A 110342-nucleotide genomic window follows, 5' to 3' on the forward strand; every position below is an offset into this window, starting at 1 on the left:
CGGCCGATGAACGCCCCCCAAAAACTCCTGATCTTCGCCGGCAGCACCCGCCGGAATTCCTACAACCGCAAGCTGGCCCATGTCGCGGCCGCCCTGGCGCGCGCCAGCGGCGCCGAAGTCACCCATATCGAACTGGCGGATTTCGACATCCCCATGTACAACGCCGACCTGGAGGCCCAGGCCACGCCGCCAGACGTCATGAAACTCAAGCAGATCATGTACGAGCACCCGGCCTGGATCATCTGCTCGCCCGAATACAACGGCAGCTACACCGCGCTGCTGAAAAACACCGTCGACTGGGTGTCCAGCCCCGTCAAGGGCGACCCGGCCTGGCACGAGGGTTTCAAGTCCTTTGCCGGCAAGGTGGTGGGCGTGCTCAGCGCCTCGCCCGGCGCACTGGGCGGCCTGCGTTCGCAAAGCCACCTGGTGCCGCTGCTGCTCAACGCGCAGTGCTGGGTCGCACCCAAGGCCTTTGCCCTGGGCCGCGCTGGCGACGCCTTTGATGCCGAGGGCCAACTGGTCAACGAAGCCAGCCTGCAGAACGTGCAGGCCGTGATCGACCAGGTGCTGTTCGCCTCGCAACGCCTCGCAGCATGATCACGCGCCCGGGCCGCTGGTTGTGCAGTCTGGCGGCCTGTTGCCTCGCCTCATGCACTTATGCCATGGAGGTGGAGATCAGGGAGCCTTTTATCTTTCTGTCGGGCAAGGTGACCGGCAATGAGCAACGGATCTTGGCTGCCGCAGTAGAGGAGCACCCCGGTATCACGACGGTGGTGCTCAAAAACTCTTCCGGCGGGGATGCCCGGGCCGGGTATGCCACCGGCGAATACATCCGCGAAAAAGGCCTGGCGACTTTGTTATCGGGCTATTGCCGTTCTTCCTGTTCACGCATGTTTCTTGGCGGCAAAATACGCGCCTACTCCGACGACCAGCCCCTCGAAAGAACCGCCGTGGCCTTCCATGGCAACTACGCGCAGGACGGCAGCTTGCAGCAGGCGCGCATGCCGGCGTTGAAAGCCTGGATCATCAAATACAGCGACGGCAAAGCCAACCCGGAGCTGGTTGAGCAGTGGGTCAGCCTGCCCAACCGGAACGGCTTTGCGTATTTCTATCACCCGCAGGTGCCGGGCATAGGCCCCGAGGGTGTGATGCTGTGCCAGGGAAGCGAAGACGCGAAACTGCGCAAGGAACTGTGCGCAAAACCGCAACAGGGTGATGCGCTGGCCAACGGGATCGTGACCACGCTGGAAATCGCAAAAATACCCCGGTGACCGTCGCATTAATTTGTAGCCAGCATCCGTGCCCGCTCCATCGCCGCGGCCTTCGTCACCGCCAGGTCATCGGGCGGCACCAGCGTCGGCGCGGCGCTGATTTCCGCCTCGACCGCAATATCCAGAAAACGCAGCCAGCGCCGCATATACGGCTTCTGGAAATCCGAATCGTCCTCCTCGGGCCGCAGCGGATAGGCGCCGGCGCTTGAATACACCAGCGTTGCCCTCTTGCCGGAAAGCAGGGCCTGGTAACCGGCCTGCCGCGACCAGGACCAGTTCTGTCCCGGCAAGGTCACCACATCGATGAAATGCTTGAGCCGGTAGGGGATGCCGAAATTCCACATCGGCAGGCTGAAGAGGTAATGGTCGGCCGCGTTGAAGCGCCGTGACAGCGCCACCGCACGCGCCCACAGCGCCTGCTGCGGCGCCGTCGCGTTCTGCGCGCGCAGCACGGCGAACTTGGCGGCGATCATCTCGGCGTCAAAGGGCGGCAGGTCGATGTCCCAGACATTGACGGCGTCCACCGTGTCCCCGGGATGCGCCTCGCGCCAGGCATCCAGCCAGGCAGCGGCGACGGCACTCGATGTTGATGCGGCCTGCATGGGCGACGCTTCTATATAGAGCAGATGGGTCATAGGGCTTCTCCTTGCAGGGGGCCCCTCACGCCGCGCCGTCCAGCAGGCGCAAGCCCACCATGCCGGCCACGACAAACGCCACGCACAGCAAGCGCAGCGGCGTGGCGCTTTCGCCCATCCAGAGGATGCCGATCACGGTCACGCCGACCGAGCCTATGCCGGTCCAGATCGCGTAAGCCGTGCCCACCGGCAAGGTCTTGACGGCATGCGTCAAAAAGAAAATGCTGGCGCCGGCCGCGGCCACGCCCAGTACGCTGGGCAAGAGCCGGGTCCAGCCCTGGGAGGATTTGAGGAGCAAAGCCATCGCGATTTCGACAATGCTTGCGGCGAACAGGTAGAACCAGGCCATGGGGAGTCTTTCTTTTAAAGAACAGGGTTAAAGATTGAAGAGCCGCCAGCTTAGGGTTACGATTACCCATAGGCAAGTACGCACCTTTTGGTAACCATGACAATTCCCGACGCGCCCGACACCGATTCCTCCACTGTGTTTAGCCAGGCCTGCCCCTCGCGCCAGGCGCTGGAGCTGGTCGCCAGCAAATGGGCGCTGCTGGTGATCCCGGCGCTGGCCGGCGGGCCGGTGCGCAACAACGAACTGATGCGCAAGATAGAAGGCATCTCGCAAAAAATGCTGACGCAGACCCTCAAGGAGCTGGTGCGCAACGGCCTAGTGCTGCGCTTTGACCGCCAGAGCGTGCCGCCCCATGTGGAATACCAGCTCAGCACGCTGGGCCAGTCGCTCAGCGAAACCCTGATCCCGCTGGACAACTGGGCCGAGCGCAACCACCAGAACCTCAAGGCCGCGCGCGAACGTTTCGACGCATCCTTCAACTAGCCACGCGAGCAAGCAGGGTTAGCCTCATTAGCGGAATCACGTAGCGGCCCGCCGCAAGTACGGTCCTATATTGGGCCAACGACAACGATACGGAGACATTCATGAAACTCACCAACACACGCCGCGGCGCATTGCAGTTCGGCCTCAAGGCCGGCGGCGCACTCGCCGCCGTCTCGGCCTTTCCGGGGCTGCTCCATGCGCAAGCCGGCTGGCCGAGCAAACCGATACGCCTGCTCGTGCCCTTCGCACCCGGCGGCAGCTCTGAAATCGTCGCTCGCTCGGCCGCCAACGAACTCAGCAAAAGCCTGGGCCAGAACGTCTTCGTCGAGAACAAGCCCGGCGCCAGCGGCAACATCGCGATGCAGGAATGCGCGGCCTCCACCGACGGCCACACCATCATCCTGGGCCACATCGGCACCATGGCGGTCAATCCCTTTATCTTCGACAAGCTGCCCTTCGACACCAACAAGGACTTCAAGCCCATCTCGCTGCTGGCCAAGGTGCCCAGCCTGTACGTGATCAATTCCAGCGTGCCCGCCAACAACCTCAAGGAATTCATCGCGCTGGCCAAGTCCAAGCCCGGCCAGCTCAATTACGGCTCGGCCGGCAACGGCAGCGCCGGCCACCTGGCCTTTGAATACCTGAAGATGGCCACCGGCATCTTCGTGCTGCACGTGCCCTACCGCGGCACCGGCCCGCAGCTCACCGATTTGCTGGCCGGCCGGCTCGAAGCCGCCAGCGTGGGCGCGCCCGCCATCCTGGCCCACATCAAGTCCGGCAAGCTGCGCTGCATCGCCACCGGCACCAAGGAGCGCCTGCCCCAGCTGCCCGACGTGCCCACGGTCGCCGAAAGCGGCTACCCGGGCTTTGAGATGACGCAGTGGTACGGCCTCAACGCGCCGTCCAACATGCCGCAGGCCAACATAGACCGCATCGCCGAAGCCTGCAACAAGGCCATGCGCAACCCGCAGGCCACCGAACGCCTGCGCGGCGACACAGCCCAGCCCGTGGGCGACACGCCGGCGCAGTACGGCGCCTTTATCAAGACCGAGCAGGCGCGCTGGAAACTGGTCGCCGACCGGGCGAAAATCAAGCCCGATTAAGCGGCCCGCCGCATTCCCATTCTTCCCAACCGCGAGCCATCCCCATGAACTGCCGCCCCGGCTGCGGCGCCTGCTGCATCGCGCCCTCCATCAGCTCCGCCATCCCCGGCATGCCGCAGGGCAAACCGGCCGGCGTGCGCTGCGTGCAGCTTGATGACAGCAATGCCTGCCGCATTTTTGGCCAGCCCGAGCGGCCGGCCGTGTGCGGGCAGCTGATGCCTTCGGCCGAGATGTGCGGCGCCAGCGCCGCGGCGGCGCTGGCCTGGCTGACGCGGCTGGAGCGGGCTACCGCGCCGCCCACCATCCGTTGAAGAGCGGGCCAATCAAAGTGTGCTGTTGTGGTGGGCGACCGTAAAACATCGCAAAGATGTGGCCTGCTAAACGCCCCACCATAAAATCCATTCACTCCGCCGACACCATGGTCAAAGCTCTGTTCACAAAAACCATTTTCTGTTTAGCAATCGTTGGCTTGGTGACTCTAGCCAGCTGCAACGAACCAGCAGAAATCCCGCATGCAACAACATTGGATCGGACAGCGCTCATGGCGATCGTATTTCCGAACTGGCAGGAATCCGACGGTCAAGCTGTTCAGCCGATTGAACTGCCCATGAACGGCGGCAGCAAAGAGGCCCCCGCCGAGACCAAAACCAATTCGGAAATTCTTCCGCTCTACGTGGTGAAATTGAGTGAGTCTCATGCTGTGATGCTCACACAAGCACTCCCGGTTGACAGCAGCGGAGAGGCGCTTGCCTGTCACGCGTGTCCGGGATATGTCGGCGCCTACTCCTTCACCCGTGACCCCAGCGGCTGGCGGCTCACCGCGCGGCAGGACGCCGTTGCGGAAATCGGGGTCAACGGCAGCTTGGGTAAAACCCAAATCGTTCGCGTTGGGGAAAACGGATTCTTGTTCACGGCAGACTGGGGCAGTTGCTGGCAGGGATACTGTGGTCACTGGTTAGCGCTAATGGGTTTGCAGCCTGATCGGGCGATACCGTATGCCCCTCACTTAATACTGTCAGCGGAGAATACGGGTGCTCATGAAGAGTGCGGGTCCAGCCCAGCTCCTGCCGTTACCAGCGACCCTGCCCACCAGTGTTTCGACGTAAAGGGCATTTGGAAAATCCAGGGCGACCGGCTTGTCGCGAACTTTCTGGGGCACCGCACTGACTTGGACTCTGAGGGTAAGCGCCTTCCAAAAAAGACCGTCAAACAGCAAGCGGTTTACCGCATTGAAAAAGAAAGACTTGTTCTTGAGAGCGGTGAAAACCCCGTACCCAGCGATTGGTAGCAGGGCTTGAATATTTGGAGAAAACCGCGCGGTTTTTGAACACGAACGCACTTCAGCCCGGCGCATCGCTGATCGACTTCAAGCGCGCTGCCGAGTTGATCTCGATGCGCCGGTAACGCAGATCCACCGCGCCCAGCGCCACCAGGGCCTTGAGCTCTTTGGACAAGGTCTGGCGCGAGATGCCCAGCATCATGGCCAGCGCCTCCTGCGACACCGGCACCACCGGCCGCGCCTTGGGCGCCAGGGTGGCATCACCGCGCGACAGCAGAAGCAGGCGGCGCGCCACGCGGGCGCGGGTTGAGCGCAGCGCCGCGTCTTCCACCATGCCGTAAAGCGAGCGCACGCGCGCAGCCAGCAGCGCCGCAATCGCCCGGGCAAACGGCGCGCCCTCCATCAGCGCGGCAAAAGCCGGCTGCGGCACCACCAGCACCTCCACCGCCGACTGCGCCGTGGCGTCATGTGTGCGCGGCTCGCCGTCCATCAGTGAAATTTCGCCTATCCAGTTGCCCGCCTCCAGCACCACCAGGATGGCCTCACGCCCGTCTTCGCGCAGCGAGGAAATTTTCAGCAGCCCGCCGAGCAGCCCATAAAAACCGCCCGGCGCATCGCCCTGGCGAAACAGCATTTCGCCAGGCCGCAGGCGCAACACCTCGCTGGAGACCAGCAGCGCCTGCCGGTCCGCCAGCGGTAGCGCGCCAAACCACGGGTTGGTCGACATGCGAGCCATCATGGAAGGCAGCGAAAGTGTCGCGGAAACGATAGGCATGTGACCAATTGTCAAATTTTTGACAGTTCCCCGTCAAGCACCCACGTATCGTGGGCGTATCGGGCCCCCGAGCCCGCCCTTTTCGTCAAACACCACGGAGACAAACCCCATGCATATCCCCTCCCTCAAGGAAGTCGTCAGCGCCGAAGAATGGCAATTACGCTGCGACCTCGCCGCCTGCTACCGCCTGGTCGCGCTCTACGGCTGGAGCGACCTGGTCTTCACCCACATCAGCGCCAAGCTGCCCGAGTCGGTCTCCGGCGCCGGCAACCATCACTTCCTGATCAACCCCTACGGCCTGATGTTCGACGAGATCACGGCCTCCAGCCTGGTCAAGGTCGACGGCCAGTGCAACAAGGTGATTGACTCGCCCTTTCCGGTGAACCCCGCCGGTTTTGTGATCCACAGCGCGGTGCATGAGGCGCGCGCCGATGCCGGCTGCGTGCTGCACACCCACACGCGCGCCGGCGTGGCCGTGAGCGCCCAGCAGTGCGGCGTGCTGCCCATCAGCCAGCAATCGACCTTTGTGCTGGCGTCGCTGGCCTATCACGAGTACGAAGGCGTGGCCTTTCGCGACGAAGAGAAGCCGCGCCTGCAGGTCGACCTGGGCAAGGCCAATTTCCTGATGCTGCGCAACCACGGCCTGCTGGTCGTGGGCAAGACGATTGCCGACGCCTTCCTCAGCATGTACACCTTTGAGAACACCTGCCGCATCCAGCTGGACGCCCAGGCCGGCGGCCCGCTGACCGAGGTCAACCCGCTGATCGTCAAGGGCGTGGCCGAAGCCATGCGCGTGCAGACCGGCGGCATGGGCGGGGCGTTTGTCTGGCCCTCGCTGATCCGCAAGCTCGACAAACTCGATGAAAGCTACAAGTCATGAGCGGCTCCCCCATCGTCGCGCAGCTGCTGGTGGCGGCCCTGGCCCTGGTCATGCTGGGCCTGGGCCTGACGCTCAAGGTCGAGGACTTCACCCGCCTGCTCAAATACCCCAAGGCCGTGCTGGTGGCGCTGGTGCTGCAGGTCATCGTGCTGCCCATCGCCTGCTACGCCATCATCGTGCTGCTCAATGTGCCGCCGCTGTTCGCCGTGGGCCTGATGCTGCTGGCGGCCTCGCCCGGCGGGATCTCGGCCAACCTGTTCAGCCACCTGTTCGGCGGCAACGTCGCGATGAACATCTCGCTGACCGCCATCAACACCCTGCTGTCCATCGTCACCATGCCGCTGATCGCGAACTGGGCCATCAACACCTTCGCCAAAACCGGCCAGGTCGTGCCGCTGCAGTTCGGCAAGGTGGTGGAGGTCATCCTCATCGTGCTGGTGCCGGTGGCCATTGGCATGTGGCTGCGCACCGTCAGGCCCGGCTGGGCCGCGCGCAGCGAGAACCCGACCAAGGTCTTCAGCATCATCGTGCTGGTCGTGGTGGCCGTGGGCGCGGTCGTCAAGGAATGGCAGGCGCTCAGCGGCGGCTTCGCGGCCATAGGCCCGGCCGTGCTGGCCTTCAACCTCGTGAGCCTGCTGGCGGGTTATTACGTGTCGCGGGCGACCGGCCTGGACAAGCCCATTTCCACCGCCATCAGCTACGAGATCGGCATCCACAACGCGACGCTGGCCATCTTCATCGCGCTGGCCGTGCTGAACAACTTCCAGCTGGCCCTGCCGGCGGCCATCTATTCCTTCAGCATGTACCTCACGGCCACGCTGTTCGGGCTGCTGGTGCTCAGGCGAAAGCGCGAGCCGGTGCCCGTGAAGGCGCCGGCCTAGGCGCTCACCACGGTCAGCTGGGGCGGCGCCTGCGAGGCGCCGGGCGGGCGCGGCGGCATGTCGCCCTCCTCCACCGTCAGCTCCTTGCGCGTCATGCGCACGTCGCCGAAGATGGTGGCGAAGGCCACGTCCTTGGCGTCGCGCCCCGTCCCCACGCGCACCAGCCGGTCTATGGGCGCCATGCGCGTCGGGTCGAAAATCACCCAGCGGCCCTCCAGCCAGGCTTCGAACACCGCGTGGAAATCCTCCGGCGGCTCTTCGAAGTGCACATAACCCACGACCAGCCGCGCCGGGATGTTGAGGGCGCGGCACATGGTGATGCCCAGGTGGGCGAAATCGCGGCACACGCCCGCGCGCTGCACAAACACCTCCTGCGCAGAGGTCGTGGAGTCGCTGAAGCCGGGCAGGTAGTTGATCGATTCGTGGATCCAGCTTTCGATGGCACGCACCCGGCCTATGCCGGGCGGCAGCTGGCCGAACAGCTGCTGCGCCGCGCGGCTCATCACGTCGGATTCGCAATAGCGGCTGGGCATCAGGTAGCGCAGCACATCGTCGGGCACGCCGGTCACCGGCGTTTCCTCCAGGTGCAGCGGGACGGGCGCGGGATGCAGTTCCACGCGTGTGCGGTAGTTGACCGAGAGCAGCCCCTTGGGCGCATCCAGGCGTATGAAACGGTTGCCGCTGCGCTCGTCGCAGAAGTTGCGTACCTTCATGCTGGGCGTGATGGTCAGGCGCTCCTCCACCACATGGTGGCCTTCATGGAAAGCCGTCTCGATATTGAACAGGAAGTGCGCGGGGCTGCCGACTTCGTATTCCAGCAGGGATTCGATCAGGGCGGTGTGCATGGCTCAGGCGCGGGCCGTCACAGGCGGGTCCGATGGTCCGGACTGCCGCGGCGCGGCTGGGCAAACCAGTTCTGGCAGGTCACAAACACAATGCGCGCGGCGCGCTCCAGCACGTCGGCCGAAGGCTGGGCGCGCCGGCGTGCACGCAGGCGATTGATCAGCAGGAACTCGGCAATGCTGGCCTGGAAAGTGATCTTGCGTTTTGCGACAGCCGGGGGCGCGCTCGCCGGCGCAAGCGGCCCAGACCAGGGATGGAACAGCCGCTGCCGAAAGCGCGACGCCAGCGATGCCGGCGGCGCGGCGGCGCTATCCATTTTTTGTGGCGCCATCTACTTGAGCACCTTGTTCACCGCGCCCACGCCCAGGGCGGCCAGCAGCAGGAAGATGACCGCCAGGATCAGGAACAGCCCGAACAGGATCTTGGCGATGCCGGCGGCGCCCGCCGCCACGCCGCCGAAGCCGAGGGCGCCGGCAATCAGTGAAATCAGCGCAAAAATAATCGCGTACTTGAGCATCTTGGCCTCCTGTGCAAGGTAGGTCGGCCCGGTTTATGCGCGAATCGGCATGCCAGCCGGGGCCGGGACGGCCGCGACAAGGTGCCGCAGCGAATCTTCATGCTAAAAGTGCGCCGGCCCCTGCCCCATCAGCAGCACCCGCCAGGCGCTGTAGGACAAGGGCGCGGCGGCGCCGGCTTGCTATGTTTTTAGCAGCGCAACAGCCCCAAGGCATCGGGGCTGCTGGGCTTACTTGCCAAACAGGCTGCGAAAGCCCTCACCCACGCGATCGCCCAGGTTGGCGCCCGCGCCGGTGCCCACGCCGGGCAGCAGCGCCGTGCCTATGGCCGCACCCAGCAGGGCCGAGCGCGACAACGTGACCTCGGGGTTGTCCAGGGTGCCGCCCACCGTCAAGGGCACACCCACCGCGCCGCCTATGGCGCTGCCCAGCTTGCTGTCGCCGGCCACGTTCACGCTCACGCGCCCGCTCAGTACCTTGGCCGGCGAGATGGCGACATTGCCGGTCGCGCTCAGCGCGCCCGAACTCGCCACCAGGTTGGTCAGCTGCGCCGACTTGCCCTGGGTGTTGACCTGCCCAGCCAAGGTGTCCAGCGGGGTCTGGCCGCCGCGGCTCAGGCCTATGGTCTTCACCGCCTTGGCCAGGTCCAGCCCGTTGAGCACCGCATTGCGCACGGTGAAAGTGGTCTGGGTCTGCAGCGCCTCCACCAGCGCGCCCGTGGTCGCGGCCCGCGCATGCAGCGTGGTCGAAGCCTCCAGCCGGCCCGTCAGCGATTTGCTGGGCGCGGTCAGTGCCGACACTTCCACATCCCTGGTCTGCAGCTTGCCCTGCAGCGCCAGCTCTTCCCGCGCGGCCGCCGTCGGCACTTTCTTCAGGCCCAGCTTGCCTTCGACCTTGCCGCCGCCCACGTCCACGCGCAAGGCCCATTCGTCGCCTGCGTCGCCGGCCTTGGGCTCCTCGCGCTTCAGGTGGGCTTCCAGGCCCTGCAGGTTGCCCTTGATGAGCTTGAGCGAGACCTTGTCGGGCAGGCCGTCGTCGCCCAGCGCGGCTTCGGCATTCACCGTGGTGCGCGCGCCCGCGGCGCTGATCCAGGTCACCTCGTCCAGCACGGTGCGGCGCGGCAGCCAGTCCATGGAGGCCTGCCCTGGCGGCGCGGAAGGCTCGGCGGCCGCCGCCTGCGCAGGGGTTTTCTTCTTTTGCAGCAGGAGCAGCACCGCGTCTATGCCCTGCTGCGGCAGCACCGCCTTGCGCACCAGCAGGGTCGCCACCGCCAGCTTTCCCGTCAGCAGCGGCTGCCAGCGCGGCCGCACTTCCAGGCGCTCCAGCGTGAGGGGCGGCTTGCTTTTGATGGAAATGCCGCTCAAGGCCACCGCCGGCAGCGGCCAGACGTCCACGGCGACCCGGTCCAGCGCCACCGGCACGCCCAGCGCGGCCGAGGCCTCGCGCTCCACGCGCTGGCGGAAATCATCCGTGCTGACCCAGCGGTGCAGCGTGAAAGCCACCACCGCCAGCAACACCATCAAACCCAAGGCCAGGAACACCAGCCATTTGAAAACTTTTGCCATGCGGCTATTGTGGCGCGCCCATGGCCCGCTCCCGCAGCAAAAATCCGCCGATGCGGCTAGCATCAGGGGCTCTGCAACATTCCCGCCACACCCCAAAGGACGAGACACCATGAAGCTTTATTACTCCCCCGGCGCCTGCTCCCTCTCCCCGCACATCACGCTGCATGAGTCCGGCCTGAAGTTCGAGCACGTGGCGGCGCCCACCAAGACCCACCAGCTCGAAGACGGCACCGACTACTACACCATCAATCCGCTGGGCTATGTACCCCTGCTCGAGCTCGACGACGGCACGCGCATCGCCGAAGGCCCGGCCATCGTGCAGTACATCGCCGACCAGGTGCCCGAGAAAAAACTCGCGCCGGCCAACGGCACGCTGGATCGCTACAAGATGCAGTCCTGGCTGACCTTCATCGGCACCGAACTGCACAAGGGCTTCAGCCCGCTGTTCAACGCCGCCACGCCGGCCGAGTACAAAACCATCGTCATCGACAAGCTGCTGTCGCGCCTGAAGTGGGTCGACGGCCAGCTCGCCGGCAAGCAGTACCTGATGGGCGACAGCTTCAGCGTGGCCGACCCCTATCTTTTCACCGTCACCAACTGGGCGCCGCGCGTGGGCGTGGACATCTCGGGTTTCGCCAACCTGGCGGCCTTCCGTGAGCGCATGGCGGCCCGGCCTGCGGTTCAAGCAGCCATGAAGCACGAAGGCTTGACCAAGTAACACCCCCGTCCAGGCTCACTTCGTGTAGCTTGTTCCCCCCTCAAGGGGGCGGCGCCTGCGGCCCGGCAAAGCCGGTTCCGCGGCCCCTGCTGGTTCTATAGGCGGGGCTCCAAATACCACGGATTTAGCAACCCGTGTTGGGCAAGCCAATCGAAACAGGGCCAAACTGGCCCTGTTTTTATTCAGCCCTTCAGGACCCAAGCCATGCCCACCTTATTCGACTCCAACAAAGCCGGTGACCTCGTCCTTGCCAACCGCATCGTCATGGCGCCGCTCACGCGCAACCGCTCACCCAATGCCGTGCCGCCGGCCATCGCCCGGACCTATTACGCCCAGCGCGCCAGCGCCGGCCTGCTGATCACCGAGGCCACGGCCATCAGCCACCAGGGCCAGGGCTATGCCGACGTGCCGGGCCTCTACGGCAGCGAGCAGCTCGACAGCTGGAAAAAAGTCACCCACGCGGTGCATGAAAAAGGTGGCAAGATCGTCGTGCAGCTGTGGCATGTGGGCCGCGTCTCACACAACAAGCTGCAACCCAATGGCGGCAAGCCGGTCGCGCCCTCGGCCATCACCGCCAAGACCAAGACCGTGCTGATCGAGGACGGCGTGCCGACTTTTGTCGAAACCTCGGAGCCGCGCGCGCTCGACCTCGGCGAAATCCCCGGCATCGTGCACACCTTCGCGGCGGCGGCGCGCAACGCGGTCGAGACCGCCGGTTTTGACGGCGTGGAAATCCACGGCGCCAACGGCTACCTGCTGGACCAGTTCCTCAAAGACGGCAGCAACCACCGCCGCGACGACTACGGCGGCAGCATCGAAAACCGCGCCCGCCTGCTGCTGGAAGTCACGCGCGCCGTGACCGACGCCGTCGGCGGTGGCCGCACCGGCATACGCCTGTCGCCCGTCACCCCCGCCAACGACGTGCACGACAGCAAGCCCCAGGCCTTGTTTGAATACGTGGTCAAGCAGCTCGCCAGCCTGAACCTGGCCTATGTCCACGTCATCGAAGGCGCCACCGGCGGGCCGCGTGAAATCGACGACCGGCCCTTTGACTACCCGGCGCTCAAGGCTGCCTACCGCAAGGCCGGCGGCAAGGGCGCCTGGATGGTCAACAACGGCTACGACCAGGACCTGGCTGAAAAAGCCGTGGCCGACGGCGCCGACCTCGTGGCTTTCGGCAAGCCCTATATCGCCAACCCCGACCTGGTGGAGCGCCTGCGCGCCAGGGCGCCGCTCAACACGCCCGACAAAAACACCTTTTACGGCGGCGGCGAAAAAGGCTACACCGACTACCCGGCGCTGTCGGCTTAAGTGCCGCGGGCCTGCGCCGCCAGGGCCAGGCCCTGGCGCGCGGCCTCCTGCGGGTCGGCCGCCAGCGTCACCGCGCTGACCACCGCCACGCCATCCACGCCGCAGGCCAGCACGCCCGGCATCAGCGCCAGCGAAATGCCGCCTATGGCCACCACCGGATAGGGCGCGGCATCCTGCGCCCATGACTTCAGGCGCTCCAGGCCCACAGGCTCATAAGGCATGACTTTGAGCGTGGTCGGGTAAATCGGACCTATCGCGAGGTAGGAAGGCTGCACCGCCTTGGCCCGTGCCAGTTCGGCCGGCGTGTGCGTGCTCAGGCCCAGGCGCAGGCCGGCCTTGCGCAGGGCCGCGATGTCGGCCGTGTCCAGGTCTTCCTGGCCCAGGTGCACGCCGTAAGCGCCGGCCTCCAGCGCCAGCGCCCAGTGGTCGTTGATAAAGACCTGTGCGCCCGGCACTTCGCGCCCGGCCGCCACCGCGGTACGCACCTCCCAGGCGATCTCGTCAACATCGTGGTCCGCCGCCTTGATGCGCAGCTGGATCGTGCGCACACCCCAGCCCAGCAGGCGCCGCACCCAGGCGGCGTCGGGAACGACGGGGTAAAAACCGATGGGGCCGGTGAGGGGCTTAAAGGAATTCATGAGGGCCTCAAGGGGAATGCCAGAAGGGAACACCGACCGTGGGCGTCGAAGCCTGCGCCGCCGCGCGTTCGGGCATGGGTGTGGATTCATATGCGGCGCGGCCTGCCGCCACACCATCGGCAAAAGCGCGCGCCATGCGCACCGGGTCGCCCGCCTGCGCCACCGCGGTGTTCAGCAGCACGGCGTCAAAGCCCAGCTCCATCACCTGCGCGGCATGCGAGGGCCGGCCCAGGCCGGCATCGACCACCAGCACCGCATCGGGCAAACGCCGGCGCATGGTCTCCAGCGCATACGGGTTGAGCGGCCCGCGGCCCGTGCCAATCGGCGCGGCCCAGGGCATCACCGCCGCGCAGCCGGCCGCATGCAGGCGCTGCGCCATCACCAGGTCGTCGGTGGTGTAGGCGAACACCGCAAAGCCTTCTTTCACCAGCGTGGTCGCGGCTTCGAGTGTGGCCACCGTGTCGGGCTGCAGTGTGTAGTCGTCGCCTATGACCTCCAGCTTGATCCAGGGCGTGCCGAAAATCTCGCGCGCCATCTGCGCCAGCGTGACGGCCTCCTCGGCGCTGTGGCAGCCCGCCGTGTTGGGCAGGATGCGGCAACCCATGGCCTGCACACGCTGCCAGAAACTGTTGCCGCCGCCACTCTCGGGCTGCAGCCGGCGCAGGCCCACCGTCAGCACCTCGGTGCCGCTGGCGCGCACCGCGTCGGCCAGCACCTGTGGCGAAGGGTAATGCGAAGTGCCCAGGAAAAAGCGGCTGGACAGCGTGATACCAGCCACGGTCCAGGAGCTGCCGTGGGCGATAGGGGATGACGTGATGGACGTGTCCATTTAACCTCCTGTGATGGGGGTGACGATGTCTATGCGGTCGCCGTTATTCAGGACGCGCTCCGGCCACTGGGGGCGCGGCACAAAACTGTTGTTGATCGCGCAGGCAAACGCGCCTTGCAGCTGGTAGCCACGCGCCAGCAGCAAAGCCTGCAAGGTGGCTGCGTCGGTTTGAATGGTTTCGCCGTTCAGCGAAATGTTCAGTCTTGTCATGCCATCCATTTTCACTGCCCCAACAGTTGATGAACCAGGTCCTCGACCAGCGCCGGCGCGCACAGGTAGCCGTGGCGATACAGGCCGTTGATGTGCCACACGCCATGCCGCTGCGCAATCGTTGGGCGGTGATCATCGAGCGCCGGGCGCAAAGCCGCTGCCAGGCGCAGCACCCGCGCCTCGCCAAAAGCCGGGTGCAGGCTGTGCAGTGCACTGCCCAGCTCCAGCGTGGAGCGCAAGGTCACCGGCCCGGTGTCTTCCGACTCCAGCTCGGTCGCGCCGACCACAAACTGGTGGTTGGGGCGCGGCGCCACATACAGCTGGTAGCGCGGGTGCATCAGGCGCACCGGGCGCTGCAGGCTCACACCATCACATTCGACGGTCAGCACTTCGCCGCGCACACCGCGCAGCTGCGGCCAGCTGCCCTTCGCGCCCACGCCGCGCGCATCGACCGCCACATCCACATCGTAGGTTTGCCCGCCGCATTCAATATGGCCGTCTTTGACCGCATCGACCGCCCGGCCTTCAAGCCAGCTGCCGCCCAGCCGGTCTATCTCGGTCGCCAATGCGGCCATCCACTGGTCGTTGGCCAGCTGGCCCTCGCCGTCCAGCATCAAGCCATGGCCGAAGCGCCCGGCCAGCGCCGGCTCGGCCTGGGCCAGTGCGGCCGCGTCCAGCGTATGCACCTGGGCGCGCGCGGCTTCGGGCAGCTTGTGCAGCAGCAGGCCGGTGAAATGCGCCAGCGAACTCTGGTCGGGCGCATGCGCGACGACCAGCGTGCCCTCGCGCCGGAAATACACCGGCAGGCCCCGATCGGCCAGCTCGCTGATCCACTGCGGCCACAGCTGCATGGAGCGCTGGCCCAGCGCAAACACGGCCTCATCGGACACCGCAAGCTCGGCCAGCGGCGAGAGCATGGCCGCCGCCGTCATGGACGCCGTGGCCAGGTCGCCGCGCGCCCGCGCATCGAACAGGCTCACGCGGCAGCCGGCGCGCAGCAGGCGCCAGGCCAGCGTGCGGCCCGCCAGGCCCGCGCCTGCAATGCCGATGTGCAAACTATTCATTTCAAGAATAAATCTCGCTGCCGCCTTCGCGGAACTCCTTGGCCTTTTCCTCAAAGCCCGTCGCGATCTGCTTGATGGGAATGGTACCGGCGGCTGGCGCCAGCGTCGTCGTGGCCGGATTCAGCCGCGCGAATTCACGCACTTCCTGCGAAATCTTCATCGAGCAGAACTTCGGCCCGCACATGGAGCAGAAATGCGCGACCTTGGCGTTCTCCTTGGGCAGGGTTTCGTCGTGGTAGGCCATGGCCGTGTCAGGGTCGATTGCCAGGCGGAACTGGTCTTCCCAGCGGAACTCGAAACGCGCCTTGGACACCGCGTTGTCCCACATCTGCGCGCCCGGGTAGCCCTTGGCCAGGTCGCCCGCATGCGCGGCGATCTTGTAGGCGATCAGGCCCTGCTTCACGTCGTCGCGGTTCGGCAGGCCCAGGTGCTCCTTGGGCGTCACGTAGCACAGCATGGCCGTGCCGTACCAGCCGATGTTGGCCGCGCCCATGGCCGAAGAGATATGGTCGTAACCGGGCGAGATGTCGGTGATCAGCGGGCCCAGCGTGTAGAACGGCGCCTCGAAGCAGGCTTCGAGCTGCTTGTCGACGTTTTCCTTCACCAGCTGCAGCGGCACATGGCCGGGGCCTTCGATCATCACCTGCACGTCGTGCTTCCAGGCCATCTGCGTGAGCTCGCCCAGGGTGTGCAGCTCGGCAAACTGCGCTTCGTCGTTGGCGTCGGCAATCGAGCCGGGCCGCAGGCCATCGCCCAGCGAGAAGCACACGTCGTAGGCCTTCATGATCTCGCAGATCTCGTCAAAGCGCTCGTACAAAAAGCTTTCCTTGTGGTGCGACAGGCACCACTTGGCCATGATGGAGCCGCCGCGCGAGACGATGCCCGTCAGGCGGTTGGCCGTGAGCGGCACATAGGCCAGGCGCACGCCGGCATGGATGGTGAAGTAGTCCACGCCCTGCTCGGCCTGCTCGATCAGCGTGTCGCGGAAGATTTCCCAGGTCAGGTCCTCGGCCTTGCCGTTGACTTTTTCGAGCGCCTGGTAAATCGGCACCGTGCCGATCGGCACCGGCGAGTTGCGCAAAATCCATTCCCGGGTTTCATGGATGTTCTCGCCGGTCGAGAGGTCCATCACCGTGTCGGCGCCCCAGCGAATCGACCAGACCAGCTTGTCGACTTCTTCCTCGATGCTCGAGGTGACCGCCGAGTTGCCGATGTTGGCGTTGACCTTGATCAGGAAGTTGCGGCCGATGATCATCGGCTCGCTCTCGGGGTGGTTGATGTTGTTGGGGATGACGGCGCGGCCGCGCGCCACTTCGTCACGCACAAATTCGGCGGTGATTTCTTTGGGTATCGAGGCGTTGAAGGAGTGGCCGGCCTTGGGCATGCGCTCGGTCTTCAGGCGCTCGGCCAGCTGCGCGCGCACCAGGTTTTCGCGCACCGCGATGTATTCCATCTCGGGGGTGATGATGCCTTTGCGGGCGTAATGCATTTGCGACACGTTGGCGCCCGCCTTGGCGCGGCGCGGCACGGGCGCATGCGCCATGCGCAGCGCGGCCAGGGCCGGGTCGTTCAGGCGCTGGCGGCCGTAGGCGCTGCTGATGCCGGCCAGGGCCTCGGTGTCTTGGCGCTCGTTGATCCAGGCGCCGCGCAGCGGCGGCAGGCCGCGCGTGATGTCTATGGGCGCAGCCGGGTCGGTGTAAATGCCCGAGGCGTCGTACAGGCGCAGCGGCGGGTTGGCTTCACGGCGCGGCTCGCCGGCGCCCTCGTGCACCAGGGTGTCGGTCAGCGTGACCTCGCGAAACGGCACGCGGATGTCGGGGCGCGAGCCCTCAAGGTAAATCTTCGCCGAGCCGGGAAAGGGCGCGCGCGTAATGCGCCCCGTGAGGTCTTGGGTGTCAACGGTGAGTCGGGTTTTGGCCATGTGGTTCTCCAGGAGGTGGGGTGCCTGCTGGGGAGCCGGAGGGTCCTTGCGCGGCCTCTGGGGGTGCCGCTACGGAATACCGGAGCCAATTGCGTTGTTCCCTACGCGGGGATGACCCCGATCAGGTTCAGCGGGTCTCGCATACTGCGATCTCAGCCTCGACATTCTTTTCAGAAAATCTTGGCACCCCGACAAGCTGTGGCCATTGTAGGCACCCCCAGGCCGCATGGCAAATAAACAAGGTCACAAGTCGTCCAAGCCCGTGGGGGCCGCGGAACTGGCTTTGCCAGGCCGCAGGCGCCGTCCCCTGCAAGGGGAAAAGGCATTACACGAAGTGAATGCCGATAGGGGTGTGCCAATCCACCAGTGGGGGCCGCGGTCCGGCTCCGCCGGCCGCAAGGCGCCCGTCCCCTGCAAGGGGAAAGGGCACTACACGAAGTGAGTGCCGATAGGGGTGTGCATTACGGGAGGTTTTCCCTGAATATCACCTGGCTACGCACCGCGTCTACCCCGCTCATCACATCCCGCCCATCGCGCAAATTGGTGAACATGCGCACGCAGCTCATCATGGCCGACTGCGGGCTTTGGGTGATCACCGCGTCCATGCTGCCATCTATCAGCATCGCGCGCGTGTCCGGCGTGAGGCCGTGGCCTATAAAAACCACCTTGTGCTCGCGGCCCGTTTCCTTGAGCGCGCGCGCCACGCCGTCGGACGCGCCGCCTATGTTGTAGATGCCGGCCAGGTCCGGGTATTGCTCCAGCAGCGTGCGCGTCTGTTCGTAATTTTTCTGCGCATCGTCGTGCCCCTCGCGCAGGCCCACCACCTGCAGTGTCGGAAACATCTCCTCGATCACATGCAGGAAGCCGGCCTCGCGCTCCTCATGCGCGCGGTAGCTCAGCGAACCGGCGATCAGCGCCACCTTGCCGCCGCGCGCGCCGGGCGCGATGAAGCGGCCCAGCAGGTAGCCCGCGGTGCGCCCGGCCGCCCGGTTGTCCAGGCCCACATAACCGGCGCGCTGCGAGCTCGAGAGGTCCGAGATCAGCGTGATGGTGGGCACGCCTTTTTCGGCCAGTTCACTGACGGCCTCGCGCACCGCCGGATGCTCCAGCGCCATGAAGGCAATGCCCTCGCTGCGCTTGCCCTGCTGCAAGAGGCTGGCGGCCAGCTGCTGCGGGTTAAAGCTTTCAAACAGCTCGGTGCGGCACTTCACGTTAAAGGGCGTCAGGTGCTCCTGCGAATAACCCACCGTGTCGCCCAGCATGCGGATAAAGCGGTTGCTGCCGTCGGGCAGCAAAAAGGTCAGGCGCATGGGCGGCGCCGCCAGCGCGGCATACAGCCCCGTCTCCGGCAGGTAGTCCATCTCGGCCGCGGCCTTGAGCACTTTTTGCGCGGTGGCCCCGCGCACGCCGGGGCGCTGGTTCAACACCCGGTCTACAGTGGCGGTGGAAACGCCGGCGGCCCGCGCAATGTCCACCACGCGTGCCCGCTGCTGCGGTACCTGCAACCCATCAGGGATAACCCTCATACATCAAATTCCATCATTTTTCTCGTTTGACGCTTCAACACCATGAACCTATCGTTGCGCTGCTTTCGCCCGATGATGCATCAAAACGCATCAAAACAAAACTGGAGACAAACCATGACCGAAGTCACCCGCCGCAGCGTGCTGCGTACCCTGTCCGCCGTTCCCGCCGCCGGCATCGCCGCCGCCCTGCCCTCCATGGCACGCGCCGCCGAGTTCTCCTACAAGTACGGCAACAACCTGCCCGTCACCCACCCGCTCAACATACGCGCCCAGCAGGCCGCCGACCGCATCCTCAAGGAAACCAACGGCCGCGTCGAGATCAAGATCTTCCCGAACAACCAGCTGGGCGGCGACACCGACATGCTGGCCCAGGTGCGCTCGGGCGGCATCGAGTTCTTCACGCCCTCGGCGCTGGTCATCGCCACGCTGGTCCCGGTGGCCGCCATCAATGCCGTGGGTTTTGCCTTCAGCGACTACAACCAGGTCTGGGGCGCCATGGATGGCAAGCTGGGCGCCCACGTGCGCGAAGCCATCAGCAAATCGCGCCTCTATGCCTTTGAAAAGATGTGGGACAACGGTTTCCGCCAGACCACCAGCAGCAAGGCGCCGGTCAACACGGCCAAAGACATGGACGGCCTGAAGATACGCGTGCCGGTCAGCCCGCTGTCCATCTCCATGTTCAAGGGCCTGGGCGCCGCGCCCGCCAGCCTGCAGTTCAGCGAGGTCTACTCTTCGCTGCAAACCAAGATCGTCGACGCGCAGGAAAACCCGCTGCCCATCATCCAGGTCGCCAAGCTGTACGAAGTGCAGAAGTTCTGCTCGCTGACCAACCACATCTGGGACGGCTACTGGTTCATCGCCAACGGCCGCGCCTGGGAGAAATTGCCCGCAGACCTCAAGACCATCGTGGCGCGCGCCATCAACGAGGCCGGCCTGCAGCAGCGCGAGGACATCAAAAAGCTCAACGAAACCGTGGTGGCCGATTTGCAATCGAAGGGCCTCACGATCAACCGCCCGCAAGCGGATACCTTCCGCGCCAAGCTGCGTGAAGCCGGTTTCTATGGCGAGTGGAAAGAGCGTTTTGGTGCCGAGGCCTGGGGCTTGCTGGAGCAGTCGGTAGGCAAGCTGGCTTAAGAATCTCTCCCCCTCTCTTACTCCCTCCCCCGCTGGGGGAGGGCAGGGGTGGGGGCCAGCGGCGCTGGAGCAAGCGCATTTGCCGAGGCCGCCGGCCCCCATCCCAACCTTCCCCCAGCGGGGGAAGGAGCTAGACCAGTAGCGTCCGTTCTCTCGCCTTCTTTCCGGAGATTCACCCCATGTCCCACGGCTCCCCACAACCCACTGCCGACGCCCCTCCCGCCAACGCGCTGAGCGGCCTCGCGCACAAGGCCGACCGCGGCCTGGGCTCTGTGGTGGAGTCCATCGCCGCCGCGCTGGTGCTGGCCGAAATCTTCGTGCTGTTTGCCGGTGTGGTCTCGCGCTACGTCTTCCATGCGCCGCTGGTCTGGTCGGACGAGCTCGCCTCCATCATGTTCCTTTGGCTGTCCATGCTGGGCGCAGTCGTCGCGCTGCGCCGCGGCGAGCACATGCGCATGACGGCACTCGTCAACAACGTCAGCCCGCACACCCGCGCGCTGCTCGACACGATTGCCATCACCGCCTCCATCGCCTTCCTGGTGCTGGTGATCTACCCGGCCGGTGAATACGCCTATGAAGAAAGCTTCATCGTCACCGCGGCGATGGAAGTCAACAACGCCTGGCGCGCCTCGGCCATTCCCGTGGGCATGGGGCTGATGGTCATCGTCGCCGTGCTGCGGCTGCTGCGCATCAGCACCTTCAAACAAACCGGCATCGCGCTGGCCGGCACGGCTGCCGTTGTTTTGCTCTTCTGGTTCGCGCAACCGCTGCTGCAGCCGCTGGGCAAGCTCAACCTGATCATCTTTTTTGTCGTCATCGTCGCCAGCACCGTGCTGTCGGGTGTGCCCATCGCGTTCTCGTTTGCGCTCGCTACCTTCGGCTACCTGGCACTCACCACGTCAACGCCGCTGCTCGTTATGGTCGGCCGCATGGACGAAGGCATGTCACACATGATTTTGCTGGCGGTGCCGCTCTTCATCTTCCTGGGCGCGCTGATCGAGATGACCGGCATGGCCAAGGCCATGATCCAGTTCCTGGCCAGCCTGCTGGGCCACGTGCGCGGCGGCCTCAGTTATGTGCTGATAGGCGCGATGTACCTGGTCTCGGGCATATCGGGCTCCAAGATCGCCGACATGGCGGCGATTGCGCCCGTGCTGTTTCCCGAAATGAAAAAGCGCGGCGCCAAGCCCGGCGACCTGGTGGCCCTGCTGTCGGCCACCGGCGCGCAGACCGAAACCATTCCGCCCTCCATCGTGCTCATCACCATAGGCTCGGTCACCGGTGTATCGATTGCCGCGCTGTTCACCGGCGGCCTGCTGCCGGCCGTGGTGCTGGGCGCGGCCCTGTGCGCCGTCGTGTGGTGGCGCTACCGCCATGAAGACCTGAGCGGCGTCGCGCGCCACAGCAAGCGTGAAATCGGCAAGCTGCTGCTGGTCGCCCTGCCCGCCATCATCCTGCCCTTTGTGATTCGCGCCGCGGTGGTCGAGGGCGTGGCCACGGCCACCGAAGTGTCGACCATAGGCATCGTCTACTCGGTGCTGGCCGGGCTCTTCCTGTACCGCCAGTTCCCGTGGCGGCGCCTCATGCCCATGCTGATCGAGACCGCCTCGCTGACCGGCGCCATCATGTTCATCATCGGCTGCGCCACCGCCATGGCCTGGGGCCTCACGCAGTCGGGCTTCTCGCAGGACCTGGCGCGCGTCATGGGCAGCCTGCCCGGCGGCGCCTACGGTTTCCTCGCGGTGTCCATCGTCGCCTTCGTCGTCCTGGGCAGCGTGCTCGAGGGCATTCCCGCCATCGTGCTGTTCGGCCCCCTGCTGTTTCCCATCGCCCGCATGGTCGGCGTGCACGACGTGCACTACGCCATGGTCGTGATCTTCGCCATGGGCATAGGCCTGTTCGCGCCGCCCTTCGGCGTCGGCTACTACGGTGCCTGCGCGGTCAGCAAAGTCGACCCCGACGAAGGCATTCCCTACATCTGGGCTTACATGGGCGCGCTGCTCATAGGCCTGGCCCTGGTGGCGGCCGTGCCCTGGTTCTCCACCGGTTTCCTCAAAACCTGAACCCCACTTCCTCCCCTTTCACTGGAGCAAAACAACATGAGCAAATTTTTTGGCGAGATCCGCCAGCTGGGCTACGTCGTGCCCGACATCGAGGCCGCGATGGACTACTGGAGCAAAACCCTGGGCGTGGGCCCCTGGTTTTACAACCCCAAGGTGCCCATCAAAAACTACCGCTACAACGGTGAATCGCACGAACCGCACAACTCGGTTGCGCTGGCCAACTCGGGCTTTGTGCAGGTCGAGCTGATCCAGACGCGCAACGACGTGCCTTCCATGTACCGCGACTTCCTGCGCGCCGGCCGCACCGGCCTGCAGCACGTCGCCTACTGGACCAGCGACTACGACGCCGACCTGGCGCGCCTGCTCAGGCAAGGCTTCAAACCCGTCATGAGCGGCGAGGTCGGCGAAAAGGGCCGCTTCATCTACTTCGACACCGAATACCACCCCGGCACCGTGATCGAGCTGTCCGAAGTCGCCGGCCCCAAGGGCAAGATGTTCGACCTGATACGCGCCTCGAGCGAAGGCTGGGACGGCAGCGAGCCGGTGCGGCCCTTTCCTGACCTGAGCAAACTCTGAGCCCCGCGATGCAAGCCGACCGCTTTGAGGCCACCTACCTGATCGAAACCCCGTTGGCGCCCGCGCAGGTCGCCGAAGTCATGGCGGGCGAACAGTCCTGCGGCACCTTCACGCGCGTCGAAGGCGAAACCGACGAGCTGCGCCGGCGCGCGCGCGCCACCGTCGAGCAGATCGATGAACTCGAGGCGGTCAACGCGCCCAGCCTGCCCAATGCCTTGCTGGAACGCAAGGGCCACACGGGCCCCTGGCGCCGCGCACGTGTGCGCATCTCCTTTCCGGTCGCCAATGTGGGCGCCAACCTGCCGACCCTGGCCGCCACCGTGTCGGGCAATCTCTACGACCTCGGCGAGGCCAGCGGCCTGCGCCTGGAAAGCCTCAAGCTGCCCGCCGGCTACCGCGCCTTCTTCGACATGCCGCGTGTCGGCATCGACGGCACGCGCAAGGCCACGGGCGTGGCCACGGGCGCGCTGGTCGGCACCATCATCAAGCCCAATGTCGGCTTCAGCGCGGCGCAGACCGCCGAGCTCGTGGCGCGCCTGTGCGCCGCCGGTGTGGACTTCATCAAGGACGACGAGGTCTGCGCCAACCCCACTCATGCGCCGCTGGGCGAACGCGTGCCGGCCGTGATGGCCGTGGTGCGCGAACACCAGCAGCGCACCGGCAAACACGTCATGGTGGCCTTCAACATCACCGACGAAACCGACGCGATGAAGCGCCACGCCGACCTGGTCGAGCGCGAAGGCGGCAGCTGCGTCATGGCCAGCCTCAACTGGTGCGGCCATTCGGGCATGCAGACCTTGCGCCGCCACACTGGCCTGGCCATCCACGGCCACCGCAACGGCTACGGCGCGCTGTCGCGGCACCCGCTGCTGGGCATGTCCTTCCAGGCCTACCAGACGCTGTGGCGCCTGGCCGGCGTCGACCACATGCATGTGCACGGCCTGCAAGGCAAGTTCTCGCAGGCCGATGAGGAAGTGATCGAGTCCGCGCAGGACTGCTACACGCCGCTGACCGAAGCCTTCGACGACCGCGTCATGCCGGCCTTCTCGTCGGGCCAATGGGCCGGCACCGTGCCCGCCACCTGGGCCGCCGTCAAAAGCGACGACCTGCTGTTCATGTCCGGCGGCGGCATACTCGCGCACCCGGGCGGCCCCGCGGCCGGCGTGGCCAGCATTCGCCAGGCCTGGGAAGCCGCGCGCGCCGGCGTGGCGCTGGCCGACCACGCGCGCGGCGCGCCGGAACTCGCGGCGGCGCTGGCTTTCTTCGGCAAATAAACGATGGCCGCTGACGAGGGCTCATTGAAGATCGCCTACTACGGCGACGACTTTACGGGCGCCACCGACACCCTGGCCACGGCCGCGCGCGCCGGCCTGCGCAGCCTGCTGTTCCTGGGCCTGCCCACGGACGCGCAACTCGAACGCGCCGGCCCGCTGGACTGCCTGGGCATTGCTGGCGCCGCACGCGCCATGAGCCCCGATGAAATGCGCACCGAGCTCGAACCCGTGGGCCGCCTGTTCGCGCGCCTGGGCGCGCCCGTCATGCACTACAAGACCTGCTCGACCTTTGACAGCGCCCCCGAAGTCGGCAGCATAGGCGCGGCCATCCGCATACTGCGGCCGCACGCCGGCAATCCCTTTGTGCCCATCGTCGGCGGCCAGCCCAACCTCAGGCGCTACTGCGTGTTCGGCAACCTGTTCGCCGGCGCCGGCGCGTCCATGCACCGGCTCGACCGCCACCCGACCATGAGCCGGCACCCCATCACACCCATGCACGAGGCCGACCTGCGGCGCCACCTGGCCGCGCAGGGCCTGGCGCAGGTCGCCGGCATGGACTATCCCGACTACGCGCAGGACGCCCAGGCGCTGGACCGCCAGCTGGCCGGCTTGCTGGCCCGCGAGCCCGACGCGGTGCTGCTGGACGTCGCCCATGAAGGCCACCTGGCCAGCGTGGGCCGGCTGATCTGGCAACGGGCGCAACAGCAGCGCCTGCTCGCCGCGGGGCCCAGCAGCGTGGTGCAGGCCCTGGCCGCGCACTGGCGGCAGGCAGGCACCGAAGCGGCGCCGCCCCGCATCGCCGCGGCGACAGGCCCGGTGCTGGTGCTGGCCGGGAGCCTGTCGCCCGTGACGGCGCGCCAGGTCCAGGGCGCAAGCTCCTACCGGCAGGTCGCGCTCGACGCCGCCCGCCTCGGCAGCGACACGGCCTACGCACAGCAGATGTCCGGGCAGGTCACGGCGCTGCTGGCCCAGGGCCGCCATGTGCTGGCCTGCACCTCGGCGCCGGGGCTTGCGCCCGTCGGCACCGTGGACGGCCGCGCGCTGGCCCAGGCCAGCGGCGCCCTGCTCGCGCGCGTGCTGCAGTCCGTGCCCCTGCGCCGCCTGGGCATTGCCGGCGGCGACACCTCCAGCCTGGCGGTGCAGGCGCTCAAGGCCTGGGGCCTGTCCTATGCCGCCCAGCTCGCGCCCGGCGTGGCCCTGTGCCGCCTGCACAGCGACGAGACCGCGCTTGACGGCCTGGAGATCATGCTCAAAGGCGGGCAAATGGGCGGCGACGATCTGTTTGAAACCCTGCTGCACGGCACGACCTGACGCCAGCAGGGAGGCGCAGCCCGGCTTGACCAAGCAGGGGCCGCGGAACTGGCTTTGCCAGGCCGCAGGCGCCGTCCCCCGCAAGGGGAAAAGGCATTACACGAAGTGAATGCCGATAGGGGTGTGCCAATCCACCAGCGGGGGCCGCGGTCCGGCTTTGCCGGCCGCAAGGCGCCGTCCCCTGCAAGGGGAAAAGGCACTACACAAAGTGAGTGCCGATAGGGGTGAGCTTTTTCCCAAAACTTTACAAACCCTCATCGCTCGGGCAACGGCGGGGATACAGACGGGCGCCACACTTGCCTTCAACCTGAAGCCGAGCCGCATGTCGCGGCCGCGGATTTCAGGCACCTTCTCTTCGAAAGGAAGTCCCCATGAAATTCGCATTCAAGCCCTCCGCTTCCCTCAACAGCCTCGTCCTGGCCGGCTTGCTGGCAACAGCGGGCGCCGGCGCCATGGCACAAACACCTCCCGCGCCGCCGGCCGGATCGCCGCCTCCCGCTGGCGCGCACGGCGAACGCATGGGCCGCCATGACCCCGCCAAGATGCAGGCCATGATCGCCAAGCACCAGGCCGAACTCAAGGCCAAGCTCAAGCTCACGCCGGCCCAGGAAGGCGCATGGACCAGCTACACGGCCGCCATGCAGCCGCCCGCACGCGGCCCCCGCCCCACGGCCGAGCAGCGCGCCGAGTTCGACAAGCTGACCACGCCCCAGCGTATCGACAAGATGAAAGAAATGCGCACCCAGCACATGGCCGAGATGAACGCCGCCATGGACAAGCGCGGCGAAGCCACCAAAGCCTTTTACGCCGTGCTGAGCCCCGAGCAGCAAAAAACCTTTGATGCCGAGCACAAAAAACACGGCCCGCGCGGCGGCCACCGCGAGCACGGCGGCCCCGCCCCGCAAAAAGGCTAAGCCAGCGCCTTCGCCAAGCCCGCACGGCAAACCGGTGCGGGCTTTTTTGTGCGCCTGGTCATGAACAGGCAGCAAAAAGCCGGGCCGCGGGACATGCCCGCGCCCGGCCTTGCAAGGTCAATGGCGCCGGCCGCGAACGGCCGGCCCAGGCTTCTGCTTTTAGTGGGCGCCGCCGCTGACGGCCGCGCCACCCTGGACACTGCCCTGCACGCCGCCCTGGAGGCTGCCCACGCCGCTGCTCACGCCGTTGTAGGTGCGCTTGGCGCCGCTCTTCACGGCGCTGCCCGTGCGGGCCACGGCCCGGCCGGTGGCGCGTGCGCTGTCGTCCACAGCGCCCGTGGCCCGGCTGCTCAGGTCGCCGGCACCCTGGGCGGCACCTGAAACATTGGCACCCAGCCCTGCGCCCACACGGCCGGCAGTTGCGCCGGAGCCGCTGTCGCCACCGCCGCCCGCATTCGCGCGGGTGGAAGCATCAATATTGGCGTTCTGGCCGGCATTGACACCCAGGTTCACGCCCAGGCCGGCATCGCCGCTGGTCCGGTTGCCACTCAGGCCCGCGCCAGCGCCCACACCCACGCCGACACCCAGGCTTTGCGCAAAAGCGCCGGGTGCGGCCAGCGCGGCCGCCAGGGTCAGCGCCACGGCGCCGGGAATCGAACGAATCAAGAACTTGGACATTTTTATCTCCTTCAAAAACGATGGGCTTGCTCAACATGGCAACCCACCCGGCAGGGCCGCCCGGGGCCGTGGATCAGCACGCCGCCCCGAAGCGGATCGGCGGTCTTAATGGTTGTCGCCCTTCGCAGGGCCTTGCGCGCCGCCGGTCGAGGTCGCGGCGGCATCACGCGCGGCGGAGTTCCGGGCACGTTTGGCCGCGCGTTTCTCGCGCTTTTCGGCCCTGGCGACCGCGCGGTCGGCCTTGGCGGCCGTGCGTGCTTCAGGCGTCGTGGCCGGACCGCCCGCAGGCGCCGCCGCAACCTGGTCCTGTACCTTGGTGCTTCCGGGCGGCGTCGTGGTGTCCGTCTGCGCATGGACTTGCGCGCCCAGCAACAAGGCGGAAACAATCGCGGCCGCTGCGGGAATGGACTTCATTGAAATTTTCGTCATGGTGATTTCCTCTTCGGTTGGCCCCATTGGATAAGGCGTGTTGGATAAACAGGCCCTGAAGTGATGGCGGGGCTGGTTTCAATTTAGGGGCCGGGCCGCGGCGGACTTGCCGGAGAGGCCCGCCGCGCCATGTAGGACACTGCGCCCGCGGCGTGTGGTTGCGCCCATTTCCGTGAAACTGTTCACACGAAAGGGTCAGCCAGGCTCGTGTACAAATAAGTTTCTGTCCTACACCTGGGAAAAGACGCGCGGGGCCACAATGGCTGTCCGGGTGACCGCCCTCCTGCCTGCCGCACTCCTGCGCGTTTCCCCGACTGCCTTATGCAAAATCTTCCGTCCGACTCATCCCGCCGCCGCGCGCCCGACGCGCTGTCCGTCGCCGTGCCCACCCGGCCGCCCAAAGCCGGCACACGCGTCGACATGGCCGCCGTCGAGGCCGACACCCAGACCGCGCTGGCGGCCGTGAGCCCCGAGTCCTCGTTTTCCTTCAAGGTGCTCACGGTCAACATCCACAAGGGCTTTACCTTCTTCAACCGCAAGTTCATCCTGCCCGAGCTGCGCGAGGCGGTGCGCAGCGTGGGCGCGGACGTGGTGTTCCTGCAGGAAGTGACGGGCAACCACGTCAAGCACGCCGACAAGTTCGACAACTACCCCGACACGCCGCACTACGAATTCCTGGCCGACACCATCTGGCCGCAGTTCGCCTACGGCCGCAACGCCGTCTACACCAACGGCCACCACGGCAACGCGGTGCTGTCGAAATTTCCCATCGTGCGTTTTGAAAACCGCGACGTCTCCATCAGCGGCCCCGAGCGCCGCGGCCTGCTGCATTGCGAGCTGCAGATCCCCGGCCGCAGCGTCAACGTGCACGCCATCTGCGTGCACCTGGGCCTCATGGAAACGCACCGCGAGCAGCAGATGGACATGCTGTGCGAGCTGGTGCGCAAGGACATCCCGCCGCACGCCCCCGTGGTGGTGGCCGGCGACTTCAACGACTGGCGCCACCGCGCCCATGCGCGGCTTGAAAAAGGCGCCGAGCTGCACGAGGTTTTTGTGCAGGCCAACGGCCACGCGGCGCGCACCTTCCCCGCGCGCCTGCCCCTGCTGCGCCTGGACCGCATCTATGTGCGCAACGCCATAGGCCATGCGCCCGTCGTGCTGCCGCTGCGGCCCTGGTCGCACCTCTCAGACCACGCGCCCTTGGCGGCAGAAATAGAGCTCTGAGCATGACCAGGTGGGTCAGCGGCAACCAGTTCCACCTGCTCGAGAACGGCGAGGAGTTTTTCCCGCGCGTGTTTGAGTGCATCGCCGCCGCCAAACGCGAAGTCGTGCTGGAAACCTTCATCCTGTTTGAAGACAAGGTCGGCGAAGAGCTGCACGCGGCCCTGCACCAGGCCGCGCGGCGCGGCGTGCAGGTCGACGTGACCATAGACGGCTACGGCTCCCCCGACCTGTCGCCCGAATTCATTTCCACCCTCACGCGCGCCGGCGTGCGCGTGCATGTGTTCGACCCGGGCCCCAGGCTCTGGGGCTGGCGCACCAACCTGTTTCGCCGCATGCACCGCAAGATCGTGGTGGTCGACGGCGAGCGCGCCTTCGTGGGCGGCATCAACTACTCGGCCGACCATCTGGCCGACTTCGGGCCCCAGGCCAAGCAGGACTACGCCGTTGAGATCGAAGGCCCGCTGGTGGCCGACATCCACGGCTTTGTGCTTCGCGCCCTGGCCGCCGGCCAGCGCAATGCCGGCGCCGAGCCGCTGCACGGCCTGCGCGAGCGCTTTTCCGACCGCGCGCGTTCGCTGGCCGGCGCCTGGCGCGGCGACAGCATTCCCGCGCCGGTGGGCGAGGCCTCCGCGCTTTTTGTCACGCGCGACAACCGCAAGCACACCAACGACATCGAGCGCCACTACCGCGCGGCCCTGCGCACGGCGCGCAAGCGCGTGGTCATCGCCAACGCCTACTTCTTCCCCGGCTACCGGCTGCTCAGGGAAATGCGCCACGCCGCGCGGCGCGGCGTGGACGTGCGCCTGATCCTGCAGGGCGAGCCCGACATGGCCATCGTCAAGACCGCCGCCAGCATGCTTTACCACCACCTGCTGGACGCCGGCGTGCGCATCTACGAATACTGCGAGCGGCCGCTGCACGGCAAGGTGGCCGTCATCGATGACGACTGGGCCACCGTGGGCTCCAGCAACCTGGACCCGCTCAGCCTCTCGCTGAACCTGGAGGCCAACGTCGTCATACGCGACCCGGGCTTCAACAGCGAGCTGGGCGCGCGGCTGGAGGCCCTGATCCGGCACAGCTGCAAACAGGTGACCCATGAAAGCCTGGTGGAACCCAGCTGGTGGCGCACCGTGCGCAGCTACTTTGTGTTCCACCTGCTGCGCCGCTACCCGGCCTGGGCCGGCTGGCTGCCCGCGCACACGCCGCGCATCACGCCCGCCGGCCAGGAGCTTCCCGCCAAGGCCGGCACCACCGGCCGCGACCCCAAGCCGGTGGGCCAGGCCAAACCCGTGTGAGCGCCTGATGGCTTCAAGCCGCAGCCCCCTGCGCGGCCGCCCCTGGTGGCCCTGGCTCAGGCGCGGCGCCACCGCCGTGTTTTTTGCGCTGGTGGCCGCCTTGCTGGCGTCGCAGGTGCGCAGCATTGAATGGGGCGAGGTGCTCAGCTCACTGGCGGACTACCCCCTCAGCGCCGCCTGGGGCGCCGTGGCCCTGGCCGCGGCCAGCTTCACGCTGTACAGCTGCTTTGACTTGCTGGGCCGGCACTACACGCACCACAAGCTCAGGGCCTCCACCGTGATGCTGGTGACCTTCACCAGCTACGCCTTCAACCTCAACCTCGGCTCGCTGGTGGGCGGCGTGGCCTTTCGCTTTCGCCTGTACTCGCGCCTGGGCCTCAAGCCCGGCGCCATCACCCGCGTCATGTCCATCAGCATGCTGGCCAACTGGATGGGTTATGTGCTGCTGGCCGGCCTGGTGTTCAGCCTGCACCCGCCCACCTTGCCGGCGGACTGGCCCGTCACCGCCAGCTACCTGCGCCTGGCCGGCCTGGCGCTGCTGGCGGCGGCCGCCGGCTACCTGGGCATTTGCGCCTTCACGCGCCGGCGCCACTACATAGTGCGCGGCCACACCCTGGAGCTGCCCTCGCCGCGGCTGGCCATCCTTCAGTTGCTGATGGGCGCCGGCAACTGGCTCATCATGTCGGGCATCCTGTACATCCTGCTGCAGCACCGCATCGAGTTCTCCGCCGTCGCCAGCGTGCTGCTGCTGGCGGCGGTGGCCGGCGTCATCACCCACATCCCCGCCGGCCTGGGCGTGCTGGAGGCGGTGTTTGTCGCCCTGCTCTCGCACCTGATGCCGCAGGCCGAGCTACTCGCCGCCCTGGTGGCCTACCGCCTCATCTATTACCTGGCGCCGCTGGGCATTGCCACGGCGGTCTATGCGGTGATGGAAGCCCATGCCAGAAAACTGGCCCGCGCGGCCAGGGCGGCCCAGCCCCCGCGAAACGCCCACCCCGCCACGCGCTGAGCCGCGCGGGCCCGCAGCCAGGCGGTTTCAAGCTGGTTTAGGCGCCAAAGCGACATGCCACCAGGGTTTTGGGCCCAGGCTCTGTGCTCATGAACCCAAACTACTGTATATTAATACAGTGCTTTTGGTTTTCTCTTTCCCGGCGATGCGCCGCCCGCACCCGGGAAGTCGGCTTCTTTGCCTACAGCCGCGCCTGAACCCGCGGCGGCACCATGAAGTCAGACCGTGAAGAAGAAAGGATGTATCGCATGGGCGTGATGAATGACCTGCTGACGACCGACCTCTTTCCCCAGGCCGCGCTGCCCGTCGCGTTGCGCGGCCAGACGGACTTCGAAGGTTTTCGCCGTGCCGCGCGCGGCCTGCTGGCGCAGAACATCCTGCCCGCGCAGGTCAGCTGGCAATGCGGCGATGCGCCAACACCCCAAGCCCCGCAGGCCGCCGGCAGCGCACACAGCCCGGCCTTCAGCGACGCGCCCGCCGTCAGCGTGCCGCCCGAATTCCTCGCGCTGTGCCAGGCCGCCGTGCTGCACCGCAACCCGCAGCGCTTTCAGCTGCTCTACCGCCTGCTGTGGCGCCTGGTGCATGAACCCGAACTGCGCCACACACCACAGGACGCCGACATGGACCAGGCCCGCCAGATGGCCGACGAGGTGCGCGAGGACATCCGCAAGATGAAAGCCCAGCTGCGCTTTCGCTCGGTGCAGGACGACAGCTTCAGGGCTCGCCCCCTTGCCGGGCCGCTGCACGTCGCCTGGTACGAGCCTGAACACCACATTGTCGAAGCCGTGGCGCCCACTTTCGCCAAGCGCTTTTCCCTGATGCGCTGGGCCATCCTCACCCCCGGGGGCAGCGTCGAGTCCGACTACCTGGGCCCGCAGGACTTTGCGGCGGACGCAAAACCACCCGGCGAGGGCCTGGCCGCACTGCGCTTCGGCCCGGCCGCCGACCCGCAGGATGCACCGGCCCTGGATGCCGGCGAACAGCAGTGGCTGGCGTACTACGAACAGGTCTTCCACCCCGCGCGCCTCGCACGGCGCCGCCTGCTGCAAAAACAGGCAGCGCCGCAGCGCTACCGCAAGGGCCGCAGCCTCATAGGCCACAAAGCCCATGCGCCCCGGGCACCAGGCCCCGGTCGCGCCGGCAGCCCATCGCTTTCGCTCTAAGCAGCAACCAAGAAACGCTAAGGCCTGCGCGCGTCCGATGCCGGCGCCTCGGGCGGCACCACCGTGTCACGCCCATCGCGGCTGACAGGCGGCAGTGTGGGCCGTGATGTCGAATCGCGCGGGTCCGGCGGTGGAATGGAGTTGTCCGGCGGCAGCGCGCGGCGCGCCGGGTTGCGGTTCAGCGGGTTCTTCAAAGGCACGGCGGGCTGTTGCACGGCGCCCGGCTCCGCCGCAGGTGTTGGCGCTGTGGTTTGCGCCTGCGCCATGGGCCCGGCCAGCAAGGCCAGCGCCGTGCCAAGCGCCAGGGGGATGGGGTGGATTTTTCGCATGGCCATGAATGACTCCTTCATCAAGCCGCATGGATGCCCTTGCAAGGCTTGTTGCCTTTCACTGTACGCCGATCAAAGCCCAAAACCATGGCCGGAACGCCGGCCGCGCCGTCAGGCCCGGCCTACAGGCTTTGCCACCAGCTCCTTGAAACCGGTTTGTGCATCACGCTCACGCGTGAACACCCAGCCCGGCAAAGGCGCCAGCACGATTTCCGCCGTGGTCCGCACCACACAGCCCGGCATCACATGGCCGCCGCGCATCTCGCCACGCGCCGTCGCCACGCTGGCATGCAGATGCACGCCGTCGGCGCTCAGCGTGCCTGACAAGGTGATCAGTTCCAGCGGCTCCACCAGCACCGTGCCCTCAGGTTCGGCTGCATAGCGCAAGACGGCTTGGGACAGGCTGCCCACGGCCGAGATGATGCAGGCCGCGGTGGTGTTCTGTTCCGCCTGCAGTTCGGCGAAGGTGGTGCTCAAGGCGGCACGGAGGTCCTGGCCCGGGCTCAGGCGGAGAACATAAGTTTGGAGCATGGCGGTGAGGGTAACGGGGTGGCTGGTGGAGTTCAAGAGGGGTGCTCTTCCGGGAAAGCGCGCGCGCCGGAGCAAGACCCGGTCAAGCCAGGCTACCCCGCCACCAGCCTCAAAGCCGTAATCTCGGACGGCGCCCCAAACCGTTTGGGCGGCCCCCAATATCCCGTCCCGCGACTCGTATAAACCCATAGGTTCTGCAGCTTGTGCAAACCCGCCGTGAACGGCTGCTGAAACCGCACAAACAGGTTCCACGGATAGAACTGCCCGCCATGCGTGTGGCCCGACAGCTGTAAATCAAAACCCGCTTTGGCGGCCGCAGCCGCGCTGCGCGGCTGGTGGGCCAGCAGCACGCGCACGGCGTCCAGCGGCGCGCCTGACAAGGCCGCTTCGGGGTCGCTGCGGTGGGCCGGGTCGAAGTGGCCGGCGCTGTAGTCCGTCACACCGGCCAGCACCAGCGGCTTGCCGTTCTGGCCCGGCCGGCGGATCACGACATGTTCGTTCATCAGCACCGTCAGGCCCAGGCGGCGCAGCTCGTCCACCCAGGCGTGGGCGCCCGAGTAGTACTCGTGGTTGCCGGTCACAAAAAAGGTGCCGTGGCGCGACTTCAAGTCCGCCAGCGGCGCGGTGTGGGCCGCGAGCTCGCCGACCTTGCCGTCCACCAGGTCGCCGGTGATGGCCACCACGTCGGCGTCCAGCGCGTTGACCTTGTCGACAATGCGGCGCAGGTATTGCTGCTTGATGGTCGGCCCCACATGGATGTCGCTGAGCTGCGCCAGGGTAAATCCCTGCAGCGCGGGCGGCAGGCCCTTGATGGGCACGTCGACTCTGACCACGGCCGCGGTGCGCCGCGCATTCAAAAAACCCAGCAGGGTGACCAGCAGGCCCAGCAGCGGCACGGCTTCGGCCGAGGCGATGCGCAGCCAGGCCAGTGGCAACTGGCCTGGCACCAGCAGGTCGGCCAACCACAGCAGCAGCAAGCCGGCGTCGCGCGCCAGCGTCAGCACAAACAGGGACGAGAACAGGCCCATGAACAGCAACCCCACCCAGGTCAGCACATCGGCAAGCGGCTGTTTGGCCACACGCCCGGCCATCAGGCCCAGCGGCATCAGCAGCGCCGACAGCGCCAGGCCGATGATGAGCAGCCACTGGACAAGGGGAAGGGCCTGGAGCCCGGGAACAAGGCGTGCGCCAATGTAAACATGGAGCAGCGCGGTTACAAGCGCCAGCGGCAGGAAGTTCATGAACAGGGTTCCGGTAATGAGCACTGCATATGGGTGCGGGCCGCATGCATTCAATGCCAAAACGCTTTCCGGTGATGGACGGCGATGGACGGCGCCAGCGCACCAAGGCCGTGCACGCGGCTTTTACGCGTTTCACCCGCTCACAACTGCGACAAAGCGTGCGGCTCAATCCCGCACTTCACGGGCTACCCTCGGCCATCTTTTCATTTGCCGCACACGCCGGCCTCTTCCGCCCATGCGCCTATGACCGTCGCCCTCCAGGCCACCACTCCCGCCACCTTTGAAATCAAAAGCGCCAACCTGCCCCTGGTGGCCTTGCTGCTCAAGTCCACCGACCTCGTCGCGCTGGCACGCGAACTGGAAGCGCGCTTTGGCGACATCCCCGACTTCTTCGACCAGGACGCGCTGATGGTCGACCTCTCGCCCTTGCCGCCGGCGGCCGGTGACATCGACTTTCCGGCCCTGATCAGCCTGCTGGGCAGCTACCAGCTGGTGCCCCTCACGGCCAAGGGCGGCAGCCCCGCGCAAATGGCGGCGGCCCTGCAGGCCGGCCTGCTGCCCGTGCCCGATGCGCACCTGGTGCCGCCGCGGCCCGCAGTGGCCGCGCCGGCGCCTGTTGTAACTGTTGCTCCTATCCCGGCCGCACCGCTGGGTGCCCTGGTCGTCGACAAGCCCTTGCGCTCCGGCCAGCAGGTTTATGCGCGCGGCCGCGACCTGGTGGTGCTGGCCATGGTCAATGCCGGCGCCGAAGTGATTGCCGACGGCCACATCCATGTCTATGCGCCACTGCGCGGCAAGGCCATGGCCGGCGCGCGCGGCAACACCGAGGCGCGCATCTTCTCGCTGGCGCTGGAGGCCGAGCTGCTGTCGATCGCCGGCGTCTACCGCACCAGCGAACACCCCCTGCCGCCCGGCATGGCCGGCAAGCCCACACAGGTGCGGCTCGTCCCGGGCGACGAGGGCGACAAACTCGTGATGAATGTGATGTCAGCATGAACACAGCCACTTTGCTTCCCCCTGCTCCCGCTGCACCCCCTGCCTCCACCCAAAACACCTCTCCCGTTCTCCAAGGAAATTCAAGCATGGCAAAAATCATTGTGGTCACCTCCGGCAAGGGCGGCGTGGGCAAAACCACCACCAGCGCCAGCTTTGCCACCGGCCTGGCGCTGCGCGGCCATAAAACCGCGGTCATCGACTTCGACGTGGGCCTGCGCAACCTGGACCTCATCATGGGCTGCGAACGCCGCGTGGTCTATGACCTTATCAACGTCATCCAGGGCGAGGCCACGCTGAACCAGGCCCTGATCAAAGACAAGCAGTGTCACAACCTGTTTGTGCTGGCCGCCTCGCAAACCCGCGACAAGGACGCGCTGACCAAAAGCGGCGTCGAGAAGGTGCTCAAGGATCTGGGCGAGATGGACTTTGAATACATCGTCTGCGACTCCCCCGCCGGCATAGAGACCGGCGCGCTGATGGCCATGCATTTTGCCGACGAGGCCCTGGTGGTGACGAATCCTGAGGTCTCATCGGTGCGCGACTCCGACCGCATTTTGGGCATGCTCTCCAGCAAGACCCAGCGCGCGATTGCCGGCGGCGACCCCATCAAGGAACACCTGCTGATCACCCGTTACAACCCCGGCCGCGTCGACCAGGGGCAGATGCTTTCACTCGAAGACATCCAGGATATTTTGCGTATCAAGCTCATAGGCGTGATCCCCGAATCCGAGTCCGTGCTGCAGGCCTCCAACCAGGGCGTGCCGGCGGTGCACATGAACGGCAGCGACGTCTCCGAAGCCTACAAGGACGTGGTCGACCGCTTCCTGGGCGACAAGGACAAGCCGATGCGGTTTATCGATGCGCAAAAGCCGGGGATCTTCAAGCGCTGGTTCGGAGGCAAATAAAGCATGGCGTCTTTTTTGTCCTTCCTGCTTGGCGAGAAGAAGAAAACCGCCAACGTCGCGAAAGAGCGGTTGCAGATCATCCTGGCGCACGAGCGCACCGACCGCAGCCCCAAGCCAGACTACCTGCCCGCGCTGCAACGCGACCTGATCGCGGTGATTGCCAAATACATTCCCATCAACCCTGAGCACATCAAGCTGCACCTGGAGCGGCAGGACAACCTCGATGTGCTGGAAGTGAAGATCGAGCTGCCCGACAAGAAGTAGCCGGCAGCCCTCTCCTGTGGGCATCCCGCTGGCGCCGTCAATGGCGCCACGGCCTCGCCAAAAAAAACGCCTGGACCGATTCGTTTGGCCCTTACCCAACGTCTATACAGGTACGAGCCCTCCTGTACGGGTTCGCGGAGCCTGTTCATGTCGATACCACACCCCCCCGGCCGGCCTGGCCGGCGCAAGCTGCTTGCCGGCGCGCTGGTGCTCGCGGCGAGCGCGCCCTTTGCCTCACCCTCCCAACCGAAACCCCACACCATGACACTCAACATCAACCTCGATGCCAAACTCACCACGCTGATCAACGTCTTCAGCGTCTCCCCTGAAAACCTCGACCGGCTTGTGGCGCTGCTCAAGGAAGGAACCGACGCCTGGATTTCCAAGGTCCCCGGCTTCGTCTCGTCCTCTTTGCATGTCTCGCGCGACGGCAAGCGCGTGATAATCTACGGCCAATGGCGCAGCGCCGACGCGATCGCGACGATGCGGCAGCGCCCCGAAATGCCGGAATACTTTGAACGCATCAAGGCGATCGCGCAGATGGAAGCGACGATTTGTGATGTCATCTCCACCATTGCCGCCTGATTCGCATCCCCTGTCGTCGGTGGACCTCGAGCGGCTGCGGCCCACCTTGCACCGCTACTGCGCCAGGATGGTGGGCTCAGCCCTCGACGGCGAGGACATTGTCCAGGACGCCCTGGTGCGCGCGCTGGAGTCGGCCCCGCCAGACCACCCGATAGCGAACCCCGAAGGCTGGCTGTTCCGCATCGCCCACAACCTGGCGCTCGACTTGCTGCGCCGCAGGGCGCGCGCGAACGGCACGCAGGAAGAAGACGACATGGACCTGATCGTCCATCCCGTCGACGAACTGGCGCGGCGCGAGGCCGCCGCAGCGGCTTTGCCGACCTTTATGCACATGCCCGCGTCGCAGCGCAGCGTGGTCATCCTGTTCGATGTGCTGGACTATTCCGCCGAAGAGGTCGGCGAGATCCTCGGCACCACGGTGCCCGCGGTCAAGTCCCTGCTGCAGCGCGGGCGCGGCCGCCTGCGCGAGCTGGTGGGGCAAACGGCGGCGGCGGGCAAGCGCGCAGCCTTGTCCGCCGCTGAAGAAGGGCTGCTGCGAAGGTATGTAGAGCTGTTCAATGCCCACGACTTCGACACGCTTCGCACCATGCTGGCCGCCGACGTGCAGCTCGACCTGGTGAACCGGGTGCGCCTGCAGGGGCCTGCCGTCGGCGAGTACTTCACGCGCTACAAACAGGCGCCGGGCTGGAGAGCCTGGCCGGGCCTGGTCGAAGGCCGGCCGGCCGTGCTGATTCAGCAACAAGCGCTTGCCGAGCCGCGGCGGCCGGACTACTTTGTCGTGCTGGATTGGTCCGGCGAACGCGTCTCGGCGATTCGCGATTTTCTTTTTGCCCGCTATGTGATGGCGGACGTTGAACACGCGTCGCTGTAGCCGTGCCGCCCTCGGCGATCGCTACAGCTTGAGGCTGGCCGGCAAATACTTGGCCATCAGCTCGTCGTAATAAGGCTTGAGTTCAGCCAGCACCGGCGGCTTGTCATTCTTGGAATAGAGGTCGTAGGGGTTAAACCTCTGCACCCATGAGAGGTGCGCCTTATCCTGGGCATCGGTCAAATGCCCATACTCCCCTTCCCGGTGCCAGGCATAAAACGAGTGGTAGCGGATCATGTACAGCGCCGGCAGCGGCAGGTAGGGCCTCATGAGCTGGTACAAATATTCGTCGTGACCCCATGACATGTGCACCGCATCCAGCCCGCAGCCGGGCGTGTAGATGCCGTTCTCGCTGTTGTAGCGGGCATCGCTGCTGTCAGGGTTCAGCGCGAAGTACTCGGGGTACACAATGCGCTCCGAGAAACGGCAACCCACCGGAAAGGTGTCGCCCACCACCGCCCATTGCGGCTCGCCGAACAGGCACAGCACCTTGCCCAGGTCGTGGATAAAACCCGTGAGCACAAACCAGTCGGGGTGGCCGTCGGCGCGAATCGCTTCGGCGGTCTGCAGCAGGTGGCTGATCTGCGGCAGCTCGATGTCGGGGTCGGACTCATCGACCAGGGTGTTCAGGAACTCCAGCGCCGCCCAGGGCGTCATCTCGCGCTGCCCAAAACCCAGCCACTGGGCCTTCTTGGCCCGCACAAAGTCCAGCGTCTGGTGCTGGTGGTTGTTGCGGTAAAAGTTGCGCACCCTGTCTATGCCGGGCTGGTCGTAATCGCGGTAGGCGGCGCGCTCGGGCTCGCTGGCCAGCAAGGCGGTGGTTTGTAAAGCGGGGCTGGCGGCGTGGGGCGTGGCGGCGTTCATCATCAGCCGATTGTAGAAAGCGCCGCCACTGCGTGCAAACCCGCTGGCGCGCCGGGCCGCAGCGGCTATATTGGGCCGCACCCCGTGCACCGAAAGCGCTTATGCCACGCACAACCCCCTTACGTGCCCTCTTCTGCACCCTCGCTGCCGGCCTGTTGCTGGGCCTGTGTACCCTCCTGGTCGGCCGCCCGGCTTTTGCGCAAAGCACTGCGCCGCGTGTGATCGACATCCCCACCCGCCCCGGCGTCACCCAGCGCTTTGTCTACATCGCCCCTTCGGGCGCGCCCAAGGCCTCGGTCATCCTGCTGGCTGGCGGCCATGGCGGCTTGCAGATCAACGAGGCCGGCAACTTTGGCTGGGGCGGCGGCAACTTCCTGGTGCGCACGCGCCAGCTGTTCGCCGACGCCGGCCTGGCCGTCGCCGTCATCGACGCGCCTTCCGACAAACAGTCGCCGCCCTACCTCTCAGGCAACCGGCAAAGGCCTGAGCACAGCGCCGATGTACTGGCCGCCATTGCCTGGCTCAAACAGCAATCACCGGCCCCCGTGTGGCTGGTCGGCACCAGCCGCGGCACCCAATCGGCCGCCTACATCGCCACCGAGGCCTCGCCGGCCCAGGGCGGCCCCGACGGCCTGGTGCTGACATCCAGCATCCTGCTGGACCCCAACGGCCGCGCCGTGCCCCGAATGCCGCTGGAAAAACTCGCCATCCCCGTGCTCGTGGTCCACCACGAAAGCGACGGCTGCAAGGTCTGCCCCTTCAGCGAGATACCGGCCATGATGGACAAGCTCAGCAAAACACCCAAAGCCGAACTCATCAGCATCAGCGGCGGCCAAAGCCGCGGCGACCCCTGCGAGGCCATGGCCTACCACGGCTTTAACGGGCTGGAGGCCGACGTCGTCGGCAAGATCAGCCGCTGGGTGATTGCGGCCAAGCCTTAAGAGAGAGAAGGCAGGCCGCTCAAGCCTGCTCAGGCTTGTCCTGCGGCAGGTCGCTGGGGCTGCTGCCCACGGCCGCATGGTTGAGCGCCAGGCTCACACCCGCGCGCTTTTCCGCCTTCTGCATGGTGTCCATCACATCCGGGTCCGGCGCCACACCCCAGGCCATGGCGGTGGTCAGCACCACCAGCGAGGGAATCGCGCGCAAATAACGCGGGCGGAACAAAAAGTCGGCAAGCTTCTTCATGGCAGGCACTCCGGTCACAACATCAGAAAAACAACAAGCCTCGATGCTGCGCCGCCCGGCTTAGGGCCGTGCGTCTGCCATGTTGCGCTATGTATCAATTTGCGCCAAGGCCCAGCCGGCGCGGCCCAGCGGCCGGCAGCTTTACGTAAATGCCTGCCCGGCAGGGCCGGCTAGGCCCTGCCGCGGCGCGACTGCAGCTGGTTGCTGCCGCCCACATGCGACTCGCGGTCGCTGCGGCTGTTGGCCGTGCGCTGGCCCTCGTTGCGCTGGGTGGGCTTTTGCTCGCCCACCTGGTTGAAGTCGTTCTCCACCTTGCCGCCATGGCCCGAGGCTTTGGGTGCGGTGCTGTTGTCGTCCTGCACGCTGGGGTCATTCGCCGCGGCAGGCTGCTTGCCCGTTCGTTTGTTGCCGTTGGATTTGTTGGGCATGGGTGTCTCCTGGTGAGGGGGTTGAACATGGGTGAAGGCCTTGGCAGGCCGGCCGCTTGCGCAAACCATCCAGCCGCATCACCCGCGTATTCACCATTCTGGAAACCCCAAAACACCACCCGTGTCAGACAGCGCCCTGTACCCCCGCACGACAAGGCGAACTCGGGTCAGCTCCCATCGCTTGTTCCTTGTTGATCGAGAAGGAAAAAGCTTAACTCCGCGACAAGGGCATGGCAGTCCACAAGCCTCAAAGCTCGCGGGATATCGATCCACGGACGCCTTCCTCACACGCCAGCGTATCTCGACATCAGCGCCGGCACAGCCGGCCTCGCACAACGCTGCAACGCAAGCAGCAAACCATGGTCAGGCCGCGCCACCCGGTGCCGGCTGCGCAAATCATCCTGGATCTGCCCCAACAAGGAGGCCGCCATCTCGGCATCGGCCATGGCCCTGTGGGCGCGGCCGGCTTTGGGCAGGTGGTGGTAGTCGATCAGCACGCCTAACTTGTGGCTGGGCGCCTGCTGGTACAGCCTTCTGGCGACCAGCATGGTGCAGGCAAAGGGCTGGCTTGTCGCTGTTGTGTTCTCCCCTGCCAGGCTGAGTTCGGCTTCCCAGAAGCGGCGGTCAAAGGAGGCGTTGTGGGCCACCATGGGGGCGCTGCCGACAAAGCGGCTGGCTTCCCTCATCACGGTATCGGCCGCGGGTGCGGCGGCGACCATGGCGTTGCTGATGCCTGTCAGGCTTTCGATAAAGGACGGGATATAGCGCCCCGCGTTCATCAGGCTCTGGAAACGGTCCACCACTTTGCCGCTGGCTTCTTCGACGAGCACGATGGCGATTTCGGTGGCGCGATCGCCCATGGCCGGTGACAGGCCTGTGGTCTCGAAGTCGATGACGGCGATGCAGCTCATGGCTTTTTGCTGTTGTTGTTCACGCAAAGAAAAACACCATGAAGATCACCTGCGGGAGGTAAACACTTCATGGTGTTGATCGTGGCCGGGTTTGTCATGCTTGCACCGGCCCGGGCCAAGCAGTGGCTTATTTGTAAAACGACTCAACCTTGCCCTTGAGTTTGATCATCAACGGGTTGCCCTTGCGGTCCACCTTGTTGCCGACGGGGACCTTGATCCAGCCTTCGCTGATGCAGTATTCGGCAACGTCAAAACGTTCCTTGTCGTTAAAGCGTATGCCTACGTCATGCTCAAAGATGGCCCTGACGAAATGCGGGCTGCGCTCGTCGGTGGAGAGGTGGTCGGGCAGCGCCGGGCGTTCAGTTGTCGCCGCTGCTGCTGCCGTGGTGGTTGTCGTGGTTTCTTCGGTCATGGAATCAGAAAAAGCTGGTTGGTCGTGTATCAAACGTCGATATTGGCGGCACGCAAGGCGTTCTGCTCAATAAACTCGCGGCGCGGCTCGACCTCGTCGCCCATCAGCATGGTGAAGACGCGGTCGGCCTCGATGGCGTCGTCGATCTGCACGCGCAGCAGGCGGCGCACGGTGGGGTCCATGGTGGTTTCCCACAGCTGGGCGGGGTTCATCTCGCCCAGGCCTTTGTAGCGCTGGCGGGCGGTGGCATTCTCGGCCTGGCCGATCAACCAGGCCATGGCCTGGCGGAAGTCGCTGATTTTTTCTTCTTTCTGGCGCTCGCCTTCGCCGCGCATGACTTTGGCGCCTTCGCTGCTGATCAGGCCCCGGAAGGTGGCGGCCGCTTCGGCCAGGGTGGCGTAGTCGGCGCCGTGCACAAAGTCCTGGGTCAGCACGCTGCTCTTGACATTGCCGTGGTGGCGGCGGCTGATGCGCAGAATCGGTTTGTCGTTGCGGGTGTCGAATTCGCCGGCCACTTCGGCGGGGGTGCCGGTGGTGTTGAGTTCACGCAGCTTGGCCTGCAGGGCCACGGCTGAGACTTCCGCATCGGCCACGGTGTCGAGGTTCAGGCTCACGCCGTCGGCAATCGCGCGCAGGGCCTCGGCATCCATAAAGCCGCGCAGGCGGGCAATGACGGACTCGGCCAGCTGGTGCTTGCGGGCGAGCTCGGCCAGGGTGTCGCCGGTGAGGACGGATTTTTCGTCGGGACCGACCTGCACGCTGGCATCCTTGAGCGCAATGCGCAGCAAAAAGCCGTCCAGGGCCGCGGTGTCCTTGAGGTATTGCTCTTCCTTGCCGGCCTTGACTTTGTAGAGCGGCGGCTGGGCGATGTAGATGTGGCCGCGCTCGACGAGCTCGGGCATCTGGCGGTAGAAGAAGGTCAGCAGCAGGGTGCGGATGTGGGCGCCGTCAACGTCGGCGTCGGTCATGATGATGATGCGGTGGTAACGCAGCTTGGCGACGTTGAAGTCGTCGGTACCGGCCGTGCCGCCCACGCCGCCGGCCTTGCCTATGCCGGTGCCCAGGGCGGTGATCAGCGTCAGGATTTCATTGCTGGTCAGCAGCTTTTCGTAGCGGGCTTTTTCGACGTTGAGGATCTTGCCGCGCAGCGGCAGGATGGCCTGGAATTTACGGTCGCGGCCTTGCTTGGCGGAGCCGCCGGCGGAGTCACCCTCGACCAGGTAGATCTCGCACATGGCGGGGTCTTTTTCCTGGCAGTCGGCCAGCTTGCCGGGCAGGCCCATGCCGTCGAGCACACCTTTGCGGCGCGTCATGTCGCGGGCCTTGCGCGCGGCTTCACGGGCGCGGGCGGCTTCGATGATCTTGCCGACGATGATCTTCGCGTCGTTGGGGCGTTCCTGCAGGTAGTCGTGCAGCAAACGGCTCACGATGTCTTCGACCGGGCCGCGCACTTCGCTGGAAACCAGCTTGTCCTTGGTCTGGCTGCTGAACTTGGGCTCGGGCACCTTGACGCTGAGCACGCAGCACAGGCCTTCGCGCATGTCGTCGCCGGTGACTTCGACCTTGGCTTTTTTGGCCAGCTCGCTGTCGTCGATGTATTTGTTGATGACGCGGGTCATGGCGGCGCGCAGGCCTGTCAGGTGGGTGCCGCCGTCACGCTGGGGAATGTTGTTGGTGAAACAGAGGACCTGTTCGCTGTAACCGCTGTTCCACTGCATGGCGACTTCGACGCCGATGTTGGTGCCCTGGTCGCTCTGGCGGTCGCCCATGGCGGCAAACACATTGGGGTGCAGGACGGTCTTGCCCTTGTTGATGAACTCGACAAAACCCTTGACGCCGCCGGCGCCGGCGAAGTCGTCTTCCTTGCCGGTGCGCTCGTCTTTCAGGCGAATGCGCACGCCGTTGTTGAGGAAGCTCAGTTCGCGCAGGCGCTTGCTGAGGATCTCGTAGTGGAAATCGTTGTTCTCTTTGAAGATCTCGGTGTCGGGCAGGAAGTGGACTTCGGTGCCGCGCTTGTCGGTATCGTCCATCACCTTCATGGGCGAGACTTCGACGCCGTCGACGGTCTCGACAATGCGGTTCTGCACAAAGCCGCGCGAGAACTCCATGACGTGGACCTTGCCGTCGCGGCGGATGGTCAGGCGCAACATCTTGCTGAGCGCGTTGACGCAGCTCACGCCCACACCGTGCAGGCCGCCTGAGACCTTGTAGCTGTTCTGGTTGAACTTGCCGCCGGCGTGCAGCTCGGTCAGGGCGATTTCGGCGGCCGAGCGTTTGGGCTCGTGCTTGTCGTCCATCTTGATGCCGGTGGGGATGCCGCGGCCGTTGTCGGTGACGCTGACGGAGTTGTCGGTGTGGATGGTGACGACGATGTCGTCACAGTGGCCGGCCAGGGCTTCGTCGATGGAGTTGTCGACCACCTCGAAGACCAGGTGGTGCAGGCCCGTGCCGTCGGAGGTATCGCCGATGTACATGCCGGGGCGCTTGCGCACGGCTTCCAGGCCTTCCAGGATCTGGATGGAGCCTTCACCATAGGCTTCGGACGCGCCGGCCTGGTTGGTGTCTATCTTGGGCTGGAAATTGGAGCTTTCCTCGGTGGCCGCGCCTTCGGACACATGCACCTGTTCGGCTTCGTTCACTTTGTTTTCTTCAGTCATATCCGGCTTCTTTTCCGATCTTTTCACGAGCTATTTCGTGAGCTGTTTCGCGATCTCTTTTCGAATTGCTTCGATTTCTTCAATCTCTTGAATGACCAAACCCGCGTAGGGTCGCGGGTCTGATGGTTGTTGGCGTGTGTTCAGCGCGCTAGATGCGCATGGGCATCACCACGTATTTGAAGGCCGAATCGTCGGGGATGGTCAGCAGCGCGGAGCTGTTGGAATCGGCCAGTTCGATCTTGACCATGTCCTGGTCCATATTGGCCAGCGCGTCTATCAGGTAGGTCACGTTGAAGCCGATTTCGATGGCGTCGCCGCCGTAGTCGATGTCGAGCTCGTCGACGGCTTCTTCCTGCTCGGCATTGTTGGAGGCCACGCGCAGGGTGCCGGGCTCGATGTTCAGGCGCACGCCCTTGAACTTCTCGCTGGTCAGGATGGCGGTGCGCTGCAGGCTGGCCAGCAGGGGCACGCGGCCCAGGGTGATGATGTTTTTGTGGTTCTTGGGGATCACGCGGTTGTAGTCGGGGAACTTGCCTTCGACCAGCTTGGTGACGAATTCCATGCCTTCAAAGCTGAATTTGGCCTGGTTGCCGGCGAACTGCATCTCGATGGCGCCTTCCTTGTCGCTGAGCAGGCGCTGCATTTCGAGCACGGTCTTGCGCGGCAGGATCACTTCCTGCTTGGGCACTTCGACGTCCAGCATGGCCGAGGAAAACGCCAGGCGGTGGCCGTCGGTGGCGACCAGGCTCAGCTGCTTGCCTTCGGCGACAAACAGGATGCCGTTGAGGTAGTAGCGGATGTCGTGCACGGCCATGGCGAAGGAGACCTGGTTGAGCAGCTCCTTGAGGACTTTTTGCGGCACCGAGAAGCCGGGGCCGAAGTTGGCGGCTTCCTGGACCAGGGGGAAGTCTTCGGCGGGCAGGGTTTGCAGCGTGAAGCGGCTTTTGCCGCCCTTGAGGATCAATTTGTTCTGCGAGGACTCGAGCGAGACGGTCTGGTCGCTGGGCATGGAACGCAGGATGTCGATGAGCTTGCGGGCACCCACGGTGGTGGTGAAGTTGCCGCTGTCGCCGTCGAGCTCGGCGGTGGTGCGGATCTGGATTTCAAGATCGCTGGTGGTCAGCTGCACCTGTGCGCCGGTTTTGCGGATCAGCACGTTGGCCAGAATCGGCAAGGTGTGCCTGCGCTCCACGATGCCGGCGACCGATTGCAGTACCGACAAAACTTTATCCTGGGTTGCTTTCAGAACGATCATGACTTCCTCTGTATATATCTTTAATTCTTTAATTCAAATTAGTAGTAGTAGATAAGGGGGGAGCCCATCTGTGGATAGTGCCATTTTCCCCTTTTTGATCAACCACTTGGCGTTTGTTTAACCATGTGCCCAGATGCCTTGGAAGTTCACTGCCGGATATGAACAACTTTCGATTGTCATCTGCTTCTGTGGATAAACCATGGGTTGTTCAAAAGTTGTCCCCAAACTTGTTGTGAAGGCCTTTGAGCCCGGGATTGGGGCCTGAAAACTGAGCGCTAAAGGATTCATTTGCCATATATGAAGTGCTTTCAGCCTTTCAGGGTCTGTTCCAGCACATGCAACTGCTGGTTGAGCTCGGTCATCTGCTGGCGCTCCGCAGACATCTTGCGCACGGCGTGCAGCACCGTAGTGTGGTCGCGCCCGCCGAAGAGCTCGCCGATCTCGGGCAGGCTCTTCTGGGTCAGTTCCTTGGCCAGGTACATGGCGATCTGGCGCGGCCGGGCGATGCTGGCGGGCCGTTTCTTGGAATACATGTCGGCGACCTTGATCTTGTAATAGTCGGCGACGGTCTTCTGGATGTTCTCCACGCTGATCTGCCGGTTCTGGATGGACAGCAGGTCGCGCAATGCCTCCCGGGCCAGCTGGATGGAGATTTCCTTCAGGTTGAAGCGCGAATAGGCCAGGATCTTGCGCAGCGCGCCTTCGAGCTCGCGCACATTGGAGCGCACGTTCTTGGCAACGAAGAAGGCGACTTCCTCGGGCATGGAGGCGCCTTCGGCCTCGGCCTTGCGGATCAGGATGGCCACGCGCATTTCGAGCTCGGGCGGCTCGATGGCGACCGTCAGGCCGGAATCAAAGCGCGAGACCAAGCGTTCGTGGATGTCCGTCAAACCCTTGGGGTAAGTGTCGCTGGTCATCACGATGTGCGACTTTTTGGTCAGCAAGGCCTCAAAAGCGTTGAAAAACTCTTCCTGGGTGCGGTCCTTGTTGGCGAAGAACTGGACGTCGTCGATCAGCAGCAAATCCAGGGAGTGGTAACGCTCCTTGAATTCATCAAAAGTCTTGCGCTGGTAAGCTTTAACCACATCTGAAACAAATTGTTCAGCATGGATGTAGAGAACTTTGGCCGCGGGGTTGTCCACCAGCAGTTTGTTGCCGATGGCGTGCATCAAATGGGTCTTGCCCAGACCGACGCCGCCGTAGATAAAAAGCGGGTTGTAAAGCTGGCCCAGGCTGCTGGACACATGCAGGGCGGCGGCCCGGCCCATGCGGTTGGCCGTGCCTTCAATCAGGGTGTCGAAGGTCAGCGCGCTGTTGAGCCGGTTTTTGAAAGGCGCGCCGGCGGCTTCTTCGGGAACGCCCAGGCCGGCGGGCTCGGGGATATTCGAGCCTTCAAAGCTGCGGATCAGGGAATTCGATTTGACGGGCGCTTCGCGAGGAGCAAGCGCTAACTCAAGGGCGATGGCCTGGCCGGAAATTTTCTCGAGCAGGGCCGAAATACGGCCGGCATACTGGGCGCGCACCCAGTCCAGTTTGAAGCGGTTGCCCACCAGAACCGTGACTTTGGAGAGGTCGGCCGCGACGTCAACCACCAGCGGACGGATCCAGGTGTTGAACTGCTGCTCGGGCAATTCCTGCGCCAAATGGTCGACGCAGCTTTGCCACAAGCCCTGGCTCAGGTTTTGGACGGATGCCTCACTCATGCTGGTTTTTGCCGGGTTGCCGGCCTGGCAGAAGGGGCCGGGCGGCGTGTCGCTGCTTGTGGATATTGTTAATTTTGAGCACCGGCAATTGTAGTCCGGGCGGGGAGTTATCCACAAAATAAATGCTCAGTGTTTCAACCTATTTTCGGGCTGTCCAGATCGGTTCTGGCGGCCCTGCGGCGGCCCCTGGGAAGCGGCTGAGTAAGTGGCCGGGCGCTTCTCAGCCTTTACCCCCAATGAGCGGGCTAACTTGTTGCCAGCGTTGGGAAATCTGCGATAATCATGGGTTTCCCTGATTCGCAGCGGGTTTTCGCCTGTTTGCAGACTTGCAGAGTTGGTTGTGTTGTACGGCCACCAAGATCATTCGAATCGCCCAGGGGAAGCTTTGTAGCTGACCGGCTAACAGGACTCATCATGAAACGCACATACCAACCTTCCAAAGTCAAACGCGCCCGCACGCACGGCTTTCTGACGCGCATGAAAACGCGCGGCGGCCGCGCAGTGATCGCCGCGCGCCGCGCCAAGGGCCGCAAACGCCTGGCTGTCTAAGCCTGTCGTTTTTGCTGGCCATCCGCAGTTTTCCGAACTGAGGCCTGGCGCTCGTGCAGCGGCTTCAAACCCGTTCCCAGTTCCAGGCAGTCCTTGCCGGCGCCATCGTTGCAAAAACAACGCACTTCGCATTGCACCGCAATGCGCTGGACGCCAGGCCGGTGCAAACCGAGTCCGGCGGCCCTGTTGATGCCCTTGCGGCGAGGTCGCTGTTTCCCGTCCAGGACACCTGGCTCGGGGCCATGGTTCCCAAACGCTGGGCCAAACGGGCTGTCACGCGCAACGCCATCAAACGCCAGATTTACACCGTGAGCGCTGATTTTTCGCATCAGTACCCCGAGGCCGCTTATGTGGTCCGCTTGCGGCGTGATTTTTCGCGCACCGAATTCGTCAGCGCGAGCTCCGAGCCGCTGAAGCAGGCCGTGCGCGCCGAAGTCCAGGCCCTGATGCAGGCCGGAGCCAAAGCGCCATGAGCCTGCCGGCCGCCATCGTCCGCTTGCCGCAAACGCTGTTGATAGGCCTGGTCAAAGGCTATCGCCTGCTGCTCAGCCCCTGGCTGGGCTCGGCCTGCCGCTTTGAGCCGACCTGTTCCGCATATTCTTTAGAGGCGCTGCAGCAGCACGGCGCCGCCGTGGGCAGCTATCTCACGCTGCGCCGCCTGGCCCGCTGCCACCCCTGGTGCGAAGGCGGGCACGATCCCGTACCGCCGGCCACCGCGGCGCGCCCCTTCTCTCTCTTTTCCCGCCTGGCCACGCCCGTGGCCCCTACCCCTTCTAAAAAGACGCCGTCATGAACGACATCCGCCGCACCATCTTGTGGGTGATATTTGGTTTCTCCATGGTCCTCCTATGGGACCAGTGGCAGGTTTTTAACGGCCACAAGGCGACCTTCTTCCCCTCCAGCACGCAATCCGCCAAGGCGCCCGCCGCTGGCGCGGCCGCTTCCGCGCCGGCTGCCGGTGCCGCGGCCTCCTCGGTGCCCGCGCCCCAGGCCGCCAATGCGGCGCCCGCCGCGCCGGGCAGCGTGCCCACAGGCGCACCCAGCCTCACGCCCGCGGCCGCCAAGGAGCGTGTGGTGGTGAACACCGACGTGCTCACGCTGACCTTTGACAGCGAGGGCGGCACCCTGGTGCATTCGGCCTTTGCCAAATACAAGGACCAGACGCACAAGGACCAGGGTTTTGTGCTGCTCGATGAAAGCGCCAACCGCGTTTATGTGGCGCAGACCGGCCTGATCGGCGGCAGCGCTCCCGACAGCTTCCCCACGCACAAGACCCTGATGAAGCTTGTCCCCGGCGAGCGTTCGCTCAAAGACGGCCTCAACGAGCTTGAAGTCAAGTTCGAGTCGGCCGACGTCGGCGGCCTCAAGGTGGTCAAGACCTATACGCTCAAGCGCGGCGCCTATGACATCGCGGTGCGCCACGACGTCGTCAATACCGGCACGGCCGCGGTTTCGCCGCAGCTCTACCTGCAGCTGGTGCGCGACGGCAACAAGCCGCCCGGAGAGTCGTCCTTCTATTCCACCTTCACCGGCCCGGCGATTTACACCGAAGCCAAGAAGTACCAGAAGGTCGAGTTCAAGGACATCGAGAACAACAAGGTAGACGTTGAGAAACAGGCCAGCAACGGTTATGCCGCCATGGTGCAGCACTACTTCGCTTCGGCCTGGATATTGGGCGACGGCATCAAGCGTGACCTGTTCTTCAAGAAGGTCAGCACCAACCTCTACTCTGTCGGCATGATCACCTCGCTGGACACGATCGCGCCAGGCGCGAGCAAATCCATCGACTCGAAATTTTTTGTCGGCCCGCAGGAAGAAAAAACCCTGGAAGCCATTGCCCCCGGCCTGGAGCTGGTGAAGGACTACGGCTGGCTCACCATCCTGGCCAAGCCGCTGTACTGGCTGCTCGACAAGCTGCACGGCTTCATCCACAACTGGGGCTGGTCCATCGTGGCGCTGGTGCTGCTGCTCAAGGTGGCTTTTTACTGGCTCAACGCCAAGGCTTACGCCAGCATGGCCAAGATGAAGGCCATCAACCCCAAGATCATGGAGATGCGCGAGCGCCTGAAGGACAAGCCGCAGGAAATGCAGCAAGCCATGATGAAGATCTACCGCGAGGAAAAGGTCAACCCGATGGGCGGCTGTTTCCCCATCATGATCCAGATCCCGGTGTTCATCGCGCTGTACTGGGTGCTGCTGTCCAGCGTCGAAATGCGCAATGCGCCCTGGATAGGCTGGATCCACGACCTCTCGGCGCCGGACCCGTTCTTCATCCTGCCCATCGTGATGACGCTGACGACCATGCTGCAGACGGCGCTCAACCCCGCGCCGCCGGACCCCATGCAGGCCAAGCTGATGTGGTTCATGCCGCTGATCTTCAGCGTGATGTTCTTCTTCTTCCCGGCGGGCCTGGTGTTGTACTGGATCACCAACAACATCCTGTCCATCGCCCAGCAGTGGGTGATCAACACCCGCATGGGCGTGCCGCCGCAGTTCAACCTGCCCAAATTCAACTAAGGCGGGGCAGAAAATAAAAATTGGGCCGCTTCGCGGCCCTTTTTTCTTTGGAAGCTGATGGGGGCCTGGCCGCCGCGCCCGGCCGGCCCCACCAACCGATTGCCGCTTAATATCTAGCACCATGCTGGCCCGACACCACGACCCCATCGTTGCCATCGCCACCGCGCCCGGCCGCGGTGCCGTGGGCATTGTGCGCGTCTCCGGCAAACACATAGGGCCCGTGATCGAAGCGCTGTGCGGCCGCGCGCTGCTGCCGCGCCAGGCGACCTACCTGCCCTTTCGTGACGCGCAGGGCGCGGCCATAGACCAGGGGCTGGCCCTGCATTTCCCCGCGCCCCATTCCTATACCGGCGAAGACGTGCTGGAGCTGCAGGCCCATGGCGGGCCCGTGGTGCTGCAGCTGTTGCTGGCGCGCTGCCTGGAGGCCGGTGCCGCGCTCAATCCCATTACCGGCCAGGCCGCCGTACCACGGCTGCGTGTGGCGCAGCCCGGCGAATTCACCGAGCGTGCCTTCCTCAACGACAAGATAGACCTGACGCAGGCCGAGGCCATCGCCGACCTGATTGACGCCAGCACCGAAACCGCAGCGCGCTCGGCCGCGCGTTCGATGTCCGGTGAGTTCTCGCTGGCGGTCAACACGCTGCTCGAGCAGCTGATCCACCTGCGCATGCTGGTCGAAGCCACGCTGGACTTCCCGGAAGAGGACATCGACTTCTTGCAAAAAGCCGATGCGCAAGGCCAGCTTACGCGGCTGCAAACGACGCTGGCCGCCGTGATGCAGCGCGCCGTGCAGGGTGCGCTGCTGCGCGAAGGCATCAAGGTGGTGATCGCGGGCCAGCCCAATGCCGGCAAGAGTTCATTGCTCAATGCGCTGGCCGGCGCCGAACTCGCCATCGTCACGCCGATTGCCGGCACCACGCGCGACAAGGTGTCGCAGCTGATCCAGATCGAGGGTGTGCCCCTGCATGTGGTGGACACCGCCGGCCTGCGCGATGCGCTCGATGAAGTCGAAAAAATCGGCGTGGAACGCGCCTGGGCCGAAATCGCCAGCGCCGACGCCGTGCTCTTCCTGCACGACCTGACCCGCCACACTGCCGACTATCTGGCCGCCGACGCGCACATCGCGCAGGTGCTGGCTCGCGAGCTGCCGCGCAACACGCCCGTCATCGATGTCTGGAACAAGTGCGATGCGGCCGACGCACAGGTGTTGGGCGCCATCAAGGGCGGCGTACTGATCTCCGCCAAAACCGGCACCGGTTTGCAGGACTTGCGCAACCGGTTGCTGGACGTCGCGGGCTGGCAGGCTGTGCCTGAAGGCGTGTTCATGGCCCGCGAGCGCCATGTGCGCGCGCTGCGCCAGGTTGAAGAGCAGCTTGTGAAGGCTGGCATGCAGCTTCAAGCGGCGCAGCCGGCGCTGGACCTGCTGGCGGAGGACTTGCGGCAAGCCCAGCTGCACCTGGGCGAGATCACCGGCCAGTTCACGCCGGACGACCTGCTGGGTGAAATTTTCTCGAGATTCTGTATTGGAAAGTAGTAAGCGGGCGGCCAGCGAACGATAGGCGGGCGCTGCGCACGGACCAGCGGTCGCAAACCCCCGGAAAGGGTTAAAAATGGCCTGTTCTCGAGGGGAAATTACAAATCGGACCACCCCTGTATCAGGTGTAAGTGGGCGTTAAGAGCCCTTGCTGCTGTTGTAGTGCGAAGGTATCTTCCGTTGCACTATGAACGCTCCACTCCCCGCCGCCATCCGTTTTGACATCCAGGGCCTGGCCCAGGCCATCCTGCATTGCCACGCCAGCGATGCCTTGCGTTGTCAATTCAACCAGCCGCATTGGGACATCCTGGCCAGCTACCTGCAGCCGTTTGCCCTGAACAGCGGCCAGGTGCTGATGGAGCAAGGCGCGCTGGACCGTACGCTGTACTTTGTGGAAAGCGGCACGCTCAGCGTCCATTACGAAGATGAAAAAGCGCGCGTGCGCATGGCCCTGGTCGGTGCCGGCACCGTGCTCGGCGAAGGCGCATTCTTCTCGCACATGCCGCGCAGCGCCACGGTGCATGCCTCGACTCCTTGCAAGCTCTGGTGCCTCACGCCCATGCGCTTCCTTGAACTGGCCAATCGCCACAGCCCCATCGCACTGGAGCTGACCATGGCCATGGGTTCGGTGATGGCCAAGCGCCTGTACAACCGGCCCAAGCGCGTTGCGGTGACCTGAGGCGGCGGGTCGGCGAATTCAAAGCATATACAGCAGTCATCAGACAACGGTTTCCCGGTAAAGCGGGGTTTGCGCGGCTGGCGCAAACCGCCGTTGGCCGTGATTTTTTACCGTGCGATGCTGCGGGCAATTCGATAAAGTGACCGTTAAAGCAGCCGCCAAACAACAGCGGTCGTGGTTTGTGGGGATTGCTTACAGACTTCACACACTGCATTGACGGAAAATTGCCCTATCCATTACAAGAACGCCGAATATGTCTTTTCTAAACTGGTTTTCCAGCAAGCCAAGTCCGCTCAAACCCTCTCCCGCCGAGGAGCAGAAGCGCGCTTCCGCCGGGCGTGACAAATCACCCCTTTCCGTCCCGGGCCGGCTGCCTGTTGAAGCCGCAGCGCCCGGTGACGGCGCCAAGCTCAAGCGCCACGCCCGCCGCGAGCAGCTGTATGTCGCGATCCGCGAGTCCATGACACGCTCCGGTGTGCTGTCCGCCAGCTATAAATTCAAGGTGCTTTCGCTGGACCAGCGCGGCAATGAGTTCCTCGTCATGATGGACCTGGCCAAAGCCTTCGGCCGTCCTTCGGAGCAGCTCGGCGAAATCGAGACGCTGATCATCCAGAATGCCAAGGCACGCTTCGAAATCACGGTGCCCGCGGTGTACTGGCGCATCGACGAAACGGCCGTGGTGGTCAAGCCCAAACCCAGCACCCAGGACGCGCCACAAAGCGTGGCCGCCCCCGCTGCTGCTGCCGTTGTCCCCGCTGCTCCCGACGCGGCGGCCAAGCCTGCCAAGCCACCGACTCCCCGCTACGAACCGATACAGGCCGACGAAGTGGCCGCGTTCAAGCAGGCCTTGCTGGCCGCCTCCGCCCAGGGGCCGGCCACCGGACCCGAGAAAGGCGTCAAGGAGGTCAAGGAAGCCAAGGAAGCCAAAGAGGCCAGGGACGCCGCCAGGAGCAAAAGCGGCCCGCGCTCCTACGCATTGCTGACCGGCTTTGAAGACACGGAGATGCCGGATTCGCCGTCCTCGCCGGCGCTCAGCAGCACCCAGTACGGCGACCTGGTCTAGGCGCGTGACTGCGCCGGGTGGCGCTCAGTGCCCGGCAAAATCAATCAGCGTGAACAAAGGCAGGCCCGCGGCCTGCAGCTTCACCGACCCGCCGAGTTCGGGCAAATCCACAATCGCCGCGCCCTCGGTCACGCTGGCGCCCAGCTTCTCCAGCAGCTTCTTGCCGGCCATCATGGTGCCGCCGGTGGCGATCAGGTCGTCGATCAGCAGGACCTTGTCGCCGCGCTTGACGGCGTCGGTGTGCAGCTCCACCGTGGCGCTGCCGTATTCGAGCTCATAAGTCTCCTGCACTGTGGAGAAAGGCAGCTTGCCCTTTTTGCGGATAGGCACAAAGCCGACATTGAGCTCATAGGCCACCACCGCGCCCAGAATGAAGCCGCGCGCGTCCAGGCCGGCCACCACGTCGGGGCGCAAGGCCGGGTCCATATAGCGGTGCACAAACGCATCAATCAGGACGCGAAAAACCTTGGGGTTTTGCAGCAGCGGCGTGATGTCGCGAAACTGCACGCCCGGTGCGGGCCAGTCCGGCACGGTGCGGATGTGGTTGCGCAAATACTGGCTGATGGACTGGTGTTGAAGGCTGTGGAGGTCTGGCATGGTGCGTCGTGCAGATGGGGTGCGCGGGTGGGGTGCGCGTATTGTGCGCCCGGCGGGCGAAAAACGCGTCAGCCCGGCGCGCCGGCGGGGCTGGTGGGATTGGCCTTGGCCGGCCGGCCGCGCAGCAGTTTTTCTTCGGCCATGGCCAGCGCCTCGGGCTTGCCGGAGAGCACCAGCGTGTCGCCGCCTTCCAGCAAGGTTTCCGCCTGCGCGGCCACGGCCTTGCCGTTGCCGCGGCGCAGGCTCACGACGCGCACGCCGCCGGCTTCCAGGGCCATGGCGCCCAGGGGCTTGCCCAGGGACTTGATGCCCAGCGGCAGCGTGACGTTGGACAGCCGTTCCTGCTCCAGCTCGTTGACCGTGTCGTCGTCGGCGCCGCGAAAGTAACCGCGCAGCAGGTTGTAGCGCGCATCGCGCTGGTCCTGCACCACGCGGATCACGCGGCGCATGGGCACGCCCACCAGCGCGAGCGCGTGGCTGGCGAGCATCAGGCTGCCTTCTATGGCCTCAGGCACGACCTCGGTGGCGCCGGCCGTCTGCAGTTTCTCCAGGTCGTGGTCGTCCACGGTGCGTACGATGACCGGCACGGTGGGCGCATGGGCGCGCGTGTTGGCCAGCACCTTGAGGGCACTGGCCGTGTCCAGGTAGGTGATGACGACCGCGCTGGCGCGCGCCAGGCCCGCGGCCATCAGGGCCTGCAGGCGCACCGCGTCGCCGAACACCACGGAGTCGCCCGCGGCGGCGGCTTGCCGCACGCGGTCGGGGTCCAGGTCCAGCGCCATGTACTGGATGCCTTCGCGCTCCAGCATGTGGCCCAGGTTCTGGCCGCAGCGGCCGTAGCCGCAGATGATCACGTGTTTGTTGGCGTTGATGGACTTGCGCGCGATGGTGGTCATCTGCAGCGACTGCTGCAGCCATTCGCTGGAGACGAGTTTCATCACGATGCGGTTGCTGTACATGATGATGAAGGGCGTGGCGAGCATGGACAGCACCATGCTGGCCAGGATGGGGTTGAGCAGGGCCGGCGGCACCAGGCGGTTCTGCTGGGCCAGCGTGAGCAGCACAAAACCGAATTCACCGGCCTGCGCCAGGTACAGGCCCGTGCGCAGCGACACGCCGGCGGTCGCGCCCAGCGAACGGGCCAGCGCCGTGACCAGCACCAGCTTGAAAATGACGGGCAGGGTCATCAGCAGCAGCACCAGCGGCCAACGCTCCAGCACCAGGCGCCAATCCAGCAGCATGCCTATGCTGATGAAGAACAGGCCCAGCAGCACGTCGTGGAAAGGCCGGATGTCGGTCTCGACCTGGTGTTTGTATTCAGTTTCCGAGATCAGCATGCCGGCGATGAAGGCCCCCAGTGCCAGGCTCAGTCCGGCGCGCTCGGTCAGCCAGGCCAGCGCCAGCGTGACCAGCAGCAGGTTCAGCACGAACAGCTCTTCGCTCTTGCGCCGGGCCACGATGGTGAGCCACCAGCGCATGACGCGTTGCCCGCCGGTCAGCAGCAGGCCCACCAGGACGGTGGCCTTCACGCCGGCGACGGCCAGCGCCATGAGCAGCGCGTCGGCGGGTGCGCCCAGCGCCGGAATCAGCACCAGCAGCGGCACCACGGCCAGATCCTGGAACAGCAGCACGCCCATGATGCGCTTGCCGTGCTCGGACTCCAGCTCGAGCCGCTCCGACAGCAGCTTGACGACGATGGCGGTGCTGCTCATGGCAATCGCGCCGGACAGCGCCAGCGCGGTCTGCCAGCCCATGGTCCACAGGCTGGGCGCCATGCTGGCGAGGAACAGCGAGCCCACGGTGGCCAGCACGATGGTGAGCGCCACCTGCAGCAGCCCCAGGCCGAACACGTGGCGCCGCATGGAGCGCAGCTTGGGAAGGTTGAATTCGAGCCCGATCACGAACATCAGGAAGACCACGCCGAACTCGCCCAGGTGGCGGATGCCGTCGGAGTTCTGGGCCAGCGCCAGCGCGTTGGGGCCTATGATCACGCCCACCGCCAGGTAGCCCAGCATGGGCGGCAGCTTGAGCGAGCGGCACGCGACCACGCCCAGCACTGCGGCCAGCAGGTACAGCAGGGTCAGTTCAAGCGCGCTCATGCGCCGATGGTAGCCGAGGAAACCGCGCCGGCATGGGCCTTTGTACGCCTCTATAGAATGCAGCCATGAGCCAAGACCCCGTGAAACTGGATGTCGAGCAGGTGCTGAACCTGGCCCGCAAGACCTTCGAGATAGAAGCCGCCGCCGTGCTGGGACTGGCGCAGCGCCTGGGCGGCGAGTTTGTCCAGGCGGTGGAGCTGATACTGGCCTGCCGGGGCCGCGTGGTGGTCATGGGCATGGGCAAAAGCGGCCACATAGGCCGCAAGATCGCGGCCACACTGGCCTCCACCGGCACCCCCGCCATGTTTGTGCACCCGGCCGAAGCCAGCCATGGCGACCTGGGCATGATCACCGGCCAGGACGTGGTGCTGGCGATTTCCAACAGCGGCGAAAGCGAGGAACTCACGGTGATCCTGCCGGTGCTGAGCCGCCAGGGCGTGCCCATGATCGCCATCACCGGTGGCGCCCAGTCCGCGCTGGCGCGCCATGCGCGCGTCACGCTCGACAGCAGTGTCGCGCTGGAGGCCTGCCCGCTCAACCTGGCGCCGACCGCCAGCACCACCGCGCAGCTCGCCATGGGGGACGCGCTGGCCGTCGCGCTGCTCGACGTGCGCGGCTTCAGGGAAGAAGACTTTGCCCGCTCGCACCCCGGCGGCGCGCTGGGCCGCAAGCTGCTCACGCATGTCAGCGACGTGATGCGCAGCGGCGACGCCGTGCCGCAGGTGCGGGCCGACACCGGTTTTAGCGACCTGATGCGTGAGATGAGCGCCAAGGGCTTGGGCGCCTCCGCGGTGGTCGACGGCACGCGGCGCGTGATCGGGATTTTTACCGACGGCGACTTGCGCCGCCTGGTCGAAAAAGGCGTGGACCTGCGCAGCAGCAAGGCCGGCGATGTGATGCACGCCAACCCGCGCACCGTGCGGGCGGATTCGCTGGCCGTGGAGGCGGCCGCGTTGATGGAGCAATACCGCATCACCAGCGTGCTGGTGGTCGACGAGGCCGGTGTACTGTGCGGCGCGCTCAATTCCAACGACCTGATGCGCGCGAAAGTCATCTGATGGTGTTGTCATGCCCTCTTTGACGCCACCCATGCCGCAGCCCGTCCCCGCCCTGAACTTTGCTCCCGAGCTGTTGCTGCGGGCCCAGGGTGTCAAGGTGGCGTTTTTCGACGTGGACGGCGTGCTCACCGACGGCGGCCTGTATTTCTCCGAATATCCCGACGGCCATGCCCTGGCCCAGGCCAGCGGCGGTTACCGCGCCTCCGGCGAAATCATCAAGCGTTTCAACACCCTGGACGGCCACGGCCTGAAGCTGCTGCAGCGCGCCGGCATCACCCCTGTGGTGATCACCGGGCGGGACAGCGATGTGCTGCGCGCGCGCCTGCGGGCGCTGGGCGTCACACATGCGCATTTCGGCACCGAAGACAAGCGCCCCGCGGCCGAGACCACCCTGCAGGCGCTGGGCCTGGACTGGTCCGCGGCTGCCGCCATGGGCGACGACTGGCCGGACCTGCCGGTGATGTCCCGGGCGGCGCTCAGCTGCGCGCCGTCCAATGCGCATGTGGAAGTCCGGGCGCAGGCCCACCATGTCACGCAGGCGCTGGGCGGCCACGGCGCGGCGCGCGAGTTCTGCGACCTGCTGCTCGTCGCCGGCGGGCGCTATGCGGAATTGCTGCGGGAATACCGCCAATGACGACCGCGACACAGGGCCAGGACGCCGGTCGCGCCGGCGCGTTCTCCCCGCTCAAGAGGGCGTGGCGCGGCTTTTTGCGGGTGTGGGACAGCATGTCCATCTACATGCCCTTGCTGATGATGGGTGCGCTCGCGCTGGGCACCTACTGGCTGGTGCGCAATACGCCCATCTTCAGCACACCCGAAGCGCCCCGGGAAGCAAGCCACGACATCGACTATTTCATGCGCAAGTTCACCGTCAAGACCTTTGACGAAAAGGGGCAGCTCAAGAGCGAAATCTACGGCATTGAGGCCCGGCATTTCCCCGACACCGACATTCTCGAGATCGACCAGGCGCGGATTCGCAGCATCCGCCCCGACGGCCGTGTGACCACCGCGACGGCGAATCGCGCCTATTCCAACGGCGACGGCTCGGAAGTGCAGCTGACTGGCAACGCGCGGGTGATCAGGGATGCCGGCAAGGACGCCAGCGGCAAGGAAACACCCCGCATGGAGTTTCGCGGTGAGTTCCTGCATGCCTTCCTGAACGACGAGCGCGTGAAATCCCACAAGCCCGTACTGCTGATTCGCGGTACCGACCAGTTTGTCGGCGATACCTTCGCTTATGACAACCTGGACCAGGTGGCGAACCTCAACGGTCGCGTCCACGGTATTCTGGTGCCCCGCTCCGCCGCCAGCGCCCCCGGTCTTCCCGCATTGACCTTACCGGCGGCGCCGGCAGGCCCCGCCAAACCGGTTGCGCCTTAGCGGCCGACTTTTTCAACGGCCATCCATGTCCAGACTCGTATTCATCACCGGCGCGTCCAGCGGCATAGGCCAGGCGCTGGCCATGCGCTTTTATGCGGCGGGCTACCGGCTGGCGCTGGCCGCGCGCCGCACGGCCGAGGTCCAGGCCTGGGCCGAGGCCAACGGCCTCAGCGCGGGGCGCTACCAGGTCTACAGTGCCGATGTGGCCGATACCGGCAGCATCGTCGCGGCCGGCCAGGCCTGCGTCGCGGCGCAGGGCGTGCCTGACGTGGTGATCGCCAACGCCGGGATCAGCATAGGCATGGACACCGCGGTGCGGTCGGACCTGGACGTGATGGCACAGACCTTTGCGACCAACAACACCGGCGTGGCCGCCACTTTTCACCCCTTCATCGCCGGCATGGTGACGCGCGGCACCGGTACCCTGGTGGGCATAGGCAGCGTGGCCGGTATACGCGGCCTGCCCGGGCACGGCGCTTACTGCGCCAGCAAGGCGGCGGTCATCGCGTATTGCGAAAGCCTGCGCGGCGAGCTGCGTCCCAGCGGTGTGAAAGTCGTGACCATCTGCCCCGGCTATATCGATACGCCGCTGACCCGTGAAAACCGCTACCCCATGCCTTTTTTGATGAAGGTGGAGGCGTTTGCCGACAAGGCGTTCGGGGCCATTCATGCCGGGCACAGCTATCGGGTGATTCCCTGGCAGATGGGCGTGGTGGCCAAGCTGCTGCGCCTGTTGCCCAATGCGCTGTTTGACAAGGCCTTGTCCGGGCGCGCGCGCAAGCATCGCCAGGGTGAGCGCTGACACTTCGCTTTTTGGCTTTTTATGTGTGGGCCGAAAAGCAAAAAAAGGCTTCAAAACCGAAGTCTTGAAACCTTTTTAGCGCTCTTCAGCCGGGGCTGAAGAAAGAGGGGGTTGGCAGGGCTTAGTAGCCGCCGCGTCCGCCACCACCGCCGCCGCCGGAACGGCCACCGCCGCTACCGCCGCCGCCGTATGGGCTACGGAAACCGCCGTCGCTGCCGCCGCCACCGGAACGGCCACCGCCGCCGTAACCGCCGCCGCCGCCACCACCACCGTAGCCGCCACCACCACCGCCGCCGAAGCCGCCGCTACGTGGAGGACGTGCCTCCATCGGACGTGCTTCGTTCACGACGACGCTGCGGCCGCCCAGAGGCTGGCCGTTCATGCCGTTGATGGCTGCCTGGGCTTCTGCATCGCTGCCCATTTCGACAAAGCCAAAGCCCTTGGAGCGACCGGTGTCGCGTTCCATCATGACTTTAGCGCTGGTGACAGCGCCGAATTGGCCAAAAGATTGTTGCAGGTCTTCGTCACGCACCGAGTAAGGCAGGTTGCCGACGTATAGTTTGTTGCCCATGAAGGGACTCCTCTAAAACACAAAAACAAAAGCGATGGGGTCCCGAAAGCACAACAAATCTTGATACGTACCGCTGTAGCGCGCGAAACTGACCGATCACCTAACGTGTGCGAATGCTGACACTCGCACCGGCATATTATGCTTCACGAATCCAAAACACAATCCACTAGCGTTACTACCTAGGCGGCCCCAGCCCGCATGAACAGGGGCTTTGCGGCCTGATGGGCAGATGGCCGGCGGCGGGTTCTGGTGGCAAGCCAGACGCGGATTAAATGAGGCATAAAGACTTCCATGCCTTGCTCGCCTGATAAAAGCTTGATTTCTATGCCTTTGTTCTAAAAATCAAACCGTCATTGATTTGCAAGCTAAGTTAGTGCATACATTAAAAATCGGGCACTCCAGAAACCTGTAAACGCAAGGTTTTTGAGGCCAACGCGGCTTACAACCGGGCGCACCCCGTGTGAACCTTGCCGAAGCGCAAGGCGTGTGCCGCGCTGGCCATGCATCTTGTTCCAACTATTGGGAAATAGTTACACAAAATTGCATCCACGAAGAGTGCTTTTTTGGCGTCTCGCGCGGCGGCAGGGCCTTACTTCGATGAATTGCCTTCAGCCTGCCCCACTGCGTCCGCCGCGTCGCCGGAATAGTGACGCCAGCGTTTCATCGCGGCGCGCAGGGTCAGGATCTGGTTCTCGAATTTGGGGCAGGCGCCGCAGGCCATCAGGTGCAGCTTGAGCGCAACATGGTCCGGCAGGCTGAGCGCGCGGTCTTCGCGCGCGATCAGCAGGGCTGCAGCCTCCCGGCAGGTGCGTCGTAACAGGGCGATTTTGGGTTTCACGTCAGGGGCGCCGGGCGATCAGGTGCTGGGTTTGCCGAACCAGTGGATATTCAGGCACTCCTGCAGGCGCAGGCGGGCCCGGTGCAACTGGACATACAGGTTGGTCGGCGTCAGCGAGAGTTCCTTACAGACTTCCTGTGAAGAAAGTTCCAGCCATTCGCGCATCAAGAACAGCCGCCCCAGCGCCGGCGGCAGGCGCTCCATGCAGGCGTCCAGCACCTGGAAGAACTGCGTTTGCTGCAAGGTCTGGTCGGGATTGCCCCAATCGTTGGGCGTCTCCGTAAAGTGGCCGTCGGCCTTGAAAGACAGGCGGTCCAGCTCGTCGCCCTCATCGTCGGCCTGCGCATCGGGCACGGCCACCAGCCGGGCATTGCTGCGGATCAAATCGATGACCTTGTGCTTGAGGATGCCGACCAGCCAGGTCTTGAGCTGCGAGCGATTGCCGAAGGACTGGGGTTTGGACAGGGCCGCGAGCAGGGTTTCCGACACCGCGTCTTCGGCCCATTCGTCGTTGCGCAGCTGCAGGCGCGCAAAACGAAGGAGGTAGAGCCGGTGCTCCACCAGCTGCTCTTCAAAAGTAGGCATGGCCGGAAGTCTAGCGGCAGGCGGCCACGGCCGCTACCAGTTGACCTCGCGGTCCGGTGTCGCGCCGATCCGGTGCACGGAAAGGTCCGCGCCCTCAAACTCTTCTTCCTGGCTCAGGCGCAAGCCCATGGCGGCCTTGAGGGCGCCGTAAACGGCAAAGCCCGCCAGCAGCGCCCAGGCCACGCCCATGGCGCTGCCTATGAGCTGCGCACCCAGGCTCACGCCGCCCAGGCCGCCCAGCGCCTGGCTGCCGAAAATGCCGGCCGCGATGCCGCCCCAGAGGCCGCACAGGCCATGCAGCGGCCACACGCCCAGCACGTCGTCGACCTTCCATTTGTTCTGCGTCAGCGTGAACATCACGACAAAGACGCCGCCGGCCACGCCGCCCGTCACCAGGGCGCCCAGCGGATGCATCAGGTCCGAGCCCGCGCACACCGCCACCAGGCCGGCCAGCGGGCCGTTGTGCACAAAGCCCGGGTCGTTCTTGCCAAAGGCCAGCGCCGCCAGCGTGCCGCCCACCATGGCCATCAGCGAATTCACGGCGACCAGGCCGGAAATCTTGTCTATGGTCTGCGCGCTCATCACGTTGAAGCCGAACCAGCCCACAGTCAAAATCCAGGCGCCCAGCGCCAGGAAGGGAATGTTCGATGGCGGATGGGCCGACACCGCGCCGTCTTTGCGATAGCGGTTGCTGCGCGCGCCCAGCAGAATCACCGCGGGCAATGCCAGCCAGCCGCCCACCGCATGGACCACGATGGAGCCCGCGAAGTCATGGAACTCCGCGCCGGTCAGGGACTTGATCCAGGCCTGCACGCCGAAGTGCTGGTTCCAGACAATGCCCTCGAAGAAGGGGTAGACAAAGCCCACGATGACGGCCGTGGCGATCAGCTGCGGGTAAAAGCGCGCGCGCTCGGCAATGCCGCCCGAAATAATCGCCGGGATTGCCGCGGCAAAGGTCAGCAGAAAGAAAAACTTGACCAGCTCATAGCCGTTTTTGGCGGCCAGCTGTTCCGCGCCGACAAAAAAATGTGTGCCGTAGGCCACGCCATAGCCCACCACAAAATACACCACGGTGGACACCGAGAAGTCCACCAGGATCTTGACCAGCGCATTGACCTGGTTCTTTTTGCGAACCGTGCCCAGTTCCAGAAAGGCAAAACCGGCATGCATGGCCAGCACCATGATGCCGCCCAGCAGAATGAACAAGGCGTCCGAGCCCTGTTTTAGTGCTTCCATAGGTCCCTCTTCAGATGAGATGTGATTTATTGGTGCGTAATTCCGTGAATTTCAGGAATCGCACCAAATACAAGCAAGAAATGCGCCGCAAACGTGCGGATGCCGCTTGCGTGCACCAATTTCTGCCTTCAAGCGGGGGGTTGGAGGGCGCCGGCTACAATGCAGGCTGTCATTGGGGAGTAGCCAGCCTTTCAATCCTGGAAGGGGCTTGCGTCAACAGACTTGCCCACTCAGGGCATGGCGCAAGCGGTCTTCGGACTACGCGAGACCTTTGACTGCACAGCCTCCGCTTCAGGCCGGGGATGGCGTGCAGTCATGGGTTTTCGTCCGGCCGGAGTCTTTTTAAATGGAAGCTTTCCTCGTCTCCACGGGCATCGTCGCCCTCGCCGAAATGGGCGACAAGACGCAACTCCTCGCCCTCATCCTCGCCGCCCGCTTTAAAAAGCCCTGGCCCATCGTCGCCGGCATCCTCGTCGCGACCCTGGCCAACCACGCCCTCGCCGGCGCGGCCGGCGCCTGGGTGACCACGCTGGTCGGTCCGCAAACGCTGCGCTGGATCCTGGGCGCATCGTTCCTGGCCATGGCGGTGTGGATGCTGGTGCCCGACAAGATCGAGGCGGAGGAGGACGGGAAACCGCCGCGCTTCGGCGTGTTCTTCACCACCGTGCTGGTGTTTTTTCTCGCCGAAATGGGCGACAAGACGCAGATCGCCACCGTGATGCTGGCCGCGCGCTATGACGCCATCGCCAGCGTGGTCGCGGGCACCACGCTGGGCATGATGCTGGCCAATGCGCCCGTGGTCTGGCTCGGCGAGCGCGTCACGCGCCTGCTGCCGCTGCGCGCGGTGCACATCGTCTCGGCGCTGATCTTCGCCGGGCTGGGGTTGGCCGCGCTCTTGATGTGACCCCGGCTTGGTATACTTCCTTTCAGCGCCGATTTGCTCAGCTTGCGGGCGCTTAAAAAGTACAGCTAAAGACGAACTCCAAAGGACCCGGACTCGCTTTAGCGACGCCGGGTTTTTTGTTTTCTGCAGGTGATTTTTTGACACTGATTGCCACCCCGCTCAGCATGCATTTCGTTGAGGCTCTGCCGCTGCAGAGCGGCGCTTCGATACGCGCCTACGACCTGAGCTATGAAACCTATGGCGAGCTCAACGCCGACAAATCCAATGCCGTGCTGATTTGCCACGCGCTCAACGCTTCCCACCATGTGGCGGGCGTCTACCTCGATGCGCAGGGGCAGCCCATAGACAAATCCGAAGGCTGGTGGGACACGATGATTGGTCCCGGCAAGCCGGTCGACACGGACCGCTTCTTCGTGATCGGTGTCAACAACCTGGGCTCCTGCTTCGGCTCCACCGGCCCGATGCAGCCCAACCCCGACACGCAGGAACTGTACGGCGCCGATTTCCCCGTCGTCACCGTGCAGGACTGGGTCAGCGCGCAGGCCCGCCTGCTGGACCGCCTGGGCATACAGACTTTGGCCGCCGTGATGGGCGGCAGCCTGGGCGGCATGCAGGCCCTGGCCTGGACGCTGCAATACCCCGAGCGTGTGCGCCACGCCGTGGTGGTGGCCAGCGCGCCCAACCTCACGGCCGAAAACATCGCCTTCAACGAAGTCGCCCGGCGCGCCATCGTGACCGACCCGGATTTCCACGGCGGCCATTTTTACCGCCACGGCGTGTTGCCCAAGCGCGGCCTGCGCATCGCCCGCATGATTGGCCACATCACCTATTTGAGCGACGACGTGATGAACGAAAAATTCGGCCGCCAGCTGCGCCAGGCGGTCGCGGAAACCGCGAGCGCCGACGCGCCCTACAAATACACCACGCAGGACATCGAGTTTGAAATCGAAAGCTATCTGCGCTACCAGGGCGACAAGTTCAGCGAGTACTTCGACGCCAACACCTATTTGCTGATCACGCGCGCGCTCGACTACTTCGACCCGGCGCGCGCCTACGGCGGCAGCCTCACCCAGGCCCTGGCCCAGGTCAAGGCCAAATTCCTGCTGGTGAGCTTCACCACCGACTGGCGCTTTTCCCCGGCGCGCAGCCGCGAAATCGTCAAGGCCCTGCTCGACAACCAGCGCGACGTGAGCTATGCCGAAATCGACGCGCCGCACGGCCACGATGCCTTCTTGCTGGAGGACGAGCGCTACCTCGGTGTCGTGCGTTCCTATTTCCAGAGCAAGGTGGCCGCATGAACCCGATTGCCGACCTCACTGTGCCGCCTTCGGCCGACCTGCTGTCCATCGCCCGCCTGGTGCCGCCCGGCTCCCGCGTGCTCGACCTGGGCTGCGGCACCGGCGAATTGCTGGACTACCTGATCCGCGAGCGCGGCTGTTCGGGCTACGGCGTCGAGATCAACGACGCCAACGTGCAGGCCTGCGTGGCGCGCGGCGTCAACGTGATCCAGCTCAACCTGGAGGAAGGCCTGGCGCTGTTCGGCGACAGCTCCTTCGATGTGGTGCTGCAGATAGACACGCTGCAACATCTGCGCAACGCCGAAACCATGCTGCGCGAGACTGCGCGCGTGGGCCGCGCCGGCATCGTCGTGTTTCCCAACTTCGGCCATTGGCCGAATCGCCTGGCTGTCGCGCGCGGCCGCATGCCGGTGACCAAGGTGCTGCCCTACCAGTGGTACGACACGCCCAACATCCGTGTCGGCACGCTCCAGGACTTTGAAGCGCTGGCGCTGCAGAACCAGCTGGAGATTCTCGACGCCTTTGGCTTGCAGGACGGCCGCGAAGTCCGCTTCTGGCCGAATGCCCGCGCCAGCCGGGCGGTGTTCAAGTTCCGGCACGGCTAGGGCTGGCGCCGGAGTGCCTGGATGAAGTCTTCCTCTCTGCACCCTGGCCACGCGCCCACCCATTGGGCGAATTCGATGGGTTCTTAGGTTCACTGAGGGCTCGGTAACCAAACGGCCGGTGGCTTCGGCCAGAAGCAGCCATAAGCCGCAATTCCGAATGGGTCGGCCGAATTCCGGGATCGCACCCCGGCGCCTCCAAGCAGTGCTTGGGCATGTTGCAACGCGTCCTAAAAACTGCCAACAGTGCATTTTCAGCACAAATTCGGGCAACCCCCTTGTAACGTTCATCACTTTATGAGATATTTGCTTCATGAATGACTGGCTAATCCTTACGGCGACACTGCCGACCACGCCGAGTGGTCTGCGGGTTCGGGTGTGGCGCGCGCTCAAGGCGACAGGTGCGGGAACGCTTCGGGAGGGGGTCTATGTTCTTCCGGCGATCGCGCCCTCCGCCCGTGCTCTCCGGGACCTCGCCAAGACAATTGCCGACGCTGGCGCTGATGCCCACTTGCTCGAGTTGCGGGCGCGCGATGCGGCTCAGGAACAGGCGTTTCGGGCCCTGTTCGACCGCTCCGAGCACTATGCGGAGCTGTTGCAGGCCGTGAAGGACGCGCGCAAGAGCATTGGGAAGGCCACTGAAGCGGAGCTCCACAAGACATTGCGCAACCTTGAGCAGCAGCTGCAGCAAATCCAGGCGAGCGACTTCTTCCCGAGCGAGGACGGCACCGGGTGTGTTGACGCGGTCACGACGCTGCGCCGTGAGATTGAACTTCATCTCTCACCGGACGAGCCCTCGCCTACGAAGGCTGTTGTCCCCTCGCTCGCCATCGCGGACTATCAGGGACGTACCTGGGCCACCCGAAAGCGCCCGTGGGTAGACCGTCTGGCCACCGCCTGGCTGGTCAGTCGCTTCATCGATAAGTCCCCGAGCTTCATCTGGCTGTCGGATCCCAAGAAGTGCCCCAAATCGGCTCTCGGCTACGACTTCGACGGCGCGACCTTCACGCATGTGGGTGAACTGGTGACGTTTGAAGTCGTCGCCAAGAGCTTCGGTCTCGAAGAGAAGCCCGCCCTGGCGCGGCTCGGGCAGCTCGTGCACTACATCGACGTCGGCGGTATTCCGCTCGACGAAGCGCCGGGTATCGAAATGATCGTTCGTGGCTTGCAAGCGCAATACGCAGACGACGACGGGCTGCTTGAAGCGGCTTTCGCCTTTTTTGACACCCTGCACGCTGCTTTGAAGGCCGCAAAATGACAACGCATACCCTGGACCAAACGGCCCCCGAACCCATCACCCGGGGACAAGCGTTCTCCTTCTGGCTGAAGCTTGGCTTCATCAGCTTCGGCGGGCCAGCCGGGCAGATTGCCATCATGCACGAGGAGCTCGTGGAGCGCCGGCGCTGGATTTCCGAGAATCGCTTCCTGCACGCCCTGAACTACTGCATGCTGCTGCCCGGCCCGGAGGCGCAGCAGCTTGCGACCTACATCGGGTGGTTGATGCACCGGACCTGGGGCGGCATTGTCGCCGGCGGGCTGTTCGTCCTGCCGTCGCTGTTCATCTTGGTTGCGCTGTCCTGGGTCTACATGGCTTTCGGCCACGTCCCGGCCATCGCGGGCCTCTTCTACGGCATCAAGCCCGCGGTCACCGCACTGGTCGTGCATGCCGCGTACCGGGTCGGCTCCCGCGCCCTCAAAAACGGCTGGTTATGGGGCATCGCGGCCGCGGCGTTTATCTCCATCTTTGCATTCAACATACCCTTCCCGTTGATCGTGCTCGCGGCGGGCACCATCGGCTACTTCGGCGGGAAGTACGCACCCGACAAGTTCAAGACCGGCGGCCACGGCGCTTCCACCAAGCAGTTCGGCCCGGCCCTCATCGATGACCACACGCCCACGCCCGCCCATGCGCTCTTCACCTGGAAGCGCGTCAGGCAAGTGCTGCTAGTTTGCCTGGGCCTGTGGACAGCCGCTATTGCGACACTTGCCGCCGCGTATGGGTGGGATGCGGTGCTCACACAGATGGGATGGTTCTTCACCAAGGCCGCGCTGTTGACGTTTGGCGGCGCCTATGCGGTGCTGCCCTATGTCTACCAGGGCGCAGTGGACAACTACCAATGGCTCACCGGCCCCCAGATGATTGACGGCCTGGCGCTCGGCGAGACCACGCCCGGTCCGTTGATCATGGTCGTCGCGTTTGTCGGCTTCGTCGGTGGGTGGACCAAGGCCATTTTCGGCCCCGAGTCGCTGTTTCTGGCCGGTGCTGCCGCGGCGACGGTGGTCACCTTCTTCACCTTTCTGCCGTCGTTCTTCTTCATCCTGCTCGGAGGGCCTTTCATTGAGTCCACGCACGGCAACCTGAAGTTCACGGCCCCGCTGACCGGCATCACAGCCGCCGTGGTGGGCGTGATCTTGAATCTCGCCGTGTTCTTTGCCTACCACGTGCTCTGGCCGCAAGGCCTCTCCGGCCGTCTCGAGTGGGCTTCAGCCGTCATCGGAGTAGCGGCCGCCGTGGCGCTGTTCCGCTTCAAGGTTGGCGTCATTCCCGTCGTGCTGGTCTCCGGCATCGTCGGCCTGGCGCTGCGGCTTAGCAACGTTATTTAAAGGTGCACCATGAACGCTCGAATTCACGACCTCTCCTTCGACCCTGCCGGCATGAACGGCCTTTCGGAAAAGTTGCTGCGCAGCCACCACCAGAATAACTACAGCGGTGCGGTCAAGCGGCTCAATGCCATCCGCGGCCGGCTGCGGGAGATGCCTTTCACGACGGCCACCGGCTTCGAGCTGAATGGACTCAAGCGCGAGGAGCTTATCGCCACGAACTCGATGCTGCTGCACGAGCTGTACTTCGACTGCCTCGGTGCCACCGGTGAGCCGTTGGCACCTGCAGCGGTGCTCGCGCTGCAATCGAATTTCGGCAGCGTTGAACGATGGCGTGAGGAGTTCACCGCCATGGGCAAGGCTTTGGCCGGTGGCTCCGGCTGGGTGCTGCTGGTATTCCAGCCGCGCGAAGGAACCCTGGTGAACCAGTGGGCCGCCGACCACACGCACGCGGTGGCTGGCGGCATCCCCATCCTGGCACTCGACATGTACGAGCACGCCTACCACCTGGATTTCGGCGCGGCCGCCGGGCAGTATGTGGACGCCTTTATGGAGAACATCAACTGGACGCGAGTGTACGAGCGCTACCAGGCCGCCGTGGAGACCTCAAGCGAACCGTTTTCCGCCACTGCGGACGACCTCGCCGGCGCTCACGTTCTGGACGTCCGCCGGGCCGGCGTCTTCGACCAGGCGGACACCCTCATCCCTGGCGCGGAATGGCGAGACCCGGCCGAAGTAAACGCCTGGTCCGCGCAGTTGCCCAAGGACAAGCCTGTGATGGTCTATTGCGTGTATGGGCACGAGGTCGGGCGATCCACAGCCATGCGCCTGCGCGCGGCTGGCGTCGATGCCAGGTTCCTGAGCGGCGGCATCGACGGCTGGAAAGCCGCCGGCCGGCCGCTCGCGCCGAAGAAAGCCTGAGGAGTGATTTGTGGACGTGATCGATTTTCACTGCCACTTCGCCGGCACGGGGATTCCCATCGATGCGTCCAGGGGCAACGCACCGGCACAGAAGGAGTTCTGGGACGGCGTAACCAGGCGGCTGACGCAAGAGGAGGCTTTGCTTGCATCGCTGCAGACAGCGGGCGTCACGAGCCGCGTCATCAATACGTCCCTCGAGTTCGTCCTGGCTCCGGGTGAGGAGGCTAACTTCGACACCGTCCGCCGAATCAACGACTCGATCGCAGAGGTCACGCACCGCCATGGCGGCATGTTGCATGGACTCGCCACCGTGGATGCCTACCGCGGCGAAGAGTCCGCCCGCGAATTGACGCGAGCGGTCAAGGAGTTGGGCCTGAAGGGTGTATTTATCGAGAGTGCGAAGGGCGATCTGTTGCCCGATGCACCGGAGGCCAGGCCGACCTTTCTTGCCGCATCGGAGCTGGGCGTTCCCGTGTTCTTGCACCCGGTGCCGGATGCGGTTCTGCGCCGGAAATTCAGGTGCACGGGGAAGTTCGGCGAGCGGCTTTCGCGCAGCGCGATCAATGGCGCCGCGTTGCTTGCCATGGTGCACGCCGGGATGTTCGAAGAGATGCCCAACCTGGATGTGGTCGTGACTGCGCTCGCGCTTGGAGGCTTGATGGTCGGCGAGTGCCTGGCAGATGGAGCGCGGATCGGAAAACACGCGTCACCGCGGCGCAACGTCTACATCGACACGACGGGCATGCACCCGGTCATGCTGCGTGCGGCCATCGACCTCGTCGGCGCGGACCACGTCGTCACCGGCACAGATTGGCCGGTCGTGACCGAAACGGATCTGCCGGCCCGACTCGCCGGCCTGTTCAATCAGTGCGGCCTCGGTGCGGCCGACCGAGAGCTGATTGCCAACGCGAATGCGCGGCGCCTGTTGCACGCGTGAGCCATCCAGGAGCTGATCATGCCCGGACCCTGCGTCGCACTGCTTTATCCCGGCGATCGCCCCATGCGGGATCGCGCCGATCCGGCTGAAAGCCGCTTTGCCGCCTTGTTCGAAGCGTTTGCAAGTGCCGGGATGTCGGCCGTCCCGGCCGTTTACAACGACGCTTTTGCCGAAGAGGTGGAGACGCAGCTGCGCGCCTGCGCCCTGGTGCTTGTCTGGTGCAACCCCATCGAAGGCGGCCATAGGCGGGACATCCTGGACGCGATGCTGCGGCGGGTTGCCGACTCCGGAGTGATTGTCAGCGCGCATCCCGAGACCATCCTCAAGCTGGGAACCAAGGACGTGCTGTTGCACACGCGGGATCTTCCGTTCGGCAGCGACGTCCGCCGCATCGAAAGCCTCCGTCAACTTGAAGAGGAGTTGCCGCAACGGCTTCGCGGGGGCGCCAGGGTGCTCAAGCAACATCGCGGCCACAGCGGCATCGGCGTCTGGCGCGTGGAATTGCTGGACCCTGCGGCCGGTACTCAGCGCTTGCGGGTGTGCCACGCCCAGCGTGGCAGCGCCGAGGAGCTGATGGAGCTTCCCGCACTCCTGGCAAGGCTGGCCCCGTACTTCGAACCGGAGAATGGCGGACACATGATCGACCAGGCATGGCAATCGCGGTTGGCCGAAGGCATGGTTCGGGCCTATCTCGTGGAGGATCGTGTCCAGGGGTTTGGGCACCAGTTGGTGAACGCGCTTTACCCCGCCGCGCCGGGTGAGCCCGCCCCGCAACCAGGCCCGAGGCTGTACCACGCGGCGAACCTGCAGCAATTCCAGGCGCTGAAGGAACGGCTCGAGACCGGGTGGATCGAATGGTTATGTGCGCGTGTCGGCCTCGCGCGCGAGCAGCTTCCCTTTTTATGGGACTGCGACTTCATGTTCGGCGAACGCCCGGTCGACGCATCGGAGCGCTATGTGCTCTGCGAGATTAACGTCAGCAGCGTAGCGCCGTTCCCGGACTCCGCGATTCAGCCACTGGTTTTGGCTGTGCAACGTCGTCTGGAGCAGATTTGATCCAGGTGATCGCGGCTTCGGCCCTGGCCGGGTTGCTGCTGCGCCTGTCCGGCCTGGCCTGATCGCCCGGGGCGGCCGGCATGCCGGGCGCGGTATGCTCAAGCCTTGTGATGGAACCCTCAGCCGCCCCAGCACCCCGGTCATCAATTCCGCTCCTGGAACGCCTGTTCGGCGACTGGGTGCGCGAAGTGTCGCCCGCCACCCTGCGGGCCGACGCGATGGCCGGCCTGCTGGGCGCGGTGCTGGTACTGCCGCAAGGCATTGCCTTCGCGACGCTGGCCGGCCTGCCGCCGGCCTACGGCCTGTACACCGCCGTCATTCCCTGCATCATCGCCGCGCTGTTCGGCTCCAGCCGGCATGTCATGTCGGGCCCGACCAACGCCAACTCGCTGGCCCTGTTCGCCATGCTCTCGCCGCTGGCCATGGCCTTCAGCCCGCTGTATATCCAGCTCGCGCTGGCTGTCACCGTGATGGTGGGCGTCATGCAGTGGCTGATAGGCGCGCTGCGCCTGGGCGTGCTGGCCAACTTCATCTCGCCGGCCGTGCTTTTCGGTTTTACCTCGGGCGCCGCGCTGCTGATCGCCGTGCACGCCCTGCCCGACTTGCTGGGCCTGGCGGCCGCGCCGGAGCACAGCGCGGCTGCCGTGCTGGGGCATGCGCTCACGAACCTCACTTCCGCCCAGCCGCTGGCGCTGGGCGTCGCGGCCATCACGCTGGCTGTGGCTCTGCTGCTGCGCCGCCTGCGCCGCAACTGGCCTTATATGCTGATCGGCCTGGTGGTGGCCACCGCGCTGGCCTGGGTCTGGAGCGGCTGGCTGTACCCCGGCGCCCAGCCCTCGGCCGCGCTGCGCACCGTGGGCCAGATTCCCGTGCCCTGGCCGCGCTTTGAATTGCCGCGCATCAGCTGGGCACAGGCCGCCGACCTGGTCGGCCTGGCTTTTGCACTGACCATCGTCGCGCTGGGCCAGGCGATCTCGATTGCCAAGACGGTGGCGCTGCGCTCCGGCCAGCGCATAGACGCCAACCGCGAGTTCCGCGGCCAGGGCCTGTCCAACATCGTGGGCGGGTTTTTCTCGAGTTATGTGTCCTGCGGCTCCATGAACCGCTCCATGCCCAACCTGGAGGCCGGCGCGCGCACGCCGCTGGCCTCGGTGTTCTCCGCCCTGCTGTTGCTGGCGCTGGTGGCCCTCAGCGCGCCGCTGCTCGCGCAGATCCCCATGGCCGCGCTGGCGGCGCTGCTGGTGCTGGTGGCTTTCGCGCTGCTCGACGCCGCGCGCTGGCGCCAGCTGTTCAGCTTGAGCCGCAGCGATTTCGGTGTGGCCCTGGCCACCATGGCGGCGACCGTCACCATCCGGCTGGAAATCGCCATCCTGCTGGGCATGATCTTGTCGCTGATGTCTTTTCTCTACCGCACCTCAAAGCCCGCGATGCGCACCATGGGTTTTGACAGCCGCGGCCTGGACCGCCAGTTTGTGGTGATAGACAACTCGCCCGATGCGGGGCTGGAAACCAAAAAAACGTCGGGCCCTGACGGGCCCGACGAGGGGCCGCGCCAGGCGCTGCCGGAGTGCCCGCAGCTCAAACTGCTGCGCATGGAGGGCGAGGTGTATTTCGGTGCGACCCAGCATGTGGCCGACATCCTGCACGCATTGCGCACCCAGCCCCAGCCGCAAAAACACCTGCTGGTCATGGGCAAGAGCATGAACTTCATCGACCTGGCCGGCGCCGAGCTCTGGGAGGCCGAACTCGCCGCGCGCCGCGCCATGGGCGGCGACCTGTACTTCCACCGGCCGCGGCCCGAAGTGATACGCATGTGGCGCAAGACCGGTTTCACGAGCGTGCTCGGGCCCGAACACCAGTTTCCCGACAAGTTCACCGCGATCGCCACCATCTTCAACAAGCTGGACCCGGACATTTGCCGGCACTGCACGGCGCGCATATTCTGGGAATGCCAAACCGCGCCCGGTCCTGGCACAGCCGCCGCAGCCGCCGCCTGAAGCCCATGCCCCAATTCGCCGCCAACCTCAGCTGGATGTACACCGAGCTTCCCATGGCCGAACGCTTTGGCGCCGCCGCGCGCGATGGCTTCACGGCCGTGGAGATCCTCTCGCCCTACGTTTGGGCGCCGGACGAACTCAAGGCCATGCTGCAGCGCAACGGCCAGCAGCTGGTGCTGTTCAATGCGCCGCCGGGCGGCGTGGACCCGGCCGGCATCGAGAAAGCCTGGGCCTCCTCGCAAAAAGGCACGGCCTGCCTGCCCGGCCGTGAGGCCGAGTTCCGCGCCGGCATCGCCATCGCGCTGGAGTACGCGCAGGCCCTTGGCTGCCCGCGCATCCATGTGATGGCCGGCGTGCTGCCCGCGGGCATGGAGCGCGAGGCGGCGCAGCCCACCTATGTGAACAACCTGCGCGAGGCGGCCGCGCTGGCCGCCAGGGTGGGCGTGGACCTGCTGATAGAGCCCATCAACACCCGCGATATCCCGCGCTTTTTTTTGAACCGGCAGGACCATGCGCACGAAATCATCCGTGAAGTGGGCGCGGCCAACCTCAAGGTGCAGATGGACCTCTACCACTGCCAGGTCGTTGAAGGCGACCTGGCCATGAAGCTGCGCAAATACCTGCCCACCGGCCATGTCGGCCACCTGCAGATCGCCGGCGCGCCGGGCCGCCACGAGCCCGACGTCGGCGAAATCAATTACTCCTATCTATTTGCGCTGCTCGATGAACTGGGCTACGGCGGCTGGGTGGGCTGCGAATACAAACCGCTGCGCGGCGCCCAGGCCGGCGCCACAAGCGACGGGCTGGGCTGGCTGAAAAAATTTCGCGAACGCGCCTGAGCGCGTTCGAAGCCCATTCAGCACCTGCTTAGCGCGCGCAGCGAAACGTCAAATTGATGCGCTGCCTGCCCAGGCGCACATGCTCACCCTCGGCCAGCGGTGCCACGCCGTGGTAAGCCAGCCGCGACGCACCGCCCCACACCGCCACGTCGCCATGCAGCAGGCGGTAGCGCGCGGGCTTGTCGCTGCGATTCAAGCCGCCGAACAGGAACACCGCCGGCAGGCCCAGCGACACCGACACAATCGGCGCATCCAGCTGGCCTTCGTCCTTGTCCTGGTGCAGCGACAGGCGCGCGCCGGGTTCATAGCGGTTGATCAGGCAGGCGTCCGGTCGGAAGTTGCCAAAGCCCGCCTCCGCCGCGGCCTTTAAAGCGAGCCTGGAAAAACAATCCGGCATGGGCGGCCAGAGCTTGCCCGAGAGCGGGTCCCTGGGGTCATAGCGGTAGCCGCTGCGGTCCGATACCCAGCCCAGTTCACCGCAGTTGCTCATGGCGACCGACATGGTGTAGCCGCCCGGCGTGACCAGGTGGCGCAGCGGTGCTGCCGCAGTGACTGCGTCCACGGCCTGCAGCAAGGCTTCATCAACCTCCAGGGCAAAGCCGCGCAATAGAGCCGCGCCCGGGGCGATCGTCTCCGGAGCCGCATACGGCGCCGGTGCCTCATCAAAAAGCTGCAGGGTCACACCATCTCCTGGATCGCTTTGCTGCGCCAGCGGCCATCACTCAGCGTCATGAAAAATAATCCCCAGCGTATGCCGGTGGCCGCTGCGCACCGTACTCACGCCGTGCCGCATGTTGACGCGGTAAAAGCCGCGGTTGCCCTGCACCGGCCGGTGGTGCACGGCAAACACCACGGCATCACCCTGCTGCAGCGGCACCACCTCGGGCCGCGACTGCATGCGCGGGCGCTGCTCGGTCAGCACAAATTCGCCGCCGGTGAAGTCTTCGCCCGGCCGCGACAGCAGCACCGCGACCTGGAGGGGGAACACATGCTCGCCATACAGGTCCTGGTGCAGGCAGTTGTAGTCGCCGGGCCCGTATTGCAAGAGCAGCGGCGTGGGCCGCTGCTGGCCGGCCTGGTGGCAGCGCGCGAGAAAATCGGCGTGGTCGGCCGGATAGCGGACATCTATGCCCATGGCCTGGTTCCAGGCATTGGCCACGCCGACCAGGCGCGGATACAGCGTGGCGCGCAGCCGCGCCACGCTGTCCGGCAGCGGGTAGCTGAAGTACTGGTATTCGCCCTGGCCGAAGCCGTGGCGCTGCATCAGCACGCGGCTGCGGAAATGGCGCGTGTCGGCATACAGCTCGGCCACGGCCCTGCATTCGCGTGCGCTCAACAATTGCGGGAGCACGGCGTTGCCGTGGAGGTCCAGCGCGGCGGTGGTGGCCGCCCAGTCATCCGTCTCGGCGGGCAACAGGGAAAGTGTGCTTGAAAGAGGTGGCATGCGGCGGTCCGTGAGGCGATGAAAGAACCATCAATACCCCCAGGATAAATCCGCCGGCTCGCTTGCGCTCGCCGAAATCGGACATTTCATTGGGCCCTGCTCAGGCCGCCAGCTCGGTCAGGATGGGGCAATCCGGCCGGCTGTTCCCCTGGCAGCAGTGCGCCAGGTGGCCCAGGGTCTGCTTCATGGCCTCCATCTCGGCAATGCGGCGTTCCAGGTCGGCCACATGGGCCAGCGCGATGCGTTTGACGTCGGCGCTGGCGCGGCGTTTGTTCTGCCACAGCTTGAGCAGCTCGGCGATCTCGGCCATGCTGAAGCCCAGCGCGCGGGCGCGGCGTATGAAGCGCAGGGTATGCACCTCTTTTTCGCCGTACTGGCGGTAGCCCGCGTCGCTGCGGTGCACCGCCGGCAGCAGGCCTAGCGATTCATAGTGGCGAACCATCTTGGCCGACACGCCGGAACGCGCGGCAGCCTGGCCGATGTTGAGCGGGCCAGTGCCATCAACGGTTTCAGTCATGGGTGTTTCCTTTCCAGCGCCGCAGCAGCAAGGCGTTCATCACCACGCTGGCGCTGCTCAGCGCCATGGCGGCGCCGGCGATCACCGGGCTCAGCAGGCCCAGCGCGGCCAGCGGTATGCCAACCACGTTGTAAACAAAAGCCCAGAACAGGTTCTGGCGTATCTTGGCGTAGGTGCGGCGTGAAATGTCGACGGCGCCGGCCACCAGCGCCGGGTCGCCGCGCATCAGCGTGATGCCGGCCGCATGCATGGCCACGTCGGTGCCGGTGGACATGGCAATGCCCACGTCGGCCGCGGCCAGGGCCGGCGCGTCGTTGATGCCGTCGCCCACCATGGCCACGCGCCCGCCTTGTGCCTGCGCGCCGGCCTTGAGCCGGCCGATGATGGCGGCCTTGTTCTCCGGCAGCACCTGGCTGTGCACGAGGTCAATGCCCAGTTGCCGCGCCACCGCTTCGGCGCTGCCGCGGTTGTCGCCGGTCACCAGGGCGGTCTGGATGCCCAGCGCGTGCAGCCGGGCAATGGCGGGCCCCGCGCTGGTCTTGAGCGTGTCGCCAAAGGCCAGCAGGCCCAGCAGCCGGAGCGTGCCTGTGGCGTCGGCGAGCCAGGACACGGTGCGGCCCTGGGCCTCCAGCGCTTTGGCGCGCGCATCCAGGGCCGCGAAGCTGCCCAGGTCCAGGCCCAGCTCCTGCATAAAGAGCGGGCTGCCTAGCCGCAGTTCGCGGCCGGCGACCACGGCGGCCATGCCGCGCCCGGCGACGGCCCGCAGCTGTGTTGCCGCAGGGATCTCGAGCGACTGCTCCGCCGCGCGCCGCATCACGGCTTTGGCCAGCGGGTGTTCGCTGCCGGACTGGATGGCGGCGGCCCAGGCCAGCAGTTCCTGCTCCGCGATGCCCTGGGGTTGCAGCGCCACCAGTTCGGGCTTGCCCTCGGTCAAGGTGCCGGTTTTGTCGAAGGCCACGACCTTGAGGCTGTGCGCGACTTCCAGCGCCTCGGCGTCCTTGATCAGGATGCCCTGGCGGGCGGCGGCCCCGGTGCCGACCATGATGGCGGTGGGCGTGGCCAGGCCCAGCGCGCAGGGGCAGGCAATCACCAGCACGGCGACGGCGTTCAGGACGGCGGCCTCCCAGTTCTGCGTGGCCAGGCCCCAGCCCAGCAGCGTGACCAGCGCAATGCCTATGACCACCGGCACAAAGACCGCGCTGACCTGGTCCACTAGGCGTTGAATCGGCGCTTTTTTGGCCTGGGCCGACTCCACCATGCGCACGATGCGCGCCAGCGTGGACTCCGCGCCTATGGCCGTGGTGCGCACCACGATCAGGCCTTCGGCATTGACCGCGCCGCCGGTCACACGCTCGCCCGCGTGTTTGGCCACGGGCAGGCTTTCGCCGGTGATCAGGGATTCGTCAACCTGGGTGGCGCCTTCGACGATTTCGCCGTCCACCGCGATGCGCTCGCCGGGGCGCACCACCACCAGGTCGCCGAGCTGGATGTCCTGCAGGGCCACATCCTCGTCTTTGCCGCCCTGCCGGCGGCGCGCGGTGTCGGGCCGCAGCGCCTGCAGTGCGCGGATGGCGGCGGTGGTCTGGTGCTTGGCGCGCGCCTCCATCCATTTGCCCAGCAATACCAGCGTGATGACGACGGCCGAGGCTTCAAAGTACAGATGGGCCATGCCGTGGCCGCCGTGGCGCAGCAGCTGGTAGACGCTCAGGCCGTAGGCGGCCGAGGTGCCCAGGGCCACCAGCAGGTCCATATTGCCGGTGCCCGCGCGCAAGGCCTTCCAGCCCGCGCGGTAAAAACGCGCGCCCAGCCAGAACTGCACCGGTGTGGCGATCAGCCATTGCAGCCAGGCATCGAGCATCCACTCCCGGCCGAACAGCGCGCCCACCATGGGCAGGGCCAGCGGCGCCGACAGGACTGCGGCCAGCGCGACAGGCCACCAGGCGGCGGGTTTGTTGGCGGGGCTTTCCCCGGCCGCCGGGATGTCGCGCGCCTGGTAGCCGGCCTTGGCCACTGCCGCCACCAGCACGGGCAGCATGGCGGCGCTGCCGGCCACGCTGACTTCAGCGGTTTCGGTCGCGAGGTTGACGCTGGCCAAGAGCACGCCCGGCACCTGCTTAAGCGCTTTTTCCACACGCGAGACGCAGGAGGCGCAGCTCATGCCCTCTAGCCTGAGCCTCAAGGTTTGTTCGGCCACGCTGTAGCCGGCTTTCGCGACGGCGGCCTTCAAGGTGTCCATGCCGACGTCGCCGCGCGCCTTGACGCTGGCCTGCTCGGTCGCGAAATTGACGCTGACGTCCTGCACGCCGGGAACGGCGGCCAGCGAGCGTTCCACACGCGCCACACAAGACGCGCAGCTCATGCCCTGGACGGGAAACCGCCATTCGGCCAGCGCGGCCGCGGCAGGCGGGATTTTCAGGAGGGTCGTGGTATTCATGTCAGGCAGTCTGAACCTTACCATCATGGGAGGGTCAAGCCCCGGGGACAATAGCCACAGACGCGGGGCGGGTTTGGCCGGCCTGGCTGGACTTTGCCCCCATGGGAAGGTTCAGACTCCCGCCAACCCTTTTCACCACTCTCAGGAGGCTTTATGGAATTCACGATCCCCGCCATGAGCTGCGGCCATTGCGCCGGCGCCATCACCAAGGCCGTCAAGGCACTGGACCCGGCCGCGCAGGTCCATATGGACCTGGCGTCCAAAAAAGTCGTGGTCCAGACCTCGCAAGACCGGCAGGCCGTGGCGGCGGTGCTCGCGCAGGCGGGTTATCCCGCACAGTAAGGCAGCGCCGCGCGGCGGCAAGGCGTTTGGGCGTCGATAGAATGGCCCTTCCTTCACCCTTCAAGCCGCCTAGTGTCCGACCGATTCGCCGTTCTCCCCCAATACCTGTTTCCCAAGCAGGCGCTGACTTCCTTTGCCGGTTTTGTGGCTTCGCGCGAGCGCGGCTGGGTCACGACGGAAATCATCCGCCGCTTTGTCGCCAAGTACCGGGTCAATATGGAGGAGGCGCTGAACCCGGACATCGCCAGCTACCCGACCTTTAACGACTTTTTCACGCGCGCGCTCAAGCCCGGCGCGCGGCCCCTCGCGGCGGCCGAGCTGGTGTCGCCGGTGGACGGCGCGATCAGCCAGTTCGGCGCCATTGAGAAAGACCAGATCTTCCAGGCCAAGGGCCACCGTTATTCCACCACCGCGCTGGTGGGCGGCGATGCGGCGCTGGCCGCGCGCTACCAGGACGGGCATTTCGCCACGCTCTATCTAAGCCCCAGGGATTACCATCGCATCCACATGCCCTGCGACGGCCGGCTGGTGCGCATGATCTATGTGCCCGGCGAGCTGTTTTCGGTCAATCCCGTCACCGCGCGCGGCGTGCCGGGCCTGTTCGCGCGCAACGAGCGCGTGGTCTGCGTCTTTGAGTCGGCGCGCGGGCCTTTTGTGCTGGTGCTGGTTGGCGCGACGATTGTCGGCAGCATGGCCACGGTCTGGCACGGCGTGGTCAACCCGCCGCGCGGCAAGGACGTGCGGCAATGGGACTACCCCGACGAGCCGACCTCCGCGATACGCCTGAAGCAAGGCGAGGAAATGGGCCGCTTCCTGCTGGGCTCCACCGTCGTCATGCTGTTTCCCAAGGGGCCGCTGCAGTTCAATCCCGAGTGGGTGCCCGGCCGCGAGATCCGGCTGGGCGAGGCCATGGCCTCCTAGCCCTGAGCTGGGGGCGTAAAGCCCAGGCGCTTTAAGAACGCCATGGCCGCGGCAGGCGCCCTTTCCTTGGCGCCGTTGATGAAATACACAAACACGTCGCGCGGCTTTCCCTGCGCCGGGGCTTCTTCCAGCGCTGGCAGGTCCCCGGGTGCGCCGCCCGCGGCCCATTGCCTTGCACGTTCAGCCCAGGCGTGCAGCGCGCCTTCCTCATAGCCGGTCTCCAGGCCTGCCTCGCTCATCATCAAGCGGGCATAGGCGAAGTCGCCCGTGAGGTCGGCGAAGGACGGGAACTTGTCAGCGTCGGTAAATACCGTCGCAACCCTGTAACGGCGCGCGAGCGCCAGGTAGTCGGGCGACATGAAACTTTCATGGCGCACGTCGACCACATGGCGCAACGCGAGGCCGTCCACCTGTTTGGGCAGCAGGGCCAGAAAGGCCTCGAAATCGCCGGCCTCGAACACCTTGCCGGGCATGAACTGCCAGACGATGGGGCCCAGCTTGCCGCCCAGCTCGCTGATGCCGCTTTCGGTGAAACGCTGGATGGACTCGCCCGCCTCCGCCAGCACGCGGCGGTTGGTCGCGTAGCGCGAGGCCTTGAGGGAAAACACGAAGTGGTCCGGCGTCTCTTCATGCCACTTTCTGAAGCTGGCCGGCTTGAGCGTGCCGTAATAGGTGCCGTTGACCTCGATGGCGCTCAGCTGGCGGCTGGCGTATTCGAGTTCCCGGCTGTGTGGCAGGCCGGGCGGAAAAAAGCTGCCGCGCCAGGGCTCAAAAGTCCAGCCGCCCACACCCGCGCGTATGCGGGCATCGACGGTGGAAGGCGCGGCGGAAGATGGCGCTTGCGCGCGGCTGGCTGGTGTCATGGCGGCTCCGTGGCGTACTTGTCTGGTCTCTCGTCCAAATAGAGGAGATATCTTTGCCCTCGCCGGCTGCCGGCGCTGCAGGTTGAATTCTCCAATTGCGGGTCTATGTGGCGTGGTCTGTGCCGGAAGCGTACAGTAGCAGCTGCCGCAGCAAAACGCTGTCCTAAAAAGCCGACATTTTTCTCCCGGAGCCTTTCCCATGAACGCCCCACTGCACCGCGAAATCCCCGCCAGCATCCTCAACGCCGCCCAGGCCCTGTCCCAGGTCACGGCCCAGTGGGACGGCGACATCGTCAAACAGATCACCGACTACATCTCTATCCCCGCCAAGTCCCCCACTTTCGACAGCGACTGGGCGCAGCACGGTTTCATTGACACCGTCATGCGCAATGCGGCGGCCTGGGTCGAGGCGCAGAAGGTCGACGGCCTCAAGCTGGAGATCGTGCGCCTCGAAGGACGCACGCCGGTGCTGTTCTTTGAGATCCCGGCCACCCGCGCCGATTCCACGCAGACCGTGCTGATGTACGGCCACCTCGACAAGCAGCCCGAATTCACCGGCTGGCGCAATGACCTGAGCCCCTGGACCGCCAAGTACGAGGACGGCAAGCTCTACGGCCGCGGCGCCGCGGATGACGGCTACGCCGTCTATGCCAGCATTGCCGCGGTGCAGGCGCTTAAAAGCCAGAACGTTCCGCACCCGCGCATCGTCGGCCTCATCGAAACCTGCGAGGAAAGCGGCTCCTACGACCTGCTGCCCTACGTCAATGCGCTGCGCGAGCGCCTGGGTGAGGTCGCGCTGGTGGTGTGCCTGGATTCCGGCGCCGGCAACTACGACCAGCTGTGGCTGACCACCAGCCTGCGCGGCAACGCGGCCGGCGTGCTCAAGGTGGAAATCCTCACCGAAGGGGTGCACTCCGGCGACGCCAGCGGCCTGGTGCCCTCGAGCTTTCGCATCATGCGCCAGGTGCTGGACCGGCTCGAGGACAGCAAGACCGGGCGCCTGCTGCCGCAAAGCTTTCACTGCGAAATCCCGGCCGACCGCCTGGCCCAGGCGCAGGCCACCGCCAAAATCCTCGGTGACGAAATCTACAAGCGTTTTCCGTGGGCGCACTACGACTGCGAAGGCTCCAGCACCTTTGCCTTGCCCACCACCACCGACCCGGTCGAAGCCCTGCTCAACCGTACCTGGCGCCCCACGCTGAGCGTGACCGGCGCCGAAGGTTTCCCGGCACTCAAGGACGCCGGCAATGTGCTGCGCCCCTACACCGCCTTCAAGCTTTCGCTGCGGTTTCCGCCGCTGATCGATGCCGGCGCGGCGGTGCAGGAGCTCAAGACGCTGCTCGAAGACAACGCGCCCTACCAGGCCAAAGTCACCTTCGAAAGCAACGGCGGGGCCACGGGCTGGAACGCACCGGGCACCGTGCCCTGGTTCGAGAACGCGCTCAATGACGCGTCGCAAAGCTTTTTCGGCGCGCCCTGCGGCACGATCGGCCAGGGCGGCACCATTCCGCTGATGAACATGCTGAGCAAGGGTTTTCCCAAGGCGCAGATGATGGTTTGCGGCGTGCTGGGTCCCAAGAGCAATGCCCACGGCCCCAACGAATTCCTGAACGTGCCCTACGCCAAGAAGCTGACCGCCGCGGTCGCGCACGTGATGGCCCGCGTCCCCGGTTGATTCGGGTGCGGCGTCCTTTTCTTTCGCATCGCGGCCTGCCGCGCGCGCTTGCCACAGGCCAGGCTTTCGCCGCCGCATGCATTCGACCATCCTAGCCCCCTTCACCGCCCGCGATGGCGAGAACCTGGCCTTGTACGAGTGGCCGCTGGACGCCTGGGCCGACGAAATGGGCCCACACGCGCCGCCGCCGCGCGCCGTCGTGCTGCTGGTGCACGGCCTGGGCGAACACGCCCTGCGCTACGACCATGTCGCGCGCCAGCTGATGGAATGGGGTTTTGCCGTGCGCGCTTACGACCAGCGCGGCCATGGCGAGTCCGGCGGCGCGCGCGGCGTGCTGCCCGCCGACAGCACCTTGCTCGAGGACCTGGCCGAGGTGGTTGACGACACGCGGCTGCGCTGCATGCGCCTGCTGAAGGAGTCTCCCTCGCACCATGCGTCGGCCGAACCCGACCAGATCCCGCTGGTCCTGCTGGGCCATAGCCTGGGCGGCCTGGTGGTGGGCCGTTTTGTTTCGCTGGGCATACGCCCCGTCGAAGGCCTGGTGATGTCTTCGCCGGCGCTGGATGCGGGCCTCAATCCCCTGCAGAAATTGCTGCTGGCCTTCATGCCCAGGCTGGCCCCCGACTTTTGCGTGGGCAACGGCCTGGACCCGCACTATCTTTCGCACGACCCGGAGGTGGTCAGGAAATACCTGACCGACAAGTTGGTGCACAACCGGATCTCGCCCCGGCTGGGCAAGTTCATCGCGACGGCCGGCCCCGCCACCATAGCGGCCGCCGCCCAGTGGCGCACGCCCACACTGCTGATGTATGCGGGCGCGGACCGGCTGGTCGACCCGGCGGGCAGCCGCGCTTTCGCGGAAAGCGCCGCGAGCTCACGCGCCGTCAAGCCCGGCACGGTGACCGCGCGCTGCTTTGAGGACCTCTACCACGAGATCTTCAACGAAACCGACTCGGTGCCGGTGTTCGACACGCTCAAGGCCTGGCTGGACGCGCGTTTCTAGGCTGCGCTTGCGGGCGCCGGCCCCTTCACGAGATCAGCGCGCCTGCTTCAGCAGGCCGCCCAGCATGCCCATCAAGTCCTCGCCGTTGCCCAGGCCCTGCTCGGGCGCCTGGCCTTCGGGCGTCAGGTGGTTGATCAGGCCCGGCAGTATGTGGGAAAGCTGGCTGGCGGCATCGCCGGGGTCCAGCCCCAGCTTCGCGGCGATGTCGGACACGGTGCCGGCACCCAGCGCGGTGGTGACCTGGTCGCCGGAGACGGGCTGGTTGGCCCCGCTGCCTATCCACGACTGGATGGCGTCGCCCAGGCCGGCTTGTTCGAATTTGCTGACCAGACCACCCAGGCCGCCCTGGCCGCCGTTGTTGGCCAGCATGTCCGTGGCGACCTGGATCAGTTGCGGGTTGCTGGCCAGCATGCCGATGAGGCCGCCCAGGCCCGCGCCGGCCTGGCCCTGCTGGCCGTTGTTGTTGAGGACACTGCCCAGGACTGAATCAAGTAAACCCATGACGAACTCCTCAAGTGAGGGTGAAATAAAAACGGGAGAAAGCAGGAGAAAAAACGCGGAAGGCCTCAGGCATTCTGTTCCCTGCGCCGGCCCAGTGCAAGCCAGGCCAGCAAGGCGCCGGTCAAGCCCAGCGGCAGCAGCGAACCGAGGTTGAGCAAGGCCCAGCCCTGCGTGGTGACCAGCACGCCCGAGGCCAGCGACGAAACCGCCAGCACGGCAAAAATGCAGAAATTGAGCGCGCCCTGCGCCTTGTCTTTTTCTTCGGGGCGGTAGGCCGTGAGCGCCAGCGTGGTGGCGCCGGTGAACAGGAAATTCCAGCCCAGTCCCAGCAGGAAAAGCGCCCCCAGGAACTGCTTGAGGTCCACGCCAGAGAGCGCGATCAGCACGCACAGCACGTTGAGCAGCAGGCCCACCGCCATGATGGGCAGGGTGCCGAAGCGGCGTATCAGGTGGCCGGTGAAAAAGCCCGGCGCGAACATACCGATCACATGCCACTCAAGCACCAGCGCGACGCTGGAAAACGGCAGGCCGCAGACCTGCATGGCGATGGGCGTGGCGGCCATCAGCAAATTCATCACGCCAAAACCCAGGGCGCCGGCGGCCGCTGCCACGATAAAGACCGGCTGGCGCATGATTTCGCCAAGCGGCCTTCCGCCGCGGGCCGCATGTGCTTCGGGCGGCGGCGGGAACTGGATGAAAGCCAGCAAGGCCATGGACAGCAGCGCCACGCCGGCCAGCGCCAGGTAGGCGCCGGCAAAAGGCACGGCGGTCAGCTCCCGCGTGCGCGCGGCGAGGTTGGGCCCCGCGACGGCGCCCAGCAGGCCGCCGGCCATGACCAGCGAAATGGCTTTTTCGCGAAAGGCCGGCAGGGCCAGCTCGGCCGCGGCGAAGCGGTAGAGCTGCGCGTTGGCGCTGTAATAGCCGGCCACCACGGTGGCCGTCACCAGCAGCCAGAAGTTGCGGCTGTAGGCCGCATAGCAGCACAGCAGGGCCGAGGCCACGGCCACCAGCAGGCCCAGCTGGAAAGAGGTCTTGCGCCCGAAGCGCGATTGTGTGCGCGCCACCACCGCGGTCGACAGCGCACCGCCCACCACATAACCCATGACGGGCAGGGTGGCCATCCAGCCCAGCGGCGCCAGGTTCAGGCCGACCAGGCCGTTGATGGCGATGAAGGTGACGTTGTTGGTCAGGAACAGGCCCTGGCAGACGGCCAGCAGCCAGAGATTGCGGTTCATGCGGCTCCACCCAGTGTGAGCAGGGACAGGCAGGCCAGCGGCGCGGTTTCGGCCCGCAGCACACGTGGGCCCAGCGTGACGGGACTGAAGCCGCACGCAATGGCGGCGGCTTCCTCGGCGGGGCTCAGGCCGCCCTCGGGGCCGCTCAAAAACGTCAGCGCGCCGCTGCCCGGCACCGCCTGGGCCAGCGGGCGGCTGCCCTCGCGCAGCGACAGCAGCAGGCGGCTTCCGTCCGCGGCCGCGTTCCCGGCGCTCTTGAGCCAGTCGGCCAGGCTGGCGACCTCGTGGATCAGCGGGACGCGGCTGCGGCCGCATTGTTCGCAGGCGGCGACGGCCACGCCGCGCCAGTGCGAGATTTTTTTGTCGGCACGCTCGCCTTTGAGGCGCAGAACGCTGCGCTCGCTCATCAGGGGCTGGATGCTGGCCGCGCCCAGCTCGGCTGCTTTTTCCACCAGCCAGTCCATGCGCTCGTTGGCCGGCGTGCCGACCGCCAGGTGGATGGCGCGGCCGGCCTCGCGCGCCGTCGGGGTGTACGCACCAATGGTGACCTCGACCTCGCTGCGGCCCATGCGCGCGACCGTGGCCTCAAATTCCCCTTCGCTGCCGGGCAGGCCGTCGCCTTGGCCGTTGAACAGCGACAGGGCGTCCCCGGGCTGCAGCCGCAGGACCTGCACGTGGCGGGCGGTGTCCGGCGGCAGCTGGACCGTCGTGCCCGGCACCAGCGCGATGTCGGCGTAGAAGCGGGCATTCATGGCATGGCCTTAAAACGTGTAGCCCACGCGGGTCTCATTGCCTTCGATCTCGTCGAGCAGCACCATCAGCGGGCCCAGCTGCCGGTAGCGCGCGGCGGTGTTGCGCGCGTATTTGATGAAGCGCGGGGTGTCGGCCAGGTATTTGGGCTTGCCGTCGCGCAGCGTGAGGCGGGCGAAAATGCCCAGCACCTTGAGGTGGCGCTGCAGGCCCATCCATTCGACGGCGCGGTAAAACTCGCCGAAATCGTCACCGACCGGCAAGCCCGCCTTGCGGGCCTTTTGCCAGTAGCGCACGGTGATGTCGAGCACAAAATCCTCTTCCCAGCTCAGGAAAGCATCGCGCATCAGGCTGGCGATGTCGTAGGTGATGGGGCCGTAGACCGCGTCCTGGAAGTCGAGTACGCCGAGTGGCGGCGCATCCGCGGGCGCTGCTGATGCGCCGTCCGGAATCATCAGGTTGCGGGGCATGAAGTCGCGGTGCACAAACACCCGCGCGCCGTCCAGCGAATTGAGGTTGCTGGCCTTGATCTGCGTGAACAGGACTTCGAGTTTGTCCCGCAGGCCGGTGTCCAGCGCGAGGCCGCGGTGTTTGGCGACGTACCAGTCCGGGAATAGGGAGAGTTCGCGCGACAGCAGCGCATCGTCATAGGGGGGCAGTACGCCCGGCTTCGATGCGAGCTGCCAGCGCACCAGGACGTCCACCGCTTGGGCGTACAGCTCGTAGTGCGCGGATGCGGGGCTGGCAATCGCGTCGACCGCGGCGGGCGGGGCGATCACTTCCATCATGGTCCGCGCGCCCAGGTCGCTCAGCAGCATAAAGCCCAGGGGCTCGTCCCATGCCAGCACGCGCGGCGCGTTCAGGCCGGCGTCCGCCATCAGGCCGGCGATCTTGGCAAAGGGTTTGCAGTCTTCCTGCGCGGGCGGCGCATCCATGATGATGCAGCTGCCCCCGCCCGATGCGGCGTCTACCCGAAAGTAACGGCGAAAGCTCGCGTCGGCGGAGGCCGGCCTCAGCGTGCCGGCTTGCAGGTGGTGCTGGCGGGCCGTGGCGGCCAGCCATTGTTCGAAGGCGGCGGCGCGTGCCGGATCGGCCCAGGCGATGGACTGTGCGGTCATGCTTGCGAAGCCTTCGCCGGGCGCGCGGCCGGGCTCGGGTTCGGCATTGTGGGGAGGGGATGGAGGGTCATGGATAATCAGGCCTGATTTTACAAACGGGTTTATCTCACATAAACGATGCGCCGCGCATCCCGCTCGCCTTTTATTCTCTCCCCGGTAGCTCTTGCTGTCTCCAGGCTGGCTGTGTTTTGCGCCACGCTGGGGATGACTGTTGCCGGGACGGCGCACGCCCAGGCGGTGCCGGCGGCACCAGTGCAGACGGCGGAATCCGGCGGCGGGCTGAAACTCAAGCCCTCGCCCATGCTGGCCGAGGAAGTCTCCAGTGATCCGCAGGACCGGGGCCCGACCTTTGTCTTCGGCGACCGCGTGTCGGGCCGCCCCGACCTGGAGACGGTCATCGACGGCAATGCGGAGCTGCGCCGCGGCGCCACCTCCATCCGCGCCGACCGCATCGAGTATTACCAGCCCGACGACCAGCTCAAAAGCCGCGGCAATGTCCGCGTCAACAGGGCCGGCAACCGCTTTGAAGGTCCCGAGCTGGAACTCAAGCTGGACCGTTTCGAGGGGTTTTTCACCACGCCGGACTACCGCTTCCTGAGCAATGGCGGCAACGGCCGGGCGCAGCGGGTCGACTTCCTCGATGAACACCACCTGACGGCCCAGCGCGCCAGCTACACCACCTGCGAGCGCGGCGATGAAGCGAGCTGGGAGCCGGCCTGGGTGCTGCGCGCCAACAGCTTTGAGTTCGACCTGGAGACCGAGGTCGGCGTGGCCCGGGGGGCCGTCGTCCGTTTCAAGGACGTGCCCATCCTGGCTTTTCCCAAGTTCAGCTTTCCGCTGAGCGACAAGCGCAAGTCAGGCCTGTTACCGCCCAGCATCAGCATGGGCTCGACCGACGGCTTTGAATTTCGCCAGCCTTATTACTTTGACATCGCGCCGAATCGGGACGCGACCTTCTCCCCGGCGATCATGACCAAGCGCGGCATAGACCTGGCCGGCGAGTTCCGCTACCTGGAACCCACCTATTACGGCCAGCTCCGTGCCAACTACCTGCCGAGCGACAAATTGCGCGACCGGGACCGCTGGTCTTATGGTTACCAGCACAGCGGTACCATCAATACCGGCTTTCCATCGATCGGCAAGCTGGGGCTTAACCTCAACCTGAACCGTGTCAGCGACAACGACTATTGGCGCGATTTCCCGGCACGGCTGGGGTCCACCACCCAGCGGCTGTTGTCGCAGGACGCCACCCTGTCCTGGAGCCAGGGCTTCTTCTCCTCCACCTTGCGCACCCTGAAATGGCAGACGCTGCAGGACGTGACCTCGCCCATCGTCCCGCCCTATGACCGCCTGCCGCAGCTCACGGCCAGTTACTCCCGGGTGGATGCCCCCCTGGGCCGCCTGGGCAATGGCTTTGACTGGTCCATCGAGGGCGACTACACGCGGTTCTCCGCGGACCGGGTATTGACGAACCAGCCCAACGGCAACCGAGCCTACACCAAGCTGCAGGTCAGCCGCCCCTGGCTGTCCTCGTCCGGCTTTATCACGCCCAAGGTGCAGCTGCATGCCACCAGCTACCAGTTCGACGCGCCGCTGGTCGACGGCGCGCGCTCGGCCTCGCGTGTCGTTCCGACCTTCAGCCTGGACAGCGGCCTGCAGTTTGAGCGCGAGGCGAGCTTCCTGGGCCGCAACTTTACCCAGACGCTGGAGCCGCGGGCTTTTTATGTGCGAACGCCCTTTCGCGACCAGAGCCGGCTGCCGAACTACGATTCCGGCCTCAACGACTTCAATTTCGCGACGGTGTTCACCGAAAACGCCTTTGTCGGCAATGACCGCATTTCCGACGCGAACCTGCTGACGCTGGGCGTGACCTCGCGCCTGCTGGACCCGGCGACCGGCGCCGAGGCCGTGCGCGTGGGCATTGCGCAGCGCCTGCGCTTTGAGGACCAGCGCGTGACGCTGCCCGGCGCGCTGCCCGTCACCGACCGGATCAGCGACATCCTGGTCGGCGCGTCCGTCAACTGGGTGCCGCAGTGGTCTTTCGACAGCACGGTGCAGTACAACCCCAAGACCAAACAGTCCGAACGCGCCTCTTTCGGCGTGCGCTACAACCCGAGCAACTACCGCGTCATCAGCGCCGCGTTCCGGCGCCAGCGCAATGTCAGCGAGCAGATCGACATCGGCTGGCAATGGCCCATCAACGACCTGTGGGGCGACAGGGGCAAGGACCTGGGCGCCGGGCAGGGCCAGGGCGGCGGGCGCTACTACGCGGTCGGCCGGCTCAATTACAGCGTGCTGGACAAGCGGCTGGTCGATTCCATCATCGGCGTCGAATACGACGGCTGCTGCTGGATAGGCCGCGTCGTGCTGCAGCGCTCGCAGACCGGCACGGGCACGTCGGACACCCGGATCATGTTCCAGCTGGAGCTCGTGGGTTTCTCCCGCATAGGCGCCAACCCCCTGGAAACCCTCAAGTCAAATGTCCCGCGCTACCAGTACCTGCGTGAGAAAATCGAGGCTCCAAGCCGCTTTACCACTTATGACTAATCACCGCTTTGTTCCAGAATTTTTCTCGGGCCTGCCGCGCCTCGCCGGGGCGGCGTTCGCGCTCGCCATGCTGCTGACGGCGCAGGCGCAAGCTCAGGGGCTGAGGCCCTCCGCGCCGCTGCGCCTGTCGTCCGATCCCGCCGCGCGGGCTCCGGCCGGTCAGCGCCAGGCCGATTTCATCGTCGCGGTGGTGAATTCCGAGCCCATCACCAACAGCGAGGTCCGCCTCAAGCTGATCCGCACCGAGCAGCAAATCCTCCAGCAGGGCACGGCGCTGCCGCCGCGCAGCGAACTGGTGGTGCAGGTCCTGGAGCGCATGATCAGTGACAAGGCGCAGCTGCAGCTGGCGCGCGCTTCCGGTGTGCGGATCGATGAAAGCGCGATCCAGGCCGCGGTCCAGAGCGTCGCGACCCAGAACCAGATCACCGTGGACGAGCTGCGCAGCCGCCTGAAGGCGGACGGCATCGACTACACGCAGTTCCGCTCCGAAGTGCGCGACGAGCTTTTGGTGGGCCGCCTGCGCCAGCGCGAACTCGAGTCGCGCGTCAGCGTGACCGAGCAGGAGATCGACCAGTTCCTGCGCGACCAGGAAGGCGGCACCGCCGAAGCTTCCGCCCTGGCCCTCAACCTGGGCGAGATCCTGGTGGCGGTGCCCGAGAATGCCACGCCCGAACAGGTCGCGGCGCTGCAAGCCAGGGCCCAACAGGTGGTCGACCGTGCCCGCGCCGGCGGTGATTTCGCCGCGCTGGCCGCCGAGTTCTCCGCTTCCGCCACACGCACGACCGGCGGCCAGATGGGTCTGCGCACCGCCGACCGCTATCCCCCGCTTTTTGTGGATGCCACCAAAAACCTGCAAACCGGCGGACTGGCCGGCCCGGTGCGAAGCGGCGCGGGCTTTCACATCCTCAAGGTGATTGAAAAGCGCCAGGGCGGCATGCCCGGCGCGACCGTGACGCAGACCCATGCCCGCCACATCCTGCTGCGGCTGAACCCCAAAGTGACGGAAGCCGCCGCGACCGAAAAGCTCGCTGAATTCAAGAAGCGCATCCAGGCCGGGCAAGCCGATTTTGCCGCCCTCGCCCGCGAGAACAGCGATGACGGCTCGGCCAAGGAGGGCGGCGACCTGGGCTGGGCCAGCCCCGGCATGTTTGTGCCCGAGTTCGAGAAAGTCATGAACAGCCTGGCGCCCAACCAGGTATCCGATCCGCTGGTGTCCCGTTTCGGCGTGCACATCATCCAGGTGCTGGAGCGTCGCGACACCCAGCTCTCGCTGCGTGACCAGCGCGAAATCGCGCGCAACGTGCTGCGCGAAAAGAAACAGGGCGAAGCCTACGCACTCTGGGCCCAGGAGGTCCGTGGCCGCGCGTATGTGGAGTACCGTGAACCGCCGCAGTGAATGTGGCCCCCACGGTCGCTCACTGCGTGTAGCCGGCGGCTTCTCCCTGCCCCTTTCATTATGAGAGGGGCCGCTGCGCCTGCGGCCCGGCAAAGCCGGTTCCGCGGCCCCTGCTGGTTTAGTGTGTAAGGCCGCTGCATCGTGAAACACATCCCTCGCAAACGCTTTGGCCAGCATTTCCTGACCGACCAGGGCATCATTGAAGGCATAGTCCAGGCGATCGCGCCGCGGCCTGGTCAGGCTGTGGTCGAAATCGGGCCCGGGCTGGCCGCCCTGACGCAACCCCTGGTCGAGCGCCTCGGGACGCTCACCGTGATTGAACTGGATCGCGACCTGGCCCGGCAGCTGCGCGAGCATCCCCAGCTCAACGTGGTCGAGTCCGACATCCTCAAGGTGGATATCCATGCGCTGGCGGGCACCACCTGCGCGCCGGGGCAAAAACTCCGGGTTGTCGGCAACCTTCCGTACAACATCTCCACACCCATCTTGTTTCACCTGCTGGGCGCCGTGGACGTCATTGAAGACCAGCACTTCATGCTGCAAAAGGAAGTGATAGACCGCATGGTGGCCACGCCTGCCACCGGCGATTACGGCCGGCTCAGCGTGATGCTGCAGTGGCGCTACGCCATGGAAAATGTGCTGTTCGTGCCGCCGCAGAGCTTTGACCCGCCGCCGCGCGTGGACAGCGCTGTGGTGCGCATGGTGCCGCATGCGGTGCCGCCGGCGCTGGATGCCAGGCTGCTCAGCGAGCTGGTTCAGGTGGCTTTCAGCCAGCGCCGCAAGCTGCTGCGCCACACGCTGGGCCAGTGGCTGGCCGCGCGGGGCTTTGGCGGGACCTTTGACGTGCAGCGCCGCGCGGAAGAGGTGCCGGTCGCCGAGTACGTGGCGCTGGTGCAGGCGCTGCAAGCCTGAACGCCAATTTCCGGCATAAAAAAACCCGTCATCGACGGGCTTTTTTGCGGGCGCCAGCGGCGCCCATTTCCATTTGGTTTACTTCAAGCAGCGGCGAGCCAGTAACCCGCGTTAAACGGGCTGCTCATACGCAATGCCAGAGGTGACACGTCCACCAGTTTGTCGGTAGGCATGACTTCTTCACCTTCTGCAACTGCTTGCTGGGCCTCATTCGCCCGATCCCCTTGGCCGATGTCTGGGGAGCGGGCTACAGAAAAGAATAGAAGCATCTGAACGGTATCTTGCGATCCGCCCAGTAGTCCGAGGCATCCCGGAAGATGTCGAGCAGCTGCTCGCGCGCTTCCTTGTCAAATTTGGCGTTGGCCGGAATCTGCTCGAGCACGACGATGAAGCCGGGCTGCGGGCCCGACTTGTGGACCAGGTCCGTCATGCAGTCGTACAGCGCGTCGAAATTCTTGCCGAAGTGGGCCGGGAAGGTGTATTGCGCCGCAATCATGTCCAGCACGTCCTGCTTGCTCTGGGCATTGCCCAGGTTGGCATACAGGAAATGCTGGTTCAGCTGCGTCGCGGCGTCCTGCAGGTCCTGCACCCGGAAGGCGCGTATGGATTGAACGATATTGGGCCGCACGCCGCGCAAGGGCGTTTCGCCGTCCTTGCGTACCGGCGTCTCGTGGTCCCGACGAAGTGGTGTATCCATCTCCGCTACTCTTTCTCTGAAGTCAAAAACTCGTAATAACAACCACAGCTCATTTACTGAACAATTCTGCGAAAACTCGCATAGTGGTCGTCGGTGTAATAACAGGCATCCGGGGCGGTGGGTTTCAAGCCGCCACAAACAATGCGCCGGGCTCCCCGGCTGCGTTCATTGGGCGTTCGGACGGTGTATTCGCGGTAGTAACCGCGACGGTTGGCCGGAAGAAGTCGCTCCCGGTTGCCAAACACCACGCCGTCCTTGTCATGCCTGAACGGCCCACCCTGGTAAATCAGCGTCATCATGTCGCGCCCTTGCGGGGGCAATTGGGCCGCTGCGATCGTGCCGACCGGCGCCGGTGAATCCGCGCCCTTGGCCTGCACCACGCTGGGGATCAGCCCGCTCAGGCTGGTTGCCAAGACCAGCAGGCCGGCCATTCTGGCTGCCTGCCGACGTCCCCACCCATTGCGCAACATGAAAAAGAAGCCTTTCCTGAACCCAGGGTCCGCCCGCCGATTTCGGGTTAACCCTTAAATTTCAAGAGAGCTAGTTTGCCGCAAGTGGCCGGAAAACGCAAGTGGCTGCTGAAAATTTAGGCAGTAAAGACCGGGCTTCTTACCTAAATAAGTTAGTGCTGGCTATCTAATTGGGGCTTATCGGGCCGCGTTGGCGTCGGCTACCGTGAGGGCCGTCATGTTGACGATGCGGCGCACCGTGGCGGTGGCGGTCAGGATGTGCATGGGTTTGTTCGCGCCCAGCAGCACGGGGCCGATCGCGATGTTGCCGCCGGCCGCCGTTTTGAGCAGGTTGTACGAAATATTGGCCGCATCAATATTGGGCAGCACCAGCAGGTTGGCCTCGCCGGCCAGCGTGCTGTTGGGCATGATCAGGCCGCGCGCATCGGCGTCCAGCGCCATGTCGCCGTGCATTTCGCCGTCGACTTCCAGCCAGGGCGCTTTTTCGCGCAGCAGTTCCAGCGTGCGGCGCATCTTCAGGGCGCTGGGCAGGTTGGAGGAGCCGAAGTTCGAGTGTGACAGCAGGGCCGCCTTGGGCTTGATGCCGAAGCGCATCATTTCCTCGGCCGCCATGGTGGTGATCTCGGCGAGCTGCTCGGCCGTCGGATCGCAGTTGACGTGCGTGTCGAGCAGGAAGACCTGGCGATTCGGCAGCAGCAGGCCGTTCATGCAGGCATAGGTGTTGACGCCCTCGCGCTTGCCGATGACCTGGTCCAGGTAGTCCAGGTGGTGGGCCGTCGTGCCCCAGGTGCCGCAGATCAGGCCGTCCACGTCGCCCTTGTGCAGCAGCATGCCGGCGATCAGCGTGAGGCGGCGGCGCATCTCGATCTTGGCGATCTGCACGGTGACGCCGCGGCGCTCCATCATGCGGTGGTAGGTCTGCCAGAAGTCGCGGTAGCGGTGGTCCTGCTCGACGTTGACCACGTCGTAGTCGAGCTCTTCCTTCAGGCGCAGGCCGAATTTTTCGATGCGCTGGGCGATGATGGCGGGCCGGCCTATCAGCGTCGGCCGTGCCAGGCCCTCGTCCACCACGATCTGGCAGGCGCGCAGCACGCGCTCTTCCTCGCCCTCGGCATAGGCCACGCGCTTGCGGCTGGCGGCCTTGGCGGCCGCGAAGATCGGCTTCATGACCGTGCCCGAGGCGTAGACAAAGCTCTGCAGCTTGTCGCGGTAGGCGTTCATGTCCTGGATGGGCCGCAGCGCCACGCCGCTGTCGGCCGCCGCCTGCGCCACCGCAGGCGCGATCTTCATCATGAGGCGCGGATCAAAAGGCTTGGGAATCAGGTATTCGGGGCCGAAGGCCAGCTTCTCGCCCACATAGGCAGCCGCCACGACTTCGCTCTGCTCGGCCTGGGCGAGTTCGGCGATCGCATGCACGGCCGCGATTTCCATCTCGACGGTGATGGTCGAGGCGCCGGCGTCCAGCGCGCCGCGGAAGATATAGGGAAAGCACAGGACGTTGTTGACCTGGTTGGGGTAGTCGGTGCGGCCGGTCGCCATGATGGCGTCGTCGCGCACGGACTTGACGTCCTCGGGCGTGATCTCGGGATTCGGATTGGCCAGCGCCAGGATGATGGGCTTGGCCGCCATCTTGGCGACCATGTCCTTCTTGAGCACGCCGCCGGCCGACAGACCCAGGAAGATGTCCGCGCCCGCGATCACTTCGCCGAGGGTGCGCGCGTCGGTCTTCTGCGCGAACTGGATCTTGTCCTCGTCCATCAGCTCGGTGCGGCCTTCATAGACCACGCCGGCGAGATCGGTCACGAATACGTTTTCGCGCTGTATGCCCAGCTTGAGCAGCAGGTTCAGGCAGGCCAGCGCCGCGGCGCCCGCGCCGGAGGTTACCAGCTTGACCTGGCCGGGGCCCTTGCCGACCACCTTGAGCGCATTCAGCACCGCCGCGCCCACGGTGATGGCCGTGCCGTGCTGGTCGTCGTGGAACACCGGGATCTTCATGCGCTTGCGCAGCTCGCGCTCCACATAAAAGCAGTCGGGCGCCTTGATGTCTTCCAGGTTGATGGCGCCGAAGGTCGGCTCCAGCGAGGCGATGATGTCGACCAGCTTGGCCGGGTCTTTTTCGTCGATCTCGATGTCGAACACGTCGACGCCGGCGAACTTCTTGAACAGCACGCCCTTGCCTTCCATGACCGGCTTGGAGGCCAGCGGGCCGATGTCGCCTAGGCCCAGCACGGCGGTGCCGTTGGTCACCACGGCCACGAGATTGCCGCGGCTGGTGTACTTGAAGGCGTTGTTCGGGTCCTTGACGATCTCTTCGCAGGGCGCGGCGACGCCGGGGGAGTAAGCCAGTGCCAGGTCGCGCTGGTTGGTCAGCTGCTTGGTTGCCGCGATGGCCACCTTGCCGGGGGTCGGAAACTCGTGGTATTCAAGGGCGGCGCGGCGCAGTTCAGCGCGTTTTTCTTCACGGTCGGCGGGCGTCGCGGCGGTGGGTGTCGGCATCAGCAGGGTCTCCAGCGGAAACGGTCGGGCGACCGTCAATTTCTTGTAAGGGTCTGGATTGTAGGCCGTTGGACGGGAAAACCCTAGTAAGTGAATCTACGCAAAAAGGTGCTTCGCTTTTGACTTTTCAGCATGGAAAGCCGCGTTGCCGCGAAGCTGGTTCACGATAACAGCGCGTAGATGTTTTTTGGGCGCTTTAAGCGCGAAATACTGAACGGAGCGGCCGGGCGCGCAGCCCGTCCGTTCAACGCGCCACGCCCAGCAAATGGTTCAGGCGCTCGGGCTGCTCGCGCAGCGCCTGGGCCGTGCCCGTGTGCACCACCATGCCGCGGTCCAGCACCACGGCGCTGTCGGAAATCGCCAGGATGGCCTGCGGGTGCTGCTCCACGATGATGGCGCTCAGGCCCTCCTCGCGCGTGATGCGGCGTATGGCGCGCAGCAACTCCTCCACGATGATGGGCGCGAGGCCTTCCAGCGGTTCGTCGAGCAGCAGCAGCCTGGGATTGAGCACCAGCGCCCGGCCCACGGCCAGCATCTGCTGCTCGCCGCCCGACAGCTGCGTGCCCAGGTTGGCCTTGCGCTCGGCCAGGCGCGGGAACATGGCGTACACGCCATCCGGGTTCCATTTGCCGGGCCGCGCCACCGCCGTCAGGTTCTCGTGCACCGTCAGCGACTTGAAGATGTTGCGCTCCTGCGGCACCCAGCCTATGCCGCTGGCCGCGCGTTCGTGCGAGGGCAGCTGGTGCAGCGCGACCATGGATGCGCCCGCGCCGAAGGAGATGGTCCCGCCGTGCTGGCGCGTCGCGCCCGCCAGGGTGTTGATCAGCGTGGTCTTGCCGGTGCCGTTGCGGCCCAGCAGCGCGAGCGTCTGGCCTTCGCCCAGCGTGAACGAGACCTCGTGCAGCACCACCGCCTCGCCGTAGCCGGCGCGCAGTTTGTCGACCTTGAGCAACTCAGCCATGGGCCACCTCCCCATGCTCCTCGCCATGGCCCAGGTAGACCGCCTTGACCTGCGGGTCGGCGGCGATCTGCTCGGGTGTGCCCTCGGTCAGCAGCGTGCCGTTGACCAGCACCGTCATGGTGGTGGCGAAGCTGAACACCAGGTCCATGTCGTGCTCGATCAAAAGTACCGAAACGTCAGCGGGCAGCGCGGCCACGGTTTGCAGCAGCTCCTCGCGCTCGCCGGCCGGCACGCCCGCCACGGGTTCGTCCAGCAGCAATACGCGCGGCTCGCAGGCCAGCGCCACGGCGATCTCCAGCAGGCGGCGCTTGCCGTAAGCCAGCACGCGGGTCGGCTGGTCCATCACCTCCGTCAGGTGAAACTGTTCCAGCAACTGTTCGCAGCGCTCGGCCACGGCCCGGTTGCGGCCCAGCGCCTGCCACCATTTCGCGCCCAGCCCGGCCTGCTGGGACACGGTGAGCGCCAGCGTCTGCAGCGGCGTGAGCGAGTCAAACAGCTGGTTGATCTGGAAGGTGCGCACCATGCCGCGCTTGACGCGCTGGTGCGGCGCCAGCCGCGTGATGTCCTCGCCCTCGAGGAAGATGCGGCCCTCGGTGGGTTGCAGCACGCCCGTCAGCAGGTTGACCAGTGTGGTCTTGCCCGCGCCGTTGGGCCCTATCAGCGCATGGCGCGCGCCGCGCCGCAGGTTCAGGCTCACATTGTTGGTGGCGGTGATGCCGCCGAAACGCATCACCAGGCCTTGCGCGGACAGCACCGCGTCCTGGACCGGCGCGCTCATGGCCGGCCCCCGCGCCGCGGCAGCCAGGTCCAGGGCCGGACCAGGCGCTCGCGGCCCACCAGCACCAGCACCACCAGGAAAAGGCCTATCCAGAAGGTCCAGTACTGCGGCGTGATGGACGAAAGCGCGTCCTGCATCAGCTTGAACACAATCGCCCCGGCCACGCCGCCATACAGCCAGCCCACGCCGCCCACCACCAGGATCAGCAGCACGTCGGCCGAACGGTGGAATTCGAACAAATCCAGCGAGGCGAAACCGGTGGTTTGCGTCAGCAGCGCGCCGGCCGCGCCCGCCACGCCGGCAGCCACCGTGTAGACCACCGCCAGCCGGGACGCGACCGGGATGCCGATCGCCATGGCACGCAGGCGGTTGTCGCGTATGGCCTTGAGCGTCGCGCCCAGCGGCGAATGCACCAGGCGGCGCATCAGCACAAACAGGACCAGCAACACGGCCAGCGAGTAATAGGCGCCGGTGCGGCCCGAAAGGTCGAACTCGAAGCGGCCCAGCAGCGGGCCCATGACCACGCCTTGCAGGCCGTCGGCGCCGCCCGTCAGCCAGTCCAGCTTGTTGGCCAGCTCCAGCAGGATCAGCGCCACGCCCAGCGTCACCATCAGCCGCGTGAGGTCGCTGCCGCGCAGGATGGTCAGCGAGCAGACCGCGCCCAGCAGCGTGGCGGTGGTGACGCCCACGGCCAGGCCCAGCAGCGGGTCGGGCATGACCAGTTTGGCGAACAGCGCCGCGGCATAACCGCCTATGCCGAAGAAGGCCGCATGGCCCAGCGAGACAATGCCGGTGTAGCCCAGCACCAGGTCCAGTGACACGGCGAACAGCGCGACGATGGCGATCTCGTTGATGAGGGATGCATGGCTGGGCATCAGCACCGGTGCGGCGAAGGCGATGAGCCAGAGCACCGGCTCCCAGGGTTTCCAGCGGCTGCTTTTGAGCAGCGATGTCTGGGTGTTGCTCATGCTATTTGCCTCCCTTGCGCACAAAGAGGCCCTGCGGCCGCCAGATCAGGATCACGATCATCAGGCTGTAGACGATAAAGGCGCCCAGCTTGGGGATGTAGTACTTGCCCGCCACGTCGGCGATGCCCAGCAGCAGCGCGGCCAGCAGCGGCCCGGTGATCGATGAGGTGCCGCCCACGGCCACCACGATCAGGAAATAAATCATGAACTTGAGCGGAAAGCCCGGGTCCAGGCCCAGCACCTCGGCGCCCAACGCGCCGCCCAGGCCGGCCAGGCCTGAGCCCACGGCGAAGGTCGAGAGGAACACGATGTTGACATTGATGCCCAGGCCGGCGGCCACGCGCTGGTCGTCCACCGACGCGCGCAGCCGGCTGCCGAAGCGCGTGCGCGCCAGCAGGTATTGCAGGCCCACCGTCAGCGCCGCGCAGACCGCGATGATGAACAGCCGGTAGTGGCCCATGCCCAGCATCCAGGCGCCGCTGCCGATCTCGGTGCGGCCCTTGAGCCATTGCGGCAGCTGCACGATCTGCTGCGTCGAGCCGACGAAGTAGTCCACGCTGGCCACCGCCATGAACACCAGGCCTATCGAAAACAGCACCTGGTCCAGGTGCGGCTTGTTGTAGAGCGGCCTGTACAGCGTGCGCTCCAGCACGCCGCCCAGCAGTGCCGAGCCGATAAAGGCCAGCGGCAGGCACAGCAAAAAGGGCACACCGAAATGCTGCATCAGCAGCACGGTGATGTAGCCGCCGGCCATGGCGAAGGCGCCGTGCGCAAGGTTGATGAAATTCATCAAGCCCATGGTCACCGCCAGGCCCACCGCCAGGATAAACAGCAGCATGCCGTAGGCGATACCGTCAAAAAGAAGCGTCAGCATGGGTCGATTCTGGATGTTTGCTCCCTCCCCCGCTGGGGGAGGGATGGGGTGGGGGCCGGACGGCGCTTGTGTCCCGGCCTCCCCACGCGAAGGACGGCGTGCTTACTTGGCTTTACCTGGATCTTTCACGTCCTTGATCACGTCAAATTCCACGTTGTAAAGCTGGCCGTCCTTTTTCTCGACCTTGCGCAGGTAGACGTCCTGCACGATGTCGCGCGTCTGCGCGTCGATGAAGATCTTGCCGCGCGGGCTTTCAAACAGCTGGCCCTTCATGGCCGCGAGCAGCGCGTCGCCGCCGCCCTGGCCCTTGCTGGTCTTGAGTGCTTCATAAATCACGCGCATGCCGTCATAGCCGCCCACGGCCATGAAGTTGGGACGCAAGCCCTTGTTGGCCTTGGAAAAAGCCTCCACAAACTTCTTGTTCACGGCCGAGGGGTGTGCCGCCGAGTAGTGGTGCGAAGTCACCACGCCCAGCGCGCCGTCGCCCATGTCGTTGAGCTGGTCGTCGTCCGTCACGTCGCCGGTGGCGATCAGCCGTATGCCGGCCTTGTCCAGGCCGCGCTCGAGGAACTGCTTCATCACCGCGGCGCCGGCGCCGGAAGGCACAAAGACAAAGAGCGCGTCGGGTTTGTTGTCCCGCACCTTTTGCAAAAAGGGCGCGAAGTCCGGGTTGCGCAGCGGCACGCGCAGCGCGTCGGTCACTTCACCGCCGTTGAAGGTCAGGCGGTCCTTGAAGAATTTTTCGGCGTCAATGCCGGGGCCGTAGTCGGACACCAGCGTGACCACCTTCTTGATGCCGTTCTTGGGTGCCCAGTCGGCCAGCGCGACCGAGACCTGCGGCAAGGTGAAGCTGCTGCGCACGATGTAGGGCGAGGCCTGCGTGATGCTGGAGGTCGCCGCCGCCATCACCACCATGGGCGTCTTGGACTGCGTCGCGATGGGCGCGGTGGCCAGGGCCGAGGGCGTGATGCCGAAGCCTGCCAGCACATTGACCTTGTCGTTGACCACCAGCTCCTGCGCCAGGCGGCGCGTGGTGTCCGGCAGCGAGGTGTCGTCCTTCACGATCAGCTGAATCTTCTTGCCCGCCACGGTGTCGCCGTTTTGCGCCATATAAAGCCGCGCGGCCGCCTCGATCTGCCGGCCGGTGGTGGCCTGCTGGCCTGTCATCGGCAGGATCAGGCCTATCTTGAAGGTGTTGTCCTGGGCCAGCACGGGGCCGGCGGCAAGTGTGGCGGCCGCCAGCGCGGCGGCGGTAAGAAAGCTACGTTTTTTCATGTTTGTCTCCTGGTGATTTTTCAGTGCTTGCCGCTGCGTCCCGGCATGCGGCCGCAAAACGCTGCGAGTCTAGTATGAGTGCGGTATCTGCACAAATGTTCTTTATGCGAACACCCTTGGCGTTCATTCTGTCGCGGGTCATCCCCTGGTTTGATGCCTGTTCATCGACGTTGCGCGATCATCGCGCGCATGGCCCGGTGATCGCACACAAGTTGCCTTGTCAAAGGTCGGGCCGGTAGGAAGAATCGAGCGTCACCGAGCCGACCACGCGTGAGACACAGGCGCACAGCCGCGTGTTCCCCTGTTTCTCATGCTCGCTCAGAAAAACGTCGCGGTGGTCGATCTCGCCGTCCAGCGCCAGCACGTCCAGCGTGCACAAGCCGCACTCGCCGCGCTTGCAGTCGGACACCGCCTCCACGCCGGCCAGCTCCAGCGCGTCCAGCAGGCTGCAGTCGGCCGGCACGGTGATGTCCAGCGCATGGCGCGGAATTAGCACCCGGAAGGCCTGCGGCGCAAAACGGCCGCTGTTGCCGAAGGTCTCATAACGCAGGTCGGTCGCCGGCCGGCCCGAGGCCTCCCAGGCATGGCGCGCCGCATCCAGCATGGGCACGGGGCCGCAGACATACATTTGCGCGCCCGGCGGCAAGGCCGCGATCTCGGCGGCGAAGTCGATGCGCGCGTCGACGGCCGTATGCAGCCGCGGGCCCAGGCAGGCCTGCAGTGCCTGGCCGTAAGCCAGCTCGGCTTCGCTGCGCACGCCGTACAGCATACGCAGCGGCCGGCCCGATGGCGCGCAGCGCCCGGCCAGCGACTGGGCCATGCCCAGCAGCGGCGTGATGCCTATGCCGCCGGCCACCAGCAGGTAGGCCGGCGCATTGAGGTCCAGCGGGAAATGGTTGTGCGGCCCGCTCAGTTGCAGCCGGTCGCCGGCGGCCAGCTGCCACATCGCGCGCGAGCCGCCGCGGCCGTCGTCCAGCCGCTTGACCGCGATGCGCCAGCTTTGCCCGTCGGGCTCGCCGACCAGGGAATAAGAGCGCTGCTGCGGCCTGCCGCCCACCAGCAGCTGCACCTGCAGGTGGCTGCCGGGTTCATGGCGCGGCACGCCCTGCCCGTCGGCGGGGCGTATGCGGAACTCGCGCACGGTGGGCGTGAGGTCTTCAAAAGAATCAATGACCGCGTCGGTCCAGCTGGAATTTGCTTTCATTTAGTTTTCCGTGGTCTCTTTAGTCTCTTCAATTCACGGGCCGTCGTGGAACCGGCTTTGCCGGGCCACAGGCGGCGCCCCCTTGGGGGGAGACGGCCGCAGGCCGCTTCGGGGGGTCATTTCTTCCGGATAAGGCGTACGCCCGGCATCTGGTCCAGGTTGTGGCTGGCCACGGCGGCGCGCAGGTTGCGCTGGGCCAGGCGCGAGTGCTCGCGCATGATGGCTTCGGCGCGCGAGCCTTCGCGCTGCTCGATGGCGTCCAGCACCTGGCGGTGCTGGTCCTGCGCCACGATGAGCATGTCGCGCGCGCGCGGCGAGTTGGCCTGCACCACCACAAAACCCGAGGCCGAGGCAAAAGGCAGGCTGGAGACGCGGTCCAGTTCTTTCGCGATCACCTCGCTGCCCGCCATCTCGCTGAGCAGCGCGTGAAAACGCTCGTTGAGCGCCACATAGTCCGAAAACGCCTCGTCGTTCAAGGCCGGCTGGCTCAGCACCGCGTCGATGCGGTTCAGGCATTCGCGCGCTTCGCCCAGCACCACCGTGGGCGCGCCGCGCTCGGCCGCCAGCCGCGCCGACAGGCCTTCAATCGTGCCGCGCAGCTCTATCGCTTCAGACACATCGCGCTCGGAAAAGGTACGCACCGCAAAACCGCCGTTGGGTAGCGATTCGAGCAGGCCTTCCTGCTCCAGCCGCATCAGCGCGGCGCGTATCGGTGTGCGCGAAACGCCCAGCTTTTCGACGATGGACAGCTCGGCGATGCGTGCGCCGCCGGGCAGCTCGCCTGCCAGGATCATCTCGCGCAGCTGCAGCTGTGCCCTCACCTGCGCGCTTTCCAGGCTGTTGTTGGATGCGGCGGTTGGGTTGGCGGCGTTGGCCATAAGGAGTGCTTTCACCAGGGGGGTCAGGCCGCGAGGCGGATGGGAATCACAGGCGCAGGCGGTGCTTCCTGCGCGATCATGCGGTCTATCAGACGCCTGGCCCACATGGAGCCGGCATCGATGTTGAGGTTGTAGAACTGGTGGTCCGGGTGTTCCTCGATCGCGACCTGCTGGGCCTCCAGCACATGCTCGTCCTCGCGGAAGATGCCGGCCACGCCCTCGCGCAGCTGGTGCGTCAGGCGCTGCTCGCCCAGGCAGTAGTTGCGCGCGAAGGCCCAGAAGTAGTGGCAGCTGCCGTCGGTTTCGGGCGTCACGGTGTTCAGCACAAAGCCGTTGACGCCCTTGCTGCGGTCGCCCGGCTGCCCGTCTTTGGGCGGCGCGCCCGAGCCGGCCTCGGCCACACCGACATCGATGTTCACGGTGCAGGGCGCTTCAAACCGGATGATCTGCCAGCGGTCCACCTTGCCCTTGTAGCCGCGTGCGTGTTCGATCTGCCCGGCCCAGAAAGGCGGCGCGGCTATGTTTTCCATCCAGCGCGTCACGGTGGCGCTGCGGTCGCCGTGCGTGGCCACAAAGGGCGCCTCGGCCACGGCGCGCTGGCCGATGCTGGAGCCGTGCACAAAGGTCTCGTGGGTCAGGTCCATGAGGTTGTCCACCACCAGGCGGTAGTCGCACTTCACAGTGATCAGCTTGCCGTCGCCGGCCCAGTCCGGATCGTCGTTCCAGTGCATATCGGGCACCAGCGCCGGGTCCGCCTTGGCCGGGTCGCCGGGCCAGATCCAGACGAAGCGGTGTTTTTCCACCACCGGAAAGGCGCGCACGCAGGCCGAGGGGTTGAGGGTTTCCTGGCTGGGCATATGGGTGCAGCGGCCCTGGGCGTTATAGACCAGGCCGTGGTAGCCGCAGGTCACTTCGTCGCCGTCCAGCGAACCCATGGACAGCGGCAGCAGCCGGTGCCAGCAGGCATCCTCCAGCGCGGCCACCTGGCCGTCGGTGCGGCGGAACATCACGAGTTTTTGCTTGCAGATGGTGCGCGCCAGCAGCTTGCGGCCGACTTCGACGTCATAGGCGGCGGCATACCAGGCGTTGAGTGGAAAAGTGGGTTTTTTGGCATCCATGGATACTCAATGTATACATAAATCGCCAAAAAGCCAAGTAAAAGACCAAAATTCAGGGTAAATCAGGAGTTGTTGTATTCAATGAGGCTGTTTCCAGCTGGAATACCATGGTGCCTGTATCTGCAAATTCGCCAACTCCGGAGACTTTCCCATGACCGCCAAACTACCCGCCCGTTATGACCATGTCGGCAGTTTTCTGCGCCCGCAATACCTGCTGGAAGCCCGCGAGCAGAAAGCCAAGGGCCAGATCACGCCCGAACAGCTGCGCAAGGTTGAAGACCAAGCCATCACCGAAATCGTGAAGTTCCAGGAAGACGTGGGCCTTAAAAGCATTACCGACGGCGAATTCCGCCGCACCTACTTCCACATCGATTTCCTCGAGCAAATCGGCGGCGTGAAGACCGACATCCCGGTCACCATACAGCGGCCCGACGGCAGCATGGAACTGGCGCCGCCCGTGATGCGTGTGATCGACAAGGTGCGCCACGTGAAGGACATCCAGCTTGCCGACTTCCAGTACCTCAAAAGCCAGGTCAGCGCGGGCAACACGCCCAAGGTCACGATTCCCTCGCCCACCATGCTGCACTTTCGCGGCGGCCGGGCCGGCATCAGCAAGGAGGCCTATCCCGAGCTCGAGCCGGATTTTTATGACGACGTGGCCAAGGCCTACGGCGACGAGCTGCGCAGCCTGGCCGCGGCCGGCTGCACCTATGTGCAGATGGACGATACCAACCTGGCCTACCTGTGCGACGAAAAAATGCGCGAAGCGGCGCGCCAGCGCGGTGACGACCCCAATGAGCTGCCGCACCGCTACGCGAAGTTCATCAACAAGGTGGTCGCGCAAAAACCCGCCGGCATGACCCTGGCCATGCACCTGTGCCGCGGCAACTTCAAGAGCACCCACGCCGCGGCCGGCAACTACGAGCCGGTGGCCGAGGCGCTGCTCAAGGAGATGGACCTGGACGCCTACTTCCTCGAGTACGACGACAGCCGCAGCGGCGACTTCCGGCCGCTGCGCTACCTGCCCAAGGGCAAGACCGTGGTGCTGGGCCTGGTCACCACCAAGTTCGGCGAAATGGAAAGCAAGGACGACCTCAAGCGCCGCATCGAGGACGCCGCAAAATACGCGCCGCTGGAGCAGCTCGCGCTGTCACCGCAGTGCGGCTTCAGCAGCACGGTGCACGGCAACAACATCGCCGTCGAGGCGCAGCGCAACAAGCTTCGCTTGGTCGTGGAGACCGCACGTGAAGTCTGGGGTACGGCCTGAGCCGTAGTCCCCGGCCAGACTGAGTCCGCTAGGCGCCCATCGCCACGGGCGCGGCCGCGCGCTGGCCGCCCCAGCGCTGCCAGGCTTTTTCATGGAAGAAAAAGGCAAAGGCCTGCACGGTCGGCTCCAGCAGGCTGAGCGTGATCGCCAGCAGAAAGCTGCCGGTTACCGCATAGGCGACCAGCGCGGCCACCGTCACGTGCACCACGTAATAGCTGGCGGTTTTTTTCAGGGTGGGCAGGTTGGCGCGTACAAGTTCAGTCATCAGCCTCTCCTTTGAAATAGCTAAAAGCGATTGATTCTCCATCAATGGTAGAGATTGACTAATCTTTTGGCCAATTGATTGGGCCTAAACAATCCATAGCGCCTGGGCCTGCAAACAGTTCGCGCAGCGGCATTTTTACAAATTGCAACATTTCGGGGGCCGCTTCGCCGCCTGGCCCGGTCGACATCAAAAAAGTGTGAAAAAACAAACAGATACGCGCTAAAACTGCGTCCGAAACAGGGAAACTGTTGGACAGAGTGAACCCAAAAGACTACAACCTGTTTACAACATTTTGTTGCAATCTGGCTTAAGGGTTTGCGCTTGTCCCTTCCTCATGTTTCACTGCGCCAGGCCTCGGCCTGGTTTGTATGGGCTGCCTGCGCCGCCGGGGCTGCGCCTGCGCTGGCCCAGTTGCGGCCGGATGCCGGCACCCTGCTGGAGTCTCCGGGGCCTCTGCCCCAGCTGCCGCCGCGTGGCGAGCCGCCGCTGGAACTGCGGCCACCCCAGGCCACGCCGCCCGCCCCCGGCGCGGCGCGCATCACGCCGGCGGCCTTCAACTTCACCGGCAACACGGTGTTCTCCAGCGAGCTGCTCGCTGCCCTGCTCGCGTCCCGCCTGAACCAGCCCACCGACATGGCCGGCCTGAGCGAAGCGGCCAACAGCGTCAGCGCCTACTACCGGCAAAAGGGTTACCTGCTCACGCAGGCCTATTTGCCTGAGCAGGCCTTCGCCGCCCAGGGCGGCAGCGTCACCATCGCCATCCTCGAAGCGCGCGTGGGCCGCGTCACGGTGCGCGTGGAAGGCTCCGGCATTTCACAGGCCTTCGCCGAAAGCCTGGTGGCCGGCCAGCTCAAGACGGGCGACGCCGTCACCGAATACGCGCTCGACAAACCCGTGCTGCTGCTGCGCGACCTGGCCGGCTTCGAGGCCGCCGCGACCGTCCAGCCCGGCGAGCGCCTGGGCCAGGCCGATGTGCTGGTCACCGTGCAGGCCAAGGGCCCGCGTATTGACGGCTCCGTCAGCATCGACAACCACGGCGCACGCACCGCCGGCGCAGTGCGCGCCGTGCTCAACGCCAATATCAACAACCTGCTGGGTCGCGGCGACGTGGTGGCATTGAGCGCCCAGCACAGCGACCAGGCCGGCTCCACCCTTTACCGCCTGGGCTACACCTTGCCGGTGGGCGCTTCCGGCACGCGGCTGGGCCTGAGCCTGGCGCGGCTCGATTACGCGCTGGGCAAACAGTTCGAAGCGCTGGGCGCCAGCGGCAGCGCCGACATCGCCGGCGTCAGCCTGTCCCAGCCGCTGCTGCGCGGGCGCGGTGCCAATCTTTACGGCTTCATCAGCGCGGAACACAAAAAGCTGGTCGACGAAACCCGCACGCCCGCGCTCAAAAGCGAGCGCAAAGTCCAGGCGCTCAGGCTGGGCCTGGCGGGCAACTTTGTCGACGATGCGATGGGCGGCAGCGGCCTGAACAACTATGCCCTCAACCTCACTTTCGGCCGCCTCACGCTCAATGCGGCCGACCAGGCCCTGGACGACGGCCTGGGCGGCCTGCGCACGGCGGGCGGCTTCAGCAAGCTGAACCTGGAGTTCCAGCGCTCGCAGTTTTTCGATGCGCCCTACAGCGTTCACCTCGCGGCCCAGGCCCAGCTCGCCTCGAAGAACCTCAGCTCCGCCGAAAAAATGGTGCTGGGCGGGCCCAACGGCGTGCGCGGCTACCCGGTGGGCGAAGGCGTAGGCGACACGGGTTTCCTGCTCAACCTGGAGTCGCGCTACCAGTTCCCGCAAGCGCCCTGGGGCGAGCCGCTGACCTTGCTCGCCTTTTACGACTTCGGGCGCGTGCACTTCAACCGCAACGGCGCCACCGTGCCCGGCAACACCAACACCTTGAGCCTGGGCTCCTTCGGCGTGGGCGCCACGCTGGGCCGGCCCGGCAAGTTCCTCATCAAAAGCTACCTGGCCTGGCGCACCACGCCCGCGCAACCCTCCACCGGCGACCCGGACCGCGCACCGCGCGCCTGGCTGTCGGCCCAGACCTGGTTTTAGTACACCCCTTCATTCCGAATGCCCATCATGAGCACCACCGCTTCCAGCCTCCACGCCGCCTACCGACCCTGGGCTGTGCGTACCGTGGTGGTCAGGATCTCGCGCAAGCTGCGCGCCACCTACCGCATCCGCAGCGGCCGCCGCCTGTCGCAGCTGCTTGCAACGCTGCTGGCCGCCGTTTCGCCCTGGGCTACCGCCTTGCCCGAAGGCGCGCAAGTGGTGGCCGGCCAGGCCAGCGTCAGCACGCCCTCGGCCAATGCCATGGTGGTCAACCAGGCCAGCGACAAGGCCGTGCTCAACTGGCAAAGCTTCAACATAGGCGCCGGCCAGTCCATGCAGTTCGTGCAGCCCGGCGCATCGTCCGTCGCGCTGAACCGCGTCATCGGCAACGGCGCCTCTTCCATCTTCGGCTCGCTCAGTGCCAACGGCCAGGTCTTCCTGGTCAACCCGTCGGGCGTGATGTTCGCGCCCGGCGCGCAGGTCAATGTGGGCGGCCTGGTCGCCTCCAGCCTGGACATCGGCAACGGCGACTTCATGGCCGGGCGCTACAGCTTCAGCGGCACGGGCACGGGCGCCGTCAGCAACTACGGCAGCATCAATGCCGCGCGCGGCGGTTATGTGCTGCTGGCCGCGCCGCAGGTCACCAACGCCGGCGCCATCAGCGCCGAGGCTGGTTCCGTCGGCCTGTTGGCAGGCTCGCGTGTGTCGGTTGACGCTTCAGGCGCGGGCCTGGTGCGCTTCTCGGTGGACGCTGCGGCCGCGCAGGCCGCGATCAACAACAGCGGCAGCATCACGGCCGCGGGCGGCCAGGTCGCCGTGCTGGCCAGCGCCATGGGCGACGCAATGGCCACCGTCATCAACCAGTCCGGCGTGATACGCGCCAACTCGGCGGTGGAGCGCAACGGCACGATTGTGCTGAGCGGCGGCGGCACCGGCGTGGTCCATGTCTCGGGCACGCTGGACGCCAGCGGCGCGGCGGCAGGCCAGAGCGGCGGCACGGTGCAGGTGCTGGGCGACAAGGTGGCGCTCGACAGCGGCGCTTCCATCAATGTGTCCGGCGCCGCGGGCGGCGGCACCGCGCTGGTGGGCGGCGATTACCAGGGCTCCAATGCCGCCGTGCAGAACGCCTCGCGCACCTACATCGCGGCGGGCGCCACGGTGCGTGCCGACGCAACCGACAGCGGCAAGGGCGGCAAGGTAGTGGTCTGGGCCGATGGCGACACCCGCCACAGCGGTGCCATCAGCGCGCGCGGCGGCGCCAACGGCGGCGATGGCGGTTTTGTCGAGGTCTCGGGCAAACAGCAGCTGGACCTGCACGGCAGCGTTGACGTGGCCGCGCCGGCCGGCAGCGGCGGACGCGTGCTGCTGGACCCGCAGGACATCCTGCTCAACGCCTCGGTCCAGCCCTCGCCGCCCAACAATGCCGACGGCACGCCCGATGTGGCTTTCGCCGACCCACCGGCCGCGAGCACCTACACCATCCAGGTCGCCGACGTCACCGGCTACAGCGAGCTCTACCTGCAGGCCACGAACAACATCACGCTGGCCAATGCGCTGGCCATGACGGCGGGCAACAAGGTCCGCTTTGAAGCCGGCAACACGATTGCCTTGAATGCCGCACTGACGGCCTCCGGTGGCGTGAATCTCTCAGGGGCCAGCATCACCAGCACGGCGGCCGGCACCATCACCACCACCGGCGCGGCCAACACCAATGCCGGCAACGTCACCCTCAACGCCACCGGCATCATCAACCTGGCCGGCGCCATCACCGCCACCGGTGGTGCGGCCAGCGCCGGCAACCCGGGCCGCAGCGGCGGCGCCGTCAGCATCACAGGTGCGGGCGTCACGGTTGCCGCCATCACGGCCAACGGCTCCGCCGGATCGGGCGCGGGGCAAACCGGCGGCGCCGGCGGCAACATCGGCATTACCTCCACCAATGGCATCAGCGCTACCGGCACCCTCACGGCCAGCGGCGCCAGTGGCGGCGCCGGCCCTTCGGTGGGCGGCAACGCGGGCAGCATCAGCGTGGCCAACAGCGGCGCCGGCAATATCGCCATCGGCGCGCTCACCGCGAGCACCGGCAATGCCGTGACCACAGGCGCGGGCGGCACGGCCGGCAGCATCTCGGTCACCAACAGCGCCGCCGGCGCCAGCCTGGGCACCGGCAACATCACCACGACCGGCGGCGCCAACGGCGACGGTGGTTCGGTCACGCTCAACTCTGCCGGTGCGCTGAGTGCGGGCACTGTCACCAGCAGCGGTGGCGGGACGCTGGCCAATACCTCGGGCCGCAATGCCGGCGCGATCAATATCACGGCAGCCGGCGCCATCACCGCGCTGGGCGCCGTGGCGGCCAGCGGCACCGGCGCCAACACGGCCGGCAACGGCGGCAATGCGGCCGCGGTCTCCATCACCGCGACAGGCGGCATCGCCGGTGCGGCCATTACCGCCAGCGGCGGGGTCGGTGCGGGCGCCAGCGGAACGGGCGGCAACGCCGGTGGCATCACAGTCGGCAACAGCGGCAGCGGCAACATCGTGACGGCGGCATTGACAGCGCAAACCGGCGCGGCCACAGGCACCGGCGTCGGCGGCACGGCCGGCAGCATCAGCGTCACCAATAACGCGGCCGCCGGCAACCTCAACACGGGCGCCATCAACACCGCGGGCGGCCCGGGCGGCAACGGCGGCGCGGTCGCACTGGCCTCGCAGGCCGGCGTCACCGTGACCGGCACCTTGAACACCAGCGGCACGGTGCTGGCCGCGGGCACGCGCGCCGGCAGTAATGCCGGCAACGTCACGATCACCGGCGTGGACCGCTCAGTCACCGGTGCCATCACCGCCAGCGGCAGCGCGGCCAACGGCACCAACCAGGCCGGCGGCAATGCCGGTGTGGTCGGCATCACCGGCAGCGGCACCCTGGGCGTTGCCGCGGGCATCACGGCCTCCACGGGCGCGGCCACCGGAACAGGTGCGGGCGGCACGGCCGGCAGCATCACGCTGAGCGGCACGGCCGTGACCACGGGCGCGCTGACCACCACGGGCGGCGCCAACGGCGACGGCGGCAATATCAGCGCCACCTCAACGGCCGGCGTGCTGACGGCGGGCGCCGTCAGCACCAGCGGCGGCGTGGCCAATGCGGGAACGAGCGGCCGCAACGCGGGCACCGTCACGCTGCAGGCCACGGGTGGTTTGCTGACCGGCACAACGGTCACGGCCAGCGGCACCAGCGGCACGCTGACAGGCGACCAGGCCGGCGGCAATGGCGCTGCGATTTCGATCACCGGCAACAGCGGCATCACGGTCACCAACCTGGCCGCCAGCGGCGGCGCGGCGGCCGGCAGCAACGCAGCCGGCGGCAATGCCGGCAGCATCACGCTCACCAACAGCGGCAGCGGCAATATCAGCACCGGCACCTTGGCCGCGCAGACCGGTAACGCGCTGGGCACAGGTACGGGCGGCACGGCGGGCAGCATCAGCGTCACCAACACGGCCGCAGCGGGAACACTGTCCACGGCCGCCATCACCACCACAGGCGGCGCCAAGGGCAATGGCGGCAATGTCAGCCTGTCGGCGCTGGGCCAGGTGTCCGTGTTGAACAACAACATCAACACCAGCGGCGGCGCCACGGTCAGCGGCCTGGCCGGCCGCAATGCCGGCACGGTCACCATCAGCGGTGCCGGCCTCAACATGGGCACAGGCACCATCACGGCCAGCGGCGGCG

110 protein-coding genes and 2 riboswitches (1 of these 112 cut by a window edge) are annotated in these 110342 nt (G+C 65.7%); of the genes, 57 read left to right on the top strand and 53 right to left on the bottom strand.

The genetic code is table 11. The annotated features are described in order from the left end of the window. The first annotated feature begins 6 nt into the window (after positions 1-6). Positions 7-597, top strand: coding sequence for an NADPH-dependent FMN reductase (locus tag ACEN9P_RS10970; RefSeq protein ID WP_495621965.1), 591 nt, complete (start codon positions 7-9; stop codon positions 595-597). Positions 598-662: 65 nt separating this feature from the next. Beyond that, a complete protein-coding gene (locus ACEN9P_RS10975) occupies positions 663-1271 on the top strand; it encodes a hypothetical protein (RefSeq protein ID WP_495621966.1) in 609 nt (202 codons plus the stop codon). Positions 1272-1279: 8 nt separating this feature from the next. Here ACEN9P_RS10975 and ACEN9P_RS10980 read toward each other — a convergent pair whose 3' ends face one another. Continuing rightward, the gene (locus tag ACEN9P_RS10980; protein ID WP_495621967.1) at positions 1280-1906 is read right to left on the bottom strand and encodes an FMN-dependent NADH-azoreductase; all 627 of its coding nucleotides are present in this window, start codon (positions 1904-1906) and stop codon (positions 1280-1282) included. A 25-nt stretch (positions 1907-1931) separates the two neighbouring features. After that, on the bottom strand, positions 1932-2255 hold the full coding sequence (locus ACEN9P_RS10985; RefSeq protein ID WP_477713986.1) for a DMT family transporter: 324 nt from the start codon (positions 2253-2255) through the stop codon (positions 1932-1934). A 96-nt stretch (positions 2256-2351) separates the two neighbouring features. Between ACEN9P_RS10985 and ACEN9P_RS10990 the strand changes: the two genes are divergently transcribed. The 4 genes from ACEN9P_RS10990 (at position 2352) to ACEN9P_RS11005 (ending at position 5129) form a co-directional block, all read left to right on the top strand. Next, complete coding sequence (locus ACEN9P_RS10990; RefSeq protein WP_495621968.1) at positions 2352-2738, top strand: winged helix-turn-helix transcriptional regulator; 387 nt, start codon at positions 2352-2354, stop codon at positions 2736-2738. Positions 2739-2839: 101 nt separating this feature from the next. Further along, positions 2840-3841, top strand: coding sequence for a Bug family tripartite tricarboxylate transporter substrate binding protein (locus ACEN9P_RS10995; RefSeq protein WP_477662652.1), 1002 nt, complete (start codon positions 2840-2842; stop codon positions 3839-3841). A gap of 44 nt (positions 3842-3885) precedes the next feature. Continuing rightward, on the top strand, positions 3886-4152 hold the full coding sequence (locus tag ACEN9P_RS11000) for a YkgJ family cysteine cluster protein (protein WP_495621969.1): 267 nt from the start codon (positions 3886-3888) through the stop codon (positions 4150-4152). A gap of 107 nt (positions 4153-4259) precedes the next feature. After that, complete coding sequence (locus tag ACEN9P_RS11005) at positions 4260-5129, top strand: hypothetical protein (protein WP_495621970.1); 870 nt, start codon at positions 4260-4262, stop codon at positions 5127-5129. Between the two features lie 52 nt (positions 5130-5181). On the opposite strand, the gene ACEN9P_RS11010 is transcribed toward ACEN9P_RS11005, so the two are convergent. Beyond that, positions 5182-5895: a Crp/Fnr family transcriptional regulator gene (locus ACEN9P_RS11010; protein ID WP_495621971.1), complete on the bottom strand. Its 714-nt coding sequence runs from the start codon at positions 5893-5895 to the stop codon at positions 5182-5184. Between the two features lie 109 nt (positions 5896-6004). On the opposite strand from ACEN9P_RS11010, the gene ACEN9P_RS11015 reads away from it, so the two are divergent. Both ACEN9P_RS11015 and ACEN9P_RS11020 read left to right on the top strand, forming a co-directional pair. Beyond that, the gene (locus tag ACEN9P_RS11015) at positions 6005-6775 is read left to right on the top strand and encodes a class II aldolase/adducin family protein (RefSeq protein ID WP_495621972.1); all 771 of its coding nucleotides are present in this window, start codon (positions 6005-6007) and stop codon (positions 6773-6775) included. After that, entirely contained in the window at positions 6772-7656 is an 885-nt protein-coding gene (locus tag ACEN9P_RS11020) for a bile acid:sodium symporter family protein (RefSeq protein WP_495621973.1), read from the top strand. Before ACEN9P_RS11015 ends, ACEN9P_RS11020 begins: the two co-directional genes overlap by 4 nt. Here ACEN9P_RS11020 and ACEN9P_RS11025 read toward each other — a convergent pair. The 4 genes from ACEN9P_RS11025 to ACEN9P_RS11040 all read right to left on the bottom strand — a co-directional run bounded on the left by ACEN9P_RS11025 (position 7653) and on the right by ACEN9P_RS11040 (position 10579). Further along, complete coding sequence (locus ACEN9P_RS11025) at positions 7653-8501, bottom strand: transglutaminase-like domain-containing protein (RefSeq protein WP_477662657.1); 849 nt, start codon at positions 8499-8501, stop codon at positions 7653-7655. The two genes, ACEN9P_RS11020 and ACEN9P_RS11025, sit on opposite strands and share 4 nt — an antisense overlap. A 17-nt stretch (positions 8502-8518) precedes the next feature. After that, on the bottom strand, positions 8519-8815 hold the full coding sequence (locus ACEN9P_RS11030) for a hypothetical protein (protein WP_495621974.1): 297 nt from the start codon (positions 8813-8815) through the stop codon (positions 8519-8521). 15 nt (positions 8816-8830) lie between these two features. After that, positions 8831-9016, bottom strand: a complete 186-nt coding sequence (locus ACEN9P_RS11035; RefSeq protein WP_477662659.1) for a DUF1328 family protein — start codon at positions 9014-9016, stop codon at positions 8831-8833. 228 nt (positions 9017-9244) lie between these two features. After that, positions 9245-10579, bottom strand: a complete 1335-nt coding sequence (locus ACEN9P_RS11040) for an AsmA family protein (protein ID WP_495621975.1) — start codon at positions 10577-10579, stop codon at positions 9245-9247. 109 nt (positions 10580-10688) lie between these two features. On the opposite strand from ACEN9P_RS11040, the gene gstA reads away from it, so the two are divergent. Both gstA and ACEN9P_RS11050 read left to right on the top strand, forming a co-directional pair. Then, the gene (gstA, locus tag ACEN9P_RS11045; RefSeq protein WP_477662661.1) at positions 10689-11297 is read left to right on the top strand and encodes a glutathione transferase GstA; all 609 of its coding nucleotides are present in this window, start codon (positions 10689-10691) and stop codon (positions 11295-11297) included. A 204-nt stretch (positions 11298-11501) separates the two neighbouring features. Beyond that, a complete protein-coding gene (locus ACEN9P_RS11050; RefSeq protein WP_477662662.1) occupies positions 11502-12608 on the top strand; it encodes an alkene reductase in 1107 nt (368 codons plus the stop codon). Here ACEN9P_RS11050 and thiE read toward each other — a convergent pair. From thiE to ACEN9P_RS11080, 6 genes are all read right to left on the bottom strand, one after another. Further along, positions 12605-13246, bottom strand: a complete 642-nt coding sequence (gene thiE, locus ACEN9P_RS11055) for a thiamine phosphate synthase (RefSeq protein ID WP_495621976.1) — start codon at positions 13244-13246, stop codon at positions 12605-12607. The genes ACEN9P_RS11050 and thiE overlap by 4 nt on opposite strands. Positions 13247-13253: 7 nt before the next feature. After that, positions 13254-14075 carry a thiazole synthase gene (locus ACEN9P_RS11060; RefSeq protein WP_477662664.1) on the bottom strand — a complete coding sequence of 274 codons (822 nt, stop codon included), beginning with the start codon at positions 14073-14075 and terminating at the stop codon, positions 13254-13256. Beyond that, positions 14076-14285 (bottom strand): sulfur carrier protein ThiS, encoded by a 210-nt coding sequence (gene thiS / locus ACEN9P_RS11065; protein WP_477662665.1) that lies wholly within the window; start codon positions 14283-14285, stop codon positions 14076-14078. It lies immediately after the preceding gene. Positions 14286-14296: 11 nt separating this feature from the next. Then, positions 14297-15349 carry a glycine oxidase ThiO gene (gene thiO / locus ACEN9P_RS11070; protein WP_477662666.1) on the bottom strand — a complete coding sequence of 351 codons (1053 nt, stop codon included), beginning with the start codon at positions 15347-15349 and terminating at the stop codon, positions 14297-14299. A gap of 1 nt (position 15350) precedes the next feature. Beyond that, positions 15351-17270, bottom strand: a complete 1920-nt coding sequence (gene thiC / locus ACEN9P_RS11075; protein ID WP_495621977.1) for a phosphomethylpyrimidine synthase ThiC — start codon at positions 17268-17270, stop codon at positions 15351-15353. Positions 17271-17351: 81 nt separating this feature from the next. After that, positions 17352-17471, bottom strand: a riboswitch (TPP riboswitch). A gap of 260 nt (positions 17472-17731) precedes the next feature. Next, entirely contained in the window at positions 17732-18796 is a 1065-nt protein-coding gene (locus ACEN9P_RS11080; RefSeq protein WP_495621978.1) for a LacI family DNA-binding transcriptional regulator, read from the bottom strand. A gap of 114 nt (positions 18797-18910) precedes the next feature. Here ACEN9P_RS11080 and ACEN9P_RS11085 point away from each other — a divergent pair, with 114 nt between their 5' ends. The 6 genes from ACEN9P_RS11085 to ACEN9P_RS11110 all read left to right on the top strand — a co-directional run bounded on the left by ACEN9P_RS11085 (position 18911) and on the right by ACEN9P_RS11110 (position 26068). After that, the gene (locus tag ACEN9P_RS11085) at positions 18911-19930 is read left to right on the top strand and encodes a TRAP transporter substrate-binding protein (RefSeq protein ID WP_495621979.1); all 1020 of its coding nucleotides are present in this window, start codon (positions 18911-18913) and stop codon (positions 19928-19930) included. A gap of 179 nt (positions 19931-20109) precedes the next feature. Next, positions 20110-21993 (top strand): TRAP transporter large permease, encoded by a 1884-nt coding sequence (locus ACEN9P_RS11090; protein ID WP_495621980.1) that lies wholly within the window; start codon positions 20110-20112, stop codon positions 21991-21993. A 36-nt stretch (positions 21994-22029) separates the two neighbouring features. Next, positions 22030-22569, top strand: a complete 540-nt coding sequence (locus ACEN9P_RS11095) for a VOC family protein (RefSeq protein WP_477662671.1) — start codon at positions 22030-22032, stop codon at positions 22567-22569. Positions 22570-22577: 8 nt separating this feature from the next. Further along, positions 22578-23843, top strand: coding sequence for a ribulose-bisphosphate carboxylase large subunit family protein (locus ACEN9P_RS11100; RefSeq protein WP_477662672.1), 1266 nt, complete (start codon positions 22578-22580; stop codon positions 23841-23843). Between the two features lie 3 nt (positions 23844-23846). Beyond that, on the top strand, positions 23847-25154 hold the full coding sequence (locus ACEN9P_RS11105; RefSeq protein ID WP_477701144.1) for a four-carbon acid sugar kinase family protein: 1308 nt from the start codon (positions 23847-23849) through the stop codon (positions 25152-25154). Positions 25155-25525: 371 nt separating this feature from the next. Next, positions 25526-26068 (top strand): Spy/CpxP family protein refolding chaperone, encoded by a 543-nt coding sequence (locus ACEN9P_RS11110; RefSeq protein ID WP_477664225.1) that lies wholly within the window; start codon positions 25526-25528, stop codon positions 26066-26068. A gap of 159 nt (positions 26069-26227) precedes the next feature. Here ACEN9P_RS11110 and ACEN9P_RS11115 read toward each other — a convergent pair whose 3' ends face one another. Together ACEN9P_RS11115 and ACEN9P_RS11120 are read right to left on the bottom strand one after the other, a co-directional pair. Then, entirely contained in the window at positions 26228-26746 is a 519-nt protein-coding gene (locus ACEN9P_RS11115) for a hypothetical protein (RefSeq protein ID WP_477664226.1), read from the bottom strand. Between the two features lie 105 nt (positions 26747-26851). Continuing rightward, on the bottom strand, positions 26852-27175 hold the full coding sequence (locus ACEN9P_RS11120) for a hypothetical protein (protein ID WP_477664227.1): 324 nt from the start codon (positions 27173-27175) through the stop codon (positions 26852-26854). A gap of 420 nt (positions 27176-27595) precedes the next feature. Here ACEN9P_RS11120 and ACEN9P_RS11125 point away from each other — a divergent pair, with 420 nt between their 5' ends. The 4 genes from ACEN9P_RS11125 (at position 27596) to ACEN9P_RS11140 (ending at position 31866) form a co-directional block, all read left to right on the top strand. Continuing rightward, the gene (locus ACEN9P_RS11125) at positions 27596-28399 is read left to right on the top strand and encodes an endonuclease/exonuclease/phosphatase family protein (RefSeq protein WP_477664263.1); all 804 of its coding nucleotides are present in this window, start codon (positions 27596-27598) and stop codon (positions 28397-28399) included. A gap of 2 nt (positions 28400-28401) precedes the next feature. Then, positions 28402-29694: a cardiolipin synthase ClsB gene (clsB, locus tag ACEN9P_RS11130; protein WP_495621981.1), complete on the top strand. Its 1293-nt coding sequence runs from the start codon at positions 28402-28404 to the stop codon at positions 29692-29694. Between the two features lie 7 nt (positions 29695-29701). Beyond that, complete coding sequence (locus tag ACEN9P_RS11135; protein WP_477664229.1) at positions 29702-30703, top strand: lysylphosphatidylglycerol synthase domain-containing protein; 1002 nt, start codon at positions 29702-29704, stop codon at positions 30701-30703. A gap of 212 nt (positions 30704-30915) precedes the next feature. Further along, positions 30916-31866, top strand: coding sequence for a TIGR03915 family putative DNA repair protein (locus ACEN9P_RS11140; RefSeq protein WP_495621982.1), 951 nt, complete (start codon positions 30916-30918; stop codon positions 31864-31866). A gap of 17 nt (positions 31867-31883) precedes the next feature. Here the strand turns inward: ACEN9P_RS11140 and ACEN9P_RS11145 are convergent, their stop codons facing one another. The 3 genes from ACEN9P_RS11145 to ACEN9P_RS11155 form a co-directional block, all read right to left on the bottom strand. Beyond that, positions 31884-32201, bottom strand: a complete 318-nt coding sequence (locus ACEN9P_RS11145; RefSeq protein WP_477664231.1) for a hypothetical protein — start codon at positions 32199-32201, stop codon at positions 31884-31886. 105 nt (positions 32202-32306) lie between these two features. Beyond that, the gene (locus ACEN9P_RS11150; RefSeq protein WP_495621983.1) at positions 32307-32726 is read right to left on the bottom strand and encodes a PPC domain-containing DNA-binding protein; all 420 of its coding nucleotides are present in this window, start codon (positions 32724-32726) and stop codon (positions 32307-32309) included. A gap of 92 nt (positions 32727-32818) precedes the next feature. Continuing rightward, positions 32819-33967, bottom strand: coding sequence for a metallophosphoesterase (locus ACEN9P_RS11155; RefSeq protein WP_495621984.1), 1149 nt, complete (start codon positions 33965-33967; stop codon positions 32819-32821). 243 nt (positions 33968-34210) lie between these two features. On the opposite strand from ACEN9P_RS11155, the gene minC reads away from it, so the two are divergent. The 5 genes from minC (at position 34211) to ACEN9P_RS11180 (ending at position 37588) form a co-directional block, all read left to right on the top strand. After that, positions 34211-34963: a septum site-determining protein MinC gene (minC, locus tag ACEN9P_RS11160; RefSeq protein ID WP_495621985.1), complete on the top strand. Its 753-nt coding sequence runs from the start codon at positions 34211-34213 to the stop codon at positions 34961-34963. Between the two features lie 86 nt (positions 34964-35049). Beyond that, positions 35050-35868 carry a septum site-determining protein MinD gene (gene minD, locus ACEN9P_RS11165; protein WP_074578576.1) on the top strand — a complete coding sequence of 273 codons (819 nt, stop codon included), beginning with the start codon at positions 35050-35052 and terminating at the stop codon, positions 35866-35868. A 3-nt stretch (positions 35869-35871) separates the two neighbouring features. Then, complete coding sequence (gene minE / locus ACEN9P_RS11170) at positions 35872-36132, top strand: cell division topological specificity factor MinE (RefSeq protein WP_074578574.1); 261 nt, start codon at positions 35872-35874, stop codon at positions 36130-36132. A 261-nt stretch (positions 36133-36393) separates the two neighbouring features. After that, positions 36394-36717 (top strand): antibiotic biosynthesis monooxygenase family protein, encoded by a 324-nt coding sequence (locus ACEN9P_RS11175; RefSeq protein ID WP_495621986.1) that lies wholly within the window; start codon positions 36394-36396, stop codon positions 36715-36717. Continuing rightward, positions 36692-37588: a sigma-70 family RNA polymerase sigma factor gene (locus ACEN9P_RS11180; protein WP_477701147.1), complete on the top strand. Its 897-nt coding sequence runs from the start codon at positions 36692-36694 to the stop codon at positions 37586-37588. Before ACEN9P_RS11175 ends, ACEN9P_RS11180 begins: the two co-directional genes overlap by 26 nt. A gap of 21 nt (positions 37589-37609) precedes the next feature. Here the strand turns inward: ACEN9P_RS11180 and ACEN9P_RS11185 are convergent, their stop codons facing one another. Beyond that, positions 37610-38452, bottom strand: coding sequence for an inositol oxygenase family protein (locus tag ACEN9P_RS11185; protein WP_495621987.1), 843 nt, complete (start codon positions 38450-38452; stop codon positions 37610-37612). A gap of 98 nt (positions 38453-38550) precedes the next feature. Here ACEN9P_RS11185 and ACEN9P_RS11190 point away from each other — a divergent pair, with 98 nt between their 5' ends. Further along, the gene (locus ACEN9P_RS11190; protein ID WP_477701148.1) at positions 38551-39390 is read left to right on the top strand and encodes an alpha/beta hydrolase family protein; all 840 of its coding nucleotides are present in this window, start codon (positions 38551-38553) and stop codon (positions 39388-39390) included. 19 nt (positions 39391-39409) lie between these two features. Here ACEN9P_RS11190 and ACEN9P_RS11195 read toward each other — a convergent pair whose 3' ends face one another. The 7 genes from ACEN9P_RS11195 to dnaA form a co-directional block, all read right to left on the bottom strand. Beyond that, entirely contained in the window at positions 39410-39634 is a 225-nt protein-coding gene (locus ACEN9P_RS11195; protein ID WP_477664239.1) for a hypothetical protein, read from the bottom strand. A 170-nt stretch (positions 39635-39804) separates the two neighbouring features. Beyond that, on the bottom strand, positions 39805-40062 hold the full coding sequence (locus ACEN9P_RS11200; RefSeq protein ID WP_477664240.1) for a hypothetical protein: 258 nt from the start codon (positions 40060-40062) through the stop codon (positions 39805-39807). A gap of 284 nt (positions 40063-40346) precedes the next feature. Beyond that, positions 40347-40973 (bottom strand): 3'-5' exonuclease, encoded by a 627-nt coding sequence (locus tag ACEN9P_RS11205; RefSeq protein ID WP_495621988.1) that lies wholly within the window; start codon positions 40971-40973, stop codon positions 40347-40349. 127 nt (positions 40974-41100) lie between these two features. Next, positions 41101-41385 carry a DUF3297 family protein gene (locus tag ACEN9P_RS11210; protein WP_495621989.1) on the bottom strand — a complete coding sequence of 95 codons (285 nt, stop codon included), beginning with the start codon at positions 41383-41385 and terminating at the stop codon, positions 41101-41103. Between the two features lie 29 nt (positions 41386-41414). Continuing rightward, positions 41415-44042 carry a DNA topoisomerase (ATP-hydrolyzing) subunit B gene (gene gyrB, locus ACEN9P_RS11215; RefSeq protein ID WP_495621990.1) on the bottom strand — a complete coding sequence of 876 codons (2628 nt, stop codon included), beginning with the start codon at positions 44040-44042 and terminating at the stop codon, positions 41415-41417. A 148-nt stretch (positions 44043-44190) separates the two neighbouring features. Then, positions 44191-45297, bottom strand: coding sequence for a DNA polymerase III subunit beta (dnaN, locus tag ACEN9P_RS11220; RefSeq protein WP_074580175.1), 1107 nt, complete (start codon positions 45295-45297; stop codon positions 44191-44193). A gap of 308 nt (positions 45298-45605) precedes the next feature. Continuing rightward, positions 45606-47000 (bottom strand): chromosomal replication initiator protein DnaA, encoded by a 1395-nt coding sequence (dnaA, locus tag ACEN9P_RS11225; RefSeq protein ID WP_477664244.1) that lies wholly within the window; start codon positions 46998-47000, stop codon positions 45606-45608. Positions 47001-47414: 414 nt separating this feature from the next. Between dnaA and rpmH the strand changes: the two genes are divergently transcribed. The 7 genes from rpmH (at position 47415) to ACEN9P_RS11260 (ending at position 53342) form a co-directional block, all read left to right on the top strand. Beyond that, a complete protein-coding gene (gene rpmH, locus ACEN9P_RS11230; RefSeq protein ID WP_007862708.1) occupies positions 47415-47549 on the top strand; it encodes a 50S ribosomal protein L34 in 135 nt (44 codons plus the stop codon). Between the two features lie 53 nt (positions 47550-47602). Beyond that, complete coding sequence (locus ACEN9P_RS11235) at positions 47603-48022, top strand: ribonuclease P protein component (RefSeq protein ID WP_074580177.1); 420 nt, start codon at positions 47603-47605, stop codon at positions 48020-48022. Beyond that, positions 48019-48342: a membrane protein insertion efficiency factor YidD gene (gene yidD / locus ACEN9P_RS11240; RefSeq protein ID WP_477664246.1), complete on the top strand. Its 324-nt coding sequence runs from the start codon at positions 48019-48021 to the stop codon at positions 48340-48342. Before ACEN9P_RS11235 ends, yidD begins: the two co-directional genes overlap by 4 nt. Beyond that, complete coding sequence (gene yidC / locus ACEN9P_RS11245) at positions 48339-50066, top strand: membrane protein insertase YidC (protein ID WP_495621991.1); 1728 nt, start codon at positions 48339-48341, stop codon at positions 50064-50066. Before yidD ends, yidC begins: the two co-directional genes overlap by 4 nt. 121 nt (positions 50067-50187) lie before the next feature. Then, complete coding sequence (mnmE, locus tag ACEN9P_RS11250; protein ID WP_495621992.1) at positions 50188-51600, top strand: tRNA uridine-5-carboxymethylaminomethyl(34) synthesis GTPase MnmE; 1413 nt, start codon at positions 50188-50190, stop codon at positions 51598-51600. Positions 51601-51787: 187 nt separating this feature from the next. Then, positions 51788-52279, top strand: a complete 492-nt coding sequence (locus tag ACEN9P_RS11255; RefSeq protein ID WP_007862691.1) for a Crp/Fnr family transcriptional regulator — start codon at positions 51788-51790, stop codon at positions 52277-52279. Between the two features lie 253 nt (positions 52280-52532). Then, on the top strand, positions 52533-53342 hold the full coding sequence (locus tag ACEN9P_RS11260; protein WP_495621993.1) for a hypothetical protein: 810 nt from the start codon (positions 52533-52535) through the stop codon (positions 53340-53342). Positions 53343-53366: 24 nt separating this feature from the next. Here the strand turns inward: ACEN9P_RS11260 and ACEN9P_RS11265 are convergent, their stop codons facing one another. Then, positions 53367-53939 (bottom strand): adenine phosphoribosyltransferase, encoded by a 573-nt coding sequence (locus tag ACEN9P_RS11265; RefSeq protein ID WP_477664250.1) that lies wholly within the window; start codon positions 53937-53939, stop codon positions 53367-53369. Positions 53940-54007: 68 nt separating this feature from the next. After that, positions 54008-56038 (bottom strand): monovalent cation:proton antiporter family protein, encoded by a 2031-nt coding sequence (locus tag ACEN9P_RS11270; RefSeq protein WP_495621994.1) that lies wholly within the window; start codon positions 56036-56038, stop codon positions 54008-54010. A 65-nt stretch (positions 56039-56103) separates the two neighbouring features. Between ACEN9P_RS11270 and ACEN9P_RS11275 the strand changes: the two genes are divergently transcribed. From ACEN9P_RS11275 to ACEN9P_RS11290, 4 genes are read left to right on the top strand one after another with little or no spacing between them, the layout of a single operon-like run. Beyond that, complete coding sequence (locus tag ACEN9P_RS11275) at positions 56104-57096, top strand: KpsF/GutQ family sugar-phosphate isomerase (RefSeq protein WP_477664252.1); 993 nt, start codon at positions 56104-56106, stop codon at positions 57094-57096. 31 nt (positions 57097-57127) lie between these two features. After that, positions 57128-57730 (top strand): KdsC family phosphatase, encoded by a 603-nt coding sequence (locus ACEN9P_RS11280; RefSeq protein ID WP_495621995.1) that lies wholly within the window; start codon positions 57128-57130, stop codon positions 57728-57730. Continuing rightward, complete coding sequence (gene lptC, locus ACEN9P_RS11285; RefSeq protein ID WP_495621996.1) at positions 57727-58476, top strand: LPS export ABC transporter periplasmic protein LptC; 750 nt, start codon at positions 57727-57729, stop codon at positions 58474-58476. Before ACEN9P_RS11280 ends, lptC begins: the two co-directional genes overlap by 4 nt. A gap of 25 nt (positions 58477-58501) precedes the next feature. Further along, positions 58502-59278 carry an SDR family oxidoreductase gene (locus ACEN9P_RS11290; protein ID WP_495621997.1) on the top strand — a complete coding sequence of 259 codons (777 nt, stop codon included), beginning with the start codon at positions 58502-58504 and terminating at the stop codon, positions 59276-59278. Positions 59279-59399: 121 nt separating this feature from the next. On the opposite strand, the gene rbp is transcribed toward ACEN9P_RS11290, so the two are convergent. The 4 genes from rbp to ACEN9P_RS11310 all read right to left on the bottom strand — a co-directional run bounded on the left by rbp (position 59400) and on the right by ACEN9P_RS11310 (position 62508). Then, on the bottom strand, positions 59400-59849 hold the full coding sequence (gene rbp, locus ACEN9P_RS11295; RefSeq protein WP_413328748.1) for an RNA-binding regulator: 450 nt from the start codon (positions 59847-59849) through the stop codon (positions 59400-59402). A 589-nt stretch (positions 59850-60438) separates the two neighbouring features. Beyond that, complete coding sequence (locus ACEN9P_RS11300) at positions 60439-60687, bottom strand: zf-HC2 domain-containing protein (RefSeq protein ID WP_477664256.1); 249 nt, start codon at positions 60685-60687, stop codon at positions 60439-60441. An 18-nt stretch (positions 60688-60705) separates the two neighbouring features. Continuing rightward, positions 60706-61272 (bottom strand): sigma-70 family RNA polymerase sigma factor, encoded by a 567-nt coding sequence (locus tag ACEN9P_RS11305; RefSeq protein WP_477664257.1) that lies wholly within the window; start codon positions 61270-61272, stop codon positions 60706-60708. A gap of 33 nt (positions 61273-61305) precedes the next feature. Then, on the bottom strand, positions 61306-62508 hold the full coding sequence (locus ACEN9P_RS11310; protein ID WP_477664258.1) for an ammonium transporter: 1203 nt from the start codon (positions 62506-62508) through the stop codon (positions 61306-61308). A gap of 162 nt (positions 62509-62670) precedes the next feature. Beyond that, positions 62671-62849, top strand: a riboswitch (yybP-ykoY riboswitch). Positions 62850-62854: 5 nt separating this feature from the next. Here ACEN9P_RS11310 and ACEN9P_RS11315 point away from each other — a divergent pair. The 10 genes from ACEN9P_RS11315 to otnI all read left to right on the top strand — a co-directional run bounded on the left by ACEN9P_RS11315 (position 62855) and on the right by otnI (position 73663). Further along, positions 62855-63412: a TMEM165/GDT1 family protein gene (locus ACEN9P_RS11315; protein ID WP_477664259.1), complete on the top strand. Its 558-nt coding sequence runs from the start codon at positions 62855-62857 to the stop codon at positions 63410-63412. A 137-nt stretch (positions 63413-63549) separates the two neighbouring features. Then, positions 63550-64710: a homoserine O-succinyltransferase MetX gene (metX, locus tag ACEN9P_RS11320; protein WP_477664260.1), complete on the top strand. Its 1161-nt coding sequence runs from the start codon at positions 63550-63552 to the stop codon at positions 64708-64710. Further along, on the top strand, positions 64707-65315 hold the full coding sequence (metW, locus tag ACEN9P_RS11325) for a methionine biosynthesis protein MetW (RefSeq protein ID WP_477664261.1): 609 nt from the start codon (positions 64707-64709) through the stop codon (positions 65313-65315). The genes metX and metW overlap by 4 nt, the downstream gene beginning before the upstream one ends. Positions 65316-65625: 310 nt before the next feature. Next, the gene (locus ACEN9P_RS11330) at positions 65626-66570 is read left to right on the top strand and encodes a chromate resistance protein ChrB domain-containing protein (protein ID WP_495621998.1); all 945 of its coding nucleotides are present in this window, start codon (positions 65626-65628) and stop codon (positions 66568-66570) included. Beyond that, positions 66567-67916, top strand: coding sequence for a chromate efflux transporter (chrA, locus tag ACEN9P_RS11335; protein ID WP_477714050.1), 1350 nt, complete (start codon positions 66567-66569; stop codon positions 67914-67916). The genes ACEN9P_RS11330 and chrA overlap by 4 nt, the downstream gene beginning before the upstream one ends. Before the next feature lie 9 nt (positions 67917-67925). Next, positions 67926-68834 carry a Fe-Mn family superoxide dismutase gene (locus ACEN9P_RS11340; RefSeq protein WP_495621999.1) on the top strand — a complete coding sequence of 303 codons (909 nt, stop codon included), beginning with the start codon at positions 67926-67928 and terminating at the stop codon, positions 68832-68834. A 10-nt stretch (positions 68835-68844) separates the two neighbouring features. Then, complete coding sequence (locus ACEN9P_RS11345; RefSeq protein ID WP_495622000.1) at positions 68845-69771, top strand: amidohydrolase family protein; 927 nt, start codon at positions 68845-68847, stop codon at positions 69769-69771. Positions 69772-69789: 18 nt separating this feature from the next. After that, entirely contained in the window at positions 69790-70827 is a 1038-nt protein-coding gene (locus ACEN9P_RS11350; protein ID WP_495622001.1) for a Cj0069 family protein, read from the top strand. Positions 70828-70937: 110 nt separating this feature from the next. Then, positions 70938-72824, top strand: coding sequence for a SulP family inorganic anion transporter (locus ACEN9P_RS11355; RefSeq protein WP_495622002.1), 1887 nt, complete (start codon positions 70938-70940; stop codon positions 72822-72824). A 5-nt stretch (positions 72825-72829) separates the two neighbouring features. After that, positions 72830-73663 carry a 2-oxo-tetronate isomerase gene (gene otnI / locus ACEN9P_RS11360; RefSeq protein ID WP_477662174.1) on the top strand — a complete coding sequence of 278 codons (834 nt, stop codon included), beginning with the start codon at positions 72830-72832 and terminating at the stop codon, positions 73661-73663. A gap of 28 nt (positions 73664-73691) precedes the next feature. On the opposite strand, the gene alkB is transcribed toward otnI, so the two are convergent. The 4 genes from alkB to ACEN9P_RS11380 all read right to left on the bottom strand — a co-directional run bounded on the left by alkB (position 73692) and on the right by ACEN9P_RS11380 (position 78058). Continuing rightward, a complete protein-coding gene (gene alkB / locus ACEN9P_RS11365; protein WP_495622003.1) occupies positions 73692-74345 on the bottom strand; it encodes a DNA oxidative demethylase AlkB in 654 nt (217 codons plus the stop codon). Positions 74346-74381: 36 nt separating this feature from the next. Then, on the bottom strand, positions 74382-75107 hold the full coding sequence (locus ACEN9P_RS11370; protein WP_495622004.1) for a 2OG-Fe(II) oxygenase: 726 nt from the start codon (positions 75105-75107) through the stop codon (positions 74382-74384). A 100-nt stretch (positions 75108-75207) separates the two neighbouring features. After that, positions 75208-75624, bottom strand: coding sequence for a Cu(I)-responsive transcriptional regulator (cueR, locus tag ACEN9P_RS11375; RefSeq protein ID WP_495622005.1), 417 nt, complete (start codon positions 75622-75624; stop codon positions 75208-75210). Then, a complete protein-coding gene (locus ACEN9P_RS11380; RefSeq protein WP_495622006.1) occupies positions 75617-78058 on the bottom strand; it encodes a heavy metal translocating P-type ATPase in 2442 nt (813 codons plus the stop codon). The genes cueR and ACEN9P_RS11380 overlap by 8 nt, the downstream gene beginning before the upstream one ends. A gap of 153 nt (positions 78059-78211) precedes the next feature. On the opposite strand from ACEN9P_RS11380, the gene ACEN9P_RS11385 reads away from it, so the two are divergent. Continuing rightward, positions 78212-78400, top strand: a complete 189-nt coding sequence (locus ACEN9P_RS11385) for a heavy-metal-associated domain-containing protein (protein WP_477662179.1) — start codon at positions 78212-78214, stop codon at positions 78398-78400. A 72-nt stretch (positions 78401-78472) separates the two neighbouring features. Further along, positions 78473-79321 carry an archaetidylserine decarboxylase gene (asd, locus tag ACEN9P_RS11390; RefSeq protein WP_495622007.1) on the top strand — a complete coding sequence of 283 codons (849 nt, stop codon included), beginning with the start codon at positions 78473-78475 and terminating at the stop codon, positions 79319-79321. Here the strand turns inward: asd and ACEN9P_RS11395 are convergent. Continuing rightward, positions 79318-80184: a DUF72 domain-containing protein gene (locus ACEN9P_RS11395; protein ID WP_477662181.1), complete on the bottom strand. Its 867-nt coding sequence runs from the start codon at positions 80182-80184 to the stop codon at positions 79318-79320. The genes asd and ACEN9P_RS11395 overlap by 4 nt on opposite strands. 199 nt (positions 80185-80383) lie before the next feature. On the opposite strand from ACEN9P_RS11395, the gene ACEN9P_RS11400 reads away from it, so the two are divergent. Together ACEN9P_RS11400 and ACEN9P_RS11405 are read left to right on the top strand one after the other, a co-directional pair. Next, complete coding sequence (locus ACEN9P_RS11400) at positions 80384-81859, top strand: M20 family metallopeptidase (protein ID WP_495622008.1); 1476 nt, start codon at positions 80384-80386, stop codon at positions 81857-81859. 76 nt (positions 81860-81935) lie between these two features. Next, the gene (locus ACEN9P_RS11405) at positions 81936-82862 is read left to right on the top strand and encodes an alpha/beta hydrolase (RefSeq protein WP_477662183.1); all 927 of its coding nucleotides are present in this window, start codon (positions 81936-81938) and stop codon (positions 82860-82862) included. Positions 82863-82895: 33 nt separating this feature from the next. Here ACEN9P_RS11405 and ACEN9P_RS11410 read toward each other — a convergent pair whose 3' ends face one another. From ACEN9P_RS11410 to ACEN9P_RS11425, 4 genes are all read right to left on the bottom strand, one after another. Continuing rightward, positions 82896-83363 carry a YidB family protein gene (locus tag ACEN9P_RS11410; protein WP_495622009.1) on the bottom strand — a complete coding sequence of 156 codons (468 nt, stop codon included), beginning with the start codon at positions 83361-83363 and terminating at the stop codon, positions 82896-82898. Between the two features lie 65 nt (positions 83364-83428). Continuing rightward, positions 83429-84598, bottom strand: coding sequence for an MFS transporter (locus tag ACEN9P_RS11415; RefSeq protein WP_477662185.1), 1170 nt, complete (start codon positions 84596-84598; stop codon positions 83429-83431). After that, entirely contained in the window at positions 84595-85350 is a 756-nt protein-coding gene (locus ACEN9P_RS11420; protein ID WP_495622010.1) for a 16S rRNA (uracil(1498)-N(3))-methyltransferase, read from the bottom strand. The genes ACEN9P_RS11415 and ACEN9P_RS11420 overlap by 4 nt, the downstream gene beginning before the upstream one ends. A gap of 9 nt (positions 85351-85359) precedes the next feature. Further along, complete coding sequence (locus tag ACEN9P_RS11425) at positions 85360-86466, bottom strand: aminoglycoside phosphotransferase family protein (protein ID WP_495622011.1); 1107 nt, start codon at positions 86464-86466, stop codon at positions 85360-85362. Between the two features lie 117 nt (positions 86467-86583). Between ACEN9P_RS11425 and ACEN9P_RS11430 the strand changes: the two genes are divergently transcribed. The 3 genes from ACEN9P_RS11430 (at position 86584) to rsmA (ending at position 91321) form a co-directional block, all read left to right on the top strand. Beyond that, positions 86584-89013 carry an LPS-assembly protein LptD gene (locus ACEN9P_RS11430; protein ID WP_477662188.1) on the top strand — a complete coding sequence of 810 codons (2430 nt, stop codon included), beginning with the start codon at positions 86584-86586 and terminating at the stop codon, positions 89011-89013. Further along, positions 89006-90409, top strand: coding sequence for a peptidylprolyl isomerase (locus tag ACEN9P_RS11435; RefSeq protein WP_477662189.1), 1404 nt, complete (start codon positions 89006-89008; stop codon positions 90407-90409). The genes ACEN9P_RS11430 and ACEN9P_RS11435 overlap by 8 nt, the downstream gene beginning before the upstream one ends. Positions 90410-90550: 141 nt before the next feature. Next, positions 90551-91321, top strand: a complete 771-nt coding sequence (rsmA, locus tag ACEN9P_RS11440) for a 16S rRNA (adenine(1518)-N(6)/adenine(1519)-N(6))-dimethyltransferase RsmA (RefSeq protein WP_477662190.1) — start codon at positions 90551-90553, stop codon at positions 91319-91321. Between the two features lie 247 nt (positions 91322-91568). Here rsmA and ACEN9P_RS11445 read toward each other — a convergent pair whose 3' ends face one another. The 11 genes from ACEN9P_RS11445 to ACEN9P_RS11495 form a co-directional block, all read right to left on the bottom strand. Then, the gene (locus ACEN9P_RS11445; protein ID WP_477662191.1) at positions 91569-92018 is read right to left on the bottom strand and encodes a barstar family protein; all 450 of its coding nucleotides are present in this window, start codon (positions 92016-92018) and stop codon (positions 91569-91571) included. A 53-nt stretch (positions 92019-92071) separates the two neighbouring features. After that, positions 92072-92449 carry a guanyl-specific ribonuclease gene (locus tag ACEN9P_RS11450; RefSeq protein ID WP_139201092.1) on the bottom strand — a complete coding sequence of 126 codons (378 nt, stop codon included), beginning with the start codon at positions 92447-92449 and terminating at the stop codon, positions 92072-92074. Between the two features lie 216 nt (positions 92450-92665). Further along, positions 92666-94984 carry an NADP-dependent malic enzyme gene (locus ACEN9P_RS11455; protein WP_477662192.1) on the bottom strand — a complete coding sequence of 773 codons (2319 nt, stop codon included), beginning with the start codon at positions 94982-94984 and terminating at the stop codon, positions 92666-92668. Between the two features lie 244 nt (positions 94985-95228). Beyond that, a complete protein-coding gene (locus ACEN9P_RS11460; RefSeq protein WP_477662193.1) occupies positions 95229-95945 on the bottom strand; it encodes an ABC transporter ATP-binding protein in 717 nt (238 codons plus the stop codon). Further along, positions 95938-96723, bottom strand: coding sequence for an ABC transporter ATP-binding protein (locus ACEN9P_RS11465; protein ID WP_477662194.1), 786 nt, complete (start codon positions 96721-96723; stop codon positions 95938-95940). The genes ACEN9P_RS11460 and ACEN9P_RS11465 overlap by 8 nt, the downstream gene beginning before the upstream one ends. Then, the gene (locus ACEN9P_RS11470; protein WP_477662195.1) at positions 96720-97691 is read right to left on the bottom strand and encodes a branched-chain amino acid ABC transporter permease; all 972 of its coding nucleotides are present in this window, start codon (positions 97689-97691) and stop codon (positions 96720-96722) included. Before ACEN9P_RS11470 ends, ACEN9P_RS11465 begins: the two co-directional genes overlap by 4 nt. A 1-nt stretch (position 97692) precedes the next feature. Further along, positions 97693-98565 carry a branched-chain amino acid ABC transporter permease gene (locus tag ACEN9P_RS11475; RefSeq protein WP_074580221.1) on the bottom strand — a complete coding sequence of 291 codons (873 nt, stop codon included), beginning with the start codon at positions 98563-98565 and terminating at the stop codon, positions 97693-97695. A 102-nt stretch (positions 98566-98667) separates the two neighbouring features. Then, positions 98668-99840: an ABC transporter substrate-binding protein gene (locus ACEN9P_RS11480; RefSeq protein WP_477662197.1), complete on the bottom strand. Its 1173-nt coding sequence runs from the start codon at positions 99838-99840 to the stop codon at positions 98668-98670. A 220-nt stretch (positions 99841-100060) separates the two neighbouring features. Continuing rightward, entirely contained in the window at positions 100061-101044 is a 984-nt protein-coding gene (locus ACEN9P_RS11485) for a PDR/VanB family oxidoreductase (RefSeq protein ID WP_495622012.1), read from the bottom strand. Positions 101045-101160: 116 nt separating this feature from the next. Further along, positions 101161-101922, bottom strand: a complete 762-nt coding sequence (locus tag ACEN9P_RS11490) for a GntR family transcriptional regulator (RefSeq protein WP_495622167.1) — start codon at positions 101920-101922, stop codon at positions 101161-101163. 23 nt (positions 101923-101945) lie between these two features. Beyond that, positions 101946-103040: an aromatic ring-hydroxylating dioxygenase subunit alpha gene (locus ACEN9P_RS11495; protein ID WP_495622013.1), complete on the bottom strand. Its 1095-nt coding sequence runs from the start codon at positions 103038-103040 to the stop codon at positions 101946-101948. Between the two features lie 151 nt (positions 103041-103191). Between ACEN9P_RS11495 and ACEN9P_RS11500 the strand changes: the two genes are divergently transcribed. After that, positions 103192-104307 carry a 5-methyltetrahydropteroyltriglutamate--homocysteine S-methyltransferase gene (locus ACEN9P_RS11500; RefSeq protein ID WP_074580226.1) on the top strand — a complete coding sequence of 372 codons (1116 nt, stop codon included), beginning with the start codon at positions 103192-103194 and terminating at the stop codon, positions 104305-104307. 28 nt (positions 104308-104335) lie between these two features. Here the strand turns inward: ACEN9P_RS11500 and ACEN9P_RS11505 are convergent, their stop codons facing one another. Then, complete coding sequence (locus ACEN9P_RS11505; RefSeq protein ID WP_477662200.1) at positions 104336-104572, bottom strand: DUF2061 domain-containing protein; 237 nt, start codon at positions 104570-104572, stop codon at positions 104336-104338. Between the two features lie 321 nt (positions 104573-104893). Here ACEN9P_RS11505 and ACEN9P_RS11510 point away from each other — a divergent pair, with 321 nt between their 5' ends. Further along, positions 104894-106621: a ShlB/FhaC/HecB family hemolysin secretion/activation protein gene (locus tag ACEN9P_RS11510; protein ID WP_495622014.1), complete on the top strand. Its 1728-nt coding sequence runs from the start codon at positions 104894-104896 to the stop codon at positions 106619-106621. Between the two features lie 27 nt (positions 106622-106648). Continuing rightward, a protein-coding gene (locus tag ACEN9P_RS11515) for a YDG domain-containing protein (protein WP_495622015.1) crosses the window boundary here: on the top strand, positions 106649-110342 show its start. It continues 7028 nt past the right edge of the window; 3694 of the gene's 10722 nt are visible here — the first part of the coding sequence; it begins with the start codon at positions 106649-106651; its stop codon lies off the right edge, out of view.

It is taken from the genome of Polaromonas sp. Polasp52, assembly GCF_059491565.1.

Excerpts from the sequence above, each read along its gene's own strand:
- thiC (WP_495621977.1), bottom strand. The coding sequence starts at position 17,270 with ATGGCCAAAACCCGACTCACCGTTGACACCCAAGACCTCACGGGGCGC.
- ACEN9P_RS11025 (WP_477662657.1), bottom strand. The coding sequence starts at position 8,501 with ATGCACACCGCCCTGATCGAATCCCTGCTGGAATACGAAGTCGGCAGC.
- ACEN9P_RS11475 (WP_074580221.1), bottom strand. The coding sequence starts at position 98,565 with ATGCTGACGCTTCTTTTTGACGGTATCGCCTACGGCATGCTGCTGTTT.
- gyrB (WP_495621990.1), bottom strand. The coding sequence starts at position 44,042 with ATGACTGAAGAAAACAAAGTGAACGAAGCCGAACAGGTGCATGTGTCC.
- ACEN9P_RS11430 (WP_477662188.1), top strand. The coding sequence starts at position 86,584 with ATGCGCCGCGCATCCCGCTCGCCTTTTATTCTCTCCCCGGTAGCTCTT.
- ACEN9P_RS10995 (WP_477662652.1), top strand. The coding sequence starts at position 2,840 with ATGAAACTCACCAACACACGCCGCGGCGCATTGCAGTTCGGCCTCAAG.
- ACEN9P_RS11355 (WP_495622002.1), top strand. The coding sequence starts at position 70,938 with ATGGAACCCTCAGCCGCCCCAGCACCCCGGTCATCAATTCCGCTCCTG.
- ACEN9P_RS11280 (WP_495621995.1), top strand. The coding sequence starts at position 57,128 with ATGCCGCAGCCCGTCCCCGCCCTGAACTTTGCTCCCGAGCTGTTGCTG.
- ACEN9P_RS10990 (WP_495621968.1), top strand. The coding sequence starts at position 2,352 with ATGACAATTCCCGACGCGCCCGACACCGATTCCTCCACTGTGTTTAGC.
- ACEN9P_RS11480 (WP_477662197.1), bottom strand. The coding sequence starts at position 99,840 with ATGAAAAAACGTAGCTTTCTTACCGCCGCCGCGCTGGCGGCCGCCACA.
- ACEN9P_RS11095 (WP_477662671.1), top strand. The coding sequence starts at position 22,030 with ATGAGCAAATTTTTTGGCGAGATCCGCCAGCTGGGCTACGTCGTGCCC.
- ACEN9P_RS11255 (WP_007862691.1), top strand. The coding sequence starts at position 51,788 with ATGAACGCTCCACTCCCCGCCGCCATCCGTTTTGACATCCAGGGCCTG.
- ACEN9P_RS11445 (WP_477662191.1), bottom strand. The coding sequence starts at position 92,018 with ATGGATACACCACTTCGTCGGGACCACGAGACGCCGGTACGCAAGGAC.
- ACEN9P_RS11005 (WP_495621970.1), top strand. The coding sequence starts at position 4,260 with ATGGTCAAAGCTCTGTTCACAAAAACCATTTTCTGTTTAGCAATCGTT.
- thiO (WP_477662666.1), bottom strand. The coding sequence starts at position 15,349 with ATGAATAGTTTGCACATCGGCATTGCAGGCGCGGGCCTGGCGGGCCGC.
- ACEN9P_RS11275 (WP_477664252.1), top strand. The coding sequence starts at position 56,104 with ATGAGCCAAGACCCCGTGAAACTGGATGTCGAGCAGGTGCTGAACCTG.
- ACEN9P_RS11210 (WP_495621989.1), bottom strand. The coding sequence starts at position 41,385 with ATGACCGAAGAAACCACGACAACCACCACGGCAGCAGCAGCGGCGACA.
- ACEN9P_RS10975 (WP_495621966.1), top strand. The coding sequence starts at position 663 with ATGGAGGTGGAGATCAGGGAGCCTTTTATCTTTCTGTCGGGCAAGGTG.
- ACEN9P_RS11435 (WP_477662189.1), top strand. The coding sequence starts at position 89,006 with ATGACTAATCACCGCTTTGTTCCAGAATTTTTCTCGGGCCTGCCGCGC.
- ACEN9P_RS11270 (WP_495621994.1), bottom strand. The coding sequence starts at position 56,038 with ATGAGCGCGCTTGAACTGACCCTGCTGTACCTGCTGGCCGCAGTGCTG.
- chrA (WP_477714050.1), top strand. The coding sequence starts at position 66,567 with ATGACAACGCATACCCTGGACCAAACGGCCCCCGAACCCATCACCCGG.
- ACEN9P_RS11400 (WP_495622008.1), top strand. The coding sequence starts at position 80,384 with ATGAACGCCCCACTGCACCGCGAAATCCCCGCCAGCATCCTCAACGCC.
- minE (WP_074578574.1), top strand. The coding sequence starts at position 35,872 with ATGGCGTCTTTTTTGTCCTTCCTGCTTGGCGAGAAGAAGAAAACCGCC.
- ACEN9P_RS11490 (WP_495622167.1), bottom strand. The coding sequence starts at position 101,922 with ATGGCCAACGCCGCCAACCCAACCGCCGCATCCAACAACAGCCTGGAA.
- ACEN9P_RS11505 (WP_477662200.1), bottom strand. The coding sequence starts at position 104,572 with ATGACTGAACTTGTACGCGCCAACCTGCCCACCCTGAAAAAAACCGCC.
- ACEN9P_RS11310 (WP_477664258.1), bottom strand. The coding sequence starts at position 62,508 with ATGGAAGCACTAAAACAGGGCTCGGACGCCTTGTTCATTCTGCTGGGC.
- gstA (WP_477662661.1), top strand. The coding sequence starts at position 10,689 with ATGAAGCTTTATTACTCCCCCGGCGCCTGCTCCCTCTCCCCGCACATC.
- ACEN9P_RS11010 (WP_495621971.1), bottom strand. The coding sequence starts at position 5,895 with ATGCCTATCGTTTCCGCGACACTTTCGCTGCCTTCCATGATGGCTCGC.
- ACEN9P_RS10980 (WP_495621967.1), bottom strand. The coding sequence starts at position 1,906 with ATGACCCATCTGCTCTATATAGAAGCGTCGCCCATGCAGGCCGCATCA.
- ACEN9P_RS11155 (WP_495621984.1), bottom strand. The coding sequence starts at position 33,967 with ATGAACTTCCTGCCGCTGGCGCTTGTAACCGCGCTGCTCCATGTTTAC.
- ACEN9P_RS11020 (WP_495621973.1), top strand. The coding sequence starts at position 6,772 with ATGAGCGGCTCCCCCATCGTCGCGCAGCTGCTGGTGGCGGCCCTGGCC.
- ACEN9P_RS11425 (WP_495622011.1), bottom strand. The coding sequence starts at position 86,466 with ATGACCGCACAGTCCATCGCCTGGGCCGATCCGGCACGCGCCGCCGCC.
- ACEN9P_RS11305 (WP_477664257.1), bottom strand. The coding sequence starts at position 61,272 with ATGCCTACTTTTGAAGAGCAGCTGGTGGAGCACCGGCTCTACCTCCTT.
- mnmE (WP_495621992.1), top strand. The coding sequence starts at position 50,188 with ATGCTGGCCCGACACCACGACCCCATCGTTGCCATCGCCACCGCGCCC.
- ACEN9P_RS11460 (WP_477662193.1), bottom strand. The coding sequence starts at position 95,945 with ATGGCTGAGTTGCTCAAGGTCGACAAACTGCGCGCCGGCTACGGCGAG.
- ACEN9P_RS11180 (WP_477701147.1), top strand. The coding sequence starts at position 36,692 with ATGTCATCTCCACCATTGCCGCCTGATTCGCATCCCCTGTCGTCGGTG.
- otnI (WP_477662174.1), top strand. The coding sequence starts at position 72,830 with ATGCCCCAATTCGCCGCCAACCTCAGCTGGATGTACACCGAGCTTCCC.
- ACEN9P_RS11150 (WP_495621983.1), bottom strand. The coding sequence starts at position 32,726 with ATGCTCCAAACTTATGTTCTCCGCCTGAGCCCGGGCCAGGACCTCCGT.
- ACEN9P_RS11050 (WP_477662662.1), top strand. The coding sequence starts at position 11,502 with ATGCCCACCTTATTCGACTCCAACAAAGCCGGTGACCTCGTCCTTGCC.
- ACEN9P_RS11370 (WP_495622004.1), bottom strand. The coding sequence starts at position 75,107 with ATGCCACCTCTTTCAAGCACACTTTCCCTGTTGCCCGCCGAGACGGAT.
- yidC (WP_495621991.1), top strand. The coding sequence starts at position 48,339 with ATGAACGACATCCGCCGCACCATCTTGTGGGTGATATTTGGTTTCTCC.
- ACEN9P_RS11145 (WP_477664231.1), bottom strand. The coding sequence starts at position 32,201 with ATGGCCATGCGAAAAATCCACCCCATCCCCCTGGCGCTTGGCACGGCG.
- ACEN9P_RS11410 (WP_495622009.1), bottom strand. The coding sequence starts at position 83,363 with ATGGGTTTACTTGATTCAGTCCTGGGCAGTGTCCTCAACAACAACGGC.
- ACEN9P_RS11175 (WP_495621986.1), top strand. The coding sequence starts at position 36,394 with ATGACACTCAACATCAACCTCGATGCCAAACTCACCACGCTGATCAAC.
- ACEN9P_RS11185 (WP_495621987.1), bottom strand. The coding sequence starts at position 38,452 with ATGATGAACGCCGCCACGCCCCACGCCGCCAGCCCCGCTTTACAAACC.
- ACEN9P_RS11315 (WP_477664259.1), top strand. The coding sequence starts at position 62,855 with ATGGAAGCTTTCCTCGTCTCCACGGGCATCGTCGCCCTCGCCGAAATG.
- ACEN9P_RS11200 (WP_477664240.1), bottom strand. The coding sequence starts at position 40,062 with ATGCCCAACAAATCCAACGGCAACAAACGAACGGGCAAGCAGCCTGCC.
- ACEN9P_RS11380 (WP_495622006.1), bottom strand. The coding sequence starts at position 78,058 with ATGAATACCACGACCCTCCTGAAAATCCCGCCTGCCGCGGCCGCGCTG.
- ACEN9P_RS11105 (WP_477701144.1), top strand. The coding sequence starts at position 23,847 with ATGGCCGCTGACGAGGGCTCATTGAAGATCGCCTACTACGGCGACGAC.
- ACEN9P_RS11470 (WP_477662195.1), bottom strand. The coding sequence starts at position 97,691 with ATGAGCAACACCCAGACATCGCTGCTCAAAAGCAGCCGCTGGAAACCC.
- ACEN9P_RS11135 (WP_477664229.1), top strand. The coding sequence starts at position 29,702 with ATGGCTTCAAGCCGCAGCCCCCTGCGCGGCCGCCCCTGGTGGCCCTGG.
- ACEN9P_RS11340 (WP_495621999.1), top strand. The coding sequence starts at position 67,926 with ATGAACGCTCGAATTCACGACCTCTCCTTCGACCCTGCCGGCATGAAC.
- ACEN9P_RS11450 (WP_139201092.1), bottom strand. The coding sequence starts at position 92,449 with ATGGCCGGCCTGCTGGTCTTGGCAACCAGCCTGAGCGGGCTGATCCCC.
- rbp (WP_413328748.1), bottom strand. The coding sequence starts at position 59,849 with ATGGGCAACAAACTATACGTCGGCAACCTGCCTTACTCGGTGCGTGAC.
- ACEN9P_RS11100 (WP_477662672.1), top strand. The coding sequence starts at position 22,578 with ATGCAAGCCGACCGCTTTGAGGCCACCTACCTGATCGAAACCCCGTTG.
- ACEN9P_RS11190 (WP_477701148.1), top strand. The coding sequence starts at position 38,551 with ATGCCACGCACAACCCCCTTACGTGCCCTCTTCTGCACCCTCGCTGCC.
- thiE (WP_495621976.1), bottom strand. The coding sequence starts at position 13,246 with ATGAATTCCTTTAAGCCCCTCACCGGCCCCATCGGTTTTTACCCCGTC.
- ACEN9P_RS11495 (WP_495622013.1), bottom strand. The coding sequence starts at position 103,040 with ATGGATGCCAAAAAACCCACTTTTCCACTCAACGCCTGGTATGCCGCC.
- ACEN9P_RS11420 (WP_495622010.1), bottom strand. The coding sequence starts at position 85,350 with ATGAATGCCCGCTTCTACGCCGACATCGCGCTGGTGCCGGGCACGACG.
- ACEN9P_RS11205 (WP_495621988.1), bottom strand. The coding sequence starts at position 40,973 with ATGAGCTGCATCGCCGTCATCGACTTCGAGACCACAGGCCTGTCACCG.
- ACEN9P_RS11415 (WP_477662185.1), bottom strand. The coding sequence starts at position 84,598 with ATGAACCGCAATCTCTGGCTGCTGGCCGTCTGCCAGGGCCTGTTCCTG.
- dnaN (WP_074580175.1), bottom strand. The coding sequence starts at position 45,297 with ATGATCGTTCTGAAAGCAACCCAGGATAAAGTTTTGTCGGTACTGCAA.
- ACEN9P_RS11395 (WP_477662181.1), bottom strand. The coding sequence starts at position 80,184 with ATGACACCAGCCAGCCGCGCGCAAGCGCCATCTTCCGCCGCGCCTTCC.
- ACEN9P_RS11485 (WP_495622012.1), bottom strand. The coding sequence starts at position 101,044 with ATGAAAGCAAATTCCAGCTGGACCGACGCGGTCATTGATTCTTTTGAA.
- ACEN9P_RS11120 (WP_477664227.1), bottom strand. The coding sequence starts at position 27,175 with ATGACGAAAATTTCAATGAAGTCCATTCCCGCAGCGGCCGCGATTGTT.
- ACEN9P_RS11110 (WP_477664225.1), top strand. The coding sequence starts at position 25,526 with ATGAAATTCGCATTCAAGCCCTCCGCTTCCCTCAACAGCCTCGTCCTG.
- ACEN9P_RS11060 (WP_477662664.1), bottom strand. The coding sequence starts at position 14,075 with ATGGACACGTCCATCACGTCATCCCCTATCGCCCACGGCAGCTCCTGG.
- ACEN9P_RS11385 (WP_477662179.1), top strand. The coding sequence starts at position 78,212 with ATGGAATTCACGATCCCCGCCATGAGCTGCGGCCATTGCGCCGGCGCC.
- minC (WP_495621985.1), top strand. The coding sequence starts at position 34,211 with ATGACCGTCGCCCTCCAGGCCACCACTCCCGCCACCTTTGAAATCAAA.
- thiS (WP_477662665.1), bottom strand. The coding sequence starts at position 14,285 with ATGACAAGACTGAACATTTCGCTGAACGGCGAAACCATTCAAACCGAC.
- ACEN9P_RS11290 (WP_495621997.1), top strand. The coding sequence starts at position 58,502 with ATGTCCAGACTCGTATTCATCACCGGCGCGTCCAGCGGCATAGGCCAG.
- ACEN9P_RS11195 (WP_477664239.1), bottom strand. The coding sequence starts at position 39,634 with ATGAAGAAGCTTGCCGACTTTTTGTTCCGCCCGCGTTATTTGCGCGCG.
- ACEN9P_RS11140 (WP_495621982.1), top strand. The coding sequence starts at position 30,916 with ATGAAGTCAGACCGTGAAGAAGAAAGGATGTATCGCATGGGCGTGATG.
- ACEN9P_RS11085 (WP_495621979.1), top strand. The coding sequence starts at position 18,911 with ATGACCGAAGTCACCCGCCGCAGCGTGCTGCGTACCCTGTCCGCCGTT.
- ACEN9P_RS10970 (WP_495621965.1), top strand. The coding sequence starts at position 7 with ATGAACGCCCCCCAAAAACTCCTGATCTTCGCCGGCAGCACCCGCCGG.
- ACEN9P_RS11465 (WP_477662194.1), bottom strand. The coding sequence starts at position 96,723 with ATGAGCGCGCCGGTCCAGGACGCGGTGCTGTCCGCGCAAGGCCTGGTG.
- ACEN9P_RS11115 (WP_477664226.1), bottom strand. The coding sequence starts at position 26,746 with ATGTCCAAGTTCTTGATTCGTTCGATTCCCGGCGCCGTGGCGCTGACC.
- lptC (WP_495621996.1), top strand. The coding sequence starts at position 57,727 with ATGACGACCGCGACACAGGGCCAGGACGCCGGTCGCGCCGGCGCGTTC.
- clsB (WP_495621981.1), top strand. The coding sequence starts at position 28,402 with ATGACCAGGTGGGTCAGCGGCAACCAGTTCCACCTGCTCGAGAACGGC.
- yidD (WP_477664246.1), top strand. The coding sequence starts at position 48,019 with ATGAGCCTGCCGGCCGCCATCGTCCGCTTGCCGCAAACGCTGTTGATA.
- ACEN9P_RS11500 (WP_074580226.1), top strand. The coding sequence starts at position 103,192 with ATGACCGCCAAACTACCCGCCCGTTATGACCATGTCGGCAGTTTTCTG.
- ACEN9P_RS11090 (WP_495621980.1), top strand. The coding sequence starts at position 20,110 with ATGTCCCACGGCTCCCCACAACCCACTGCCGACGCCCCTCCCGCCAAC.
- ACEN9P_RS11330 (WP_495621998.1), top strand. The coding sequence starts at position 65,626 with ATGAATGACTGGCTAATCCTTACGGCGACACTGCCGACCACGCCGAGT.
- cueR (WP_495622005.1), bottom strand. The coding sequence starts at position 75,624 with ATGACTGAAACCGTTGATGGCACTGGCCCGCTCAACATCGGCCAGGCT.
- ACEN9P_RS11125 (WP_477664263.1), top strand. The coding sequence starts at position 27,596 with ATGGCCGCCGTCGAGGCCGACACCCAGACCGCGCTGGCGGCCGTGAGC.
- ACEN9P_RS11350 (WP_495622001.1), top strand. The coding sequence starts at position 69,790 with ATGCCCGGACCCTGCGTCGCACTGCTTTATCCCGGCGATCGCCCCATG.
- minD (WP_074578576.1), top strand. The coding sequence starts at position 35,050 with ATGGCAAAAATCATTGTGGTCACCTCCGGCAAGGGCGGCGTGGGCAAA.
- ACEN9P_RS11040 (WP_495621975.1), bottom strand. The coding sequence starts at position 10,579 with ATGGCAAAAGTTTTCAAATGGCTGGTGTTCCTGGCCTTGGGTTTGATG.
- ACEN9P_RS11080 (WP_495621978.1), bottom strand. The coding sequence starts at position 18,796 with ATGAGGGTTATCCCTGATGGGTTGCAGGTACCGCAGCAGCGGGCACGC.
- dnaA (WP_477664244.1), bottom strand. The coding sequence starts at position 47,000 with ATGAGTGAGGCATCCGTCCAAAACCTGAGCCAGGGCTTGTGGCAAAGC.
- ACEN9P_RS11265 (WP_477664250.1), bottom strand. The coding sequence starts at position 53,939 with ATGCCAGACCTCCACAGCCTTCAACACCAGTCCATCAGCCAGTATTTG.
- ACEN9P_RS11000 (WP_495621969.1), top strand. The coding sequence starts at position 3,886 with ATGAACTGCCGCCCCGGCTGCGGCGCCTGCTGCATCGCGCCCTCCATC.
- ACEN9P_RS11455 (WP_477662192.1), bottom strand. The coding sequence starts at position 94,984 with ATGCCGACACCCACCGCCGCGACGCCCGCCGACCGTGAAGAAAAACGC.
- rpmH (WP_007862708.1), top strand. The coding sequence starts at position 47,415 with ATGAAACGCACATACCAACCTTCCAAAGTCAAACGCGCCCGCACGCAC.
- ACEN9P_RS11260 (WP_495621993.1), top strand. The coding sequence starts at position 52,533 with ATGTCTTTTCTAAACTGGTTTTCCAGCAAGCCAAGTCCGCTCAAACCC.
- ACEN9P_RS10985 (WP_477713986.1), bottom strand. The coding sequence starts at position 2,255 with ATGGCCTGGTTCTACCTGTTCGCCGCAAGCATTGTCGAAATCGCGATG.
- ACEN9P_RS11030 (WP_495621974.1), bottom strand. The coding sequence starts at position 8,815 with ATGGATAGCGCCGCCGCGCCGCCGGCATCGCTGGCGTCGCGCTTTCGG.
- ACEN9P_RS11035 (WP_477662659.1), bottom strand. The coding sequence starts at position 9,016 with ATGCTCAAGTACGCGATTATTTTTGCGCTGATTTCACTGATTGCCGGC.
- metW (WP_477664261.1), top strand. The coding sequence starts at position 64,707 with ATGAACCCGATTGCCGACCTCACTGTGCCGCCTTCGGCCGACCTGCTG.
- ACEN9P_RS11015 (WP_495621972.1), top strand. The coding sequence starts at position 6,005 with ATGCATATCCCCTCCCTCAAGGAAGTCGTCAGCGCCGAAGAATGGCAA.
- ACEN9P_RS11405 (WP_477662183.1), top strand. The coding sequence starts at position 81,936 with ATGCATTCGACCATCCTAGCCCCCTTCACCGCCCGCGATGGCGAGAAC.